The sequence below is a fragment of the Caballeronia jiangsuensis genome, assembly GCF_046030135.1.
GTDB classification, from domain to species: domain Bacteria; phylum Pseudomonadota; class Gammaproteobacteria; order Burkholderiales; family Burkholderiaceae; genus Caballeronia; species Caballeronia jiangsuensis.
Map to the genome: position 1 here is coordinate 1 of NZ_JAQQDB010000030.1, position 96,260 is coordinate 96,260.

Sequence of the window (96,260 nt, forward strand, 5' to 3'; positions counted from 1 at the left end):
GCGCGGCAAAAGGAGCTAAATGTGTTACCCATGTCCTGACACACCTGTTACCTATGTCTCCGGTCCATACACTGCTGCAAAGAAAGTAACCAAAGAAAGCAGCTTCTCACCGCCCACGGTCACACGCACGTTGGCCATGCTTGCCAGCCCGCGGCGGCACTCGCCTAAGTGTCGCCCTCGAAGGCCCAATCGGGCTTGGCTCGCGCACGGTCTGACACATCGCACCGCTTGCGTCACTGGTTCCACCAAATGGCCCCGGCCCGCTTCGCGGCCGACCGGTCAATCGGGTCGGCGCGGACCTTCTTGCTAACGCCGCCATCTCACCGCACACGCGATTCGATGGTTTCCCTTGTATACCCAACGGCAGCGCGCAGCGCTGTGCCGATGCTCTTTCGTGCTGAACCGGCACGTCAAAACATTTGGGGCGGCAGACCGTGCGCGAGCCAAGCTCGATAGGGCCTATGAGGGCGACACTTAGGCGAGTGCCACCGCGGGCTGGCAAGCATGGCCAACGTGCGTGTGACCGTGGGCTTAAACGAGCTGCTTTCTTTGGTTACTTTCTTTGCAGCAGCAAAGAAAGTGACCCCCGCCCCGGGGAGGGGCAGTGCTAATAGACCACCGCGAACACGGGATCCGGCCAAAAAATCCCGCCTCGCGTCGGTGCGCTTTCGCCATAAAAAAACGCCGCGATTGCTTACCCCTTCTTATAAGCCACGCAATCCACCTCGACCTTGCAGTCGATCACCATCGACGACACCACGCAAGCCCGCGCCGGCGGATTCGCGCCGAAATACTCCTTGAACACCTTGTTGAACGACGCGAAATCGCGCGGATCGTCCAGCCACACGCCGCAGCGCACGACATCTTCCGTGCCGTAACCAGCTTCCTTCAGAATCGCGATCACGTTCTGAATCGCCTTGTGCGATTGCTCGACGATGCCGCCGTTGATCACCTCGCCGTTTTCCATCGGCGTCTGGCCCGACACGAACAGCCAGCCATCCGCCTGAACCGCGCGTGCGAACGGCATGTGCGCGCCGCCTTGTCCCTTGCCACCTTCCACGCCATAACGCTTCATCGTCCTGCTCCTTTTTCAATAGCCCAAGAATTCAAAACGCGCCCTGCGCATCGAGCTTCGATGCCGCGCCGCGCGCCACGAAACGTCCCGCGCGCGCGCCGGTCACGGCTTGCTCGCGATACGTCAAAACGCCATTTACCCAAACCGCGTCGATGCCGTCCGCCGCCTGCTGCGGCTTCGCGAACGTCGCGGCATCGCGCACACGCTCCGGATCGAACACGACCAGATCCGCGTGATATCCGACCTTCACCTCGCCGCGCTCGGCCAGACTGAAACGCCGCGCCGTCAGGCTCGTCATCTTGCGCACGGCTTCTTCGAGCGGCATCAGCGACGTGTCGCGCGCGTAATGGCCGAGCACGCGCGGAAACGCGCCCCACAAACGCGGATGCGGCAGCGGATCGTTCGGCAAGCCGTCGGAGCCGATCATCGTCGCGGGATGCGAGAGGATACGCCGCACGTCGTCTTCCGACATGTTGTGATACACCGCGCCCGCCGGCTGCAGGCGCTTCGCCGCGTCCTGCTGGCTGACCTTCCATTCGTCGGCGACTTCGCGGATCAGCTTGCCCGCCATTTCCGGATGCGGCGTCGACCATGTGATCGTGATGTCGATGTCGCCGGTCACCTGCTTCAGATCGAGCGTCGACGAACTGCGGTTGTACGGATAACAATCGCAGCCGACCGGCTGGCCGTCGCGCGTCGTCTCGATCGACTTCAGCACTTCCGTGCTGCGCCCCCAGTTCGACGGCCCCGCGCACTTCAGATGCGAAATCACCACCGGCACGCGCGCATGACGGCCGACGCGATACGCCTCGTCCATCGCGTCGAGAATCGCGTCGAATTCGGTGCGCATGTGCGTCGTGTAGAGCGCGCCCGCTTTCGCCAGCGGCTCGGCCAGCGCCTGCACTTCCTCCGGCGGCGCGCTGAACGCCGATCCGTACGCGAGCCCGCTCGACAAGCCGAGCGCGCCGTTTTCCAGCGCTTCTTCGAGCTGCGCGCGCATGCCCGCGACTTCATCCCCGCTGGCCGCGCGATCCAGCCGATCCATATGATTGTTGCGCAGCGCCGTATGCCCGATCAAAGCGCCGACATTCACCGCCGGACGCGCTTCGTTGACCGCATCGACATACGCGGCGAAGGTCGGATACTTGAACGCGGCGGCGTCGCCGAGCAGGTTCATCGGATCGGGCGGATCGCCCTTCAGCGTGACCGGCGACGCGCTGATCCCGCAATTGCCGACAATCACCGTCGTCACGCCCTGCGTGATCTTCGGCATCATCTGCGGAGAGCGGATCACGTGCGTGTCGTCGTGCGTATGGACGTCGATGAAACCGGGCGCGAGCACTTTGCCCTCGGCGTCGAAGGTTTCGTCGGCGCTCCAGCCGGACAGGCCGCCTGGCGCCTCGATCGCGACAATGCGCCCGTCGCGCACGGCAACATCGCGCTCGACGGCGGGCGCGCCCGTGCCGTCGATCAGGCGCGCGCCGACGATCAGCGTGTCGGCTTTCAACGATTCCATGATCAGTCTCCCAAGGGTTGACGCTCGCCGCCGCCGCGATGCGAATCGAGCGCGTGTTTCATGCGGCGCAACAGTTCGCGGCTGTGATCCGCCTGCTTGACCGCCAGTTCGGTGACGAGCAAATCGAGCGCCATCATCATCGCGTAGCGGGACGACGACGGTTTGTAAATGAAGTCGGATTCGATCGCGATCACCGGAATCAGCCAGTCCGCGAGCGCGCCGAGCGGCGACGCGGGCGCGGTCAGCGCGATCACGCGCGCGCCGTACTGCTTCGCGAGCTGACAGCTTTCGACCATCTCCGGTGTCTGCCCCGTCACCGATAGCGCAACCACCACATGTTCCTTCGATAACGTCGACGCGACCATCCGCTGCAACAGCCCATCCTGATACGACGCGACCGGCCGGCCGAGCCGCACGAGGCGAAAGCGCATCTCGTCGGCGAGCGCGGTCGAACCGCCGCCCATGCCGAACACATAGATCATCGATGCCGCGGCGAGCGCGTCCGCGGCTTCGGCGATCGGCGACGCCGCAAGCGCGCCCTGGTTCTGCGCCAGCGTCGCCTGCACTTCCTCGAAGATGCGCGCGGCGAGCGAGTCGGGCACGGCATCGGGCTCGCGCCTCAGGAAGCGCTGACCGACCGCGGCCGCCTGCGCGAGCCGGAGCTTCAGTTCGCGCACGTCCACGCAGCCGACCGCCTTCGCGAAACGCGTCACGGTGGCGATGCTCACTTCCGCCTTGTCGGCCAGCGCGCCGATGCTCGCGCGCGATGCGCCCGTCAGGTCGTCGAGAATCAGCGCGGCGACCTTGCGCTCGGCGCTGCGCAACTCGGGCGCGCGCTCCGCGATGCGTGCGACGATGTCGAAACTGAGCATGTCGGCGTGGCCGTTCATATCGGGTTGCGGGTTTACGTGATGGCCGTGTTACTAAATAACATTTCCATCGCGGATGCTACTTTGGTTAACATAGCACCGTCAACTCTGATGCGCATCGAGTCGTGCACAGGGCTTATTTAAACGGACGATGGAGTAGTAGCACATGAAAGTTACAAACTATCAGAACGCGACGATCGACCCGTTCGGCAAGGGTCTCGGCATGGTGCCGGGCACGAGCATCCAGTTGAACGACGCGTCGCGCCTGCAATGGAGTCTGCTCGAAGAGGACGTGAGTCTGCCCGCCGCCGTGCTCTATTCCGATCGCATCGAGCACAACCTGAAATGGATGCAGGCGTTCGTCGGCGAGTACGGCGTGAAGCTCGCGCCGCACGGCAAGACGACGATGGCACCGCAGCTCTTTCGCCGTCAGCTCGACGCCGGCGCGTGGGGTATCACGCTCGCGACCGCGCATCAGGTGCGCGCGGCGTATCGCGGCGGCGTGCATCGCATCCTGATGGCGAATCAGCTCGTCGGCAAACGCAACATGGGCATGATCGCCGAGTTGCTCACCGATCCGAATTTCGAGTTTTTCTGTCTGGTCGATTCAGCCGATGGCGTCGACCAGCTTGGCGAATTCTTCAGCTCGGTACGCAAGAAGCTGAACGTGCTGATCGAGCTCGGCGTGCCGGGCGGACGCACCGGCGTGCGCGACGACGCGCAGCGCGATGCGGTGCTCGCCGCGATCGCGCGCTGGCAGGGCACGATCGAACTCGCGGGCATCGAATTGTATGAAGGCGTGCTGCAGGACGAAACGAAAGTTCGTGAGTTCCTGCAAAGCGCCGTCGATACGACGCGCAAGCTGATCGCAGAAGGCAAGATCGCGCGCAAGCCCGCGATTCTCTCGGGCGCGGGATCGGCGTGGTATGACGTCGTCGCCGACGAATTCGCGAAGGCCAACAGCGACGCGATCGAAGTCGTGCTGCGTCCGGGCTGCTATCTGACGCATGACGTCGGCATCTACAAGAAGGCGCAGAACGAAATCTTCGCGCGCAATCCGATCGCGAAAAAGATGGGGCAAGGTTTGAAGCCGGCGCTGCAGTTGTGGGCGTATGTGCAGTCGATTCCCGAGCCGGATCGCGCGATCATCGGGCTCGGCAAGCGCGACTCCGCGTTCGATGCGGGCATGCCCGAGCCGGCGAAGCATTATCGTCCGGGCAATGAAGCGCCGCGCGATGTTTCGCCCGACGAAGGCTGGGAGATTTTCGGCCTGATGGACCAGCACGCGTACCTGCGGATCAAGCCGGGCGACGACGTGAAGGTCGGCGACATGATTGCGTTCGACATCTCGCACCCGTGCCTGACCTTCGACAAGTGGCGTCAGGTTCTCGTCGTCGATCCGAAGTATCGCGTCACCGAAGTGATCGAAACGTTCTTTTAAGCTTTTTCTTCGACGGCGGCCGCTTGTGACGCATTCGCGGCCGCGACTTCCTGAATGCGTCGCTCGAACATGTGAAGCGCGCTCGACAATGCTTCGATCGCCTCATCGGGCAGCGAGGCCATCGTGTCGTGCAGAAACGCGTTGCGACGCGGCAGGCTCTCTTCGGCCATCGCGCGCCCTTGCGCCGTCAACGTGACATTCGACACGCGGTTGTCGCGTGCATCGACGCTGCGCACGATCCAGCCGAGTCCTTCCAGCGTCTTCAGTTGCCGCGTCAGCGCACCCGGGTCCACCTTCAGACGTTCGACGAGTCGCTTCTGCGACAGCACGCCCGCGTGCTCGTGCAACGCGAGCAGAATGCGCCAGCGCGGCATCGGCTGGCCGACGGCCGCTTCGAACGCCGACATGAACGCGCGATACGTGCGCCCGAACTGCTGCACCACGGCGATACGGTCCTGTTCATTCATGCTTTCGATTTCCGTAGTCATTCGGCGAGGATGACGGGTTCCTGCGGCCCTTTCAGGCGCACCGGCGGAACGCGGCGCGACTGCCACAGCGACACCACCGCGACCAGCGCCGCCAGCGCCAGGCCGATGTGAATCGCGGCGACGAGCGCCTCGCGCGCGGCTTCGAGCAACATCGCGCCGTTGTGACCAGAGGCAGTCAGTTGCGAAAGCAGCGCCTGCTGTCCTTCGCGGTTGATGAGAATCTGCGGATCGGAGAGATCGCCGGCCCAGCGCAGCGCGTGATCTCGTTCGAGCGCGAGATTCACGCCGCTCGCGTACAGATGACTCACGAGCGTACCGGTGAGCGCGGTGCCGATCATCCCGCCGATCATGCGCAGCGATTGCAGCAACGCGGTCGCGATTCCGAGATGCGCGCGCCCTGCCGTCTGCTGCGCGAACACGGTGAGATTCGGCATCACGAAGCCGAGGCCCAGGCCGCCGAGCACCATGATCGCGAGCAACATCGAGCGCGGCATGTTGTGCGTGGCGACGACGATACCCAGACACGACACGGCGAGCAACGCGAAGCCGACATACAGCATCAGATTGGCGTTCTTCAGACGCGTGACGATGCGCCCGTTCACGATGCTGCCGATCGTGATGAACACGACAAGCGGCGTGATCACGATGCCCGCGTCCTTAGGCGACAAGCCGAAGCCGCCCTGAAACAGCAACGGCGCATAGAACAGCAGCGAGAACATCGTGAAGCCACCGAGAATCGCGAGCGTGAAGAGCGCGGCGAGCGCCTTGTTGCGGAACATGTCGACGGGCAGAATCGCGTAGTCGCAGCGCATTTCCCACTTCCACAGCGCGATGCCGGCAGCGACGCTCATCGCGAGCAGCGCGACGCTCTCGGCACTGACGCCGTGCTTCGGCAACATTTCGACGAACAATTGCAATGCGCCGAGCGCCACCGCGATGAGCACGGCGCCGGGCCAGTCGAGGCGCATCTTGCCTTCATGCGCAACGTGGCGCAGATGCGGCAGAAAGCGCCACACGAAAAAGAGCGAGACCACGCCCACGGGCAGGTTCACGTAAAACACCGAGCGCCAGCCGTAGTATTGCGTGAGAAAACCGCCGAGCGTCGGTCCGACCGCGTTGGCGATGCCGAACGCCGAACTCATCAGCACTTGCCAGCGCAGGCGCACGACGTTGTCCGGAAAGAGATCGGCGATGCACGCGAACGCAGTGCCGACGAGCATCCCGCCGCCGATGCCCTGCAACCCGCGCGCGAGCACGAGGAACATCATGCTGTTGGCGAGGCCGCAGAGCACGGACGCGACGGTGAACACGACGATCGACGCGATCACGAAGGGCTTGCGGCCGTAGTAATCGCCGAGCCGGCCGAAAATCGGCACAGTGATGACGGAAGTCAGAAGATACGACGTGGCGACCCACGCATAGAGATCGAAGCCTTTAAGCTCGGCGACGATCGTCGGCAACGCGGTGCCGACCACCGTTTGATCGAGCGCGACGAGCATCGTGACGAACGAGACGCCCAGCATCGCCATGAGGGATTCGCGGAAAGGCAAAACCTGTCCGCTGGAATGATGCGCGGCTGTGTGAACGGCCATTTTTGTAAGCGCAATAATTGACTAGTCAACGGAAATGGAATCATAGCACGGTGAGGCACTCTAATTTTCGTGGCAATTCACCATTTACCGGACAGAAGACATCGCATGGAACCGACGCCGATCATTACCTCGCCGCTCACGACCGAAGATTTCGCGGCCCTGACCCGCGCGAAGGAAGCCCTGGAAAGTCCGTCGCTGACGATGAAGCTGGCGAGCGTCGTCGGCGCGCCCATCGAAAAGCTGATGGGACGCATGCCGGCGGCCGCGCAGGACAAAGTCGATGAAGCGACGCAACTCGCGCTGAAAAAGTGCCTCCAGCTCGCGTTGCGCACGATCGGCAAGAGCGCGCCGTCCGATTCGCTCCTCGCGCCGCCGCCCGACAAGCCGCACAACCTGATGCACAAGCTGGCCGTCGCGACGACCGGCGCGGCGGGCGGCGCGTTCGGGCTGTTCGCATTGCCGGTCGAATTGCCGGTGACGACAACGCTGATGTTCCGCTCGATCTGCGATATCGCGCGTAGCGAGGGCGAGGACGTGCATCGCGTGGAGACTCAATTGCAATGCATGATGGTGCTCGGCATGGGCGGCGCCAAAGCCAGCGATGACAACGCCGATATCGGCTACTTCATCGTGCGCGGCGCGCTCGCGCAGTCGGTTTCGCGCGCGACCAACGAAATCGCCGCGAAGGGACTCGGCAGTCATGGATCGACGGCGCTGCTCAAATTCTTGCAGACGATCGCCTCGAGGTTCTCGGTGCAGGTCAGCGAACAGGTGGCCGCGAAGTCCATTCCGGCGATCGGCGCGGTGCTCGGCGCGATGGTCAACACGGTGTTCATCGACCACTTTCAGCAGATGGCGCATGGGCATTTCACCGTGCGCAGGCTGGAGCGGCGCTATGGCGCGTCGGCCGTCGAGCGGGCCTATCAGACGATCGAGGTCATGGGCGGAAGATGAGTCTGGCGCGCCGAGATTGCGCCGTCGATGAACGCGGCGGCGTGCGCGAGCGCATCGCGTGCTTCGGGCATGAACGGCGTCCAGATCTGGAAGATATGCGGGACGTTGCGCCAGATATCCAGTTCGACACGCACGCCGGCCGCGCGTGCTTTCGTCGCGATGCGAGTCGAATCATCCAGCAAGAGTTCGGTGTCGCCGACCTGAATCAACAGCGGCGGCAAGCCTTCGAACTCGCCGAATACGGGCGATGCGTAGGGATTTCGCGCATCGGCTGAACCGAGATACTGCGCGGCCACCCGAGGAAATACCGACGCGTGATACATCGGATCGCGGCCGTCGTTGGTCCGCATCGACTCGCCGCTACAGGTCAGATCGGTCCACGGCGAAAATAGCACTGCGGCCGCGGGAAGCGGATCGCCCGCGTCGCGTAGCGCGAGAAGCGTCGCGAGCGCGAGACCGCCGCCGGCTGAGTCCCCTGCTATCGCAATTGATTGCGCGGGAACGCCGTCTCCGAGCAATCGACGGTATGCGGCGACGCTATCGTCGAGCGCCGCAGGAAAGCGATTTTCGGGCGCAAGACTGTAATCGAGCGAAAAGACACTCGCATTTGACCGTGTGGCCAATCCGAACGTGATGGCGCGATGACTGCGCGGCGAGCAGAAATAATAGCCGCCGCCATGCAGGTAGAGAATGGTTGCGCGTGGATTCGTCGGCGGTGTGAGCCATTCGCCGCGTGGTGCGTCTTCGTCGCTCGTCTCGCGGATATCGAGCCGCCAGCCTTTCGGCACGCGCGGCGACCAGATTCGACGTGATGCGTAACTTCGCGCCAGTTCGACGTCGAGTTCTGACTTCGCGCTGTGCGGGCGCATGCGCCTACGTACTGCCCAGCAAGCGAGGGCGCTTTGCCAGCTCATCGTCGATCGATCCCGCTTGCGCGCGTCAATTCGCCGGCATTACCTGACCACGAATCTCGCCGGTCGGATTTTCCTGCGTGTGGATGTTGAAGTACCACTGCCCTGTCATCAGATCGCTGACTTGCTGATCCGATAGCGTCGCCTGTCCTTTCATGGGGCTCGCGAGCGCTTTCTTGTCGATAGGCACCTGCACTTTCGCGTTCTGACCGACAGGCGCGGGGCCGTGGAAATGAGCCATCGTCACGGGACCCGATAACTCGGCGTAGGTTGCGGTCCAGGTGAACACTTTGGTGTCGGTGTCGAAGGTCGCGTCCACGGTACCGTGGCCTTTGCTTACGCGCGGCGGGACTTCGCTCGAAGGCTGGAGATTGGCTTTCAGGGCGACGGTGTCGGCTCGTGCGGCGCCCGAGGCGAGAATGGCGAGCATCAGAACGGTCATCCAGCGTACATGTGGTCTGCATGTCGAGGTCATTGTTCCTCTCCTGTTTTGGCGGGCAGCGTATCTTTCAGTGCGATGACCGCATCGCCATGGTAGAGCATCCGGATGCGGGGTGCATTTCGCTTGGGTTGCGAGAGACACACATGCGAAAAGGGCACCTCGCGGCGCCCTTTTTCTAGCTAGCTAAAGCTCGGTACTTCTCCGATGGCTTTAGAAGCGGTGACGGATACCCGTCGACACGACAACCTGACGGCTGCTCGAGGACAAGGCGACGCCGCTGATGCCTGCGTTCGGCGTTACACCTTCCGGCAAGCCGCTGGCGATTTGCACCAAGCCTTCAGCATAGATATCCGTGCGCTTGGACAGAGCGTAGTCCGTCTGCACGCCGAACTGGTGGAAGCGAACACGGGTCGAGTCGCCTTCCTCTTGCGCGAACTTGGCGTTCGTGAACGTGTAGGCGGCGCCAAGCGAGAGCGCCGGCGTCAGAGCATAACGACCGTTCACTTCGTAGTTGTTGACGATGTTCGAACCCGTACCCGGCACATTGTCATTCTGGCGAGTCTGCGTCCAAATCGCACCGAACGTCATAGCGCCGACGGAATAGCTGCCGCCTGCACCGAACGTGCGCTGACGATCGGCGAAGATGAGGTCTTGGTTCGGCACAGTCGTCGGGCCACCAACGATCGCACCCGCGGTCGGGCCTGCGTTCGTGTTCATGCCGTTCGCTTGCATGTATGCTGCGCCGAGCTTCAGGCCGCCGTTTGCGTAGCCTGCACCGATGCTGTACGCGCGGTTTGCCGCGAAGCTGCCTGCGGCATTCGAGAAGCCGTACAGACCGCTGAACGAGAAGCCAGCGTAGTTCGCGCTTTGGAACTTGATCGAGTTGTTTTCACGGAACGCATCGCCGTTCAGGTTATCCAGATTGCCCGGATGTGCGAAGTACGTGCCGCCCCAAGTGCCGGTCGCGCTCAGCGGGCCGAGGTAGTCGACCACGGAGTCGGTCTGATGACCCAGCGTCACCGTACCTGCATTCGTCGACAGACCGACGAATGCCTGACGGCTAAAGCCATTGCCGCCCAGCGAGCCGCCGTTGGCGACGTCGAAGCCGTTCTCCAACGTGAAGATCGCCTTCATGCCGCCGCCCAGGTCTTCCGCACCGCGCAGACCCCAACGGCTCATCTGAACATTGTTGCCCGTCATGCTGAACGAGTTGTTCTTGAAGTGATCAGCAACCTCGGGAGCCTGCACGTTGTTCACGTACGTGAAGCCTGCGTCGACCAAACCATACAGCGTGACGCTGCTCTCTGCGTTGGCAGCGCCTGCGAACGATGCGGCCAAAGCTGCAATGGCCGTGACGATCAAATTCTTTTTCATGCGTATTCCTTTGCTGAGTCGTGGGACTCGATGGGTTGCTTCAGGCCGAACGCCTGTCGAGCTGAATGTGCCTCTTCGCTCGTTTAGCTCAGCACCGATATTCGGCACGACAAAGTTTATTGCCCGGTCTTTTTGAGAAACCGCCGAACGAAACACAAAAGCCTTTTTGAATAATTCGAAAAGTGCAATTTCAATATGGATAAACACTTAGGCCACGAGGACTTACAGATCAGATCACGCGTGTATCGCCAGCGCCTCGCGACCGTTGAGTTGCATACATGCGACAGTGGCTGCATTGAGACAGCGGGTCCGGATCAGAACCTTCCGATTTTCAGGCGTGTCACCGCACTCTAAGATCGCGCACGCGAAGCTGCGATCCAGCCGCTTGCATCGATTCACATACTCGAAGCGTCGAAAGGCGCTTCTCACACGCTCTCTCAATGAATCAACTTCAAGCGATGCGCGTCTTTCTGAAGGTGTCGGAAACCGAGTCGTTCGGTCGCGCCGCCGCCGCGCTCGATCTCTCCAACGCCGTGATAACGCGCTACGTGTCGCTGCTCGAAGTGCATCTCAACACGCGCTTGCTGAACAGGACGACGCGCAGCGTCTCGTTGACAGAAGCCGGTCGCGCGTATGCAGAAGGCTGCCGCGCGGTATTCGAGCAAATCGAGGCGATAGAGGCATCGGTGGGGACCAGTTCCGTGGATCCCACAGGCACGCTCAAGCTGGTGGCATCGGCGTCCTTTTCGTTGCTTGGACTCACGCCGATGCTGCGAGAATTCATGGAGCGCTACTCGAACGTGAAGCTGCGTCTGACGCTGCTTCATCGTCCAGTCGATCTCGTTGCGGAAGGCTTCGACGTCGGCATCGTCGTCCCGCATCTCGTCAACAGCGGCATGCTGATCAACCGTCCGTTGGTCAAAGTGGCGTCAGTGCTCGTTGCATCGCCGGCGTATCTTTCGCGGCGCGGCACGCCTGTCCGGCCGGCATTGCTGGCATCGCACGAGTTTCTTGCACCGTCCGCGGACATACACGGATCGACGTGGTCTTTTGTCGGACCATCAGGTGTGGAGGAAAGCGTCGCGCTCGATCCGGCATACGCAGTGAACAGCTCGCACATGTTGCGGCAAGCGGCGCTTTCCGGAATGGGCATTGCGGTACTGCCGGAGAGCTATGTAACGCAGGATATCGAAACGGGATCACTCGTGCGCCTGCTGCCGGGCTACGCCCTCAAGGACGCAGACAAGGAAGTTTCGATCGTCTACCCGGGACGCCGACATGTGCCGGCCAAGACGCGTTCATTTGTGGATTTCGCGCTGGCCTACTTCCGCGACCGCGAATCAGTCGAAGCGGATTCCGGAGCATTGCCGAAATAGGAAGACGGCGGTGCCACGCGGCGTGGCCCGATCAAAGAATCGCGGCGCCTTGCGCGTGGATGCGCTCGACGAGTTCTTCGCATCGTGCGATCAGCGCAAATCCTTCGCGACGGCGCGCGTCGCGGGTCTTCACGTGCAGATCGCGACGAAATTCCTCCAGTGCGGCAAGCAGCGGCCGATACTGCAGAACACTGGCCGCACCGAAGACACGATGATGCCAATCCCGCAGATTATCCACCGTGCCACGATCCAGCAACGACCGAAGCGCCACGAGATCTTCGCGGAACGACGATACGAACGCGTCCAGCAACGCCTTCACTGTCGTTTCACTACCCCACAGTTGAGCCATCGCGCTCAGATCGAGTTCGTCATCATCGCGCGGCCGCACGACGGCAACTTGCGGTGATTGCGTGCGAGAGTCAGGCGCGGCGCTAGCGTTCACCCACCAGCGGTTCAGATGCTCGCGCAAAGTAGCGAGCCGGGTCGGCTTCACGAGACGGTCATCCATGCCCGCATCGCGGCACTTCTGCAACTCGTCGGGCGCGGTGCTCGCCGTGATGCCGAGAATCGGCAGGCGGCGCGCCGTGCCAACTTCATCGGCCCGGATGCGACGCGCGAGTTCGTAGCCCGTCATGTTCGGCATGTGGCAGTCCGTGATCAGGAAACCATAGCGCGTGTCCGCCAACGCAGCGAGCGCCTCAGCGCCATCGTGCACGACGTCACAGGCAAATCCGAGTAGCGAAAGCTGATTGCGGATCAGTTCCTGGTTCACCGGATGATCTTCGGCCACGAGCACGAGTTTGCCGCTGCGCAGCGCGTCTTCCCGGTCCGGCGCCGCCATCTTCGCTTCGTGGCAGAGCGTGAGTCCCGATGCGATCTGCGGCATGCCGGTCAATGCGGCAACGCAAGCCGCGCCGAGCCCATGCCACGATATCGGATTGACGCTTACGCGGATGTCGTCTTCGAGGATTCGGTATCCGGTCGGCTTTGGCTTTTCGGTCACGTGAATCACGCGCGATCCGAGCGGAGACGCGAGCGTGCGCGTATCGCTCAGAAAGACGATCTCGATGTATTTGAGCGACTCAGGCTCCGATCGCGCGAGTTCATCGGGCGTGTAACGCTGAAACTCCAGACCGAGCGCCTCGCCGTAATGCATGAGAGCAGCCGCCACGTGGTCGTCTTCGATCGCGACGATGCCGCGCTTGCCACGCAATCCGTCGATCTGATACCGCAAGGTTTCGACCGGCATCGTGAGACGAACGGTCATCGCAGTTCCGACGCCGACCGCGCTTTCGAGACTCATCGTGCCGCCCATCAACGCGACGAGACGATTGCAGATAGTCAGTCCGAGCCCGGTACCGCCGAAACGGCGCGTCGTGGAAGCCTCCGCTTGCACGAATGGCTCGAAGAGGTTTTGTTGAGCCTCCGCGGCAATCCCGATGCCGGTGTCCTTTACACACAGTTCGATGACCTGTTCCGACGCGCGTTGCTCGACCGCGCGCACGTGGAGGGCGACATCGCCTCTGATCGTGAACTTGATCGCGTTGCTCATCAGGTTGAAGAGAACCTGCCTCAGGCGCACGCTATCGCCTCTGACTGTCGCTGCCACTTCCGGCGCCACGTCGACACGCACGCGCAGACCCTTTTCATGCGCCCTTCCGGCAAGCAGACCTACGGCGCTGTCCACGAGTTCGCGCAAATCGATCGGAGTCGATTCGATCGTCAACCGGTTGGCCTCGATCTTCGAATAGTCGAGAAGATCGTCCAGGATCTGCAGGAGCGCACTCGCGGAATCCTGAATCATGCCGAGCATCTGGGACTGATCGGAATTCAGCGACGTGTTCTCGAGTACTTCAACGAGCCCCAGAACGCCGTTCATCGGCGTGCGGATTTCGTGACTCATCATGGCCAGGAAGTCGTCCTTCGCGCGCGATGCCGCTTCGGCGATATCCCGCGCGCGAGCGAGTTCGTCTGCACGGGCATGCTCCACGCTCGCATCGGCCCAATAGCCACTCCATACGACGGCGCCATCGTCTTCACGATGCGCGACGAGGTCGGCGCGAATCCAGCGCGTAATCCCTTCTACGGTCGAGCGGAACTCGGTATGCAGCGGCTCGAGCGTGCGCGCCGACGCTTCGATTTCTTCGAGCAGACGCGCGCTGTCCTCGGCGTGAATGCGCGTCAGTGCGTGAATCGGATCATCGGCCAGAGCGAGGACGTCCAAAGCGAGCAACTGCCGGGTATCGCCGTCAATATAGGGAAGGCTGTACGTGCCGTCGCTCGCGCGGCGCAACTGGAACACGACGGCTGGCAGCGACCGCGTCACGTCGTGAAGTCGGCGCTCGGTTTGCCGCGCGCGCGTTTCGGCATCGCGGATATCGGTGATGTCGATCATCGTGCCCACGACACCCGCTCGCTCCCCGTTCAACTCCGTGAACGCGCCGGTCCAGAAAAGGCCGCAGCGCGGGTGGTCCTGGTTGTCGGAGAATTCCGCTTCGACTTCATGTCGTTGGCCGGAGGCCAGCGTCATACTGGTCAGTTCGTGTAGCACGCGGCTATGCGCGTCGCCCCACGCCGTCACTTCGAGACTCGTGCGCCCGATGACGTCTTCCCGCCGCACCCCGAGCGCCTCCTCAAAGGCACGATTCACCGTGATGTAGCGGTTTTGCATGTCCTTCGCGACGAGCGGATACGGAACCACCTCCATCATCGTTTGCTGGAAACTGAGTTGCGTACCGAGACGCTGCTCCGTTTCCACACGTCGGTTCATCTCCTGTTGCAGTCGAATAAAGGCGCGAAGCGTGACGAACAACACTGCGGCAATGCCGATGAGCGCCGGCATCAGGCGCAATGCCGTGATGCTCCAGACGGCTGGTTCAGCCGTCTGCGCGGCGGCCGATTGCGTCGCCGAGGATTGCGCCAACGCTCGCCTGATCAGCAGGTCGAGCGGCTGTAACTCGGAGTGCATGGCATAGTTCAGCTTTCCCGGCGTGCTCGACGCGCCGATCATATCGATCTCGCCCCGTTGAAATGCCGACGCGGCCTTCGCCCAATCGTTGAAGTGCTGCGGTTTGAACGTGACGCCGAGCATTTTCTCGACTGCTTCCAGTGGCGCTTCTGGCCGCTGAAGCGACTCATCGGCGGACTCGCCCGACGCTTCGACCAACCCGACGACGATCGGCTCCAGCGTCCGCAAGTAACTGCGCTCCGGTTCATCGAGTTTGAACGGGACTGCCGCGCTCTTCGGTTCGGCGAGAACATCAGCGGTTAGCTGCGACGTGCTGGTGTGACTACGCGGCTCGGCCGCTTGGCTGGACAGCGGCGCGATCATGCCCATGAAGCTGAGAAGAAGCAAACAACGCGCGAACAAAAATCTCAATTCGAACCCCTCGGTACGGCGACTCCGGCCACAAAAAGTTACCTGGCCGGCTGGGCAAGCCCACGAAGAAGTCAATTCGCCGTTTTTGGCGGATGAGTGCCCCTGCGCTTCGCGCCTGCCTGTCAAACCAAATGAGTTGAGTCTGACCCGCAACCTGTCAGAATCGAATCAGAACCGTCCCAATTTGCTCCGAGATTCCGCACGACCGGTGGCCGCGACGTTTCAGATCAGGCAGACCTTCTGCAGATCTGCAACCAGTTCCTCTTCGCTTTCGAGGCCCAGCTTGCGCATGCCGCTTCGCTTTTGCGTTGCAATCGTCTTGCGGCTTCGCCCGAAGTGATCCGCGATTTCCTGAATCAGAAGGCCGCGCGCGTAGAGTTGGAACACTTCCCACTCGCGTCGACTCAATACGCCCGCGCGCGCCGGCGACGTCCCCGACATATGCCTGACCGCCGCCTCCACGCAGGGTGAAAGGAAGCAGCCACCCGCCTCGACCACCGATATCGCGTCGAGCAAATATTCGAGTCCGTCGCGCTTGTCGATCACGCCGTCCACGCCGAGTTGAACGAGGCCCGCCAACATTCGCGTGTGCGAAATCATCGTGAGGACGATGACCTTCGGGCGACTTTCCTGCCACGCCAACCGCCGGAGAAAGCCGATCGAACTGCTTTCGCCGTCGATGCCGCGCATGCCGATGTCCGAGAAAACGAAGTCGCACGGAGTCGTATCGACTGCTTCGGCAAGCTCCAATGTGTCTCGAGCAGTCGCGACCACGCGTATCGCGCCGTGGCGCTCCAGGAAGCTTTGAATGCCTTTGATGACGACCGGATGGTCGTCCGCAACAATCGCCCTTTTAAGCGTTTTTGTTCTCATTGTTTGTGCGTTCTGTTGAGGTTGGTCCGGTGCGCAACAGTCGTCAATCGACTGCGCGCTGTCTCCTTGCCGGCCTCGATTGACTACGCGCCCTCTGCGCGGCGCAATCCGCCTAGATCAATCCGCTGTCCGAGATAAATCGATACAAATCAGCGTCAGTCGATAAATCGAGCTTTCGCATGGCCGCGCACTTTTGTGCGCTGATCGTCTTCACGCTACGGCCGAGGTCCTTGGCGATCTCTGTGACGTTCGCGCCTCGCGCATAACGTTCAATCACTTCCAGTTCGCGGCTCGTTAGTTTCTGCCGAATGAAACGTGCGTGACTTTCGGCGTCAGCGAGCGCCAGCGTTCTACGAATTCCTGGTCCGAGGTAAGTCTCATTGGCGATGACCGAAACGATGGCCACGTAAATCAGGTCGAGTCTGTCCTCTTTGCTCAGGAACGCATGCGCGCCCGCTTCCAGTGCACGTTTGACGACCGTGGCGTCGTCATTGCGAGACAGGACGACAATGCGGACCTCGGGATACCGGTTCGCAATATGCTGTATCAACTCGATGCCGTCGCCATAGCGCCCGCCCGGCATGAAGAAGTCGATAATCGCTACGTCACATTCGCCTCGAGCGAGCGACTCTTCGAGCTGTGTCGAATTTGCGTTGCGACTTACCACTTCCACACTGGGAAAATTCCCGGCAAAACGCTCGATTGCAAGGATGACGAGGGGATGATCATCCGCTATCGCCAGTCTTATCCGTTTAGCGTGCGAGAACACTTGGCTCCCGTTCCCGAACTCCATTGACTCAAACCTCTTCTCGTATTGCGGATTCGACTCAGAATCCAAAAATGAAACGGAAGCATCGGATATCGAAGCATTTAGATACATAAGAGGCATCCGAAATGAAAAAAGCAAATCGAAATAATCATCCCAGTCCGCGTGCGCGAACAAAGGCGAACAATCCGGGGTCATTTCTTACACCGAGCTTATTCATCGCATCGCGTTTCTGACGACTAACGGTGCGGACATCGCGCTCGAGTTCTTTCGCGATCTCCGTAATTGAATGACCTTTGGCAAACAAGCGAACGACTTCGATCTCTCGCGGAGAAAGCCGCGGTTCCTCATCGGAAAAGTCGGTCTCCGTTCCCGCCTCCGCGAGCGCGGCGACAAACGACGCGCTGACGAAGCGACGTCCGACGCTCGCATGCCGCACGGCCGTCCCCACGAGTTCGATCGGCTCGGCCTTGCTGACGAGGCTCATGGCGCCAGCGTTCAAAATCGAGCGCAGGATCGCGACGTTGCTTACGCTGGTGAGCACGACGATGCTGATGTCCGCGAACTCCTGACGCACCTTGCGGATGAGACGAAGGCCGTCATTTGCATCGACTCCCGGCTCGGGCATGGCAAAGTCTGTGACCAAAACGTCGCATGGCGTGACGGCGAGCTCGGCCAGCAACGTGCTCGCATTATTCGCCTCGCCGACGACCTCCATTCCGTGGTCTGCGGCAAAGAGCCCTTTCATCCCTAGGAGTACGAAAGGATGATCGTCAGCCAATACGATTCGAAGCTTCAAGGGGCCCCCGTTCAAGTTGTTGGTCTTGGTGAGTTTGCTTGGGTCGGCCTTGCTCGGGGGATTAATCCGAGCCAATCGACATAGGCATGTTTCGTCCGAATTTGTGTTTAGTTAAATACGACGAACAAATTCGCTTACAAATACCTAAATCAATGACGGCAAGCAAATAATTACTACTCTTGTATTTTCTTGAAAAACCACTTTCAAAATAGATTGCGAATATTTAACAGACCATAGGAGAAGTCCGATTAGGCTTCGAAGCCTTTCGGTTCCATTCCGGGCGCACCCGTCGTCCATGCGATTCCAAGAGATTAATATGCGCAGGCGGGAAAAGGGTGAGCGGGCAACATAATTCAGAAAACGCCCTGTCGGGACGAAAAAAATGGGCCTCGGGCTATGTCAGCCGGAGGCCCATCTTTCGATGCGCGAATCGTTATCGGTGGGTCAGAACGGGATATCGTCGTCCATGTCGTCGAAGCCGCCGCCTGCTGGCGCACTCGGACGGCTCGAACCGCCGCCGGCGCCACCAGCGCCACCCGCGCCGCCGCCGCTCGGGCGTCCGCCTGCGGGTGCGCGCCCGCCGCCGCCGGAACGCTCCATCGGCGCGCTGCGGCTGTAGCCGCCGTCATCGCCGCCGCCGGCCGCGCCGCCACGGCCGCCGAGCATCTGCATCTGATCCGCGACGATCTCCGTCGAATAGCGTTCCTGGCCCGATTGGTCGGTCCATTTGCGCGTGCGGATACGCCCTTCGATATACACCGACGAGCCCTTCTTCAGATATTCGTTCACGATCTCCGCGAGTCGGCCGAAGAACGCCACGCGATGCCACTCCGTGAGTTCCTTGAACTCGTTGGAGGCCTTGTCCTTGTATCGGTCCGTCGTCGCGAGACGAATGTTCGCCACGGCGTCGCCGCTCGGGAGGTAGCGGGTTTCCGGGTCGGCGCCCAGATTGCCCACGAGAATGACCTTGTTGACTGATGCCATGATTTCTCCGGTAGATTCCTTGCTAACTGTCAGCCGAATGCTGCAATCGGACCGATTCCGTCTTCAGACGTAATTCGTCCACACCATGCCGGCTTGATTCGATGATTCAAATATCTCTCAGGCGGCGCGCCCGGTTCTGCGCGGCGGCGGTTTCATCCATGCCGCGACGAGGAGCCACGCGAGCACCAGCACCGAACAAGCGTAGAAGACCGCGCTCGGCCCGTCGAGCTTCAGCAGCCAGCCGCCGATCACCCCACCAAGCGCAAGGCCGATCGACTGTGTCGTGTTGTACACGCCCGCCGCCGCGCCCTTTCTCGTGCCCGGTGCGAGCTTCGACACGAGCGACGGCTGCGACGCCTCCAGCACGTTGAAGCCGAGAAAGTACACGAACAGAATGGCAGCCACGGACCACAGCGTATGGGGAGCGGCGCCCAATAACAACTGGCCGATCAGGATAAGCCCGATCGCACTCAGCATGACGCTCTTCATTTTTCCACGTTTCTCGGCGGCGATGATCGCCGGAACCATCATCACGAAAGCGAGCGCCATCACGGGCAGGTAAATCTTCCAGTGCGACGCGACCGGCAGTCCGCCTTCCTCCAGAATGCGCGGCACGACGAGAAACAGCGCCGTCTGGGTGGCATGCAGCACGAGCACGCCGAAGTTCAAACGAAGCAACTCGACGTTGTGCAGCACCTCCGCGAACGGTGCCTTCACGTGGACCGGATGCGCCGGCGGATCCGGCACGATCCAGAACACCACGCCGATCGCGAGGATCGACAGCACGCCGATGACCGTGAATAGCCCGCTCATGCCGACCCAGTGAAACACGATGGGCGCGCCGACGATCGCCACCGCGAACGACACGCCGATGCTGCCGCCTACCATCGCCATCGCCTTGGTGCGGTTTTCCTCGTGGGTCAGATCGGCGATGAACGCGATCACCGCCGACGACACCGCGCCCATGCCCTGAATCACACGCCCGGCGATGATCCACGCCATCGAATGCCCGATGGCCGCGACAAAGCTCCCGATCGCGAACACCAGCAAGCCGAACGCGATGACCGGCTTGCGCCCGAACTTGTCGGAAACCCAGCCGTAGAAGATATAGAGCATGGACTGCGTGACGCCGTATGCGCCGAGCGCGATGCCGACGAGCAGCACGTTGTCGCCGCCGGGGATGGTTTTCGCATAGATGGAAAACACCGGCATGATCATGAAAAGACCGAGCATCCGCAGCGCGAAAATGGCGGCGAGCGACACGGTCGCCCGCAGCTCCGGCGCGGAGAGACGTGTAGACGTGGCAGACGGATTGGACATCAGAAACGGGAAAAGGATGAGGGTCGCGTATGGCCTGGCCTGCGGCGCAGCCAGGCGCGGTCGCCTTGTTCTTGCTCGAAACGGCACTATATGGAACGCATCGTGTGCGCGTACAGCTCGTCGCGCCGGCGCTCGCCTCGCAGATGGCCAGCAAGTCCCCGCGCCGGCCGATTGGCGTGCATCCGGCCCTTGGGCCCGGGAGCTGCGCCCTTTAAAAGTCGTTATAGTAGCAGGTTTGGCCCTCTCTCTTTCCGCCCGGCAATGGCTGTATGGCCCGTCCGTGCAGATGAAAGCGCCGCTGAAATCATCCGAAAGCACCCGAAAAACGCCGGAACGAACTCGTGGAAGAAATTCGCATTCGTGGGGCTCGCACCCACAATCTGAAGAACGTCAATCTCGACTTGCCGCGCCACAAGCTGATCGTGATCACGGGGCTGTCCGGGTCGGGCAAGTCGTCGCTCGCGTTCGACACCCTGTATGCGGAAGGCCAGCGCCGTTACGTGGAAAGCCTTTCGGCGTATGCGCGGCAATTTTTGCAGTTGATGGAAAAACCGGACGTCGATCTGATCGAAGGTTTGTCGCCCGCCATTTCGATCGAGCAGAAAGCCACGTCGCACAATCCGCGCTCGACTGTCGGCACCGTCACGGAAATCCACGACTATTTGCGTCTTTTGTACGCGCGCGTCGGTACGCCTTACTGCCCGGATCATCTGATCCCGCTGGAGGCGCAAAGCGTCTCGCAAATGGTCGATGCCGCGCTCGCGCTGCCCGAAGAAACCAAGCTGATGATCCTCGCGCCTGTGGTGGCGGATCGCAAGGGCGAGCACGTCGAACTGTTCGAGGAAATGCAGGCGCAGGGTTTCATCCGTTTTCGCATCCGCTCGGGCGGAGGCACCGCGAACGAAGGCGTCGCGAAAATCTACGAAGTCGATTCGCTGCCGAAGCTCAAGAAGAACGACAAACACACGATCGACATCGTGATCGACCGCCTGAAGGTGCGGCCGGACATGAAGCAGCGCCTCGCGGAATCGTTCGAAACCGCGCTGCGTCTGGCCGATGGCCGCGCGATCGCGCTCGAAATGGACACGGACAAGGAAAAGCTCTTCAGCTCGAAGTTCGCGTGCCCGATCTGCTCGTACTCGCTGCCGGAACTGGAGCCGCGCCTTTTCTCGTTCAACAATCCGATGGGCGCGTGCCCCGAGTGCGACGGCCTCGGCCAGATCACGTTCTTCGATCCGAAGCGCGTAGTCGCGCATCCGTCGCTGTCGCTCGCGGCGGGCGCGGTGAAGGGCTGGGACCGGCGCAACCAGTTCTATTTCCAGATGCTGCAGAGCCTCGCGGCGTTCTATGAATTCGAGATCGACGCGCCATTCGAGGACCTGCCCGAGAAAGTGCGCAAGATCCTCCTGTACGGCTCGGGCAAGCAGGCGATTCCCTTCTCGTACATCAACGAGCGCGGGCGCGCGTCGGTTCGTGAGCATGCATTCGAAGGCATCATCCCGAATCTGGAGCGGCGCTATCGCGAGACGGATTCCGCCGCCGTGCGCGAGGAACTCGCGAAATACCAGAACAATCAGCCCTGCCCGGCTTGCGAAGGCACGCGTCTGCGGCGCGAGGCGCGCTTCGTGAAAGTCGGCGCCGACGATCAGGCACGCGGCATCTACGAAATCAGCGGCTGGCCGCTGCGCGATGCGCTCGGCTATTTCCAGACGCTGCGCCTCGAAGGCGCAAAGGGCGAAATCGCCGACAAGGTGATCAAGGAAATCGTCGCGCGGCTCTCGTTTCTGAACAACGTCGGGCTGGATTATCTGTCGCTGGAACGCAGCGCTGAAACGCTCTCCGGCGGCGAGGCGCAGCGCATCCGGCTCGCGTCGCAGATCGGCTCCGGGCTCACCGGCGTGATGTACGTGCTCGACGAGCCGTCCATCGGTCTGCATCAGCGCGACAACGACCGGCTCATCGACACGCTCAAGCATCTGCGCGATATCGGCAATTCGGTGATCGTGGTGGAGCACGACGAGGACATGATCCGCATGGCGGATTACGTCGTCGATATGGGACCGGGCGCGGGCGTGCATGGCGGCGTGATCGTCGCGCAGGGCACGCCGGTTCAGGTGCAGAAAGACGCGAACTCGATCACCGGCCAGTATCTGTCCGGCAAGCGCACGATCAGTTACCCAACCGAGCGCACCGCGCCGGACGAGCGCATGCTGCGCATCGTCGAGGCGCACGGCAACAATCTGAAACGCGTGACGCTGGACCTGCCTGTCGGACTTTTGACCTGCGTGACGGGCGTTTCCGGCTCGGGCAAGTCGACGCTCATCAACGACACGCTGCAGCACGCGGTCGCGCAGCATCTGTACGGCTCGGCAACGGAGCCTGCGCCGTACGAGTCGATCGAAGGTCTGGAGCATTTCGACAAGGTGATCGCCGTCGATCAATCGCCCATCGGCCGGACGCCGCGCTCGAATCCGGCCACCTACACGGGCCTCTTCACGCCAATCCGCGAACTCTTCGCGGGCGTGCCGGCAGCCAAGGAGCGCGGCTACGATCCGGGCCGCTTCTCGTTCAACGTAAAGGGCGGACGCTGCGAAGCCTGTCAGGGCGACGGCGTGCTGAAGGTGGAAATGCACTTCCTGCCGGACGTCTACGTGCCCTGCGACGTATGCCACGGCAAGCGCTACAACCGCGAAACGCTCGAAGTCCAGTACAAGGGCAAGAACATCAGCGAAGTACTGGATCTGACGGTCGAGGCCGCGCACGAGTTCTTCAAGGCGGTGCCGGTGGTCGCGCGCAAGCTGAGAACACTGCTCGATGTCGGTCTCGGCTACATCAGGCTCGGCCAGTCCGCGACCACGCTGTCGGGCGGCGAAGCTCAGCGGGTGAAGCTTTCGCTGGAACTGAGCAAGCGCGATACCGGTCGGACGCTATATATCCTCGATGAACCGACGACCGGATTGCACTTCCACGATATCGCGTTGCTGCTCGAAGTGATCCATCGGCTGCGAGATCAGGGCAACACGGTCGTCATCATCGAGCATAATCTCGACGTGATCAAAACCGCCGACTGGGTGATCGACCTCGGTCCGGAAGGCGGTGCGGGCGGCGGCCAGATCATCGCCCAAGGCACGCCGGAGCAGGTCGCGAAGTCAAAAGCGAGTTTTACCGGCAGATATCTGGCACCCTTGCTGCAACGGGCCAAATCGGCGGCCTGAACCACGACGCCGGGCCTCGTGGCCGGGCGCCGCCAGCCGGACTGTTGGAATGCGCCGCGCGTCGCGGCACGAATAACCGTCGTACGCAGCAGGGGAAAGGAACGCAGTCATGCCGAAGCGCAACGAAGCTGCCAACGAGGAGGCGCGGGTACGGGACCTGCCCACACGCCACGTCAGGCTGACGAGCGACATGAGCTTGCCGAAGCTGTCCGCGGTGGAGATCGGCAGCTATATCCTCGCGCTCTTCGCGATGTGGCTGGTCCTCGATCTGAAATTGCTGGGCGGTCTTCTCGCCGGCATGCTCGTGTTCCAGCTCGTCCACATGATTTCGCCGGTCATCGAACGCCACGTGGTGAGCAAGGGCGCGCGGCTCATTGCGGTCGGACTGATTTCCGCGATCATCGTCGGCGGGCTGACGGGCGCCACCGTCGCCACCATCGAGCATTTCGAGCACGACGTGCCGAGCCTGCAAAAGCTGCTCGACCAGTTGATGACCATCACGTCGAGCGCGCGCCTGCGCGTGCCCGACTGGATCGCGAACTATCTGCCGGTCGATGCCGGCCAGATGAAGGACAAAGCTACCGAGCTGATGCACAGGCACGCCGAAATGCTCCAGCAAGGCGGCAAGGAGATGGCGCGCGGCTTCGGGCATATCCTGATCGGCATGATCATCGGCGCGATTATCGCGGTCAGCGCACCGCGGCCGTCGAATCATCGCTTGCCGCTGTCCACGGCGCTCATCGCGCGCGTGTCGCGCTTCGCCGACGCGTTTCGCCGCATCGTGTTCGCGCAGATCAAGATTTCGGCGATCAACGCGGTCTTCACCGCGCTTTATCTGCTCGTCGCGCTGCCGGTCTTTCACGAGAGATTGCCGCTCTCCAAGACGCTCGTGCTGGTGACGTTCATCGTCGGGCTGCTGCCGGTGATCGGCAATCTGATCTCCAATACGATCATCGTCGGGATTTCGCTGTCGGTGTCGTTCGGCACGGCGGTCGCGTCGCTCGCGTTCTTGATCGTCATCCACAAGCTCGAATACTTCCTGAATGCGCGCATCATCGGCGGCCAGATCGAGGCGCGCGCCTGGGAACTGCTTCTCGCGATGCTCGCAATGGAAGCCGCATTCGGCATTCCGGGCGTGGTCGCCGCGCCGATTTTCTACGCGTATATCAAGCGTGAGCTGATTTATCTGCGGCTTGTCTGATTCGATCCGGTCGCCCTAAACAAAAACGCCGCATTTCTTGCGGGCGTTTCTGCATTCGAAGGGCGATTAACGGAACACGACCGTTTTGTGCCCGTTCAAAAGAATGCGATGCTCCGCGTGCCATTTCACCGCGCGCGCGAGCGTCACGCATTCGACGTCGCGGCCGATCGCCGTCAGTTGATCCGGCGTCATGTTGTGATCGACCCGCTCCACTTCCTGCTCGATGATCGGGCCTTCGTCGAGATCGGACGTGACATAGTGCGCGGTCGCGCCGATCAGCTTCACGCCGCGGTCGAACGCCTGGTAGTACGGCTTCGCGCCCTTGAAGCTCGGCAGGAACGAGTGATGGATGTTGATCGCGCGGCCCGCGAGCTTCTCGCACATGTTCGCCGACAGAATCTGCATGTAACGCGCGAGCACGACGAGATCCGTGTCGTGCTGATCGACGATTTCCAGCACGCGCGCTTCCTGCGCGGCCTTTGCATCCGGCGTCGACTTCAGCAGCGGCAGATGATGGAACGGAATGTCGTAGCTCGCGGCGAGTTGATAGAAATCCTTGTGATTCGAGATGATCGCCGGAATCTCGATCTGCAACTGGCCGGTGCGATAGCGGAACAGCAGATCGTTCAGGCAGTGCCCGATCTTCGACACCATGATGACGACGCGCGGCTTCACCGACGCGTCATGCAGCTCCCAGCGCATGCCGAATTCGTCGGCGAGGTCGCTGAACGACTTGCGCAGCGCGTCGAGACCGGGATCGCCGCCGACTTGCTGAAAATGCACGCGCATGAAGAACTCGCCCGTGCGGCTGTCGCCGAATTGCGCGGAGTCGAGGATATTGGCGCCGAGGTTGAACAGGAAACCCGACACGGCATGCACGATTCCCGGCCGGTCCGGGCACGACAACTTCAGATAGAAACTATGTTCGGTCGACATGACCTTTCCTCGTTCGTTTGATTCTTGGTGTTCAGAGCGGCGGCGGATCGAAGAGCGCGTCGATGCCCTCGCACGCGTCTTCGTCGATCCACTGGTGGCGCAGCATGCAATCGAGCGTCGCGAGACTGGCGTCGACGGTGAGCTTGCCCTCCTCGATCCAGCGCGCGACCTCTTCGATGCGTGCAAGACGATGCTCGCCGACTTCGCCGTCCTGGTTGCGCGGCGCGAAATCGGGCGGCAGAGAGATGTCGTACACGAAGATCTGCTCGGCCTGCGTGCCTTCGGGCAAGGATTGCAGCACATGGAACGTGCGGCCGCGCTCGGCGGTTTGCGCGAGCGCGGCGCTCATGCCCGCCTCTTCCCAGCATTCCTTCACGAGCGTCGGCATCAACTCGAAGCCCCAGCCGATGCCGCCCGCCACGATGTTGTCGAGCATGCCGGGATCGGTCGCCTTCGTCTCGCTGCGGCGCGCGATCCACAACTGCGGCGGCTTATCGCGATATTTTACGATGCCGTTCAGGTGCACCGCGTAGGTCATCGTGCCGAAGAAGCGCGACGCCGCACGCTCGATGAACGCGAGCGGCGGCGCGTCGAAGTCGTTGCGGATCGCGTAGGTTTCGTCGCGCCAGCCGGGAATCCGGCCTTCCGCGTACAACGCGCCGATGACCGCGCCGAGCGCGGCGCTGCGCGTATTCACATCGGCGAGCGAAGCGTTCAGCCGAACCGATGTTTCGTCGATCCCGAAGACGTCGGGCCAGCGCCGTAGCGCGTCGACATCGATGCGGCGAATCCAGCCGACGCGTTCATCGCCGATGAAAAACGGCGCGTGCGCGGCAGCATCGAAATGGCGCGCGGCATCGATGGCAGGCAGCGTCATGCAGATATCCCGGTCAGCGCAAGGCGACGCGAACGCCCAGCAGGATAAACGTCACGCCCGCGAGCCGGTCGAGCCACACGCCGACGCGCGGACGGCGCTTCAGCCATACGCCGATCATCCCCGCGCCGATACCGAAGAGCGAGAACACGACGACCGTCTGCAACATGAACAATCCGCCGAGCTCGAACATCTGAAGCATCACGCTCTGCGCGCCGTGCGGATCGACGAATTGCGGCAGGAACACGATGAAGAACAGCGTGACTTTCGGATTCAGTATGTTGCCGATCACGCTCTGGCGGAACACGGTCGAAAGCGGCTGGCTCGGGCGCGCGTGCGCCGTCGAGAGACCGTGACTGCGCAGCGCCTTGATGCCGATCCAGACGAGATACGCCGCGCCCGCGAGCTTCACCGCCTGAAACGCGACGGGCGACGAACGCAGCAGCGCCGCGATGCCGAGCGCGGCGAGCGTCGTATGGAAGATCACGCCGAACGCGAAGCCGAGCGCGGCGACGACGCCCGCGAGGCGTCCTTGCGAAATGCCGCGCGCGAGCACTTGCAGATTGTCCGGGCCGGGCGCAACCGTGATCGCGACCGATGCGGCAAGAAAGAGCAGGAAGTTGGGCATCTCAATGTCCGCCGAATTCGCACACGGTATAGAGCGGCACGCCGTTCGCGCGCAGCAGTTTCGAGCCGCCGAGATCCGGCAGATCGATAATCGCGGCCGCTTCCACCACTTCCGCGCCTAGCCGTTCGAGCAGAATCTTGCCGGCCATCATCGTGCCGCCTGTCGCGACCAGATCGTCGACGATCACCACGCGATCGCCCGGCTTGCACGCATCCTCGTGAATCTCGACGGTCGCGCTGCCGTACTCCAGGTCGTACGACTGCGAGAGCGTCTTGTACGGCAGCTTGCCCTTCTTGCGGATCGGCACGAAGCCGAGACTCAGCTCGTACGCGAGAATCGGCCCGATGATGAAGCCGCGCGCATCCATGCCGGCGATCACGTTGACGTTCTCGTCGATATAGCGCTGCACGAACAGGTCGATCAGCATGCGCAGCGCCTTACGGTCTTGCAGGATCGTCGTGATGTCGCGGAACTGCACGCCGGGCTGCGGCCAGTTCTCGACGGTGCGCACGCGCTCCTTGATGAAACGCGCGGCGTCGAGCGGTGCGTTCGAAGGGGTAATGGACATGACTTCTCCGGAGTCCGCGCCGTGAGGCCGCGCGTTCGCCTTGGTGACAAAAGAGGATAACTACGCCGCCCGGCGGTTGCGCGAGAGCCGTTCCTCGGCTTGCGCGAGCACTTCGGGCAGGCCGCGCAGCACGACGATATCGTTCGCGCGCAGCTTGGTTTCGGGGTCGGGTTCGACGCCCCGGATGCCGTGGCGCCGGATCGCGGTCACCTCGACTCCATTGCCGACGAGTCCGAGATCGTCGAGCGAATGCCCAACGGCTTCGGAATTTGCGTCGATCGGTACGGATTGTAGCCGCACCTGCTCGTGGCCATCGTCGTCGTCGACATCGTCGGCGCCGTGGAAGTAGCCGCGCAGGAGGCTGTAGCGCGCGTCGCGCATTTCCTCGACGCGCCGCACGACGCGCCGCATCGGCACGCCCATCAGCACGAGCGTGTGCGACGCGAGCATCAGACTGCCTTCGACGATCTCCGGAATCACTTCCGTCGCGCCCGCGGCGGTGAGCTTTTCGAGATCGGCGTCATCGACCGTGCGCACGATCACGGGCAGGGTCGGCGCGAGTTCGTGGATGTTGTGCAGCACGCGCAGCGCCGACGGCGTGTTCGCGTAGGTGATCGCGACGGTCGCCGCGCGATGCAGCCCCGCCGCGAGCAGCGACTCGCGCCGCCCGGCATCGCCGAACACGACCGATTCGCCCGCCGCCGCGGCCGCCGCGACGCGGTCCGGGTCCAGATCCAGCGCGACATAGGAAATGCCTTCCTGCTCCAGCATGCGCGCGAGGTTCTGCCCCGCGCGGCCGTAACCGCAGATGATCACGTGGCCGCTCTGCTTGAGGCTCTGCGTCGCGATCTTCGTCATCTGCAGCGATTGCAGCATCCATTCCGTCGACGACAGCCGCAGCACAATCCGGTCCGCGTTCTGGATGATGAACGGCGCGGCGAGCATCGAGAGCAGCATCGCGGAGAGAATCGCCTGCAGGATGGTCGAGTTGACGAGATGCGAATCGAGGATCAGGTTCAGCAACACGAAACCGAATTCGCCTGCCTGCGCAAGCCCGAGGCCCGTGCGCATCGCGACGCCCGGCGCCGCGCCGAACGCACGCGCGAGACCGGTGATCATCACGGCTTTGAGCAGGATCGGCACGACGAAAAAGCCGAGCACGAGAAGCGGATGTTCCCAGATCACGCGCGGATTCAGCAGCATGCCGGTGGTCACGAAGAAGAGACCGAGCAGCACATCGCGAAACGGCTTGATGTCCTCTTCCACCTGATGCCGATACGGCGTCTCGGCGATCAGCATGCCCGCGATGAACGCGCCGAGCGCGAGCGACAGGCCGAATTTGTCGGTGATGAACGCCGCGCCCAGCGTCACTAGCAGCAGGTTCAGCATGAACAGCTCTTGCGAGCGGCGTCGCGCGACGAGATCGAACCAGCGCGTCATGAACTTCTGGCCGATGAACAGCAGGACCGTCAACGCGACGACGATCTTCACTGCCGCGATGCCGAGCCACATCGCGAGCTGAGACGAATTGCCGTTGCCGAACGCCGCGATGATGATGAGCAGCGGCACGACCGCCAGATCCTGGAACAGCAGCACGCCGAAGATGTTGCGGCCATGCTCCGATTCGAGTTCGAGCCGCTCCGCGAGCAGCTTGCTGACAATGGCGGTGGAGGACATGGACATCGCGCCGCCGAGCGCGAAGCTCGCCTGCCATGACATCTCCATCCAGAAATTGGCGATCCAGCCGAAGATCAGCGCGAGCGCGATCGTCGCCGCGACCTGACTCGCGCCGAGGCCGAACACGATGCGCCGCATCGAGCGCAGTTTGGAGAGCGAGAATTCGAGCCCGATGGAGAACATCAGGAAGACGACGCCGAATTCGGCGAGATGCTGCGCGCGGTCAGAATCCGGCGCGATACCCGCTGCATGCGGTCCCACGATGATGCCGACCGTCAGATAGCCGAGCATCGGCGGCAGATTGAAATAGCGAAATACGACGACGCCTGCCACGGAGCAGAGCAGCAGCAACAGCGTCATTTCGAGCGGAGAGGTCATCCGGCTAGCGTCCTCGTTCGTCAGTGTTCCGAGGCGCGTGCTTCAGGCGCTCCGGCATCTTAAAAAGGCCCCTGACGACAGGGCTTGCGGGGGCGGATAGGCGGCGGCGCGCCGCGCTCCCGGCGGGGCGGCTGAGAAACGCCTTTGCTATACTCCGCGCATGATAGCGAAAATCAATGGCGACCGGGCACTGGCGCTGGCTCGCAACGTAATCCAGATCGAAGCCGACGCCGTTCGCGGGCTTTCCGAACTCCTCGACGAAAACTTCACGAGCGCGGTCGAAACGCTGCTCGCCTGTCGCGGCCGCGTGGTCGTATCGGGCATCGGCAAGTCGGGCCATGTCGCGCGCAAATTCGCCGCGACGCTCGCGAGCACCGGCACGCCCGCGTTCTTCGTGCATCCCGCCGAGGCGAGCCACGGCGACCTCGGCATGGTCACCGCCGACGACATCTTCATCGCGCTGTCCAACTCGGGCGAAACCGAGGAGCTCGTTGCCATTCTGCCGCTCATCAAGCGGCTCGGGGCGAAGCTGATCGCGATCACCGGCCGTCCCGAATCGAGTCTCGCGCAATTGGCCGACATGCACCTCAACGCGCGCGTCGAAAAGGAAGCGTGCCCGATGAATCTCGCGCCCACGGCCAGCACGACCGCCGCGATGGCGCTCGGCGACGCGCTCGCCGTCGCCGTGCTCGATGCGCGCGGCTTCGGTCCCGACGACTTCGCGCGCTCGCATCCGGGCGGCGCGCTCGGACGGCGCCTGCTCACCTACGTGCGCGACGTCATGCGCGTGGGCGACGAAGTGCCGGTCGTATCGCTCGACGCGACTGTTTCGGACGCGCTCTTCCAGATCACCGACAAGCGCATGGGCATGACGGCGGTCATCGATGCAAACCGTCACGTTCACGGTATTTTCACCGACGGCGACCTGCGCCGCATCCTGCAGCGCGACGGCGATTTCCGCGCGCTGAAGCTCGTGGACGTCATGACGCGCAATCCGCGCACGATCGCGCCGGATCATCTTGCCGTCGAGGCCGTGGAACTGATGGAGCGCTATCGCATCAATCAGATGCTGGTCGTGGACGCCGATGCCACTTTGATCGGCGCACTGAACATGCACGACCTCTTCTCCAAGAAGGTAATCTGATGGCGCAGAAGCCTCTCACCGCCGCCGAACGCGCGAGCCGCCTCAAGTTGATGGTATTCGACGTCGACGGCGTTTTCACCGACGGCAGCCTCTTCTTCACCGCTGACGGCGACGCGATGAAGTCGTTCAATTCGCTCGACGGCCACGGCGTGAAGATGCTGCAGTCCGTCGGCGTGCAAACGGCCATCATCACGGGCCGGCAGTCGGGCATCGTCGCGGCGCGCGCGCGCGAACTGGGCATCACGCATCTCTATCAGGGCGTCGCCGATAAAACCGTCGCGCTCGCCGAACTGCTCGATGCGACCGGCATCGCGGCCGACGAATGCGGCTATATGGGCGACGACTGGCCCGACCTCGCGGTCATGCGCCGCTGCGGCTTTGCGGCCGCGCCCGCGAACGCGCATCCCGAAGTGATCCAGCGCGTGCACTGGGTCGCGGAAGCGCGCGGCGGACACGGTGCAGTGCGCGAAGTCTGCGACGCGATCCTGCGCGCGCAACATCGCTACGACGAACTGCTCGCCGCGGCGCTCGGAGGCTGAAGCCCATGCAACGCCCCGGAAAGCTCGCCTCGCTCCTGCCGCTCGTCGCGATGGCGGCGCTGGCCGGCATCACCTACTGGCTGCTGCAAGCCACGCTGCCTCCCGCGCAGCAGGCGCCCGCACCGGAGAAGCGCCACACGCCCGACTACTTCGCCAACAACTTTTCCGTTTCCGAGCTCGACGCCACCGGCACGACGCAATATCGTCTGACGGCGAAATCGATGGTGCATTACGAAGACGACGAGAACAGCGACCTGACGCTGCCCGCAATGCGCATGTTCCAGCCGCTGAAGCCGACCGTCACGGCGACAGCCCTGCGCGGCACGGTCAACGGCGACGTCTCGATCGTCGATCTTTACGACGACGCACGCATCGTGCGCGCGGCCGGCTACGGAGATCCGCAGATGCAGGCCGATTCGCAGCATTTTCGCGTGCTGGTGAACGACGATGTCATCGAAACGGAAAAACCGGTTAGACTTCAGCGCGGCCCGTCCGTGATGACCGCCTCTGGCATGAACTACAACAACGTGACCCGGGTAATGAAGCTCTTCGGTAACGTGCGCGGTGCAATCGCCGCCACGGATATCAACGGCGGCTCGTCCAAGTAATCCCGGCACTCCCATCCGAATTGTGACTGCATGAACGAAAGGTACCCTCGTCCCGATGGCGGCCATGCGCGCGCAACGCCCGCGCGCCGCGCCGTGCACGCCTCGCGGGCCGGGCTCGCCGCCGCGCTGACCATCGCCGCTGCGCTGGCCGCGCTGCCCGCGCACGCCGAAAAGGCCGACCGCGACAAACCGCTCAACATCGAAGCGGACAACATGTCCTACGACGATCTCGGCCAGAAAAACATCTTCACCGGTCACGTCGTCGCGACCAAAGGCACGATCGTCATCAAGGCCGACCGCGTGGAAGTCACGCAGGACCCGCAGGGCTATCAATACGCGACCGGCACGTCGAGCGGCAACAATCTCTCGTACTTCCGCCAGAAGCGTGACGGCCTCGACGAGTACATCGACGGCAACGCGGTCCGCATCGACTACGACGGCAAGAACGACTTCACGAAGCTCACGACACGCGCTGTCGTGCGCCGCCTGCAAGGCCTGACGAAAGTTCAGGACGAAGTGCACGGCAGCGTGATCACTTACGACGGCCAGAAGGACTTCTATACGGCGACCGCGGGCAAGGACCAGGCCGGTCCCGGCAATCCGAACGGCCGGGTGCGCGCAATGCTCGCGCCGCGCTCGGGCGGCGCCGCGCCGCTGAACGGATCGCCCGCCACGCTTTCTCCGTCGAACACCATTCAAGGAAACCCGCAGCAGTGAATTCGACCTCCATGCCCCACCGCAAGCCGGAAGGCCAATCGAGTTCGCTCGTCGTCCGCAATCTGAAGAAGCGATACGGGTCGCGCACCGTGGTGAAGGACGTGTCGCTCGATGTAAAGAGCGGTGAAGTGGTCGGCCTGCTCGGTCCGAACGGCGCGGGAAAGACCACGTCGTTCTATATGATCGTCGGTCTCGTGCCGCTCGATGCCGGAGAAATCGACCTCGACGGCAACTCGATCAGCCTTTTGCCGATTCATCAGCGCGCGCACCTCGGCTTGTCGTATCTGCCGCAGGAAGCCTCGGTGTTTCGCAAGCTCACCGTCGAGCAGAACATTCGCGCGGTGCTGGAACTGCAGAGCGACGAAGCGGGCAAACGCCTGTCAAAAGACGCCATAACACAGCGCGCAGAAGCCTTGCTCGACGAGTTGCAGATCGCGCATCTGCGCGAGAATCCGGCGCTGTCATTGTCGGGCGGCGAGCGCCGTCGCGTCGAGATTGCGCGCGCGCTCGCGACCAATCCGAGCTTCATTCTGCTCGACGAACCGTTCGCGGGCGTCGATCCGATCGCCGTGCTGGAAATTCAGAAGATCGTGAAGTTTCTGAAGCAGCGCAACATCGGCGTTTTGATCACGGACCACAACGTGCGTGAGACGCTCGGCATCTGCGATCACGCGTATATCATCAGCGACGGCAGCGTGCTCGCGGCAGGCGCGCCGGGCGAAATTATCGAAAACGAAAGCGTGCGCCGCGTCTATCTCGGCGAGCATTTCCGCATGTGAAACACGCTCGCAAAAACGGCGAGTATCGTGCGCCGCATCATGCGACAGCAGCAAAACTTACGTGCCGCCCCTTCGGGCGGCATGCGCTTTTTTGGAATCCCCGCGAGGTTTCGCGCGCGTGGCAAACTCTCTACAATGAAATAAAACCTTGCCATGAAAGCCAGCCTCCAACTTCGCCTCTCGCAGCATCTTGCGCTGACCCCGCAACTTCAGCAGTCCATCCGGCTGCTGCAGTTGTCGACGCTCGAACTGCAGCAGGAAGTCGCGATGGCCGTCGCTCAGAATCCACTGCTCGAGAACGACGACGACTGGATCACGAGCCCGCTGCGCGTCGCCGCGGACGGCTCGCTGATCGCGGCGCCGAACACGCCGAGCACGCCGCCCGATTCGATGATGAGCAACGGCTCGTCATCGAGCAGTTCCAGTTCCGAACGTTCGGAAAATAGCGAACCGCAGGGCGTCGACGAATACAACGGAATGGGTTCGGACAGCGCTCAGGATTCCAGTTCGTGGAACCTCGAAGACTACGGCCGTTCGAACAACGCGTCCGACGACGACGATCTCCCGCCGCTGCAAATCCACGAATCGACCACGACGCTGCGCGACCATCTGACCTCGCAGTTGCGCATGACCGCGGCGAATCAGCGCGATCGTGCGCTCGTCACGTTTCTGATCGAATCGCTGGACGAGGACGGGTATCTGACGTCATCGCTCGATGAAGTCCAGACCGATCTCCCCGAAGAACTCGAAGTCGATCTCGACGAGTTGAGCGCGGCGCTCGCCTTGCTGCAAAGCTTCGATCCGCCCGGCGTGGGCGGACGTTCGGCATCGGAATGCCTGAAGCTGCAGTTGCTGCGCCTCGACGGCTCGCCCACGCGCACGCTGGCGCTCGATATCGTCACGAATCATCTTGAACTGCTCGCGGCGCGAGACTTCACGCGTCTGCGCAAGCAACTGAAGGCCAACGACGACGCGCTGCGCGACGCGCATGTGCTGATCAGATCGCTGGAGCCTTTCCCCGGCGCCGCGTACGGCAAGAGCGAAGCGGACTATGTCGTGCCGGATATTCTCGTGCGAAAGGCGGCGAGCGGATGGACGGCGGAGCTGAATCCGGAGATCGTGCCGAAGCTGCGCATCAACCATCTGTACGCGAACATCCTGCGCAACAATCGCGGCGATCCGGGCAGCGGCTCGCTGCGTCAGCAACTCCAGGAAGCGCGCTGGCTCATCAAGAATATTCAGCAGAGGTTTGAGACGATTCTGCGTGTCGCGCAGGCGATCGTGGAGCGTCAGAAGAACTTTTTTGCACATGGCGAAATCGCCATGCGGCCCTTGGTTTTGCGGGAGATTGCTGATACGCTGGGATTACACGAATCGACGGTTTCTCGTGTGACCACAGGCAAGTACATGCTCACCCCATTCGGGACGCTTGAATTTAAGTACTTCTTTGGATCGCACGTTTCGACCGACACAGGAGGCGCGGCATCGTCAACGGCGATCCGGGCCCTCATCAAGCAACTGATAGGAGCGGAAGACCCCAAAACTCCTCTTTCAGACAGCCGCATCGCCGAACTGCTGGCGGAACAAGGATTCGTGGTCGCGCGGCGCACCGTCGCCAAGTACCGCGAAGCCCTCAAGATCCCGGCAGTGAATCTGCGCAAGTCTCTATGACCCGTCTCTGTAGTCCATCGCGTGTTGTGATGGGCGTTTACCGGCCGCATCGCGAGAGCGCGGACGTGCCGGCCGATGCATTCCGTTTTTCAGTCGCGCCAGGATGACGCGCTGACGGGACGCATTGCCGCCCGGTTTCGGACGAGCCGACGTGATCTCACGGCCATTAGCTTGGAGAGCAACTATGAATCTGAAGATCAGTGGACACCACCTCGAATTGACGCCTGCGTTGCGCGAGTACGTGATCACGAAACTGGACAGGGTGCTCCGTCATTTCGATCAAGTGATCGACGGCAACGTTGTCCTCTCGGTCGACAATCATAGGGAAAAGGAAAAGAGGCAGAAGGCTGAAATCAACCTGCATCTGAAGGGCAAGGACATTTTTATCGAGAGTTGTGACGCTGATATGTACGCCGCCATCGATCTGATGGTCGACAAGCTGGATCGGCAGGTCATCAAGCACAAGGACAAGATTCAAGGCCACGCCCACGAGTCTGTAAAGTACCGTGGCGAGCCGCAGGAACTGGAAGCACCGTCGCCCTGAGCGCACGCACGCTCGCCGGTTGATCCGCGGATGACAGCGACACCCGCCGCCACAGGACGGCGGGCATGATTCGAGGAAGTCCTCGACTATCCGGAAACGATCGATCCGGGCATGCACCAAACCGAAGCCGCCCCCGACTGGCGGCTTTTTTGTTGGATTTTCGCCGTAGAGAGCCGCAAGACATTGATTTTCAGGGCTTTGTCCTGCACATTGGATCGCAAATCGGTGCAATTGCGCGGCGCACCATCGGGCAGTACCCTGTTCTATAATGATCCGGTTATTTTCGGGGTCGCACGACAGGCACGCTGCAGGGAACGCCGCCAGCGCACTTTCCGTATCACCATCGCCGTGAGCGCTTTCAGACAGCGGCCACGATGAGGAGCTATCAGGCCACGCATCAGCCTGCCAACATGAATCGTTTAGCCAAATTTCTTCCCCTCGAGAACGTGGTTCTCGGATTGTCCGTTACCAGCAAGAAACGCGTATTCGAGCAAGCGGGCCTGATTTTCGAGAACCAGAACGGCATCGCCCGCAGTACCGTCACCGACAATCTCTTCGCGCGTGAGCGTCTCGGCTCGACCGGCCTCGGCGAAGGCGTCGCGATTCCGCACGGCCGCATCAAGGGGCTGAAGCAACCGCTCGCCGCCTTCGTGCGCCTGGCCGAACCCGTCGCGTTCGAATCGCCCGACGGCCAGCCGGTCTCTCTGCTCATCTTCCTGCTCGTGCCCGAGCAGGCAACGCAGCAGCATCTTGAAATTCTCTCGGAGATCGCGCAACTGCTCTCCGACAGCGAGGCGCGCGAGCGCCTGCACAAGGAAGAAAATCGTGAGGCGCTTTATCAAGTGCTCACGCAATGGCAACCGTAACAGCCACCCGAATCTAGCGATACGCGTCCGAGGCGCGTCCGTGCAGCTTTCGCGCCGGGCGCGCCTCGCTTACGTAGAGCTTCTGGGGCACAATCGGTCAAACGCGGCGCCATGCGGCGTACTGAAGCGACCCGCTTCGTCGTTACGCAAAGGCTGCTCCCGGCTTCCAACGGAGTTCCGGTCTCATGGATACGTCCAGCATCAACGCTCAAAGCATTTTTGACGACAACGCAGCCGCTCTGAAGCTCAGTTGGCTCACCGGGCACGAAGGCTGGGAACGCGGCTTTTCGAGCGAGACGGTCGCAAACGCGACGTCGAGCGCCGATCTCGTCGGCCACCTGAACCTGATTCACCCGAACCGTATCCAGGTGCTCGGCGACGCCGAGATCAACTACTACCAACGCCAGTCCGACGAAGACCGTTCGCGCCATATGGCCGAACTGATCGCGCTCGAACCGCCGTTTCTCGTCGTCGCGGGCGAAGTCGGCGCGCCGCCGGAACTCGTTCTGCGCTGCACGCGTTCGTCGACGCCGCTTTTCACGACGCGCATGTCCGCAGCGGCCGTGATCGACAGCCTGCGCGCGTACATGTCGCGCATTCTCGCGCCGCGCGCGACGCTGCATGGCGTGTTCATCGACATCCTCGGCATGGGCGTGCTGCTCACCGGCGACTCCGGTCTCGGCAAGAGCGAACTCGGGCTGGAACTCATCAGCCGTGGCCACGGTCTGGTGGCGGATGACGCCGTCGATTTCGTGCGCCTCGGCCCCGATTTCGTCGAAGGGCGCTGCCCGCCTCTCTTGCAGAATCTGCTCGAAGTGCGCGGCCTGGGCCTTCTCGACATCAAGACGATCTTCGGTGAAACCGCCGTGCGCCGGAAGATGAAGCTCAAACTGATCGTGCAACTGGTGCGCCGGCCGGATGGCGAATTCCAGCGCCTGCCGCTCGAAAGCCAGACCGTCGATGTGCTCGGCCTGCCGATCAGCAAGGTGACGATTCAGGTCGCGGCGGGCCGCAACCTTGCCGTGCTGGTCGAGGCGGCGGTGCGCAACACGATTCTGCAACTGCGCGGCATCGATACCTTGCGCGACTTCATGGACCGTCAGCGCCTCGCGATGCAGGACCCCGACAGCCAGTTTCCCGGCAAGCTGATCTGACCGCGGAACGTCGCGCGTGCCGAAACGAATCGGGCGCAGGTGCTAAGCTAAGAGAAAGCGAATCCCTCGAGACCCATGCGTATCATCCTGATCACCGGCATATCCGGTTCCGGCAAGTCCGTCGCGCTGAACGCCCTGGAAGACGGCGGATATTATTGCGTCGACAACCTGCCGCCGCGCTTTCTTCCCGAACTCGCCGGCTATCTGGCGAAAGAAGGCCAGACGCGTCTCGCCGTCGCGATCGACGCGCGTTCGAGCCACTCGCTCGACGACGTACCTGCCATCATCCGCAAGCTTTCGGACGATTACGACCTGCGCGTGCTGTTCCTCAACGCGAGCACGCAGTCGCTGATTCAGCGCTTCTCCGAGACGCGCCGGCGTCACCCGCTGTCCGGCCCCCCGATGCGCGAAGCCGATGTCGGCGTGCTGAACTCGCTCGCCGAAGCGATCGAGCGGGAGCGCGAACTGGTTGCGGGCCTCGCGGAGTACGGCCATCAGATCGACACGAGCAACCTGCGCGCGAACGTGCTGCGCGCATGGGTCAAGCGCTTCGTCGAAACGGACGCCGCCGATCTCACGCTGATGTTCGAATCGTTCGGTTTCAAGCGCGGCGTGCCGCTCGACGCCGATCTCGTGTTCGACGTGCGCACGCTGCCCAACCCGTATTACGACCGCGAGTTGCGCCCGTTCACGGGCCTCGACAAACCGATCATCGATTTCCTTTCCGCGCAGCCGCTCGTGGGCGAGATGATCGACGACATCGGCGCGTTCGTCGGCAAATGGCTGCCGCGTTTTCGCGACGACAACCGCAGCTATCTCACCGTCGCGATCGGCTGCACGGGCGGGCAGCATCGCTCGGTGTTCATCGCGGAGGCGCTCGCCGCGCGCTTTTGCGAGACGGCAAACGTGATCGTGCGGCATCGTGACGCGCCCATCCCGGCTGGGTGACAGCGCGCCTCACACGCGAACCCGATCGCCGCGCCGGCGGTCCACCCTGGAGGGGCGCGATGTCTTCGAATCCCATTCTGGCTGACTTGCCGCTGTTTCCGCTTCACACCGTGCTGTTTCCCGGCGGCCTCTTGCCGCTCAAGATTTTCGAAGCGCGCTATCTCGACATGGCGCGCGAGTGTCTGCGCGAGAAAACGCCTTTCGGCGTGTGCCTGCTGAAAAGCGGGCACGAAGTCGCGTCGCCGGGCGATCCGTCGGTGCCGGAGAACATCGGCTGTCTTGCCGAGATTTCGGAATGCGATGTCGATACCTTCGGCCTCCTGCTCGTTCAGGCACGCGGCACCGAGCGCTTCAGGCTGACGGATCATCGTGTGGAGCCGAGCAATCTGCTCGTCGGCACGGCGGAGTTGCTGGGCGACGATCAGCCGCTGCGCGGCGTGGAAGCGCTCGCAAAGTTCGGCGCGTGCGCGGAAGTGCTGGAGCGCATCATCGATACGATCAGGGAGCGCGAGCCGCAGAACCTGCCGTTCGTCGAGCCATTTCTCTTCGACGATCCCACCTGGGTATCAAACCGCCTCGCCGAAATCCTGCCGATCCCGATGCGCGCCCGCCAGAAGCTCATGGAACTGATGGACGCCGGCGCGCGTATCGACGTGGTGCATCACTACATGCAGCACCATCAACTGCTTTAGATGAGCGAGCCGCTCAGCGCATCGATCAGCTTGCGCACGGGCGCGGGCACGCCGTAGGCGTCGATCTTCGCGAGCGGCGCCCAGACGCTTTCCGCGCTCATCAACTCGCGCGGCGCGTTGCGCGCTTCGCCGAGACGCGGCTCGATATCCAGCTTGAAGTGCGTGAAGGTGTGAGAGAGCGGCGCGAGACGCTGAAGATGTTCGTCGGCGCCGAGATCGCGCGCGACTTCCGCCAGCGCGGCTTCGTCCGCGGCCTCGGGCAGACTCCACAGTCCGCCCCAGATGCCCATCGACGGACGCTTTTGCAAAAGAATCGAATCGCCGTCCTGCAGGATCAGCATCCATGTCTTGCGCGTCGGCACGGCTTTCTTCGGACGCGCGGCGGGGAGTTCCCGCTGGCGTCCCTCGACCTTCGCCACACAATCCGATGCGAACGGACAGCGCGCGCAATCCGGCTTGCCGCGCACGCACAGCGTTGCGCCGAGGTCCATCAGGCCTTGGGTGTAGGCGGTCACATCGTCCTTGTTCGCCGCGTCCGGCAGCAGCGATTCGGCGAGCGCCCACATCGCATTCTCGACGCGCTTTTCGCCTGGAAATCCCTCGACGCCGAACACGCGCGCGAGTACGCGCTTCACGTTGCCGTCGAGAATCGTCGCGCGCGCGCCGAACGCGAACGACGCGATCGCCGCCGCCGTCGAGCGTCCGATGCCCGGCAGCATCGCGAGCGCATCGACGGTCTGCGGAAACGCGCCGCCATGCTCGTGCGCGACGACCTGCGCGCAGCGATGGAGATTGCGCGCGCGCGAGTAGTAGCCGAGCCCGGCCCAGCGCGCCATGACGTCGTCGATGGGCGCGTCGGCGAGCGCCGTCACCGTCGGAAAGCGTTCGAGAAACCGCGCGTAATACGGGATGACCGTCGAAACCTGCGTCTGCTGCAGCATGATCTCCGACAGCCAGATGCGATACGCATCGCGCGTGTTCTGCCACGGCAGTTCGTGGCGGCCGTGAATGCGTTGCCACGCGATGAGGCGCGACGAAAAATCGGTGAGAGCGAGCATCGGAAATTAGCGTTGGCAGCGCGGGCAGAAGTAGGTCGAGCGCTGTCCCTGGACGATTTGTTTGATCGCCGTTCCACAGACGTGGCACGGCAAGCCCGCGCGATCATAGACGAAATAGTCGAGCTGAAAGTAGCCGGACTCCCCGTTGCTGCCGACGAAATCGCGCAGCGTACTGCCGCCCTTCTCGATCGCGGCCGCGAGCGTCACGCGAACCGCATCCGCCAGCAGATCGTAGCGCACGAGCGAGATTCGGCCCGCCGCGGTCGTCGGCCGGATGCCCGCGCGAAAGAGGCTCTCCGACGCATAGATGTTCCCCACGCCCACGACGATCCCGCCCGCGAGCAGCGCCTGCTTCACCGACACCTTGCGCCCGCGCGTCGCGCGAAACAGCAGCGCGCCGGAGAATTCCGGCGAAAACGGCTCGACGCCGAGCGTCGCGAGCAGCGGATGATCGAGCACGTCGCCGTCCGCGCGCGGATGCCAGAGGATCGCGCCGAAGCGACGCGGATCGCGAAAACGAAGGATGAATTCGTCGAACACGATATCGACGTGGTCGTGCTTCGCCGCTTCGGGCGGCTTAGGCACGTGACGCAGCACGCGCAATGTGCCCGTCATGCCGAGATGAACGATCAGCCATCCTTCGGCAGTTTCGAACAGCAGATACTTGCCGCGCCGCTCGACCTTCTCGATCTTCAGATGATCGAGCGTCTTCGGAAGATGCTGCGGGATGGGCCAGCGCAGCGCGGGCGTGCGGACATCGACGTGCTCGACGCGCCGTCCGGCGACATACGGTTCGATTCCCCGGCGGGTGACTTCGACTTCCGGCAGTTCGGGCATTTTTCTGGAGAGAGACTTGCTGGGACGAGTGTGCCGGTATTTTAGCGACCGCGTTACAATCGACTGAAACATCGTCTGGAATTCCATGAACTCGTTCGTCATGAAGCTGTTTGCGAAGCGTCTGGCCGGCTCGACGCATTCGCTCGCCGTGCCAATGTCACGCATCGCCGGCGCCATTGCGCTCGCGATGGCTGCGCTCGCGTGCGTCCCCGCGCACGCTCAGGATCCGAACGCGACGCCCGTTCCAAGCGCCGACGATCAATCCGACGCGCAAAACGCCGCGGATCTGCTGACCGCGCCGGTCAGCGGCGCGGAGACACAGGATTTGCCGAACGTGGCAATGTCCAGCCAGATCGTGTTTCAGGTGCTGGCGGCTGAAGTCGCGTTGCAGCGCGGTCAGCCGGCGCCTGCATTCCAGACCTATCTCTCGCTTGCCCGCGACACGCACGATCCGCGTTTCGCGCAGCGCGCGACCGAAATCGCGATCGCGGCGCAAAGCCCGAACGACGCGCTGACGTCGGCGCAACTCTGGCAGCAGTTCGCGCCGCATTCGGATCGCGCGGCGCAGTTGAGCGCGTCGCTTCTGATCGTGAGCGGCAAGCCGGAAGACGCGAAGCCCACGCTCGAACGCGAGCTCGCGAAGGTCTCGCCCGATCAGCGCGGCGAAGCCATCATTTCGTTGCAGAGCCTGCTCGCGCGTGGACCGAATCGCATCGGCGGGCTTAACGTGCTGAAGGATCTGACGCAAAACGATCAGAACCGGCCGGAGGCGCAACTCGCGCTCGCGCGCCAGCAACTGATCGCGGACGATCAGCCCGGCGCGAAGGCATCGCTCGAAAAAGCCCTGCAACTCAAGCCGGACTATCTGCCCGCCGCGCTGACGCTCGCGCGCATGGGTCCGGAAGAACGCAAGGAAGGCATCGCTTCGTTCGAGAAATATCTCGACAAGAATCCGAAATCGCATGATGCACGGCTCGCGCTCGCGCAGTTGTACCTGTCTTCCGACAGGCTCGACGACGCGCAGAAGCAGTTCGAGATCATGCGCAAGAACGACCCGAAGGACCTGACGCCGTTGATGGCGCTCGCGCTCATCAACATTCAGAAGAAACAGTTCGACAAGGCGCAGGACTTTCTGAATCTCTACGCGAAGACGGCGGAAAGCACGCCGGGCGCGGACCCCGGCCAGGCGTACATCTATCTCGCGCAACTGGCGCTCGAGCAAAAAGACGAGGCGGCCGCGAGCCAGTGGCTCGACAAGATTCCGCGCACGAGCCAGCAATATCTGCCCGCGCAGATCACGCGCGCGCAACTGCTCGCGAAGCAAGGCAAGGTAGACGACGCGCGTGCGCTGCTCGGCAGCCTGCAAAGCTCTGATCCGCGCGATCTCGCGCTGCTCGCGCGCACCGATTCGGCCATTCTCTTCGAGGCGCATCGCTACAAGGAAGCAGAGGAAAATCTCGCCAAGGCGGTGGCCGCATTCCCCGACGATCCCGATCTCGTCTACGACTACGCGATGGCCGCCGAAAAGAACGGCCATTACGACGTGATGGAGACGCAGTTGCGCACGCTGATGCGCACGCAGCCGACCAATCCGCAGGCCTACAACGCGCTCGGCTATTCGCTCGTCGATCGCAATCAGCGGCTCGACGAAGCGGTGAAACTGATCGAGAAGGCGGTTTCGCTCGCGCCGAACGACGCGTTCATCATGGACAGCCTCGGCTGGGCGCGTTTCCGTCAGGGCAACGCGGCCGAAGCGGAGAAGATTCTCAAGAACGCGTACAACCTGCAGCCGAATGCCGAAATCGGCGCGCATCTCGGCGAAGTCCAATGGAAATCCGGACAGCAGGATCAGGCGCGCGCGACATGGCGGCAGGCGCAAAAGCTCGAACCTGACAACGATACGCTCGTCAAAACGCTAAAACGACTCCAGGTAAACGACCTTTGATGGCATTCGATTTTCTCGCCGGCGCATCGCTTCGACGCGGCGCGCTCGGCATTGCGGCAGCCGCCGCGCTGGTGATGTCGGGTTGCGCGCTACAGCCGCGCGTCCCCACGACAACGAACGCATCCACTTCGCTCGCGACGCAGACGAGCCGTGAATACCACGGACGCTTCGCCGTGCAGTACAACGATCAGAACGGCACGCAGCGAAACGCGTACGGCAATTTCGACTGGCAGGAAACGGGCGATACGGTCACGCTGCAGTTGCGCAATCCGCTCGGCCAGACGATGGCGATCGTGACGTCCTCGCCGTCGCTCGCCACGCTCGAATTGCCCAATCGGCAGCCGGTGAGCGCCGACAACGTCTCCCTGCTGATGCAGAACACGCTCGGTTTCGCGCTGCCGGTCGAAGGCCTGCGCTACTGGCTGCAGCCGTCGGCGGCGCCGAGTTCGCGCGCGCAGACAACGCTGGATCCGGAATCGAACAACGGCCGTCCGAAGGAAATCAGGCAGGACGGATGGACGATCGACTATCTGGCCTACGCCGATGCGCCCGCGACGGGCGTGAAGCGCGTGAATCTCTCGCGCAACGAACCGCCGCTCGACATCAAGCTCGTGCTCGATCAATAACTTCGTAGTCGCATCACGCATGTCCTCATCCAACGATTCGCTCCGTGACTGCCTCGCGCCCGCGAAGCTGAACCTTTTCCTGCACATCACGGGCCGCCGTCCGGATGGCTATCACTTGCTGCAGACCGTCTTCCAGTTGCTCGACTGGGGCGACCGTCTGCATTTCAAGCGACGCGACGACGGCGCGATTACGCGCAAGACCGACATACCGGGCGTGCCCGAAGCCGACGATCTCGTCGTGCGGGCGGCGCGTTTGCTACAACAGCACACGGGCACGAAGTTCGGCGTGGAGATCGAGATCGACAAGCGTCTGCCGATGGGCGCAGGCCTCGGCGGAGGCAGTTCCGACGCTGCCACAACTCTTTTGGCGTTAAATCGACTCTGGGGTGTTGATCTTTCGCGTGAGATTCTGCAGAATCTCGGCCTGCAACTCGGCGCGGACGTGCCGTTTTTTGTCTTCGGGCAAAATGCATTCGCAGAGGGTGTAGGCGAGGCGCTTCAGGCAGTCGATCTGCCCAAACGCTTCTTCCTGGTAGTCACACCCAATGTTCACGTCCCGACCGCGGCGATTTTTTCGGAAAAAGCCTTGACAAGGGATACGAAAGTCGCCAAAATGATGGACTTTCTTGCAGCGCAAAGGTCAGACGCAAACTGGCCGGACAGCTTCGGTCGAAATGACATGCAGGCTGTAGTTGCAGAAAAGTACGCGGAAGTTGCACAGGTGCTCGAGTGGTTTTCCAATCTCGCACCGGCGCGAATGACCGGATCTGGAGCAAGCGTGTTTGCCGCTTTCCCCAGCCGAGCCGAAGCAGAAATGGCGCAAGTCAAACTGCCGGCAAGCTGGAAGAGCGTGGTAACGGCAAGTCTGGATTCTCATCCTCTCTTCGCTTTCGCGTCATAGGTTTTGTTTTGTCGGGCATGTCCTACACTTCCCGGCAAGACTCAAAGTTAGTGTAGGGGAGTCGCCAAGTTGGTCAAGGCACCGGATTTTGATTCCGGCATGCGAGGGTTCGAGTCCTTCCTCCCCTGCCATTCTTTTTCTCGCGTTTTTCCTCTCGCCTCCAGCCGCAGACAGGTGCACGATGAGCAGTGACGGCCTGATGGTTTTTACTGGCAACGCAAATCCCGCGCTTGCTCAGGAAGTCGTCAAAATCCTTGGAATTCCTCTCGGTAAAGCGATGGTCAGCCGTTTCTCTGACGGCGAGATCATGGTCGAGATTCAGGAAAACGTTCGGGGCAAAGACGTATTCGTTCTGCAGTCCACCTGCGCTCCCACGAACGACAACCTGATGGAACTGATGATCATGGTCGATGCGCTCAAACGCGCATCCGCTGGCCGGATCACCGCAGCCATCCCCTACTTCGGCTATGCGCGCCAGGACCGCCGTCCGCGTTCCGCGCGCGTGGCCATCTCGGCGAAGGTCGTCGCGAACATGCTGGAAATTGCCGGCGTCGATCGCGTGATCACCATGGACCTTCACGCCGACCAGATTCAAGGCTTCTTCGACATCCCCGTCGACAACATCTACGCTACGCCCGTCCTGCTCGGCGATCTGCGCAAGCAGAATCATGATCATCTGCTGGTCGTGTCGCCGGACGTGGGCGGCGTGGTGCGCGCGCGTGCGCTCGCCAAGCAGTTGAACACCGACCTCGCGATCATCGACAAGCGTCGTCCGAAGGCGAATGTCGCCGAAGTGATGAACATCATTGGTGAAGTGGAAGGACGCACCTGCGTGATCATGGACGACATGGTCGATACCGCCGGCACGCTGTGCAAGGCCGCGCAAGTGCTGAAGGACCGCGGCGCGAAGCAGGTCTTCGCGTATGCCACGCACCCGGTGCTGTCGGGTGGCGCGGGCGAACGCATCGCGGCGTCGCAACTGGACGAACTGGTCGTCACGGACACCATTCCGCTGTCGTCCGAATCGCTCGCGTGCCCGAAGATCCGTCTGCTGTCGAGCGCGGGTCTGCTCGCCGAGACATTCTCCAGAATCCGGCGCGGCGACTCGGTGATGTCGCTCTTCGCCGAAGGCTAAACAGAATTGAGCAAGGAACGCGAGGCGCATGCTTCGCGTTTTTGCATGATCGGCGCGAACGAACGAAGGTTCGCGTCGCTTGTTGTGGGATCACACATTTTCGATGATCCCGGTTTCCCTGCCTGGTCGCGGGCAGATATAGGAGTGAAACATGAAAGTCGTCGCTTTCGAGCGTAGCAAGCAAGGTACGGGTGCGAGCCGCCGCCTGCGTAACTCGGGCAAGACCCCGGGTATCGTGTACGGTGGTGAAACGGACGTTCAACTGGTCGAACTCGACCACAACGCCCTGTGGCACGCCCTGAAGAAGGAAGTTTTCCACTCGTCGATTCTCGATCTGGAAGTGGCCGGCAAGTCGCAACAGGTTCTGCTGCGCGACGTGCAATACCACCCGTTCAAGCAGCTCGTGCTGCACGTGGACTTCCAGCGCGTCGACGCGAAGAAGAAGCTGCACACCAAGGTGCCGCTGCACTTCATGAACCAGGAAACCAACCCGGCCGTGAAGCTGGCGGGCGCGGTGATCTCGCACGTCGTGACGGAACTGGAAGTGGAATGCCTGCCGGCAGACCTGCCTGAGTTCCTGGAAATCGATCTGGCGAAGATCGAAGCCGGTCAAACGATGCACGCGAAGGACATCCCGTTGCCGAAGGGCGTGAGCCTGACGGTTTCCGTCGAAGCGGAAAACCCGGTGGTGGCTTCGGCTACCGTTCCGGCCGCTGTCGTGTCGGAAGGGGCTGGCGAAGTTGCTGAAGGCGAAAAGCCGGCGGCCGAGTAAGCACGCGGAACACCGCTATCCTCTCGATCCGTTCGCAAGAACGGTCGACGTGACCCGCCGGCGCGCAAGCCCCGGCGGGTTTTTTTTTCGTTCTACAAGATTCGACATGATCAAGCTGATCGTCGGCCTGGGCAATCCGGGCGCCGAATACACCGCGACGCGGCATAACGCGGGCTTCTGGTTCGTCGACCAGTTCGCGCGCGACGCGGGCGCGACGCTGCGCGACGAGCGTCGCTTTCACGGTTTCTACGGCAAGGGGCGTCTGCACGGCCACGAAGTGCATCTGCTCGAACCGCAGACCTTAATGAACCGCTCGGGACAATCGGTGGTCGCGCTCGCGCAGTTCTTCAAGATTCTGCCCGACGAGATTCTCGTCGCGCACGATGAACTCGATCTGCCGCCCGGCACCGTCAAGATGAAACTCGGCGGCGGCAGCGGCGGACATAACGGACTGAAGGATATTTCCGCGCACCTTTCTTCGCAGCAATATTGGCGGTTGCGCATCGGCATCGGGCATCCGCGCGATCTCATTCCCGAAGGCGCGCGCGCGGGTGCGAAGCCCGATGTCGCGAACTTCGTGCTCAAGCCGCCGCGCCGTGAGGAACAGGATGTGATCGATCAGTCGATCGAGCGCGCGCTCGCCGTGATGCCCTTCGTCGTCGCGGGCGAAACCGAGCGTGCGATGATGAACCTGCACCGCAACTCTTGATTTGGAGCCGACCTTGAGCCGTTTCTGGAGCGATATCGTCCATCGTCTGACGCCTTATGTGCCGGGCGAGCAACCCGCGCTGGCACATCCCGTCAAGCTCAACACGAACGAGAACCCGTACCCGCCGTCGCCGCGTGTCGTCGAAGCGATTCGGCGCGAACTCGGCGAGGATGGCGCGTCGCTGCGCAAATATCCCGATCCGACCGCGCGCGCGTTGCGCGAAACGGTTGCGAAGCATCATGGGTTGCGTATCGAGCAGGTGTTCGCCGGCAACGGTTCCGACGAAGTGCTCGCGCACGCGTTTCAGGCGCTGCTGAAGCACGACAAGCCGATTTCTTTCCCCGACATCACCTACAGCTTTTATCCGGTCTACGCGCAGCTTTACGGCGTCGCCTACGAGACCGTGCCTTTGAACGCGGATTTCGCAATCGATGTCGATGATTACCGCGCGCCGGGCGGCGGCGTGCTGCTACCGAATCCGAATGCGCCGACAGGCCGCGCGCTGCCGCTTTCGGAAATCGAAATCCTGCTGAAAGCGAATCCGGACGCGCCTGTGATCATCGATGAAGCGTATGTCGATTTCGGCGCGGAATCGGCCGTGAATCTGATCGACGCGTATCCGAACCTGCTCGTCGTACAGACGACTTCGAAGGCGCGTTCACTGGCCGGCATGCGCGTCGGCTTCGCATTCGGCGATCCGGCGCTGATCGAAGCGCTCACGCGCGTGAAGGACAGCTTCAACTCGTATCCGCTCGATCGCCTCGCGCAGGTCGCGGCGATCGCATCGTATGAGGATCAGGCGTGGTTCGAAGAAGGCTGCGCGAAGGTCATCGCGAGCCGCGAGAAACTGACCGCGCAACTGCAGGCGCTCGGCTTCGACGTGGTGCCGTCCGCCGCCAACTTCGTGTTCGCGAAGCATCCCGCACACGATGCCGCGGCACTCGCCGCCGCGCTCAAGGCGAAAGAGATTTTCGTGCGTCATTTCAAGTTGCCGCGAATCGATCAGCATCTGCGCATCTCGATCGGCACGCCCGCCGAATGCGATGCGCTCGTCGCCGCCCTGACCGGGCTGATCGGATAAGACGCGAAGGGCTTACTGGCCCTTCGCCGCCATCAGCGCGTGGTACTTGGCCATCAACTGCTCAGGCGTCTCGACATGCGCCGGGTCGCGCGGAATGCATTCCACGGGGCACACCTGCTGGCACTGCGGTTCGTCGAAATGGCCGACGCATTCCGTGCATTTGTTCGGGTCGATCACGTAGATGTCGGGACCCATCGAAATGGCGTCGTTCGGGCACTCGGGCTCGCAAACGTCGCAGTTGATGCACTCGTCGGTAATGATCAAAGACATGCTTCACTCTCTTGCGCCGGTTTCGAGTCCGGCATGACGCCCGCGCGCGACGTTCAATAACGACGAAGCGCACGGGCCCGGCGCTCAGGGCGCCGCGGGATCCTTCTGCGACAGAATACCGACTTTGTCAATCAGCCGCTTTTCCACCGACGGGAACACGAACTTGCTCACGTCGCCGCCGAGCTGCGCAATCTCGCGCACGATGGTGCCGGAGATGAACTGATACTGATCCGATGGCGTCATGAACATCGTCTCGACGTCGGGCAGCAGATAGCGATTCATCCCGGCCATCTGGAACTCGTACTCGAAATCGGACACGGCGCGCAGTCCGCGCACGATCACGCGCGCGTTGTTCTTGCGGACGAAATCCTTCAGTAGCCCGGTGAAACTGCTCACCTGCACGTTCGGATAATGCCCGAGCACGTCGTGCGCGATATCCAGCCGCTCCTGCAGCGAGAAAAACGGCTTCTTTGCCTGGCTGTGCGCGACGCCCACGACGAGCTGATCAAAAATGCTCGATGCGCGCCGGACGATGTCTTCATGCCCACGAGTGAGCGGGTCGAACGTACCCGGATACACGGCGACAACCATGAGCTTCTCCTCTTCTATTTACATTGGGCCGCGTGGCTGCGACGACCAACTCTCCCTCATTCCCCGCGAGATTGGCTGTACCAAAATCGGGAACGCGCATTATTCCTCATTTTCGCGACGCAGCAAATGATAGCGGACCGCGCCCGCCTTGCCTTCACGCGCGACGGTCCAGCCGGCGAGCCCATCGATGCCTGTCAGGTCCAGCGCATCGCCGCATTCGACGTAAATCGCCCCGTCGGGCGTGACGAGCGGCGCCGCCAGTTCCAGCGCGCGCAGAAGCAACGCCTGATCGCCGAACGGTGGGTCGAGAAAGATCACGTCGAACGAGTCGCGCGCGAGGCTCGCGACGAGCCTCAGCGCATCCGCTTCCGCAACCTCGATGTTGCGCGCGCCGAGCTTCGTCTGATTCGCCCTGATCTGCGCCGCTGCCTTCCCGCTTCTTTCGACCATCACCACACGCGCCGCGCCGCGCGACGCCGCCTCGAAACCGAGCGCGCCGCTGCCCGCGAACATGTCGAGACAACGCTGACCGCTCAGATCCTGTCCGAGCCAGTTGAAGAGCGTCTCGCGCACGCGATCCGGCGTGGGCCTGAGTCCATCGAGATCGAGCACGGGCAGCGGCGTGCGTTTCCACTCTCCGCCGATGATGCGGATCGTGTGCGGTTTGCCTCCGCGCGATGGCGTATGGCTCGGCAAGGTGGATCGGGTAGCGGACGTGCGGGGCATAAACAGATTGTTGGAGTGGAGCGCGCCGGGCATTTTTGCCTGAAGATCAGCCAGCCCGGGCAATGAAGGCAACGTTACCACACGCGCACGCCATGCCGGGAGCCGCACGGGCGCCGACGGCGGCGCCTGATAAAATATGCGGCTACTATCCCATCGCGCGGGCCTCGCGCGGAGCGACTCGAACGCGCGCAAGAGGCCATCGGTTCACGCGCGCATCATCGTCAAAATCCATGTTCAGCTTCTTCAAGAAATTCAAAAAGCCGGCTGACGCGCCGCCCGGCGCTCCTCAGGACGAATCCGTCGAGGCCGCCGAGGACGAAGAAATCTCCGACGCCGAGCTCGAACGGCAGGCGCTTGGCATTGTCGAGACGCCGTCGGAAGAAGCGCAGCCCGAAGCCCCCGCGAAACCCGCTGCGCCCGTCGTACCCACGCCGTCCGTCGAGCCTCGGACGGAAGAATCGAAGGAATACTGGCAAGGCCGCACCCAGTCGCAATGGGCGCGCGGTCCGGAAACGGATCAGGCGAACGAGGAAATCGTGCCGCCGCCCGAGGCCGATCCGGCCGCGAAAAAATCGTGGATCTCGCGTCTGCGTCACGGTCTCTCCAAGACGAGCTCCAATCTGACCGGGATTTTCGTCAGCGCGAAGATCGATGAAGACCTGTACGAAGAACTCGAAACCGCGCTGCTGATGTCCGATGCCGGCGTCGATGCAACCGAGTTTCTGCTCGAATCGCTGCGTGAGAAAGTGCGCGCGGAGCGTCTGACCGACGCGTCGCAAGTGAAGGCCGCGCTGCGCGAATTGCTCGTCGATCTGCTGCGTCCGCTCGAAAAATCGCTGATGCTCGGACGCGCGCAACCTCTCGTGATGATGATCGCGGGCGTGAATGGCGTCGGCAAGACGACCAGCATCGGGAAACTCGCGAAGCATCTGCAGCGCTTCAACCAGTCGGTGCTGCTCGCCGCTGGCGATACGTTCCGCGCAGCCGCGCGCGAGCAACTGACGGTCTGGGGCGAGCGCAACAACGTGATGGTGATCGCGCAGGAAAGCGGCGACGCCGCCGCCGTGATCTACGACGCCGTCGGCGCGGCGCGTGCGCGCAAGATCGACGTGATGATGGCCGACACCGCCGGCCGTCTGCCGACGCAACTACATCTGATGGAAGAACTGCGCAAGGTGCGCCGCGTGATCGCCAAAGCGATGCCCGACGCGCCGCACGAAGTGCTGCTCGTGATCGACGCGAACACGGGCCAGAATGCGCTCGCGCAGGTGAAGGCATTCGACGATGCGCTGGGTCTGACCGGCCTCGTCGTGACCAAGCTCGACGGCACTGCGAAAGGCGGTATTCTCGCCGCGATCGCGCGTCAGCGGCCCGTTCCGGTGTACTTCATCGGCGTGGGCGAGAAGGTCGAAGATTTGCAGCCGTTCAGCGCCGAAGAGTTCGCGGACGCGCTGCTCGGCTGAACCTGAAAAGGGCGTCCAGTTGGACGCCCTTTTTTATCGCGCGAATATCAGCGAAGCCGCGATCCACCACATCACGCAGCCGACGATCACATCGAGCACGCGCCACGATACGTCCTTCTCGAACCACGGCTCCAAAAGACGCGCCCCGTAGCCGAGCGCCGTGAACCAGATGACCGACGCGCACATCGCGCCCGCCGCGAACCACGCATTGCCCGGCCAGCCACGCTGCGCGCCGATGCCGCCGAGCAACACCACGGTGTCCAAATAGACATGCGGATTGAGCAGCGACAGCGCGAGCACGGTGGACGCCGCGCCGATCGCCGTCTGCGAATCGCCGTCCGATGCGTTCAGATGCCCCGGCCCGCGCCACGCCGCGAGGAAAGCGCGCACGCCATACAGAAACACGAAGATCGCGCCTGCCCAGCGAATGACGTCGAGCAGAACAGGCGCACGCGCGATGAGCGCGCCCATTCCGCCGACGCCGAGCGCGATCAACAGCACGTCGATGAACGCGCAGATCGACACGACGATGCCCACGTGGCGGCGCTTCAACCCCTGCCGCAACACGAACGCATTCTGCGCCCCGATCGCGACGATCAGGCTCGCTCCCAGACCCGCACCCGACAGATAACCCGACAGCGCTCCCGCAGAATCCGCCGCCGTCATTCGGCGTCCGGCTGCTGCGCCGGAGCGGCCCGTGCGAAGGCGTCGAGCATGCAGGCGTGGTCCGCGATGCGCGCGATCGTCGGATACGGACTCACGTCGATGCCGAAGCGCCGCGCGTTGAATACCTGCGGCACGATGCACAGATCGGCGACGGTCGGCGTGTCGCCGAAAGTCAGCGCGCCGACCCGCTTGTCGGCGGCGAGCCGCTTTTCGAGCGACTCGAAGCCGATTTCGACCCAGTGCCGGTACCACGCGTCCTTCGCTTCGTCCGGCACCTTGACCTGATGCTTCAGGTACTTCAGCACGCGCAGGTTGTCGAGCGGATGGATTTCACACGCGACCTGCATCGCGACGGAACGCACGAACGCGCGCTCGGACGGGCTTTTCGGCAGAAGCGCGGGCTCGGGATGCGTTTCCTCGAGATATTCGATGATCGCGAGGGATTGCGTGAGCACGTCGTCGCCATCGACGAGAGCGGGCACGATGCCGTCCGGATTCACCGCGCGATATTCGGGCTTGAGCTGCTGCCCGCCATCGCGCAGCAAATGCACGCCGACGTAATCGTAATCGAGCCCCTTCAGATTCAGCGCGATGCGCACGCGATACGCCGCCGAACTTCGGAAATAGCTGTAGAGCTTCATACGACGCGCACCGAAAATTCACCGATGCCGCCGACACCGCCCTTCAGCAGATCGCCCTTCACGACCGCGCCGACGCCTTCAGGCGTGCCGGTGAAAATGAGATCGCCGGGAAAGAGCTCGAAGAGCGTCGACAGATACGCGACGGTTTCACCCACCGACCAGATCAGTTGCGAGATGTCCGAACGCTGCTTTTCCTCGCCATTGACGGTCAGCCAGATCGCGCTCTTTTCCAGATGCCCGACCTTCGACACCGGATGAATCGGGCCGATCGGCGCCGAGCGGTCGAAGCCTTTCGCCGTGTCCCACGGACGGCCGAGCTTCTTCGCTTCGGCTTGCAGGTCGCGGCGCGTCATGTCGAGGCCGAGCGCGTAGCCGTAGATGTAATCGAGCCCTTTATCGGCGGGAATGTCCTTGCCCTGCTTGCCGATCGCGGCCACGAGTTCCATCTCGAAGTGCAGATTCTTCGTCTGCGACGGATACGGGAATTCGCCCGTCGAACCGGGCGCGACGTACAGCACGGCATCCGCGGGCTTGCTGAAGAAAAACGGCGGCTCACGATCCGGATCGTGGCCCATTTCGCGCGCATGGGCTTCGTAGTTGCGGCCGACGCAGTAGATGCGGCGCACCGGAAACTGCTCATTCGAACCATCGACGGGCACCGCTGCGGCCGGCGCCGGAGGAAATACGTAACTCATCCCGCTCTCCTGTTGCTGTTTTGATGTGCAGATTCATGGACGAATGCGCCAGCGCGGACGGCCGGCGAGAAAAGGGAGTGTAACGTGCGCGCGTAAATCGTGGCGAAGCTTGTCGGACGCGGCTTTGCGAGCTTTCGGCGAGCCATCGCCGGGTCGGTGGGCGCGGCGTTATTCGTAAGCATCGGAGGAAATACGGGCGAAACGCTCGCTCGGTGCAGCTTGCCAGCGCTCGTCAAATACGGTACTCAATAAGCTTCCTGCACCTTAAAACGCGCGACGGCATCGCTCACAGTACGGAATTGAGCACCCGATCCGCCACAACTATCCGATGACCGACTCCGCTGCCCCCACTTTCGCCTGCGCGCGCTATATCAAGGAAATCGGCCGCGGGCCGAACGGCGCGCGCGCCCTCTCGCACGAGGACACCTACGCGCTCTACGAAGCGATCCTCGAAGATCGCGTCTCCGAACTCGAACTGGGCGCGGTGCTGCTTGCCTACCGCGTCAAGGGCGAGACCTCCGCCGAGCTCGCCGCCATGCTGTCCGCCGCGCATCGCTCGTTCGAGCCGCTGCATGTTCAGGATGGCCGCGAGCACGCGCGGCCCGTGTCGATACCGAGCTACAACGGCGCGCGCAAGACGCCGAATCTCGTGCCGCTGCTGTCGCTTCTGCTCGCGCGCGAAGGCGTGCCGGTGCTGGTGCACGGCGTCACCGACGATCCTGGCCGCGTGACGAGCGCCGCGATTTTCGCCGAACTGGGTATCGCGCACGCGGCTTCGCACGATGAAATCGAAGACAGCCTCGCATCGCGCCGACTCGCATTCGCGCCGATCGCCGTGCTCGCGCCGAAGCTCGCCCGGCTCCTGGCGCTGAGACGCCGCATGGGCGTGCGCAATTCGACGCACACGCTCGTAAAAATCCTTCAGCCGTTCGCCGATCCGGGCCTGAGGCTCGTCAACTACACGCATCCGGAGTATCGCGAGAGTCTCACGGGACTTTTCACCGAGCATCCCGATGCGGCGGCGGGCGGCGCACTGCTCGCGCGCGGCACCGAAGGCGAAGCCGTCGCGGACACGCGCCGCCAGGTGCAGGTCGACTGGTTCCACGACGGCCACGTCGATACGCTGATCTCGCCCGAGCACTCGCAGCCGCACGCGCCTCCCATCGAACTGCCCGAAACGCTCGACGCCGCGACCACCGCGCGATGGATCGAATGCGTGCTGCGCGGCGATGTGCCGGTGCCGCCCGCGGTCGTGCGGCAGGTCGAAGTGATCGTCGATGTGGTGCGCAAACCTGTCGTCGATCAGGCAAATCCCATTTGACACGGTATTCAACGCTGGTTTAAAGTCGATCGCATGAGCTTTACTCAGCCTTCCTCCCTCCGAATTATCCCGGGCCGCCTAGCGCGGCCCCTATCGCTACGTCTAGCGTAAGTCGCCAGACGTAGCGCCGCGCGTCGCAAGGCGCCCGGTCCTGCCAGCAGTCTCTGTAGTTCCTTTTCTTACCACCTGTAGTCGTCAGCTTTTCGTTCGCGCATCCCGCGAAACGGAAACGCGAGGGTCAAATGCACGTTGCTCCGCGCACGTTCACGTTGGTCACAGGCGTCACCATCGCTGGTGATTCCGCGACACGCGCGCGCCGCACCGCCTCACGTGCATCCCGCCACGCCCGGCCAGCCGCCGGACACGGCCTCTCTCGCAGGCGCTACGCAAACTGTCCGAAGAGAGATCGACGATCATGATGCCGAACCCCGCCGAGAAATACCGCCCGTTTCCGCAAGTCCGTCTGAATGGCCGCCGCTGGCCGAACCGCACGATCGAGAAGGCGCCCATCTGGATGAGCACCGATCTGCGCGACGGCAACCAGTCGCTCATCGAGCCGATGAGCATCGCCGCGAAGCTCGAGTTCTTCGAGATGCTGGTGAAAATCGGGTTCAAGGAAATCGAGGTGGGATTCCCGTCGGCATCGCAGACCGATTTCGACTTCGTGCGCAAGTTGATCGACGAAAAACGCATCCCGGACGACGTGACCATCGAAGTGCTCGTGCAGTCGCGCCGCGAACTGATCGAGCGCACGTTCGAAGCGGTCGCGGGCGCGAGCAAGGTGATCGTGCACCTCTATAACGCGATCGCGCCGTCGTTCCGCAAGATCGTGTTCAATCAGTCGAAGGAAGAAGTGAAGGCGCTCGCCGTCGAAGGGACGCGCCTCATCAAGGAATGCGCGGCGGCACGGCCGGAAACGCACTGGACCTATCAGTACTCGCCCGAGACTTTCAGCATGACGGAGCTCTCGTTCGCGCGGGAAGTCTGCGACGCCGTCGCGCAAATGTGGCGTCCGACGCCCGATCACAAGATGATCGTGAACCTGCCCGCGACGGTCGAAGCCGCGATGCCCAACGTGTTCGCCGATCAGGTCGAGTGGATGGACCGCAACATGGGCTATCGCGACAGCATCGTGCTCTCGGTGCATCCGCATAACGATCGCGGGACGGCGGTCGCGGCGGCGGAAATGGCGGTGCTCGCGGGCGCGGACCGCATCGAAGGCTGTCTCTTCGGCAATGGCGAGCGCACCGGAAATGTCGATCTCGTCACGCTCGCAATGAATCTCTATACGCAAGGCATCGATCCGGGACTCGATTTCTCCGATATCGACGCCGTGCGCCGCGTCGTCGAGCGCTGCAACCAGATTCCGGTGCACCCGCGTCACCCGTATGCTGGCGACCTCGTGTTCACCGCGTTTTCGGGTTCGCATCAGGACGCGATCCGCAAGGGCTTCGCGCAGCGCGTGCCGGGCACGGTGTGGGAAGTGCCCTATTTGCCGATCGATCCCGCCGATCTCGGCCGCAGCTACGATGCCGTGATCCGCGTGAACAGCCAGTCCGGCAAGGGCGGCTCCACTTTCCTGCTGGAACGCGGCTTAGGCTTCACGCCGCCGCGGCGCGTGCAGATCGAGTTCAGCTACGCCGTGCAACGGATCACCGATGCATCCGGCGCGGAAATCGGCGGCGACGCGATCTGCGAACTCTTCAAACGCGAGTATTTCGACGCGGGCGGGCCGGTTTCGCGCGTCGACGTATCGACGCTGTCGGTATTCGGGAAGCGCGTCGCGGTGGCGCCGCCAGCCGGCACGACGAGCGGCGACGCTTACGCGCAGACGGTCGCCGCGGCCCTCGGCGTGGACGCAAACGTGAACTGGTTCGAATCAGCCGTGACGGCGGGCGGCGATACGGCGGCGTTCGTCGGCTGCCGCGTCGGCGACGGCCAGACGCGCTTCGGCGTCGCGGTGCATGCGAATCCGGCGCTCGCTGTCGCCGATGCGGTCGTGAGCGCGGTGAACCGTTCCGGGCGCGTCGTGGACAACGTGCGGCAGGACGAAGCTGTCGAAGCCTGACGAACGGCGCGCGTGGCTATTCGAGCGCCACGCGCGTCGCCTGCAGCGCGAGCAGCTGCCATTGACCCTCGGTCTGCACGTGAACGGCGGTATAGGCGATCGGAAACAGCAGCGCGCCGTTCTTCGATTCCATCTCGATCAGCGCGCGGCCCGACACGAGGCACGTGTCGCGGCCGGCGGGCAGCACGTCCTGCGACTGGATCTCGATCTGACGATAGCGGCGGCGGCCTGCGGTGATCGCGTCGATGAACTGGCGCTTCGTCTCCCGTTTGCCGTTCGTGTGGACGTAGCTGACGTTCTCGGCCAGCAGCGCGTCCAGCGCCGGGCCGTCGCCCTCGACCATCGCACGGAAACGGTCACGCTCGAGGCCGCGGATCGCCTCAATGGTTTTTGCCGGCATCTGTCGAGTCCTCTTGCGTCGAGGAACCGATGCGCCGGCGCCTCGTCAGAAGTTGTATTGCAGATATAGCTGGCTGAAATTTATACCAGGATTCGGCTCTTTGATACCGCCGTTCGACAGATGCTGGAAACGAAAGCCCGCCTGATAGTTCTGCTGCGCGCCGAAGATCATGCCGACGCCCACCATGTCCGCGAACTGGAACGCCGAGCCCACCGAGAAATTCTCCGTGATGCGCGTATGCGAAAGCAGCCGCACGCCGACGCCCGCCTCGATGAACGGCCGGAAGTAGCCGGAGCTCTTCACGAAGCGCACCACCGGCGTAATGCCGACCTCCCAGATGTTCGGGTGGACGGCGTTATCCTCGGTCGTGTGCCAGTAGGACACGTGCCCTTCGCCGATGAGCGTGAAGTGGAATCCGCCGATCTCCCACCAGTTAAGGCCCGGATCCCAGGCCACGCCGAGCTCGGCTTTCTTGATGTCGCGATCGGCGACGCCGCCGGCGATCTGAAGGCCGAAACGATCGGCGTGAGCTGCCGCCGACGCAAGGCCGAATGCGGCAAGAGCCGCCACGCGGGAAAGCGGACGTTGCCACGAACTCTTGTTTTTATGCATGAGCACCCCAATTACTCCGATGACGGGCGTGTTTCATTAAGAGCGTTGTCTCGCGATTCTAGAGACGTTTTTCAGAATTTGCAGGAATCGCAACCACCGTCTCCGTTTGTTGAATTTTCTTTCGCCGCAGCGCACAAAAGCGGTAACGGATTCGAAAGCAGCCTTATCCTCGGTACTTTCTTCCGCTTATCATGCAACGGTCTGTCCTATTGACCTTGCTAATTCGATAGTTTTTGTGGGAACTCCCACATTCCCCTCTGCTCTAACACTTAGCACTCGATGAACCGGAGTGCTAATATCGTGTCTGACCTGTCGCTGTTGTTAAGCGGCGAGTGAATTGTTGATAAGGAGCTTATGAGCGTGACCAATGCGATGACCCTTCCGAATGTCGTGAACTCGGCACCTGCCAAGGCATCTTCGGCAGGCGCGCTGACGTACGCACAGTCGTCGATGCTGACCGGCCAGATCGGCAACATCGATTCCTACATACAAGCAGTGAACCGTATTCCGATGCTCTCGCAGGCGGAGGAACGTCAGTACGCCACCGAGTTTCGCGAGCAGGGCAACCTGAACGCCGCGCGCCAGCTCGTGCTTTCGCACTTGCGGCTCGTCGTGTCGATCGCCCGTAACTATCTCGGTTACGGCCTGCCGCACGCGGACCTGATCCAGGAAGGCAACATCGGTCTGATGAAGGCCGTGAAGCGCTTCGACCCCGAGCAAAACGTGCGCCTGGTTTCGTACGCCATGCACTGGATCAAGGCCGAGATCCACGAGTACATTCTGCGCAACTGGCGCATGGTGAAGGTCGCGACGACCAAGGCGCAGCGCAAGCTGTTCTTCAACCTGCGCAGTCACAAGACCAGCCACTCGGCGTTTACGCCGGACGAGATCGAAGGTCTCGCGAGCGAGCTGAATGTGAAGCGCGAGGAAGTCGCGGAAATGGAAACCCGCTTGTCGGGCGGCGATATCGCGCTCGAAGGTCAGGTCGATGACGGCGAGGAAGCGTTCGCGCCCATCGCCTATCTGGCGGACTCGCACAACGAGCCGACGAACGTGATTGCCGCGCGCCAGTTCGACAAGCTGCAGAGCGACGGCCTTGCTGAAGCGCTCGAATCGCTGGATGAGCGCAGCCGCCGCATCATCAAGGCGCGCTGGCTCGACGTGCAGGACGACGGATCGGGCGGCAAGACGCTGCATGAACTGGCCGATGAGTTCGGCGTATCGGCGGAACGCATTCGCCAGATCGAGGCGAGCGCAATGAAGAAGATGCGCTCGGCGCTGCACGAGTTCGCGTAACGCCTGACTGTGTCGTAGCAAAACTTGCGAAGCCCGCTGTCGATAAGACAGCGGGCTTTTTCTTTTGCCCTGCGCTGGAAAAGAAAACGGCACCCGAAGGTGCCGTCTGCTTTCAACCATCGATTACCGCATCAGGCCGGCATCGGCGCCGCGCCGCCGCCACTGCCCGACAGGCGCGCGGACAGTTGCGTCGCATAACGTTGCGCCGCTGCGCCCACGACGATGTGGAACGTATCGGCCGACACCCACGCGACATCCAGCGACGACAGACGCTGACGATCCACCGACGACGGATCGCGCACGACCACGCGCAGGCGCGTCTGCGCAACCGCGTCGAGCGATGCGACATTGGTCGCGCCGCCGAACACCGCGAGCCAGCGGAACGGGTCCGGATCGAGCGGGCCGGGCGTCTGATCGACGCTCGCCGCCGCTGCCGCCGGTTGCGCCGGCGTCGATGAAGCGGGCGTCGCGCCGCGCGTCGACGAATGCTCGAGTTCGCTGCGGATTTCATCGGCGATCAGGTCCGCTTCCGGTCCGATGATCACCTGCACGTTGGTCGCGCCGCGCTTGAGCACGCCACGCGCGCCGACGGTCTTCAACTGCGGTTCCGACACCTTCTCCGTATCCACCACCGACAGACGCAGACGCGTCGTGCAGGCATCGACGAGCGTCAGGTTGGACGCGCCGCCGAGCGCCGCGATGTACCTTGCAGCGCGCGTGTTCGATGCCGCCACCGCCGCGCCAGGAACCGGCGGAATCAGGCCGCCGGCGACCGTGGTATCGACATCGGTTTGCGCATCGGTCGTGGCCGGCTCGCGGCCCGGCGTCGCCATGTTGAACTTGCGGATGAAGAAGCGGAACAGACCGTAGTAGATGACGAAGTACACGACACCGATCACGAGCGCCAGCCAGCCGCGTTGCGACAGGCCGTAGTTCAGCACGTAGTCGATCGCGCCCGCCGAGAACGTGAAGCCCAGATGGATGCCGAGCGCCGAGCAGATCGCGAGCGACAGGCCCGTCAGCACCGCGTGGATCGCGTAGAGAACCGGCGCGAGGAACATGAAGCTGTACTCGATCGGCTCGGTCACGCCCGTCAGGAACGCGGTCAGCGCCATCGAGAACAGCAGGCCGCCGACGACCGCGCGGCGATCCTTCGGCGCTTCATGGAACATCGCGAGACACGCGGCCGGAAGGCCGAACATCATGATCGGGAAGAAGCCGGTCATGAAGCCGCCCGCGGTCGGATCGCCCGCGAAGAAGCGATGCAGGTCGCCGTGCACCACCGCGCCGCCGCCGGGCGGCGTGAACGAGCCGAACACGAACCATGCGAGCGAGTTGATGATGTGGTGAAGGCCCGTCACGAGCAGGATCCGGTTCAGCACGCCGAACACGAAGGTGCCGAGCGCGCCGGCCGTCGTCAGCCAGTTGCCCGCCGTGTCGATGGCCGCCTGCACCGGCTGCCAGATATAGCCCAGCACGATGCCGAGTATCAGACACGCGACGCCTGTGACGATCGGCACGAAGCGCTTGCCGCCGAAGAACGCCAGATACTCGGGCAGCTTGATGTCCTTGTACCGGTTGTACATGTAACCCGCCACCATACCGGCGATGATCCCCGACAGCACGCCCATGTTGAGCTTGTCGTTGATGTCCTTCATCACGGCCACTTCGATGAGATAGCCGATCGCGCCGGCGAGCCCCGCCGTGCCGTTGTTGTCCTTCGCGAAGCCCACCGCCACGCCGATCGCGAACAGCAGCGGCAGATTGGTGAAGATCGCATCGCCGGCATCGGCGATCATCTTGATGTTGAAGACGTCGGGCTGGCCGAGACGCAGAAGCAGGCCGGCCACCGGTAATACGGCGATTGGCAGCATCAGCGCGCGACCTAGTCGCTGCATCTTTGCAAACGGGTTGGCGTCCATCGGGTTCTCCAAAAATATAGGTCTTGTCGTTACTGCTTCGGGGATTGCTGAAAAGACATCCGCGAACTAGTCCTGCGGCCAGATTTCGCGGCTTGCCGCTCTTACTGCCTGCGCCGATTCGAGCGCGAGGCAGTCCTCGGCGCGCTGACGGCACAGTTGGTAATCGAGATTGCGCACGCGCGCCTTGATGCCGGGCACGGAGCCCGGATCGACCGACAATTCGGTCACGCCGAGACCGACGAGCAAAGGCGCCGCGACCGGATCGCCGCCGAGCGCGCCGCACACGCCGACCCATTTGCCGTGCTTTTCCGCGCCCTGCACCGCCGCCTTGATGAGGCGCAGCACGGCGGGATGCAGGCCGTCGGACTGCGCGGCGAGATCGGGCTGGCAACGGTCCATCGCGAGCGTGTACTGCGTGAGATCGTTGGTGCCGATCGAGAGGAAATCGGCGTACTTCGCGAGTTGATCCGCGAGCAGCGCCGCCGACGGCACTTCGATCATCACGCCCACTTCGACCGGCTCGGTGCGGCCGGCTTCGCGCGCCAGTTCGTCGATGCGCGCCCGCAGGCGCTGCAGCTCGCCGGCATCCGTCACCATCGGCAGAAGGATGCGCACCGTGCCCAGCGGCTTGACGGCGAGCAGGCCGCGCAACTGGTCGTCGAGCAGATCGGGGCGCACTTGCGCGAGGCGGATGCCGCGCAGACCAAGCGCCGGGTTTTCTTCGGGCGGCAGCGTCAGATAGTCGACTTCCTTGTCCGCGCCGACATCGAGCGTGCGGATGATCGCGGTGCGGCCCTGCAGCGCATCGACGATGCCCTGATAGCTTTCCGCATGCTCCGCGACCGTCGGCGCCGACTGGCGATGGATGAACAGCAGTTCGGTGCGCAACAGGCCGACCGCATCCGCGCCGTTTTCGACGGCGGCCTTCGCGTCGTCGAGCGTCGCGATATTCGCGGCGACTTCAATATGCCGGCCATCCTTCGTCGATGCGGTTTGTTGCGAGAGCTTGCGATTCGCCTCGCGCACGCCCGCGAGACGTTCGCGTTCGTTGCGCGCGCGTTCGACGTCGAGCGCGGTCGGTGCATGCTCGACGCGTCCCGCCGATGCATCCACGACCACTTGCGTGCCTTCGGGAATCGCGTGCAGCGCATCGCCGATGGCGACGAGCGCCGGAATGCCGATCTGCCGCGCGATGATCGCCGCGTGCGAGGTTGCGCCGCCGCGCGCCATCACGAGCGCGGTGACGCGCGTGCGGTCGATCGAGGACAGATCGGACGGCGTGAATTCCGTGGCCGCGAGCACAGTTTCTTCGGGCAGCTCGCGCGCCGCCGTGTTGCTCAGACCGAGCGCGCGCAGCACGCGCTTTTCGATATCCCGCAGATCGGCGGCGCGCTCGGCGAGCAGGTCGTCCTGCACGTTCGAGAGCAGCGCGATCTGCGCGCGGATCGCCTCGCGCCACGCGAAGCCCGCGCTCTTGCCGAGGCTGATCAGATCGCGCGCGGCATCGAGGAGTGTCGGATCTTCGAGCAGCACGCGATGCACCGCGAAAATGCCCGCTTCGCCGACGGCCCCACGCTGCGACGCCGTGCGCACGGTTTCGCCGAGTTCGGCATCGACCTGAGCGATGGCTTTGTCCAGCGCGCGGCTTTCCGTCGCCGATGAACCGCTCGGCTGTTCGGGCGGCACGATTTCCTGATCGTCCCAGCGCACGAGCTTGCCGACCGCGATGCCCGGCGCCGCGCATACGCCGGCGAGCGTATTGGGCGGCAGCGGCTCGCCCGATCCGGCCGGCTTCACGACCGGCGCGGGCGACTTCGCGCGCGCGGGCGTCTCTTCGACTTCGCCCAGCGCCGCGCGCAGCAATTCGGCGGCAACGGCTTCGATCGCCTGTTGCGCCTGCCCGCCGATGGCCACCAGTTCGATCGTCGCGCCCTCGCCCGCACCGAGACCGAGCAGCCCGACCACGCTTTCCACGGGCGCCTTTCTGCCTTCGTAGCGCACTTCGACCTTCGCGTCGAAACCGCGCGCCGCTTCGCGCGCCCGCGCCGCCGGACGTGCATGCAGACCGCCCGCGTGCGCCAGCGTCAGGGTGCGGCGTGCTTCTTCCAGCACGTTGACGCCCGTGCGCGCCGTCTCGGCTTTCTCGCCTTGTTTCGCGCGCAACACCAGCATGCGCGAGCCGGCCTTGAGCACGCCGCGGCCGGCGCGATCGATGACGTCGAAGGCATCGCCGTTCGCGACCGCGATCACCGAGACGAGGCTCGGCGCGTGTTGCGCGACGAAGTCCGCATCGAACTCGATGAGCGGATCGCCCGCGCGCACCGTCGCGCCCTGCCCGACTTTCGGCGTGAAGCCCTTGCCGCTCAGCTCGACCGTGTCGATGCCGATATGCACGAGAATCTCCGCGCCCTCTTTGGTGCGCAGCGTCACCGCGTGATGCGTGCGCGCGAGATGCGTGATCGTGCCGTCGCAGGGTGAGACGAGCACGTTATCGAGCGGATCGATGCCGATGCCGTCGCCGAACATGCCCTCGGCGAACACGGGGTCCGGCACATCGGCGAGCGGCACGACGGGACCGGTGAACGGCGCGAGCAGCACGACGTCGTTCGGGTTATCGATGGAATGGTTCAACAGTGACTCCTCGGCACGGCGCATCGGCTATCTCACTCAATGGGTTTCGGTGACCTTGTTCAGGTGGCGCGGCGCGTCGGGATTGCGCCCGCGCGCGGCGGCCAGACCCGCGGCCATTACATAGAACGAAAGGATCGCGGCGATCGGATCGAGCGCCGGGTGATCGGTCGCGACGAGCGGCAGCTCCGCTTCCGCGACATCCTCCGGCGCGGCGAGCAGCACGCGCGCGCCGCGAGCGCGCATATCGGCGGCAAGCTGGATGAGACCCGCCTGCTCCGGCCCGCGCGGCGCGAACACGAGCAGCGGATAGTCGCGGTCGATGATTTCCATCGGACCGTGGCGCACTTCCGCGCTGGAGAACGCTTCGGCCTGGATGCCCGAGGTTTCCTTCAGCTTGAGCGCGGCTTCCTGCGCGATCGCGAGGCCGAGGCCACGGCCGATCACGATCATGCGATCGACGTTCGTAAGCTCGCCGACGGCGCGCGTCCAGTCGAGCTTGCCCGCGGCGCGCAGCGCGTCCGGCAGCGATTTCAGCGCGTTGAGCAATTCGACGTCGCGCTGAACGTGCGCGATGACGATGGCCGACAGCGACAGCATCGCGATATAGCTCTTGGTCGCGGCGACCGAAAGCTCGGGGCCCGCGAGCAGCGGCAGGAAATATTCGCACGCGCTTTCGAGCGGCGAACCGGTGACGTTGACCGCCGCGACGGTGAACGCGCCCGCGTCGCGCAGCGCCTGCATCGTGCCGACGAGATCGGGGCTCTTGCCCGATTGCGAGAACGCGACGGCGAGTTGTCCGGAGACACGCAACGGCGCCTGCTGGAGCGTGGCGACCGACATCGGCAGCGACGCGACCGGCACGCCGATGCGGCTCATCGTCAGGCTTGCGAAATAACTGGCGGCGTGGTCGGAACTGCCGCGCGCGACCGTCAGCGCGACATGGCGCGGCTGCTCGGCGAGCTTGACCGCGAGCTCTTCGATGCGCGAGGTATCGGCGAGCTGGGCCGCGACGACGTCGGCGGACTCCAGCGCCTCATTAAGCATATTCGACAATTGATTCTCCTTCGACATACGTGGCGGTCAGCGCGTGTTCCCGGTCGAGCACGACGAGATCGGCCCAGGCGCCGCGCGCGATGCGGCCGCGGTCTTCGAGTCCGAGATAGTCGGCGGGAAAACGCGACAGGCGATTCGAGACGTCCGCGAGCGGAATGCCCAGCGAGACGAGATTGCGCAGCGCCTGATCCATCGTCAGGGTGCTGCCGGCGAGCGTGCCGTCCGCGAGACGCACGCCGCCCATGCACTTGGTGACGTGCTGGCTGCCGAGACGATATTCGCCGTCGGGCATACCGGCCGCGGACGTGCTGTCGGTCACGACGTAAAGACGCGGAATCGCGCGCATCGCGGCGCGGATGGCGCCCGGATGCACGTGGAGCAAATCGGGGATGAGCTCGGCGTATTCGGCATGCGCGAGCGCCGCGCCGACCATGCCGGGATCGCGGTGATGCAGTGGCGACATCGCGTTGAACAGGTGCGTGAAGCCGCGCGCGCCGTGCTTGAGCGCGTTGACGGCGTCGTCGTACGTGCCGAGCGAATGGCCGAGCTGCACGCGCACGCCGCGCGCGGCCAGTTCGGAAATGATGTCGAGATGGCCCGAGATTTCCGGCGCGATCGTGACGACGCGGATCGGCGCGAGTTCGAGATATTTGAGCACTTCGTCGCGCACCGCGACGGCGGCGGCGTCCGGCTGCGCGCCGAGCTTGCCCGGATTGATGTACGGGCCTTCCAGATGCACGCCCAGCATGCGCGCGCCGCCCGCTGCGCGATGTTTCGCCTGTTCGCCGAGCCCCGCGACGACTTCCATGAGTTCGTCGCGCGGCGCGGTCATCGTGGTGGCGAGCAGGCTCGTCGTGCCGTGCTGCGCGTGCTGGCGCGCGACGGTGTCCGCCGCATCGCCGCCTTCCATGATGTCGCGCCCGCCGCCGCCATGCACATGCAGATCGATGAAGCCGGGCAGGATGTACGGCGCGTCGTTGGCGAGCGGATCGGCGATATGGCCTTCGAGCGCCGTCACGCGGCCGTTCTCGAAGCGGACCGAGCCGTGGATCCAGCCGTCGGTCGTGAGTATGTTTCCTTTCAGCATGAAGTTCTCTGGAAGTACGCGATGCATGAATGAGGTTCAGTGCCGTCCGCGCCATGCTGCGAGCAGGCTTTCGTCGCGAAAGAAGCGAACGGCTTCCTTGGGTCCTCTCGTTCTCTTGTTTGCTCTCTCGAAGCGTTTCGGGTCATGCGCGTCTGTGCCGACGCTTATCGATGCAGTTCCGCGACGAAGTCGTAGTAGTCGTCGCGACAGTAGGTATCCGTCAATTCGATCGCGCGCTGATCCGCGCAATAGCCGATGCGCGTAATCGCGAGCAACGCGGCGCGCGGTGCGACGCCCATCAGCCGCGCGATGTCCGCGCCCGCATTCACCGCGCGGAAATGCTGCAATGCGCGCACCACCGACAAATTGCGCCCTTCCAGATACCGATACAGCGACGCGCCGATCGCGAGCGGGTCCGGCACCACGGCGACGGGCAAGGTCGAATGCTCGACCGCCATCACGATGCCGTCCGCGCGCCGCAGCCGCCTGAGGCTCGCAACGGCCGCGCCCGGCGACAGACCCAGACGAACGGTTTCGTCACGATTCGCTGCGCGCAGTCCGCGATCGAGCCAGACCGAGTCGGGCGTGAAGCCGCGCTGTTCCATCTTTCTGGTGAAACCGGTGAGCCGGGAGAGCGGATCTTCGACGCGCGGCGTGATGAAACTGCCCGCCCCGCGCACGCGCCGGATCAGACCTTGCTCGACGAGCAGCGCGATGGCCTTTCTCGCCGTGATTCGCGATACACCGACGCCTTCGGACAATGTGCGCTCCGAAGGCAGCGCCTCGCCTGCCGCCCAGTTTCCAGCGTGGATTGCCTTGGCGAGACGAGAAGCCAACTGTAGATAAAGCGGCGTATCGCTCTGCGCGTCCGGCGTCAAATCATCCCAGCGATGCTCCATCGAGCGCTCTCACGTGCTGAAGTGGAGCCCATTATATAACCAACATAATACCAGTCAACGCTAAAGCCCCGCCTCAGGACTACCGCATAATTCGCATATAAATCAACGAGTTAATTTTGTTTAGCCCGTCAGATGGGAACACTTCTTCCATCGGGACTTACCCCTACAGGCAGTCCAATTGCTTAACTGGTCCCTTATTGTCAAATGACTTGCTTTTCGGGCATTTTCGTATTCGCACGGTCGTTCTTTCTTCGGCACAATGCTCGTATTAGTTCGGATTCACAACTAATTCCAACAATATTGATGAGAGACTGACGCGATGGGCAGTATTGATCCGAGCCGTGCCGTTGACGCCGTGCGCCGCTTCAACCGCTTTTATGCGCGCCATACCGGCGCCCTCCACGAACGGCTGCATAAAAGCAGCTTTTCCCTGACCGAAGTACGAATCCTGCATGAACTGGCGCAAGCGCGAGCCACCACGGCCGCCGACTTGTCGCGCAACCTCGGGCTGGATACGGGCTATCTCAGCAGGCTGATCAACAACTTCCAGAAGCTCGGCCTCGTGGTCCGACGAAAGAACGAACTCGATGGCCGCGCGCACTTGTTGCGCATCACGCCCGAGGCGAAAGCCAGGGTCGATGAGATCGACCTGCATGTGTCGGCGGAAACGGCCACGCTGCTCAAACGGCTGACCACCGCCGAGATCGATCAGCTATGCAATGCGATGGCGGACGTCGAGCGGCTGCTTTCGCCTGCATGCGTCGAGGGAGAAACCCGGCTGCGCGTGCCGCGAGCTGGAGACTTCGGCTGGATGATCGAGCGTCAGGCTCATCTCTATTCGGGTGATCGGCCAAAGCTTTTCAGCGAGGCGCGCGCGGCGAAGACGGTGGCGCGCTTTCTCTCCGAGATGCAGGTGAGCACGCCGCGCATCGCCTGCTGGGTGGCCGAACAAGGCAACGCCATGCGCGTGGGTGCGGCTCTGCTTAGTGCGGAGTCCGAACGTCAGGCGCGCATCGAGTTATTGTTCGTCGAGCCGGGCGCGCGGCGGCGCGGGCTCGGTGAGCGGCTCGTCGCGGCATGCACGAACTTCGCGCACGGCGCTCGCTACGATCAGGTGATCTGCCGCCTGGATGAACCGCACGAAGAGCTTTGCGCGCTGTTCCTGCGGACCGGTTTCACGCCCGTGCAGGAAGGCGCTACGGGCATCGTGTGGCAACGGGAACTACAGCCGGTCTTCGTCGACTGAACTGTTGCACGAGTAAAAACGGCGTCCCGTGGGACGCCGTTGCAGATCCGTGCGCGATCGCTTTTAGAACGATGGCACGACCGAGCCTTTGAACTCGCTCTTGAGGAACTGGCGCACGTCGTCGGACTGATACGCCGCGACCAGCTTTTTCACCCACGGCTGGTCCTTGTCTTTCGCGCGCACCGCAATCAGGTTCGCGTACGGGCTATGCACGTCCTCGAGCGCGATCGCATCCTTCGTCGGCTGCAAGCCCGCCGCGAGCGCGAAGTTCGTGTTGATCGCGGCGGCATCGACGTCGGCGAGCGTGCGCGGCAGTTGCGCGGCATCGAGTTCCACGAGCTTGATCTTCTTCGGATTCTCCGCCACGTCGAGCGCGGTCGCGTTGTTGCCGTTCGTGCCGGCGCCCGCCTTCAACTTGATCACGCCTTGCGATTGCAAAAGCAGAAGCGCACGATTCTCGTTCGACGGGTCATTCGGCACCGCGACCTTCGCGCCCTGCGGCAAGTCCTTCAGCGACTTCAGCTTCTTCGAATAAACGCCGAGCGGCGAGATATACGTCAGCCCCGCATTCACGATCTTGTAGCCACGCTGCTTGACCTGGCTGTCGAGATACGGTTGATGCTGAAAGCTGTTCGCATCGAGATCGCCGGCGTCGAGCGCTGCGTTCGGCTGAATGTAGTCGTTGAACTCGATCACCTTCACGTTGAGCCCTTCGCGCTTCGCGACCTTCTGCACGACTTGCCAGATCTGCGCGTCGGGGCCGCTGATGGTGCCGACCTTGATCACCTTGTCATCGGCGTGAGCGGCGAGGCTCGTGAACAACGCGACGGACGCCGCGGCGGCGGTAATGGCTTTGAGCAAATTTCTGCGCTGCATGGTGTTCCTGTTTCGATGATGCGTTCTTGCTGGGATTGCCTGACTCGTTCCCGGCGAGCGATTCAAACCGGGTGACGGATGTTCGCACAGCATCGGTGCGACGTGAAATACAGAATGCTCATGTGAATATCACCGTCGGCGGTGGGCGGATAGAATCGCCACAAAGCATCACGAACTCTCGCGCTGGAGGCAAACATCATCATGTACGTGATCAATCTGCGATATACGGGCGCACTCGCCGAAATCGACGATGCCCTCGACGCGCATCGCGTTTATCTCGAACGCTATTTCGCGGCGGGCGTCTTCGTCATCGCAGGGCCGAAGGTGCCGCGTGACGGCGGCATCATTCTGGCCTCGGGCATCGAACGCAATCGGCTCGATGCGATCATCGCGGAAGATCCATTCGCGCAGCAGGGACTCGCGCATTATGAGATCACCGAATTCAAGGCAACGCGGCTTGCGCCCGGCTTGAATCTGCCCGAACCGTCTTCGGACGCTTGAAATGAAAAGTGGCCCGGGCGGGCCACTTTCACAATCAGTCGACCAACAGCTTCAGGTCGTGAACCCACGGCTCGACGCCCTGCCCGTCGCGCGCGAAGAGACGAAGCTTGCCGTCCTTGTCGAACACGTAGCTCGCGGCGGTGTGATCCATCGTGTAATCGTCGGGGGTCTTGCCCTGCGACTTCGCGTAGTACACGCGGAAGTCCTTCGCGATCTGTGCGAGTTGCGCATCGTTCGCCGGACGCAAACCGACATACGACGAGTTGAACGCCGCCACATACTGGCCGAGCAGATCGGGCGTGTCGCGCGCCGGATCGACGGTGACCATCAGCACCTGCACGTCCTTCGATTTGTCGCCGAGTTGCTGCATCGCTTGGGAAAGTTCGGCGAGCGTCGTCGGGCATACGTCCGGGCAATGCGTATAGCCGAAGAACAATACGACGGCCTTGCCCTTGAAATCGGCGAGCGTGCGCGTCTTGCCGTGCGTGTCGGGCAAGGAGAAATCGCTGCCGAATTGCTTGTTGCCGGTGATATCGAGGTTCTTGAAATCGGGCGCTTTCTCGCACGCCGAAAGCAGCGCCGCGAAAAAGACCAGCGCGAATAGACGACGAAGAACGACCATCATGCGCCGATCACCGTGCGCACGTAATGATCGACGAGCAACGCGCCGAACAGCAGCGACAGATAAACGATCGAGTAACGGAAGGTCTTGCGCGCGAGCATGTCCGAATAGCCGCGATACATCTTCCACGCATAGCCGATGAAACCCGCGCCGAGCGCAATCGCGCACGCCAGATAAACAACGCCGCTCATGCCGGAGATATAGGGCATCAGCGTGACCGCGAACAGCACGAGCGTGTAGAGGAAGATGTTGAGCAGCGTGTATTTTTCGCCGTGCGTGATCGGGAGCATCGGCAGGCCGGCGTTCTCGTAGTCCTTGCGGCGATACAGCGCGAGCGCCCAGAAATGCGGCGGCGTCCACACGAAGATGATCAGCACGAGAATCCATGCGTCGCCGGGCAACGTGCCCGTCACCGCTGCCCAGCCGAGCGCGGGCGGCATTGCGCCGGACGCGCCGCCGATCACGATGTTCTGCGGCGTATAAGGCTTGAGCAACAGCGTGTAGATGACCGCGTAACCGACGAACGTGGCAATGGTGAGCCACATCGTGAGCGGATTGGTGAACCTGTAGAGCGTCCACATGCCGATGCCGCCGAGCACCGCAGAGAAGATCAGAATCTGCGTCGACGTGATCTGTCCGCGTGCCGAGGGACGCCATGCGGTGCGGCGCATCTTCGCATCGACTTTTTGCTCGACGAGACAATTGATGGCAAATGCCGCGCCGGCCAGCAACCAGATACCGACGGCGCCGCCGATCAGCTTGTCCCACGGCACCATGCCGGGCGTGGACAGGAACATGCCGATGACGGCGCAAAACACGGCGAGCTGCGTGACGCGCGGCTTTGTCAGCGCGAGATATTGCGAAGCGCGGCTGCCGAGAGGGGAATGTAGTGTCGTGCTATCCATGATGTGGAGTCACGCTGAAACGACGTCGCGCGCGGGAACTGCGGCGCGGCCGGGACGGCTGGAAGAGATTCGAAAGTTTAGCATAACGAGTAGCAGCAACAGGATCGCGGCCCCGCCGTTGTGCGCCACCGCAACCGGCAACGGCCATTGCAGCACGATGTTCGACATGCCCGTGAGGAACTGGACAACGATCAGCAACAATACGCCGTTTGCGGGTTTTCGCAGAGATTCGAAACGTCGCAGTCTCGATGCGAGCCAGAGCAGATACAGCACGACGACCACCGCGAACGTGCGATGCGTCCAGTGAATCGCGACGAGCGCATCTTGCGAGATCACGTCGCCGTCGCCGGTCATGCCGAGGGCGCGCCACAGGTGAAAGCCGTGCTCGAAGTTCATCGGCGGAACCCATTGGCCGTTGCACAGCGGGAAGTCCGTGCACGCCAGCACCGCGTAGTTCGTGCTGACCCAGCCGCCGAGCGCGATCTGCACGACGAGCAGCAACAGCCCGAACGCCGCGGCGGGCATCCAGCGCGCGGCGGCCGAATCGAGCGACGGAATCGGCGTCATGCGTGCCCCGAGCCAGCCGAGCACGCCGAGCAACGCGAGGCCGAGCAGCAAGTGCGTCGTGACGATCACCGGTTGCAGCTTGAGCGTGACGGTCCACGCGCCGAACGCGCCTTGCAGCAGGATGAGAAGCAGAATGCCGGTCGGCCACCACGGCGACACATGCAGCGGACGCTTCTTGATGCGCGCAGTCCAAGCGATGATCACCTGAGCGATGATCAGCACGCCGATCGCCATCGCGAAGTATCGATGCAGCATCTCGATCCACGCCTTCACCATGCTGACGGGGCCGGTCGGCATCGCCTGATACGCGGCCGAAATCTGCGCATGCGCAATGAACGGCGACGACGTACCGTAGCAGCCGGGCCAGTCGGGGCAGCCGAGGCCGGAATCGGTCAGGCGCGTGAAGCCGCCGAACATGATGAGATCGAGCGTCAGGAACGTCGTCAGCCAGACGAGTTTCCTGAACTTGTTGTCATCGGCCTTCACCCAGACAAACGAAAGCGGCAGCAGCGCGATGCACAAGCCGATCAGAGCGAGTTGCAATACGAACATGTGTTTCTACCTGACCTTCAACCGATACGCGACCACTTCAGAAGCTTCGCCAGATCCGCGTTGATCTTCTTCGGATCGGGATTCTTCGGGAAGCGCATCATCAGATTGCCGTTCGGATCGACGAGAAAGATGTGATCGGTGAGTTTCGTGCCGTCGTCGACAGGCAGCCACGCGGCGATCGACTTTTCGTTGGCGACCAACATGCGCGTGTCCGGCTGCGGATACGCGGTCTTGATGACGTCGGAGACCGGTTTGTCATCGGTGCGCAGCCAGACGTTCACGACGCGCTCGCGCTCGCCCGATTGCAGCGCGCGCACCTGGCGCATGAAATAGAGGCGCGTCGCGCATTGCTCGTCGCAATCGCTGCCGTTGACCGTGATCATCAGCCATTTGCCTTCGAGCGACTTGAACGGCACGCTCTGCCCTTTCTCGTCGGTGACGACCAGTTGCGCCGGTATCGGCCGCTGCGGATCGATCAGCGCGCCGTAGCTCGACGTGCCGCCCGCCGGCTTGAACACGTAGTACATCAGATACGACGCGATCACCGGCGCGGCGCACACCAGCGCGAGCAGCAGGAGCATCCAGCGGCCGCTGATCCAGGAGCCTTTCTTCGCGGTTCGTTGCTGCGCGGCGGCGGGGTGACGTTGTGATTGCATCAGTGAAAGTGTGTCTCTGTTCGGTCGGTTGTCAGGCGTGGTGCTCGGCTTCGTCGTCGCGCTCGTCGGGCTCATCGGATTGGTCGCCTTTCCTCGCGGCGCGGCGCGCGGCATACAGGCCGAACGCGATGGCCGCGGCCGCCATGCCCCACCACTGCAACATGTAGCCGTAATTGCGCTCGACGCCGAGCGTCGGCGCGGGCCAGTCGCGCACGAGCTTGTCGCCGGCATTGTTCGTCTGCTGTATCACGAACGGCTGGAAGGCAAGCCCGGTTTCGGCCGCGTACGACCTGATGTCCAGGTTCTGGCGAATTTCCTTATGCGCAGCCGATCCGCCGCTGCCCAGTTCGAACGCCTGCGACGCATTCGCGCGCGCGATGCCCCGCACCTCGACGACGCCCTTCGGCGTTTCATACGACTCGATGCCCGTGCGGTCCGCCATGTTGCGCGGCAGCCATCCGCGATTGACGAGCACATGGCCGCCGCCCTCGAGTTTAAGCGGCATCACGACATAAAAGCCTGGCTGGTCGCTATACGGACGATTGTCCAGATACACGACATGCTCCGGCATGAACTCGCCGCGCGCCTCCACGCGATGGAATTCGATCGACTTGAGCGGCATCGGCTCGACGCCGACTTCCCGCACGGGAGCGTTCTCGAACGCGACGATCTGCGCGTTGAGCGCTTCTTTCTGATGCGCGCGATCGCGCTGCCAGAAGCCGAGGCGCACGGTCACCGCGACGACGATCAGAATCACGAGCGCGGGCCAGAATCGAATCTTCATGCTGCGAGCCTTACCGCCGGAATCCGGTCGGGCGCTGCACGGCGAGATCTGTCGAGTGAGATAATGAGATGATCCAAATTCATACTGCTCGCTGTGGTTCCTGAGCAAAAACGCTAGCCGGTTTCATGCACATCATCGTTGCTATCGCATTCATCCTTATCATCGGCAGCCTGGCTTCGGCGCTCTACTTCATGATGACCGACCGGGGCAAGACGAAGCGGATGGTCTGGTCGCTCGCCGCTCGCGTCGGGCTGTCCATCTCGCTGTTCCTCTTCATCCTGTTCGCGCACTGGATGGGCTGGATTCAGTCGTCGGGCATTCCCATCGGACGATAACCCACCGCGCCAGCACTGCCCTACGGGACGGATTGTCGCGCCGCGCCGCCCGATTCGACGCTCCCCGAAACGACAACGCCGCCCCTTGAGACATCGAGGGCGGCGTGTTGGTCACTGCTTCTTTGCTCTCGGACCGGCGTCGCCGCCGGCCTTGCATCGCGGACGGCGCATCGCGCGCGCCCGCTTCGATAATCGCTTACAGCCAGTAGACGACGATGTACAGCCCCAGCCACACGACGTCTACGAAGTGCCAGTACCACGCGGCGCCCTCGAATGCGAAGTGATGCTCCGCCGTGAAGTGGCCGCGGATCAGCCGGAACATCACCACGGCCAGCATCGTGCCGCCGAGGAACACGTGGAAACCGTGGAAGCCGGTCAGCAGGAAGAACGTCGAGCCATACACGCCGGAATTGAGCGTCAGGTTCAGTTCGTTGTAGGCGTGGAAATATTCGTAGCCCTGGCAGAACAGGAAGATCAGGCCGAGCAAGACGGTCGCGCCCAGCCAGATGATCGCTTTCTTGCGATGGTCTTCACGCAGCGCGTGGTGAGCCACCGTCAGCGTCGCGCCGGAGGACAGCAGCAGCGCCGTGTTGATGGTCGGCAGGGGCCACGGCACCATCGCGCGGAAATGCGGCACGAGCGCGGCGGGGCCGTTGTTCGGCCATACGGCGGTGAAGTCGGGCCAAATGAGCTTGTAGTCGAGGCTGCCGAGCTGATGCATCGCGATTGCGCGCGCATAGAACAGCGCGCCGAAGAACGCCGCGAAGAACATCACTTCGGAGAAGATGAACCAGCTCATGCTCCAGCGGTACGACACGTCGACGCGCTTTCCGTACATGCCGCCTTCGGATTCGGAGATCGCGTCGCCGAACCAGTGCCACAGCACGAACAACACGAACAGCAGGCCGATGAACGTGCCGACCGGCCCGAAGCTATGGCCGTTCACCCACGACGCCAGCGAGGCCAGCATGATCAGCAAGCCGCTTGCAGCCATCACCGGATGCCGCGACGGATGCGGCACGAAATAGTACGGGCTCTCGTTTTGACCGCTCATTATTGATTCTCCACTTCGATCCAGTTGCTTGAATTTTCTTTTGCCGCCGGCTGCCCGGCGTTGTCCGTCTATCCCACTACCGCGCGCACGATCAGCAGCAACACGACGATGAACAGCACCGCTCCGATGACGCCCGCCGCGATCAGATGCAGCGGATTCAACTGCGCGGCGTCGCTTTCCAGGTCTGCCCGGCGGCGCACGCCGAAGAACGACCAGAACACCGCCTTCAAGAGCTTGAGGAAACCGGCCTTTTTCGGCGTGTCCGCGCTCATGGCTGTCATGAACCCTTCGTGACCGACTTCGGCGCGTTCAACTCGAAGAACGTGTACGACAGCGTGATCGTCTTCACATCCTTGGGCAGCTTCGGATCGACGACGAACACGACCGGCATGCGCTTGGTCTCGTTCGGCGCGAGCGTCTGCTGCGTGAAACAGAAGCATTCGATCTTCTTGAAGTACTCGGTGGCCTGCTTTGGCGCGTAGCTCGGGATCGCCTGCGCGTTCACCGTGCGACCCTGCTCGTTGGTCACGTCGTACATCACCGTCATCACTTCGCCGGGGTGAATATCTAGCGAGTTCTGCTCGGGCTTGAACCGCAGCGGGCCGCGCGCGTTCGCATCGAACTCGATCGAGATCGTGCGCGTCATGTCGACCTGCGTATTCTTCGCCTCGCGCGCGCCCACATCCTTCTGCACGAGGTTGTTGATGCCCGTGATCTGGCAGATCGCGCGATACATCGGCACGAGCGCGAAGCCGAAGCCGAACATCAGCGCGGCCACGACGAAGAGCTTCACCAGCATCGACCGGTTGAAGGACCGATCGACATGCGAATTTTCCTGCTGAGTGGACACGTTGCTTTCCTACCCTCGCGACAACAGGTATTGCCTGACGACGATACCCAGAAAGAAGACGGCGGCAATCAACATCATGATGATTCCGAGCCGCTTGTTGCCCGCGCGAATTTCCTCGGGCGTGCGTCTTTTTTGTGGATTCGGGGACATGCTTTCCTGATTTTTCATTCGCGGGGCACGCTCGACGCAGCCCCGCGAACCAGACAACAAACTATTTATTCGACCGTCGGCGGATGCTCGAACGTATGGAACGGCGCCGGGCTCGGCACGGTCCATTCGAGGCCTTCCGCGCCATCCCACGGCTTGTCGCTCGCTTTCTCGAGTTCACCGCCGCCACGATACGTGGGCAGCGCGACCGCGAACAGGAAGTACACCTGCGCGAGGCCGAAGCCGAATGCGCCGATCGTCGCGACCTGGTTGAAGTCCGTGAACTGCGCCGGGTAATCCGCATAGCGGCGCGGCATGCCTGCGAGACCCAGGAAGTGCATCGGGAAGAACGTGATGTTGAAGAAGATCATCGACGCCCAGAAGTGGATCTTCCCGCGCATTTCGTTGTACATCCAGCCGGTCCACTTCGGCGCCCAGTAGTACCAGCCCGAGAACAGCGCGAAGAGCGAACCCGCCACCAGCACGTAGTGGAAGTGCGCCACCACGTAGTAAGTGCCGTGCATCTGGATGTCGAGCGGCGCCATCGACAGGATCAGGCCCGTGAAGCCGCCCATCGTGAACACGAACAGGAAGCCGATCGCGAAGAGCATCGGCGTTTCGAAGGAGAGCGCGCCGCGCCACATCGTCGCCACCCAGTTGAACACCTTCACGCCCGTCGGGACCGCGATCAGCATCGTCGCGTACATAAAGAACAACTGGCCCGTCACCGGCATGCCGGTCGCGAACATGTGGTGCGCCCACACCATGAACGACAGGATCGCGATCGATGCGGTTGCGTACACCATCGAGCTATAGCCGAACAGCGGCTTGCGCGAGAACGCCGGGATCACCTGCGACACGATCCCGAACGCCGGCAAGATCATGATGTACACCTCGGGGTGACCGAAGAACCAGAAGATGTGCTGGTACATGACCGGATCGCCGCCGCCCGCCGCATTGAAGAACGACGTGCCGAAGTGACGATCGAACAGCACCATCGTGATCGCGCCCGCCAGAACCGGCATCACGGCGATCAGCAGGTACGCGGTGATGAGCCACGTCCACGCGAACATCGGCATCTTCATGAGCGTCATGCCGGGCGCGCGCATGTTCAAGATCGTCACGACGATGTTGATGCCGCCCATGATCGACGACGCACCCATGATGTGGACCGCGAAAATCGCGAAGTCCATGCCCGGGCCCATCTGCGTGGAAAGCGGCGCGTACAGCGTCCAGCCCGCGGCGGTTGCGCCGCCCGGCACGAAGAACGAGCCGACGAGCAGCACCGCAGCGGCCGGCAGCAGCCAGAAGCTGAAGTTGTTCATTCGCGCGAACGCCATGTCCGATGCGCCGATCTGCAGCGGCACCATCCAGTTCGCGAAACCGACGAACGCCGGCATGATCGCGCCGAACACCATGATGAGGCCGTGCATGGTGGTCAGCTGATTGAAGAACTCGGGGCGCATGATCTGCAGGCCCGGCTCGAACAACTCGGCACGGATGCCGAGCGCCATCACGCCCCCCGAAAGGAACATGATGAAGGAGAACAACAGGTACAGCGTACCGATGTCCTTGTGGTTGGTAGCGAAGAGCCACCGGCGCCAGCCATGCGGCGTCTCGTGCGCATGGTCGTGCGCGTGGTCGTGACCTGCGCCTACATCGTGTCCGATGCTAGACATGACAATCATCTCCTAAAGCGAATACTCGGGGCACTTGGCAATGACGCGTGGCTTTCCGTTGCGGTTCGGCGAAGGAAAGCTACACGCTCGGCACGTCAAGCAGCCGGACTGATTTCCACGCGGCGGGCTTCCTTGTTATCGGCGCCGCCGGTGATGGTTTCCGGTTTCTTCAACACGATACGGTCTTCCGACACGCCCGCGGCCTTCAGCGCGTCACGCACGGCTTGCGCGCGGCGCTTGGCGAGATCGGCGTTCAGATCGGCGTTGCCGGTCGCATCCGTGAAGCCGGACAGCGCGATCTTCGCGTCAGGATGCGCCTTTGCGTAGGCCGCTGCGGCGTCCACCGCGCTTTTCGCGTCGGCGGGCAGCGCGTCCTTGCCCGTCTCGAAGTAAATGCTCGCGGGCAGGCCGGCGGCTTGCGTAGCTTCCGCGCCGGATGCCGCCGGCGCGCTCGCCTCGGCTGCCGCAGGCGCGGCGCTCGCCGCTTCAGGCGCCGATGCCGCCGCCGCGTTGCCGCCGCCTTGCGGCATCTTGCCCGCCTTGGCGTCGATCACCTGCTTCGGCTGGAGAAGGTCGCCGGTGTGGTTGCCCCAACTGTTGCGCTCGAACGTGACGACCGATGCGATCTCGACATCGTTCAGCACGCCTTGCCACGGCGGCATAGCGCCCTTGCCGTGCAGCACGATATTCAGATGGTCGGCGATCGAGCCATTCGCGATCTTCGAGCCGTCGAGCGCCGGGAACTGGCCCGCGCCCTTGCCGGTCGGCTGGTGGCAGACCGCGCAGTTCGACGTGTAGACCTGCTGGCCGCGCGCCATCAGTTCATCTTTAGTGTAGGTCTTGAGGGGATCGTCGGCGCCTGCGGCCATCTTCTTCTTTTGCGCATCGACCCACTTCGCGTAGTCGTCGGCTGACAGCACTTCGACCACCACCGGCATGTACGCGTGCTCCTTGCCGCACAGTTCCGTACAGAAGCCGCGATACGTGCCCACCTTCTCGGCCTTGAACCAGGTGTCGCGCACGAAGCCCGGAATCGCATCCTGCTTCACGCCGAACGCCGGGACATACCACGAGTGCACGACATCGTTCGCCGTGGTGATGATGCGGATCTTCTTGTCGACCGGCACCACGAGCGGGTTGTCGACTTCCTGCAGATACAGCGTCGAAATGGGCTTCTGGCCGTTCGTCTCGCTGCGCGGCGTGGAGAGCGTCGAGAGGAAATTGATGCCTTCGCCCGGCCCCTTCACGTAGTCGTAGCCCCACTTCCACTGGTAGCCGGTGACCTTCACCGTGAGATCGGCGTTGGAGGTGTCCTTCATCGCGACGACGGCCTTCGTTGCCGGCAGCGCCATCAGGATGACGATGACGAACGGCACGATCGTCCAGATGATTTCGACGGTGGTGCTTTCGTGGAAATTGGCCGGCTTGAACCCCTTCGACTTGCGATGGACGATCAGCGAATAGAACATCACCCCGAACACGCCCAAGAAAATGACGGTACAGATGATGAGCATGAAGATATGGAGGCCGTAGAGCTCCTCGGCGATCTTCGTCACAGGCTGCTGGAAGTTGATCTCGTTGACAGCAGGACCGCCTGGACTGTTTTCGACCGCCAGGGCCGCGCAGGCGGTGAGCAGTGTGCCTGCCGCCAGCACGCCCGAGAGGGCTCGCTTGATTGTTTTCATAGCATCCTTACCCAAATTTTCCATTCAAACCCTCGACCCCCGTGACATCGCGCGCCTGCCGGCTCCTCTCAAAGGCGTCTCAGCGACGCCTGCAACTCGGCAGCAAATTGTTTGCGACGATGCTGTGCAAGGTGTTGTCCGATTTTCACCGATTGACCGCGCGATACGATCGTGAGCGGCTCCCTCGGCGTCGCGCCCGTTTCAACCCGCACCCAGCGCGGGTTGAACTCGAACTGCGTCAGCTCTTCGGCGTTCATCTGTTCGATCAACAACCGGTTTTGATACAACCGGATTCGTTCGTAGTCGACCGCATGGCGCGCGTAAATCAGGAACGCGATGCCCACGACCGTCAACTCGACTCCGGTGAACGGCAGCACCAGCCAGGCGCCATTCAGGAACAGCGGCGTTGCGATTGCCAGCGAAAACAGCGCAAGCGACAAATAGAAGCCCACGAACTGGCGCGGCGACACCGAGCAGTTTCGCTTCATCAGCCAGTCTTTGATGACCGGCTCGGACTCCGTCAGCGTCTGGCTGGCTTGCATCGCTGCCTCCATCAATCCGCACGCAATCGCATACTTTCGCTCGGATTTCGCCCAAATTTGTGACAGACCAGGCGACAAACTGACGCATTATAGGCGTCTTAAGTGGCATCCACAAGCAAGGGTCGTAACGTCGCAAAGCCAAGCGCCACAAGCTTCTGCGCCTTTTTGACGCACCTTTTTGCGCGCTTTTTTTGCGCAAATTTCAGACATAACAACCGCGCTCTTTACCGATTCAGCGTTTCGGTTTCGAGCCTCGTCCAATATCTTCCAGACGCACGATGCCGTGCCCTTCCGCCGTCGTGCGCGGCACTGCTTTCCATGCGTGACCGTAGATCACTTCGAATGTGAGCGGGATCGTGCCGTCGTCGTGGCGAAGCGCTTCGAGCGCCTGATGCACCGCGCCGCGCACGACCTTCGCATCCGCGCGGCCTGCGCCGGACGCGCGGTCGAACGGATACGCGCCCCAGCGCGTCACGTCGGCGAAGAGCGATTCGGGCGACTTGTACGTGATGGTCAGCACTTCCTGATCCATCACCGGAATTTCGAAGCCGCTTTCCACGAGCATGTCGCCGAGATCGTGCATGTCGACGAAATCGATCGTGTGCGGTTCAGGGTCGAGCCCGAGCGTGCGTTCGGCTTCGCGATATGCGGCTCTGAGTTCACGCAGCGTGTCCGGGCCGAAGGTGCTGAACATCAGCAGGCCGTTCACCTTGAGCACGCGCTGCCATTCAGGGAAAACGAGGTCCGGACGCGGATGCCAGTGCAATGCGAGGTTCGACCACAGCAACTCGAATGCGCCCGGAGCGAACGGCAACTCGGAAAAATCAGCCTGCGCGAGTTGCGGTCCGCGTGCGCCGAAGGCCTTCGCGAGCGTCGATGGAAGAAAGCGGCGCCAGCCCGCGCCATTGTCGAGGTCCGCGGCTTCGGCGACGCGGGCGCGCGCGAGCATCGCGGACGAAATGTCGACGCCGGTCACCGACGCCTCTGCAAAACGTTCCCGCAGACCGCCCAGGTCCGCTCCGACGCCGCACGCCGCATCGAGGACGCGCATCGGCGCGACCTTGATGTATTCGAGCCGCTCGCGCATGCGCTCCGCGATTTCGCGCGGCAGGAACGCGACCTCGTCGAAGGTGGCGGCGCGACCATCGAAGATCGCGCGCAAACGACGCGGATCATAGGCCGAACGGCTGGTTTCAGGGGATGTCGGGGACATGTCGATCTTTTCGCGGAGAGTGCGAAGTATACTCGGTCGTCTCGAAAACAACCCATGCGAAGTGCTGATACGAGGCATAAACGCTTCCTGAAGCGCAAAGAATGCGCGTGTTTAGCGCTTCGAGCCGTGATTTTTCCGATCTCGCCGTCATGAAAGCCGACAGCATCCGCCTTCCATCCCAGACGCCCACAGCAGCGCGCCTTCGCGGATTCGCGTCTGCCGCGCTTCGGCTCGCCGCCCGCGCGTTGCCGAGCCAATGCGCGTTATGCGGCAATTTGTCGCAAAGAGTGCTGTGCGACGGTTGCGATGCGCAGTACTGGAACGAACCGCGTCTGCGCTGCGCGACCTGCGCGTTGCCGATGGCGGCGTCGGCCATCCGGCGTGAACGCGAGAACGCGCGCCTGCATTGCGGCGCGTGCCTCGAATCGCCGCCCGCGTTCAACGACACGCTCGCGCTGGCCGACTATCGCGCGCCGCTCGATACACTCGCCGTCGAGCTGAAGTTTCGTGCGCTGCTTGCGGCGGGCGAAGCATTTGCGCGGAATCTGCGCGCGGTTTTTGAGGACAGCGATCTGCCCAGGCCGGACCTGATCGTGCCGGTGCCGTTGTCGCATACGCGGCTCGTCGCGCGCGGTTATAACCAGGCGTGGGCCATCGCGCGTCCGCTCGCGCGCATGATGAGCGTGCGAGCCGATGCGTCGATCGTCACGCGGGTCCGGCATACGTCGGCACAATCGCGTCTGGATCAGGAAACGCGCCGCCGCAACGTCGCGAGCGCGTTCGCCGTTTCGGGCGATGTGCGTGGCAAGCACGTCGGCGTCGTCGATGACGTGATGACTTCCGGCGCAACGCTCGACGCCCTCGCCCGCACGCTCAAGCTTGCCGGCGCGCGGCGCGTCAGCAATTTCGTGGCGCTCCGTACGCCAAAAGATTAACTACTTTCATCCACAGCAATCCATGTTCAACGTCGTACTCGTCGAACCCGAAATTCCGCCGAACACCGGCAACGTGATCCGCCTGTGCGCGAACACGGGCGCGCGCCTGCATCTGATCGAGCCGCTCGGCTTCCCGCTCGACGATGCGAAGATGCGCCGCGCCGGCCTCGACTATCACGAGTACGCCGAAATGAACGTCCATGCGAACTGGGATGCTTTCATCGCCAGGGAAGCACCGGATGTCACGCGCATGTTCGCTTTCACGACGCGCGGTTCGACGCCGTTCTTCGATCACGCGTTCAAAACGGGCGACTGGTTCGTGTTCGGCGCAGAGACGCGCGGCCTCGCGCCCGCATTGCTGGAACGCTTTCCGACCGAGCAGCGCGTGCGCCTGCCGATGCGGCCCGGCAATCGCAGCCTGAATCTGTCGAATACGGTGGCGATCGTGACGTTCGAAGCGTGGCGTCAGGCGGGTTTCGAAGGCGGCGCCTGAGCAGCCAGCTCGGCCTGATAGAGCGCGAGCATGTCCTTCAGAAAACACGCGAAGATAACGTGCTGCACGGCCGGCGTGGAAGGCAGGGTCTCGATGACCGTGCGCACCGCGATCTGCACGGCCTGCTCCGGCGGAAAGTGATAGATGCCGCAACTGATCGCGGGAAACGCGATCGACGTGCAGCCGGCTTCCTGAGCGACTTCGAGCGAGCGGCGATAGCAGCTCGCGAGCAATTCCGGCTCTTTCTTGTGGCCGCCGCTCCAGCGCGGACCGACCGCGTGAATCACGTGCTTCGCGGGGAGATCGTGGCCGCCGGTGATTTTCGCGTCGCCGGTTTCGCAGCCGCCGAGCGTCTCGCACTCACGCAGCAACCCCTTCCCCGCCTTTCGATGGATCGCGCCGTCGACGCCTCCGCCACCGAGCAACGACTTGTTCGCCGCGTTGACGATGGCGTCCACTTTCAGCGTGGTGATGTCGACGACCTGTGCTTCCAGCCTGACCATCGCAACCTCCTCGCGGATGAACGCGGAGCTACTCGGCCTTCGCGTCCCGGCTGAGCAATGCCTGCACCGCATCGCGCGGCGCCACGTTATCGAAGAGCACGCGGCATACCGCCTGCGTGATCGGCATGTCGATGCCACGCGATTGCGCGAGTCCGAGCACGGCGCGCGCGCATCGCACGCCTTCCGCGACGTGACCGAGCGCCGCGAGGATCTCGTCGAGCGTGCGTCCGCTCGCGAGTTGCTTGCCGACCGTCCGATTGCGCGACAGATCGCCCGTTGCCGTGAGAATGAGATCGCCCAGCCCGGTCAGACCGTTGAACGTCTCCGCGCGGCCGCCGAGCGCGACGCCCAGACGCGACATCTCCGCGAGCCCGCGCGTAATCAGCGCCGCGCGCGCATTCAGGCCGAGGCCGAGGCCATCCGAAATGCCTGTCGCGATCGCGAGCACGTTCTTCACGGCGCCGCCCACTTCGACGCCGATCACGTCGTCGCCGGTATAGATGCGCATCGCGCCGTGATGGAACGCCGCGACCGTGCGCGCGCCGAGTTGCGCCGATGTGCTCGCGACGGTCAGCGCGACCGGCAGGCCCTGCCCCACTTCGCGCGCGAAGCTAGGGCCGGACAGCGTGCCGTTGCTGCGGTGCCCGGGCAGTTCGGCGGCGACGACTTCATTGGGCAGACACTGCGTATCCGCCTCGAAGCCTTTGCACAGCCAGACGATATGCGCCGGCACGACGCCCGCCTGCCGCATCGCGCGGCACAGCGCGCGCAAGCCGGCGACGGGTGTCGCGACGACACACAGCGCGTCGTCCGCCGACGCATGTGCGAGCGCCGCGTTGAAGTCCGCCTCGAAATCGAGCGCGTGCGGCAACGCCACGCCTTCGAGATAGCGCGTGTTTTCGTGCGTGCGGGAGAGGGATTCGATGAGTGCGGCGTCGCGCGCCCAGAGCGTCGTGTCGTGCCGGGTTGCGAGGTGGCCCGCAAGAGCGGTGCCCCACGCGCCGGCGCCGAGAACGGCTACTTTCATGCTCGGCTCCGGTTCGGCAGCGTTGGCGTCAATGCGTCGCGCCGTTCGCCGCGCCTTCCTGCGCGCTTGCGAGCTGGGCGATGCGTTGCTCGTACAGCGCCTGGAAGTTGATTTCCGCGAGGTGGATCGGCGGGAAACCGGCGCGTGTGATCGCATCGGCGATGTTCGAGCGCAGGTACGGGAACAGGATGGTCGGGCATGCGATGCCGACGAGCGGATCGATCTGATCGGCCGGAATGTTGCGGATATCGAAGATGCCTGCCTGCTTCGCCTCGATCAGGAACGCGACCTTGCCCGCGACCTTCGCCGTCACGGTGCCCGTGACCAGCACTTCGAAGACGCTTTCGGCGAGGCGGTCTGCCTTGACGTCGACTTCGACTTCGACCGACGGCATTTCCTGCTCGAGGAAAATGGCCGGCGAATTCGGCTGCTCGAGCGACATGTCCTTCAGATAGATGCGCTGGATGTTGAAAAACGGCTGATTGTTCTCGTCGGACATAGTGATTTCCTAGGTAAATCGGTATGCGGCGCGCGTTTTCACGTAGAAGCGCGCCGCGAGTGTGTCTTCACGCGGATTCGAGCAGCGGCACGAGACCGCCTTTGCGGTCGAGCGCGGACAGATCGTCGTAGCCGCCGACATGCGTTTCGCCGATATAAACCTGCGGCACGGTGCGCCGGCCCGTGCGCGTCATCATTTCCTCGCGCCGGCCCGGTTCACGGTCGATCAGGATCTTCTCGATTGTTTCGACCCCGCGGGACTTTAAAAGACGTTCGGCCATCTGGCAATACGGGCACACGACCGTGCTGTACATCACCACTTTCTTCACTTGACTGCTCCTTGTTTCACCACCGGCATGCCGGCCTTTTGCCAGGCGTCGACTCCGCCTTGCAAAACGTGGACCTCGGCGTAACCCGCCTCGGACACGGCGCGGCTCGCGCGCTGCGATTCCTGACCGGTTTGGCAAACGAGCACGACCGGATTGCTCTTATTCTTTGCGATCTGGCCGATTTTTGCTTGAAGCTCCGTCAATTCGACGTTTCGTGCCTGCGGCAGATGTCCCTTGGCGAACTCCGCGGCGGACCGCAGATCGACGATCACGGCGTTGCGCCGGTTGATGAGCGTGGTGGCTTCGGCGGGGGAAATGCCGCCGCGCCCGCGCCGCATGATGGCGGGCCAGAGGAGCAGCGCGCCGGAAACGAGCGCGACGACGATGAGTGCGATATTCGTGTAATTGGTGAAAAACTTCACGTCAGGGCCGCCGAAATTTAGTAGGAAAGGAAGAAAGGGAAATAGGCGCAATCGGAGCATTATAAAATAACCGTTTCCCGCGATGGCCTCCGCCGTCCGGCCGATGGCGACACCCCGTCCGTGCGTGCAGGATGACGGGGTGCGATCGGCGCACCCGCTTTTTCAACTGACCGACCGAAATCATGTACAAGCTAGTGCTCATCCGCCACGGCGAATCGACGTGGAACAAGGAAAACCGCTTCACGGGCTGGGTCGACGTCGACCTGACCGAGCAGGGCAACCGGGAAGCGCGCCAGGCCGGCGTGCTGTTGAAGGAAGCTGGCTATACGTTCGATATCGCCTACACGTCGGTGCTCAAGCGCGCGATCCGCACGCTGTGGCACGTGCAGGACGAGATGGACCAGATGTATATCCCGGTCGTGCATTCGTGGCGTCTGAACGAGCGGCACTACGGCGCGCTCGCGGGCCTCAACAAGGCCGAAACGGCGAAGAAGTACGGCGACGATCAGGTGCTCGTATGGCGCCGCAGCTACGACACGCCGCCGCCCGCGCTCGAACCGGGCGACGAGCGCGCGTCGTTCAACGATCCGCGTTACGCCAAGGTGCCGCGCGAGCAGTTGCCGCTCACCGAGTGCCTGAAAGACACCGTCGCGCGCGTGCTGCCGGTCTGGAACGAGTCGATCGCGCCGGCCATCAAGTCGGGCAAGCAGGTCGTGATCTCGGCGCACGGCAACTCGATCCGCGCGCTGGTCAAGTATCTGGACAATATCTCCGATGACGACATCGTCGGACTGAACATCCCGAACGGCGTGCCGCTCGTCTATGAACTCGACGAAAATCTGAAGCCCATCAAGCATTACTATCTGGGCGATCCGGAAGCCATCGCGGCCGCGCAGGCCGCTGTCGCCAAGCAGGGCAAGGCGGGCTGACGTCGTATCGCGGGCCGCAGTGTCCTGATCCCGCGATGCAATCCGCGCGTCGAGCGTGCTGTAAAAAGCGCCCTCGACGCATATGACGCGCGGCTGACGGCCTGCCGGCGGCATCGACATATTCGCGTTGAAACGTGCGCAACCCTACGCTGCGAGGCGTCGAAGCCTCGGGCATTTAAGTTGCGTTTAAGTCGTTAATTGAGACGACCGGGTATACTGGCCCGTCACCTACGATGCTGCTCATTCGAGTCCGACCGCACTCTCTATGCGAATGAACCTGAAAAATTTCGGCCTGATCGCCGCAGGCATTGCTGCCGGCGCACTCGCGACGCTGCAGATTTCCGCATCCGCACAGCAATCCGCCTCCTCGCCGCTGCCGCTCGAACAATTGCGGCTTTTCGCCGAAGTTTTCGGGCAAATCAAGCACGAATACGTCGAACCCGTCGACGATAAAAAGCTCCTCACCGCCGCCATCAAAGGCATGGTGTCGAGTCTGGACCCGCACTCGTCCTATCTCGACAAGACCGATTACGAAGAACTGCAGGAGCAGACCAAGGGTCGCTTCGCGGGTCTCGGCATCGAGATCTCTTCAGAAGACGGGCTCATCAAGGTGATCTCGCCGATCGAGGACACGCCTGCGTTCCGCGCCGGCATTCGTCCGGGCGACCTCATCACGCGCATCAACGACAAGCCGGTGCGCGGCATGACGCTGGATAAAGCCGTGAAGCAGATGCGCGGCGAACCGGGCACGAAAGTCACGCTCACGATCTTCCGCAAGAGCGACGACCGCACCTTCCCGCTCACCGTGACGCGCGCCGTGATCCGCGTGCAGTCCGTGAAGATGAAGGTGCCGGAGCCGGGCTACGGCTATATCCGCATCACGAGCTTCCAGGAGCGCACGGTGCCTGATCTCGCGGCGAAGCTGCAGGATCTCGCGCGTCAGCAGCCGAATCTGAAGGGTCTCGTGCTCGACCTGCGGAACAACGGCGGCGGCCTCCTGCAAAGCGCGGTCGGCGTTGCGGGTGCTTTCCTGCCGGACAACGCGGTGGTTGTGTCGACCAATGGACAAATCGCGGACGCGAAGCAGACCTTCCGCGACACCTACGACAACTACCGTCTGCCTTCTTTCGATTCCGATCCGCTGAAGAGCGTGCCGGAAATCTTCAAGAAGGTGCCGATGGTCGTGCTGACCAACGCATACTCGGCGTCGGCTTCGGAGATCGTCGCGGGCGCGCTGCAGGATCATCACCGCGCGCTGATCGTGGGCAAGACGACTTTCGGCAAGGGTTCCGTGCAGACGGTTCGCCCGATGACCGCCGACTCCGCGCTGCGCCTGACGACCGCCTACTACTACACGCCGAGCGGCAAGTCGATCCAGAACCAGGGCGTGCGCCCGGACGTTCCGGTCGATCAATACGCGGACGGCGATCCGGATGACGCGCTCGTCACGCGCGAAGTCGATTACTCGAACCACCTCGCCAACACGCAGGATCCGAACGAGAAGAAGGAACAGGAACAGCGCGAGGCGGATCGCCTTGAGCAACTGCGCATTCTCGAAGAGCAGAACGACAAGAAGACGCCCGAGCAGCGCCGCAAGGATCGCGAGCGCAAGCCGGTCGAGTTCGGCAGTTCGGACGACTTCATGCTCCAGCAGGGGCTGAACAAGCTCGAAGGCAAGCAGGTCGTGGAGTCGAAGTCGTACAGCGAACGCAAGCTCGCGCAGAACAAGCCGCCGCGTTCGGCTTCCGCGCCTGTCGTGGCGCCTCCGGCGCTGCCGGCCACGCCGGGCTCCGCGCCGGCGTCGGGCGCGCAACCGGCTTCGTCGCCGACCGCGCAGCAATCGAAGTAATTTTCCTCTAGTCCTGCAAAAGGCTTCGCAGCATGATGTTGCGAAGCCTTTTCTCTTTTGCGCGCTTAGAATGCTTCGTTCGAGCAAGCCGATTCTTTCCGCAATGAACGACGATCAACTCCTTCGCTACTCCCGCCATATCCTCGTCGATGAAATCGGTATCGAGGCGCAGGAGCGTTTTCTCGACGCGCACGCGATCATCATCGGCGCTGGCGGCCTGGGCGCGCCCGCGGCGATGTATCTCGCGGCGTCGGGTATCGGAAAGATCACGCTGGTCGATGCCGATACCGTCGATCTCACGAATCTGCAGCGGCAGATCGTGCACATGACGCGATCGGTCGGCACGCTCAAGGTGGAGTCAGCGCGCGAGACGCTGAACGCGCTGAATCCCGGCGTCGAAGTCATCGCGGTGGCCGCGCGCGCGGACGCCGCTTGGCTCGACGCCAACATGCCCGGCGCTTCGGTCGTGCTCGATTGCAGCGACAACTTCGCGACGCGCCACGCGATCAACGCGGCCTGCGTCGCGCATCGCGTGCCGCTTGTGTCGGGCGCGGCGTTGCGTTTCGACGGACAGATCAGCACCTTCGACTTCCGCTCGCCGGATTCGCCGTGCTACGCGTGCGTGTTCCCGCCGGATCAGACGTTCGAGGAAGTCGCGTGCTCGACGATGGGCGTGTTCGCGCCGACGGTCGGCATCATCGGCGCGATGCAGGCGGCCGAGGCGCTGCGCGTGATCGGCGGCTTCGGCCAAACGCTCGCGGGTCGGCTGATGATGCTCGACTCGCTGCGCATGGAATGGAACACGATGAAGATCACGCGGCAGCCGGATTGCCCGGTTTGCGGAAACATGAAGATGCGGGAAGCGGCGCGCTGATTAGGTCGAGTCCTAAGCCGCCTTCCGGACGATCCACTTAAGCTGTCCGATCCGTCACAGACCGGATCGTCACTTGAGCATCGTCACTCCAGCGCCAAGCACGCAGCGCGGACTCACGCACAGCGCGTTCGTCCGGCCATCGCTTCCTCAACTCGCTGGACCGGAAGGCATCCTTTACGATTTCAACTACGGTTGCCGCGTGCAGGTTCCGGTCGACGGATGGCGAGTCCGCATGGTCGATCTGGACACCTTCAGCCAGGTTTTCGACGAGCGCGTCGAAGCGAATTCGATCGTCACGAGCCGGCGCAAGTATTTTGTGCGCTTCGAACTCCAGGTGATCGACCGCGAACGCCTCGTTTTTCACCACGCCTACGACGCACGCGGCCGCCATGTCCTGATCCATCCTTCCGGCACGGCGCTCGGCGACACGCTCGCGTGGATGCCGGCCGTGGAAGCCTTCCGGCTACAGGAGCAGTGCGAAGTTCACGTCGTGCTGCCCGCGCATCTGCAAGCGCTATTCGTGAAGGGCTACCCGGCGATCCGCTTCGTGTCGTCTGAATCCGCCGATTCGATCGATGAACCGTTCTACGCCACCTACCATCTCGGTTTTTTCTCTCCGTACACCGATCGCGATCATCAGCCGACCGACCCGCGGATGAGCAGCCTGCAGGACGCGGCCGCTTATCTGCTCGGCGTGCCATGCGAGGAGCGGCGGCCGAACATCGTCGTTGCGGAGTCGGCGCGGCGCGTGGTTGAGCGCTACGTCTGCATCGCGACGCAATCGACGGCACAGTGCAAGTACTGGAACAACCCGCGTGGCTGGACAGTGCTGATCGCTCATCTGAAATCGCGGGGATATCGCGTGCTCTGCATCGATCAGCATCGCGAGTTCGGCGGCGATGGCGTCATCAACACGATGCCGGAAGGCTGCGAGGACTTTACGGGGAATCATCCGCTCGAGGAGCGCGCGAGTCTGCTCAAGCACGCGGACTTTTTCGTGGGACTGGGGAGTGGACTGTCGTGGCTTGCGTGGGCAATGGGAACGCCAGTGGTGATGATCAGCGGCTTCAGTCATCCGCATACCGAGTTCCGCACACCGTATCGTGTGATCAACTTTCACGCATGCAACAGTTGCTTCAACGACACGACCTGCGATTTCGATGACCGGGACTTTCTGTGGTGTCCGCGCCGCCGCGACACACCCGGGCGCTTTCAATGCAGCACGGCGATCTCACCCGAGCAGGTTATCGCGCAGGTGGAACGGCTGATCGTTGATCACGGGCTGGTCTAGAGCGTGTTTGGCATTTTCGCTATGGAAATGCTTGCGCGATGGATCTGGTTTTCGCTGGATCCCGATTTCGTGGTGGTCTATTAGCACTGCCCCTCCCCGGGGCGGGGGTCACTTTCTTTGCTGCTGCAAAGAAAGTAACCAAAGAAAGCAGCTATCCCCAGCCTAAGCACTTCACACCGGCCGCGGCACAGGCGATTGGCCTAATGGCCCTGCTGTAGCAAGTGCCCCCGCAAGCAGATAAGGGCTTGGACCGCGCACGGTCTGACCCATCGCGCCACACAAGAAACTGGTTCAGCACCAAATAGCTCCGGCCCGCTTCGCGGCCGATCGGTCAATCGGGTCCGCGCGTGTTCTCTAGCTAACGCCGCCATCTCACTGCCTTCGTCGTTAGTCGGTTTCGCTTGCATACCCTACGGCAGCGCGCAGCGCTGTGCCGAAGCTATTTGGTGCTGAACCAGCGCGCTATAACTTCTGGCTCGTCAGACCGTGCGCGAGCCAAGCCCGATTGGATCTTTGGGGGCGACACTTAGGCGAGTGCCACTTGCGGCTGGCAAGCATGGCCAAAGTGCGTGTGACCGCGGGCCTGAACGAGCTGCTTTCTTTGGTTACTTTCTTTGCAGCAGCAAAGAAAGTGACCCCCGCCCCGGGGAGGGGCAGTGCTAATAAACCGACACGCCATCGGGATCCGGCGAAAACGCTAAATCTTCTGCAACGCGGTGAGCGCGGCCTGCAACTCCGCAGGCTCATACGCCGCCATCACATCCGCGACCGGCTTCTCAAACGCCTTCAGATTCGACCGCAAGATTTCCTGCTTCACGACAAGCAACTGGCTCGGATGCATCGAGAACTCGGTCAGCCCAAGCCCAAGCAGCAGGCGCGTGACGGCGGGATCGCCCGCCATTTCCCCACACACCGACACCGGCACGCCCGCTCGCTTCGCTTCGCGCAAGGTGAACGCGATCAGATTCAGCACCGCCGGATGCAGCGGATCGTAGAGATGCGCGACCGAGTTGTCGGCGCGATCGATCGCGAGCGTGTACTGGATCAGGTCGTTCGTGCCGATCGACAGAAAATCGAGCCTGCTCAGAAACAGCCTCACCGCGATGGCCGCAGCTGGAATCTCGATCATCGCGCCGACCTGTACCTGGCGGTCATACGCGACGCCTTCTTCATCGAGCTGACGCTTCGCCTCGCGGATCAGATCGAGCGTCTGGTCGATTTCCTGCGCATGCGCGAGCATCGGAATCAGAATCTTGGTCGGACCGAACGCCGACGCGCGCAGGATCGCCCGCAACTGCGTGATGAACATCTGAGGCTCGGACAAGCTCCAGCGGATCGCGCGCAGGCCGAGCGCGGGATTGGGCGCGGTTTCGTAACCGTCACCGCCGCTCATCGAATCGAGCGGCTTGTCTGCGCCGACGTCGATCGTGCGGATCGTCACCGGCTTGCCGTTCATCAGCTCGACCGCGCGCTTGTACGCCTCGAACTGCTCCTCTTCCTCCGGCAACTGGTCCTTGTGATTCATGAAGAGGAACTCAGTGCGGAACAGGCCCACGCCCATCGCGCCCGCTTCGACCGCGACTTGCGCGTCTTCCGGCAGTTCGATATTCGCGCACAGCTCGATCTTCGTGCCGCAAAGCGTTTGCGTCGGCGAGAACTTCAGGCGCTGCAGCTTGCGCTGCTCGAGCACCTTCTCGCTTTGCCGGTACGAATATTCTTCGAGGACGATCGGCGCAGGATCGACGATGACAATGCCATGATCGCCATCCACGATGATGAGATCGTTCTGGCGAATCAGCGCGCTCGCCTGCTGCACGCCGACGGACGCCGGAATGCCGAGGCTGCGCGCGACGATCGCCGTGTGCGATGTGCGGCCGCCCAGATCGGTGACGAAGCCCTTGAACGCCTGCGTCTTGAACTGGAGCATGTCCGCCGGCGCGATATCGTGCGCAACGACGATCATCTCGTTATGGCCGTTGCTCGCGGCCGTATGCACGACGAGCGACGCGGCCGTCGGCGCGCCTGCGAGCGCCTTCAGCAGACGTTCGACGACCTGCTCGACATCCGCCTTGCGCTCGCGCAGGTATTCGTCCTCGATTTCATCGAAATAGCCGCCGAGGATTTCCAGTTGTTCGGTGAGCGCCCACTCGACGTTGTAACGGCGCGTGCGGATGAGATCGATGGTTTCCTGCACGAGCATGGCGTCGTTCAGGATCATCGTGTGAACATTGATGAACGCGCTCATTTCGCTGGGCGCGTCGGCGGAAAGATCTTCGCGCAGTGTTTCGAGCTCGGCGAGCACGCCCGCCTGCGCCGCGTAAAAACGAGCGATTTCAGCGTCGATCTGATCCGGTTCGATCAGATAATGGTCTACGTCGAGCGCTGCGGGCGCGATCAGGTACGCGCGCCCAATGGCGATGCCGCGCGAGACGGGAATTCCATGCAGCGTGAAGGACACGCGCACCTCCTCTAATTTTGATTGTCGCGGTCTGCCAAGGAGCCCCCTCGGCGGGCGCAAACCGCGCGTCCATTATAAGTTCGATTGACGTGGTAAGTCCCTGAACACACTGCGGCATCAGGGCCGCGACGGTTGCACGGAATTACGCGAACGCATGACGCGGATACGAAAAAGCCGCGTCGATGCGCGGCTTTTCATTGAATCGATACGGCGTACAAGCGCTTACTGGCCTTCCCCGAATTTGTCGGCGATCAGCGAGAGAATCGCCTGCATCGCTTCGGCTTCGTCGGCGCCTTCAGTTTCGATCGTCACCGTGCTGCCGATGCCCGCCGCCAGCATCATCACGCCCATGATGCTCTTCGCGTTGATCCGGCGGCCGTTGCGGCTCATCCAGATTTCGCATTGAAAGTTGCCCGCCAGTTGTGTGAGCTTGGCCGAAGCGCGTGCGTGGAGCCCCAGCTTGTTCACGATTGTTGTTTCTTGTTGCAGCATGATGCTCCGAGCGCTAGATGGATGAATTGAGCGGCGTCAGTGGCTCGCGGCCTTCGCGCTGACGAGATCCGCGCTCGCCGAGCACGCCGGATCGGGCGAGCCGGCTGCTTTCGTGGCAAGGGCGCAGGGATTGAGCGGCGTGGACGAATCCAGTTCCTGGATGCCCTTCGAGCCGCCCTGCAGGATTTTTTCGGTCAGCGTGTCGAGCGGCGTCGCGCGGTAGCAGACAGCGCGCACCAGCATCGGCAGATTACAGCCGGCGAGCACGCGCACGTCGGTATCGTGCAGGCTCGCCGCGATGTTTGCTGGTGTGGCGCCGAACACATCGGTCAGCACAATGGCGCCGTTGTCTTCCTTCAGACGATCGATTTCGGAGCGCGCGAACGCGCGGACTTCGACCGGATCGCAGTCCGGCGATACATCGATGACGCCGATGCGCGCCGGCAGACCGCCGTAGATATGGGCCACGCACTCGCGTAGCGCGGTGGCGAAAGGTGCATGCGCGATGATCAGGATGCCAGCCATGTCAGGATATTGCCCCAGCGACAAATTATCGACAAAAGTCAGACGATAACGTCAGATTTCGCTCGAAAACGCGCGAGCGACGCGAAACACAACACGTACGTGGGCGCCGGTCAGGCATAAATCAACAGCGTCCACTCGATTACCCACCCTGCGCCTCGATGCTTAACCACGCTTTAAGACGCGATGGCGCCCCAAACAGCGGGCGCCGGTCAGTCAATTGTAACAGTGTCGCCGGGATGAGTTTGACGCAGCGTCCGCGCGCGTTCCGTACGTCGGCGGACTCAGTGGACCGCGCGCTCCAGCGCGTCGATGAACATGCCGGCGACGTCGAAGCCGGTCTGATCCATGATCTCGCGGAAGCACGTCGGGCTCGTGACGTTGACCTCGGTGAGGTAGTCGCCGATCGCATCCAGCCCGGCCAGCAGCAAGCCGCGCGCTTGCAGCACCGGCCCGAGCGTTTCGGCGATTTCACGATCGCGCGCCGACAGCGGCTGCGCACGGCCGAGACCGCCCGCCGCGAGATTGCCGCGCACTTCGCTGCCCTGCGGAATGCGCGCGAGCGAGTACGGCACGGGCTGGCCGCCGATCACGAGAATGCGCTTGTCGCCGTCCGTGATTTCGGGGATGAACCGTTGCGCCATCACCGTGCGCGCCCCGTCCTCCGACAACATCTCGACGATCGAACCGAGATTCATGCCATCCGCCTTCACGCGGAACACGCCCATGCCGCCCATGCCGTCGAGCGGCTTGAGGATCACGTCGCCATGCTCGGCGTGAAATGCGCGCAGACGCGCCGCATCGCGCGTGACGAGCGTCGGCGTAACGAACTGCGGCCACTCCGCGATCGCGAGCTTCTCCGAGTGATCGCGGATCGCCTGCGGCTTATTGAAAACGCGCGCGCCGTTGCGCTCGGCGATCTCCAGCAGCCAGGTAGCGTTGACGTATTCGAGGTCGAACGGCGGGTCCTTGCGCATCAGCACGGCATCGAAATGCGTGAGCGGCAGATGCTCCGCCTGCTCGGCCGCGTACCACGGCCAGCGGTCGCTGTTCGCCTCGTCGCCGACGATCGCGATGCGCCGCACGCTCGCCTCGACCTTGACGCCCGTCCACGCGAGATGCTGCGGCTCGCACGCGTAGAGCACGTGGCCGCGCCGCGCGGCTTCGGCCATCATCGCGTAGGTCGTGTCCTTGTAGATCTTGAAACGATCGAGCGGGTCGGCGATAAAGAGGATGTTCATGAGAATTCGCTAGTTCGGTGCGCGGCCTGCGAGCTTACCGCAAGCCGTCACATCACACCTGAATGGCTTCCGGATCGGTCTTCTCGAGTTCGAGCGATGCCGCCAGCAGCCCGAGCCGCGCGACGACGCCGTACATGTAGAAGCGATTCGGTGGCGCGGCGCCGGGTTTGGCGTGCGTGTCGGGCAGCGCCGAGTGCTCGAAACCGAGCGGCACGAAGTGCATGCCCGGCGCGTTGAGGTTCTGATCGCGTTCGCGCGAGTCGTGCACGCGATAGAAACCGCCGACCACGTACCGGTCGATCATGTACACCACGGGTTCGGCGACCGCATTCTCCACGCGCTCGAACGTATGCACGCCTTCCTGCACGATCACGTCGTGGACTTGCAGCCCTTCCTTCGCGTCGTTCATCTTCGTGCGCTCGCGCTTGGTCAGTGCGGCAACCTCGCTTGCGTCGTGAACGGTCATCACGCCCTTTCCGTACGTGCCGGCGTCCGCCTTGATCACGACATAAGGACGCTCGCTGATGCCGTACTCGCGATACTTCTTCGCGATCTTCTTGAGCACGCCGTCGATGGCTTCGGCGAGCGCTTCCTCGCCGGTGCGCGCTTCGTAATCGACGCCTTCCACGTGCGCGAAATACGGATTCACCATCCACGGATCGATCTCGACGAGCTTCGAAAACTTCTTCGCGACGTCGTCATAGCAGGAGAAGTGCGTCGATTTGCGGCGCACGGCCCAGCCTGCGTGCAGCGGCGGCAGCAGATATTGCTCGTGCAGATTCTCCAGCACATGCGGAATGCCGGCGGAGAGATCGTTGTTGAGCAGGATCGAGCAGGGATCGAAGTTCTTCAGACCCAGACGCCGCGGCGTGCGCTCGAGCGGCTCCAGCACGATTTTCTGACCATCAGCGAGCGCGATGGTCACCGGACCGTGGATGTTCTCGTCGAGCGTCCCGAAGCGGATATTGAGTCCGGCCTGCCGCATGATCAGCGCAAGGCGCGCGACGTTCTCGAGATAGAACGCGTTGCGCGTATGGCGCTCGGGGATGACGAGCAGATTCTTCGCGTCGGGGCAGATTTTTTCGATGGACGCCATCGCCGCCTGCACCGCGAGCGGCAACACTTCCTGCGGCAGATTGTTGAATCCGCCGGGAAAGAGATTGGTGTCGACGGGCGCGAGCTTGAACCCCGCGTTGCGCAGATCGACCGAGCAGTAAAACGGCGGCGTGTGCTCTTGCCATTCGAGCCGGAACCACCGCTCGATAGCAGGCATGGCCTCGAGAATTTTCCGCTCGAGGTCGAGCAGCGGGCCACTTAACGCCGTAACTAGGTGCGGAACCATTGATTACTCGCGGACGGAAGACGAAAGATTGTAGAGCAATTGCTTTGCCTAATTGGGTATGAACCGCCAATTGACAAGGTTTCCCGGCAATTGCCGCCCGCGCGTGCCTTGACGAAAACACGACGAAAAACGGTCAGG

General features: G+C 62.8%; 95 protein-coding genes and 1 tRNA gene. 38 read left to right on the plus strand and 58 right to left on the minus strand.

The window, feature by feature from the left end:
• Positions 1 to 694: 694 nt before the first annotated feature.
• The 3 genes from PQR08_RS26755 to PQR08_RS26765 are packed head-to-tail and all read right to left on the minus strand — an operon-like array spanning position 695 to position 3,481.
• Positions 695 to 1,075, minus strand: coding sequence for a RidA family protein (locus tag PQR08_RS26755; protein ID WP_238209702.1), 381 nt, complete (start codon positions 1,073 to 1,075; stop codon positions 695 to 697).
• Between the two features lie 31 nt (positions 1,076 to 1,106).
• Positions 1,107 to 2,591 (minus strand): N-acyl-D-amino-acid deacylase family protein, encoded by a 1,485-nt coding sequence (locus PQR08_RS26760; RefSeq protein ID WP_408162873.1) that lies wholly within the window; start codon positions 2,589 to 2,591, stop codon positions 1,107 to 1,109.
• A gap of 2 nt (positions 2,592 to 2,593) precedes the next feature.
• Positions 2,594 to 3,481 (minus strand): MurR/RpiR family transcriptional regulator, encoded by an 888-nt coding sequence (locus PQR08_RS26765; RefSeq protein WP_408162875.1) that lies wholly within the window; start codon positions 3,479 to 3,481, stop codon positions 2,594 to 2,596.
• 145 nt (positions 3,482 to 3,626) lie between these two features.
• On the opposite strand from PQR08_RS26765, the gene PQR08_RS26770 reads away from it, so the two are divergent.
• Positions 3,627 to 4,901: an amino acid deaminase gene (locus tag PQR08_RS26770; RefSeq protein ID WP_371880241.1), complete on the plus strand. Its 1,275-nt coding sequence runs from the start codon at positions 3,627 to 3,629 to the stop codon at positions 4,899 to 4,901.
• Here the strand turns inward: PQR08_RS26770 and PQR08_RS26775 are convergent.
• Both PQR08_RS26775 and PQR08_RS26780 read right to left on the minus strand, forming a co-directional pair.
• Positions 4,898 to 5,368 carry a MarR family winged helix-turn-helix transcriptional regulator gene (locus tag PQR08_RS26775; RefSeq protein ID WP_187607456.1) on the minus strand — a complete coding sequence of 157 codons (471 nt, stop codon included), beginning with the start codon at positions 5,366 to 5,368 and terminating at the stop codon, positions 4,898 to 4,900. The genes PQR08_RS26770 and PQR08_RS26775 overlap by 4 nt on opposite strands.
• A gap of 17 nt (positions 5,369 to 5,385) precedes the next feature.
• Positions 5,386 to 6,981 (minus strand): MDR family MFS transporter, encoded by a 1,596-nt coding sequence (locus PQR08_RS26780; protein ID WP_408162877.1) that lies wholly within the window; start codon positions 6,979 to 6,981, stop codon positions 5,386 to 5,388.
• Between the two features lie 105 nt (positions 6,982 to 7,086).
• On the opposite strand from PQR08_RS26780, the gene PQR08_RS26785 reads away from it, so the two are divergent.
• Positions 7,087 to 7,935, plus strand: coding sequence for an EcsC family protein (locus tag PQR08_RS26785; RefSeq protein ID WP_187607454.1), 849 nt, complete (start codon positions 7,087 to 7,089; stop codon positions 7,933 to 7,935).
• Here PQR08_RS26785 and PQR08_RS26790 read toward each other — a convergent pair.
• From PQR08_RS26790 to PQR08_RS26800, 3 genes are all read right to left on the minus strand, one after another.
• Positions 7,905 to 8,849: an alpha/beta hydrolase gene (locus PQR08_RS26790; protein ID WP_408162879.1), complete on the minus strand. Its 945-nt coding sequence runs from the start codon at positions 8,847 to 8,849 to the stop codon at positions 7,905 to 7,907. The two genes, PQR08_RS26785 and PQR08_RS26790, sit on opposite strands and share 31 nt — an antisense overlap.
• A 25-nt stretch (positions 8,850 to 8,874) precedes the next feature.
• Positions 8,875 to 9,288, minus strand: a complete 414-nt coding sequence (locus tag PQR08_RS26795; protein ID WP_408162956.1) for a CHRD domain-containing protein — start codon at positions 9,286 to 9,288, stop codon at positions 8,875 to 8,877.
• A 210-nt stretch (positions 9,289 to 9,498) separates the two neighbouring features.
• Positions 9,499 to 10,662, minus strand: coding sequence for a porin (locus PQR08_RS26800; RefSeq protein ID WP_408162881.1), 1,164 nt, complete (start codon positions 10,660 to 10,662; stop codon positions 9,499 to 9,501).
• A 440-nt stretch (positions 10,663 to 11,102) separates the two neighbouring features.
• Between PQR08_RS26800 and PQR08_RS26805 the strand changes: the two genes are divergently transcribed.
• Complete coding sequence (locus PQR08_RS26805; protein WP_408162883.1) at positions 11,103 to 12,038, plus strand: LysR family transcriptional regulator; 936 nt, start codon at positions 11,103 to 11,105, stop codon at positions 12,036 to 12,038.
• 31 nt (positions 12,039 to 12,069) lie between these two features.
• Here the strand turns inward: PQR08_RS26805 and PQR08_RS26810 are convergent, their stop codons facing one another.
• From PQR08_RS26810 to PQR08_RS26835, 6 genes are all read right to left on the minus strand, one after another.
• On the minus strand, positions 12,070 to 15,393 hold the full coding sequence (locus PQR08_RS26810; RefSeq protein ID WP_408162884.1) for an ATP-binding protein: 3,324 nt from the start codon (positions 15,391 to 15,393) through the stop codon (positions 12,070 to 12,072).
• 246 nt (positions 15,394 to 15,639) lie between these two features.
• Positions 15,640 to 16,290 (minus strand): response regulator, encoded by a 651-nt coding sequence (locus PQR08_RS26815; RefSeq protein WP_408162886.1) that lies wholly within the window; start codon positions 16,288 to 16,290, stop codon positions 15,640 to 15,642.
• Between the two features lie 112 nt (positions 16,291 to 16,402).
• Positions 16,403 to 17,233: a response regulator gene (locus PQR08_RS26820; RefSeq protein ID WP_408162887.1), complete on the minus strand. Its 831-nt coding sequence runs from the start codon at positions 17,231 to 17,233 to the stop codon at positions 16,403 to 16,405.
• The gene (locus tag PQR08_RS26825) at positions 17,208 to 17,855 is read right to left on the minus strand and encodes a response regulator (protein WP_238285243.1); all 648 of its coding nucleotides are present in this window, start codon (positions 17,853 to 17,855) and stop codon (positions 17,208 to 17,210) included. The genes PQR08_RS26820 and PQR08_RS26825 overlap by 26 nt, the downstream gene beginning before the upstream one ends.
• A 444-nt stretch (positions 17,856 to 18,299) precedes the next feature.
• Positions 18,300 to 18,839: a single-stranded DNA-binding protein gene (locus tag PQR08_RS26830; RefSeq protein ID WP_187607448.1), complete on the minus strand. Its 540-nt coding sequence runs from the start codon at positions 18,837 to 18,839 to the stop codon at positions 18,300 to 18,302.
• Positions 18,840 to 18,956: 117 nt separating this feature from the next.
• On the minus strand, positions 18,957 to 20,159 hold the full coding sequence (locus PQR08_RS26835; RefSeq protein WP_187607447.1) for an MFS transporter: 1,203 nt from the start codon (positions 20,157 to 20,159) through the stop codon (positions 18,957 to 18,959).
• Between the two features lie 341 nt (positions 20,160 to 20,500).
• Between PQR08_RS26835 and uvrA the strand changes: the two genes are divergently transcribed.
• Both uvrA and PQR08_RS26845 read left to right on the plus strand, forming a co-directional pair.
• Positions 20,501 to 23,374 carry an excinuclease ABC subunit UvrA gene (gene uvrA / locus PQR08_RS26840; RefSeq protein WP_187607446.1) on the plus strand — a complete coding sequence of 958 codons (2,874 nt, stop codon included), beginning with the start codon at positions 20,501 to 20,503 and terminating at the stop codon, positions 23,372 to 23,374.
• Between the two features lie 109 nt (positions 23,375 to 23,483).
• Positions 23,484 to 24,575, plus strand: coding sequence for an AI-2E family transporter (locus PQR08_RS26845; RefSeq protein ID WP_187607445.1), 1,092 nt, complete (start codon positions 23,484 to 23,486; stop codon positions 24,573 to 24,575).
• A gap of 66 nt (positions 24,576 to 24,641) precedes the next feature.
• On the opposite strand, the gene purU is transcribed toward PQR08_RS26845, so the two are convergent.
• From purU to PQR08_RS26870, 5 genes are read right to left on the minus strand one after another with little or no spacing between them, the layout of a single operon-like run.
• Positions 24,642 to 25,511, minus strand: a complete 870-nt coding sequence (purU, locus tag PQR08_RS26850; protein ID WP_250482999.1) for a formyltetrahydrofolate deformylase — start codon at positions 25,509 to 25,511, stop codon at positions 24,642 to 24,644.
• A gap of 31 nt (positions 25,512 to 25,542) precedes the next feature.
• Positions 25,543 to 26,388, minus strand: a complete 846-nt coding sequence (locus tag PQR08_RS26855) for an NUDIX hydrolase (RefSeq protein ID WP_408162890.1) — start codon at positions 26,386 to 26,388, stop codon at positions 25,543 to 25,545.
• 13 nt (positions 26,389 to 26,401) lie between these two features.
• Positions 26,402 to 27,013: a LysE family translocator gene (locus PQR08_RS26860; protein WP_408162892.1), complete on the minus strand. Its 612-nt coding sequence runs from the start codon at positions 27,011 to 27,013 to the stop codon at positions 26,402 to 26,404.
• A gap of 1 nt (position 27,014) precedes the next feature.
• A complete protein-coding gene (locus tag PQR08_RS26865; protein ID WP_408162894.1) occupies positions 27,015 to 27,581 on the minus strand; it encodes an adenine phosphoribosyltransferase in 567 nt (188 codons plus the stop codon).
• Positions 27,582 to 27,641: 60 nt separating this feature from the next.
• Positions 27,642 to 29,636, minus strand: a complete 1,995-nt coding sequence (locus tag PQR08_RS26870) for a monovalent cation:proton antiporter family protein (protein ID WP_035497599.1) — start codon at positions 29,634 to 29,636, stop codon at positions 27,642 to 27,644.
• Positions 29,637 to 29,796: 160 nt separating this feature from the next.
• On the opposite strand from PQR08_RS26870, the gene kdsD reads away from it, so the two are divergent.
• From kdsD to PQR08_RS26930, 12 genes are all read left to right on the plus strand, one after another.
• Complete coding sequence (kdsD, locus tag PQR08_RS26875) at positions 29,797 to 30,780, plus strand: arabinose 5-phosphate isomerase KdsD (RefSeq protein ID WP_238209680.1); 984 nt, start codon at positions 29,797 to 29,799, stop codon at positions 30,778 to 30,780.
• Positions 30,780 to 31,319, plus strand: coding sequence for a KdsC family phosphatase (locus tag PQR08_RS26880; protein WP_187607439.1), 540 nt, complete (start codon positions 30,780 to 30,782; stop codon positions 31,317 to 31,319). Before kdsD ends, PQR08_RS26880 begins: the two co-directional genes overlap by 1 nt.
• Positions 31,320 to 31,324: 5 nt before the next feature.
• Positions 31,325 to 31,927, plus strand: a complete 603-nt coding sequence (gene lptC, locus PQR08_RS26885) for an LPS export ABC transporter periplasmic protein LptC (RefSeq protein ID WP_187607438.1) — start codon at positions 31,325 to 31,327, stop codon at positions 31,925 to 31,927.
• A gap of 30 nt (positions 31,928 to 31,957) precedes the next feature.
• Positions 31,958 to 32,644 (plus strand): lipopolysaccharide transport periplasmic protein LptA, encoded by a 687-nt coding sequence (gene lptA, locus PQR08_RS26890; protein WP_187607437.1) that lies wholly within the window; start codon positions 31,958 to 31,960, stop codon positions 32,642 to 32,644.
• Between the two features lie 11 nt (positions 32,645 to 32,655).
• Positions 32,656 to 33,423 carry an LPS export ABC transporter ATP-binding protein gene (gene lptB / locus PQR08_RS26895; protein ID WP_187607615.1) on the plus strand — a complete coding sequence of 256 codons (768 nt, stop codon included), beginning with the start codon at positions 32,656 to 32,658 and terminating at the stop codon, positions 33,421 to 33,423.
• Positions 33,424 to 33,576: 153 nt separating this feature from the next.
• Complete coding sequence (locus PQR08_RS26900) at positions 33,577 to 35,094, plus strand: RNA polymerase factor sigma-54 (protein WP_187607436.1); 1,518 nt, start codon at positions 33,577 to 33,579, stop codon at positions 35,092 to 35,094.
• 184 nt (positions 35,095 to 35,278) lie between these two features.
• Positions 35,279 to 35,638 (plus strand): ribosome hibernation-promoting factor, HPF/YfiA family, encoded by a 360-nt coding sequence (gene hpf, locus PQR08_RS26905; RefSeq protein ID WP_014190335.1) that lies wholly within the window; start codon positions 35,279 to 35,281, stop codon positions 35,636 to 35,638.
• 111 nt (positions 35,639 to 35,749) lie between these two features.
• Positions 35,750 to 36,016 (plus strand): hypothetical protein, encoded by a 267-nt coding sequence (locus PQR08_RS26910; protein WP_187607435.1) that lies wholly within the window; start codon positions 35,750 to 35,752, stop codon positions 36,014 to 36,016.
• Between the two features lie 32 nt (positions 36,017 to 36,048).
• Positions 36,049 to 36,504: a PTS IIA-like nitrogen regulatory protein PtsN gene (gene ptsN, locus PQR08_RS26915; RefSeq protein WP_187607434.1), complete on the plus strand. Its 456-nt coding sequence runs from the start codon at positions 36,049 to 36,051 to the stop codon at positions 36,502 to 36,504.
• Positions 36,505 to 36,689: 185 nt separating this feature from the next.
• Positions 36,690 to 37,658 (plus strand): HPr(Ser) kinase/phosphatase, encoded by a 969-nt coding sequence (gene hprK, locus PQR08_RS26920; protein WP_008351692.1) that lies wholly within the window; start codon positions 36,690 to 36,692, stop codon positions 37,656 to 37,658.
• Positions 37,659 to 37,733: 75 nt separating this feature from the next.
• Positions 37,734 to 38,606 (plus strand): RNase adapter RapZ, encoded by an 873-nt coding sequence (gene rapZ / locus PQR08_RS26925; protein ID WP_187607433.1) that lies wholly within the window; start codon positions 37,734 to 37,736, stop codon positions 38,604 to 38,606.
• Between the two features lie 59 nt (positions 38,607 to 38,665).
• A complete protein-coding gene (locus PQR08_RS26930) occupies positions 38,666 to 39,298 on the plus strand; it encodes an LON peptidase substrate-binding domain-containing protein (protein WP_408162898.1) in 633 nt (210 codons plus the stop codon).
• Here the strand turns inward: PQR08_RS26930 and mutY are convergent.
• On the minus strand, positions 39,295 to 40,356 hold the full coding sequence (gene mutY / locus PQR08_RS26935; protein WP_408162900.1) for an A/G-specific adenine glycosylase: 1,062 nt from the start codon (positions 40,354 to 40,356) through the stop codon (positions 39,295 to 39,297). The genes PQR08_RS26930 and mutY overlap by 4 nt on opposite strands.
• A gap of 6 nt (positions 40,357 to 40,362) precedes the next feature.
• Positions 40,363 to 41,193, minus strand: a complete 831-nt coding sequence (gene mutM, locus PQR08_RS26940; protein ID WP_250482994.1) for a bifunctional DNA-formamidopyrimidine glycosylase/DNA-(apurinic or apyrimidinic site) lyase — start codon at positions 41,191 to 41,193, stop codon at positions 40,363 to 40,365.
• An 85-nt stretch (positions 41,194 to 41,278) separates the two neighbouring features.
• Between mutM and PQR08_RS26945 the strand changes: the two genes are divergently transcribed.
• From PQR08_RS26945 to hisC, 8 genes are all read left to right on the plus strand, one after another.
• On the plus strand, positions 41,279 to 43,138 hold the full coding sequence (locus tag PQR08_RS26945; protein WP_238209676.1) for a tetratricopeptide repeat protein: 1,860 nt from the start codon (positions 41,279 to 41,281) through the stop codon (positions 43,136 to 43,138).
• Positions 43,138 to 43,764 (plus strand): lipoprotein insertase outer membrane protein LolB, encoded by a 627-nt coding sequence (gene lolB / locus PQR08_RS26950; protein WP_187607430.1) that lies wholly within the window; start codon positions 43,138 to 43,140, stop codon positions 43,762 to 43,764. The genes PQR08_RS26945 and lolB overlap by 1 nt, the downstream gene beginning before the upstream one ends.
• A gap of 19 nt (positions 43,765 to 43,783) precedes the next feature.
• Complete coding sequence (gene ispE / locus PQR08_RS26955; RefSeq protein ID WP_408162902.1) at positions 43,784 to 44,665, plus strand: 4-(cytidine 5'-diphospho)-2-C-methyl-D-erythritol kinase; 882 nt, start codon at positions 43,784 to 43,786, stop codon at positions 44,663 to 44,665.
• Positions 44,666 to 44,719: 54 nt separating this feature from the next.
• Positions 44,720 to 44,796: transfer RNA gene (locus tag PQR08_RS26960), tRNA-Gln, on the plus strand.
• A gap of 50 nt (positions 44,797 to 44,846) precedes the next feature.
• Positions 44,847 to 45,800 carry a ribose-phosphate pyrophosphokinase gene (locus PQR08_RS26965; RefSeq protein ID WP_035497580.1) on the plus strand — a complete coding sequence of 318 codons (954 nt, stop codon included), beginning with the start codon at positions 44,847 to 44,849 and terminating at the stop codon, positions 45,798 to 45,800.
• A 151-nt stretch (positions 45,801 to 45,951) separates the two neighbouring features.
• Entirely contained in the window at positions 45,952 to 46,572 is a 621-nt protein-coding gene (locus PQR08_RS26970) for a 50S ribosomal protein L25/general stress protein Ctc (RefSeq protein ID WP_238285256.1), read from the plus strand.
• A gap of 106 nt (positions 46,573 to 46,678) precedes the next feature.
• Positions 46,679 to 47,281 carry an aminoacyl-tRNA hydrolase gene (gene pth, locus PQR08_RS26975; protein WP_408162904.1) on the plus strand — a complete coding sequence of 201 codons (603 nt, stop codon included), beginning with the start codon at positions 46,679 to 46,681 and terminating at the stop codon, positions 47,279 to 47,281.
• A 13-nt stretch (positions 47,282 to 47,294) separates the two neighbouring features.
• The gene (gene hisC / locus PQR08_RS26980; protein WP_408162906.1) at positions 47,295 to 48,362 is read left to right on the plus strand and encodes a histidinol-phosphate transaminase; all 1,068 of its coding nucleotides are present in this window, start codon (positions 47,295 to 47,297) and stop codon (positions 48,360 to 48,362) included.
• A 12-nt stretch (positions 48,363 to 48,374) separates the two neighbouring features.
• On the opposite strand, the gene PQR08_RS26985 is transcribed toward hisC, so the two are convergent.
• From PQR08_RS26985 to rsmD, 3 genes are all read right to left on the minus strand, one after another.
• Positions 48,375 to 48,632 carry a YfhL family 4Fe-4S dicluster ferredoxin gene (locus tag PQR08_RS26985; protein ID WP_238285259.1) on the minus strand — a complete coding sequence of 86 codons (258 nt, stop codon included), beginning with the start codon at positions 48,630 to 48,632 and terminating at the stop codon, positions 48,375 to 48,377.
• An 84-nt stretch (positions 48,633 to 48,716) separates the two neighbouring features.
• The gene (gene coaD, locus PQR08_RS26990; protein ID WP_035497575.1) at positions 48,717 to 49,223 is read right to left on the minus strand and encodes a pantetheine-phosphate adenylyltransferase; all 507 of its coding nucleotides are present in this window, start codon (positions 49,221 to 49,223) and stop codon (positions 48,717 to 48,719) included.
• Positions 49,224 to 49,322: 99 nt separating this feature from the next.
• Positions 49,323 to 49,949: a 16S rRNA (guanine(966)-N(2))-methyltransferase RsmD gene (gene rsmD, locus PQR08_RS26995; protein ID WP_408162908.1), complete on the minus strand. Its 627-nt coding sequence runs from the start codon at positions 49,947 to 49,949 to the stop codon at positions 49,323 to 49,325.
• A 230-nt stretch (positions 49,950 to 50,179) separates the two neighbouring features.
• On the opposite strand from rsmD, the gene ftsY reads away from it, so the two are divergent.
• Entirely contained in the window at positions 50,180 to 51,412 is a 1,233-nt protein-coding gene (ftsY, locus tag PQR08_RS27000) for a signal recognition particle-docking protein FtsY (RefSeq protein ID WP_408162910.1), read from the plus strand.
• Between the two features lie 33 nt (positions 51,413 to 51,445).
• Here the strand turns inward: ftsY and PQR08_RS27005 are convergent, their stop codons facing one another.
• The 3 genes from PQR08_RS27005 to PQR08_RS27015 are packed head-to-tail and all read right to left on the minus strand — an operon-like array spanning position 51,446 to position 53,414.
• On the minus strand, positions 51,446 to 52,078 hold the full coding sequence (locus tag PQR08_RS27005; RefSeq protein WP_408162912.1) for a LysE/ArgO family amino acid transporter: 633 nt from the start codon (positions 52,076 to 52,078) through the stop codon (positions 51,446 to 51,448).
• Entirely contained in the window at positions 52,075 to 52,719 is a 645-nt protein-coding gene (gene maiA / locus PQR08_RS27010; protein ID WP_408162914.1) for a maleylacetoacetate isomerase, read from the minus strand. Before maiA ends, PQR08_RS27005 begins: the two co-directional genes overlap by 4 nt.
• Positions 52,716 to 53,414 carry a fumarylacetoacetate hydrolase family protein gene (locus tag PQR08_RS27015; RefSeq protein WP_408162916.1) on the minus strand — a complete coding sequence of 233 codons (699 nt, stop codon included), beginning with the start codon at positions 53,412 to 53,414 and terminating at the stop codon, positions 52,716 to 52,718. The genes maiA and PQR08_RS27015 overlap by 4 nt, the downstream gene beginning before the upstream one ends.
• A 328-nt stretch (positions 53,415 to 53,742) precedes the next feature.
• Between PQR08_RS27015 and ybiB the strand changes: the two genes are divergently transcribed.
• Positions 53,743 to 54,735 carry a DNA-binding protein YbiB gene (gene ybiB, locus PQR08_RS27020; protein ID WP_408162917.1) on the plus strand — a complete coding sequence of 331 codons (993 nt, stop codon included), beginning with the start codon at positions 53,743 to 53,745 and terminating at the stop codon, positions 54,733 to 54,735.
• 415 nt (positions 54,736 to 55,150) lie between these two features.
• Entirely contained in the window at positions 55,151 to 56,803 is a 1,653-nt protein-coding gene (gene leuA, locus PQR08_RS27025; RefSeq protein ID WP_408162919.1) for a 2-isopropylmalate synthase, read from the plus strand.
• A 16-nt stretch (positions 56,804 to 56,819) separates the two neighbouring features.
• Here leuA and PQR08_RS27030 read toward each other — a convergent pair whose 3' ends face one another.
• Together PQR08_RS27030 and PQR08_RS27035 are read right to left on the minus strand one after the other, a co-directional pair.
• Positions 56,820 to 57,203: a nuclear transport factor 2 family protein gene (locus PQR08_RS27030; protein ID WP_008351729.1), complete on the minus strand. Its 384-nt coding sequence runs from the start codon at positions 57,201 to 57,203 to the stop codon at positions 56,820 to 56,822.
• Positions 57,204 to 57,248: 45 nt separating this feature from the next.
• On the minus strand, positions 57,249 to 57,815 hold the full coding sequence (locus PQR08_RS27035) for an acyloxyacyl hydrolase (RefSeq protein WP_408162921.1): 567 nt from the start codon (positions 57,813 to 57,815) through the stop codon (positions 57,249 to 57,251).
• Positions 57,816 to 58,175: 360 nt separating this feature from the next.
• On the opposite strand from PQR08_RS27035, the gene rpoH reads away from it, so the two are divergent.
• On the plus strand, positions 58,176 to 59,111 hold the full coding sequence (rpoH, locus tag PQR08_RS27040; RefSeq protein ID WP_238210510.1) for an RNA polymerase sigma factor RpoH: 936 nt from the start codon (positions 58,176 to 58,178) through the stop codon (positions 59,109 to 59,111).
• Positions 59,112 to 59,242: 131 nt separating this feature from the next.
• Here the strand turns inward: rpoH and nagE are convergent, their stop codons facing one another.
• From nagE to PQR08_RS27065, 5 genes are all read right to left on the minus strand, one after another.
• On the minus strand, positions 59,243 to 61,033 hold the full coding sequence (gene nagE / locus PQR08_RS27045) for an N-acetylglucosamine-specific PTS transporter subunit IIBC (RefSeq protein WP_187607419.1): 1,791 nt from the start codon (positions 61,031 to 61,033) through the stop codon (positions 59,243 to 59,245).
• 66 nt (positions 61,034 to 61,099) lie between these two features.
• Positions 61,100 to 63,688, minus strand: a complete 2,589-nt coding sequence (gene ptsP / locus PQR08_RS27050) for a phosphoenolpyruvate--protein phosphotransferase (protein WP_408162924.1) — start codon at positions 63,686 to 63,688, stop codon at positions 61,100 to 61,102.
• 12 nt (positions 63,689 to 63,700) lie between these two features.
• On the minus strand, positions 63,701 to 64,708 hold the full coding sequence (locus PQR08_RS27055) for an SIS domain-containing protein (RefSeq protein ID WP_238210508.1): 1,008 nt from the start codon (positions 64,706 to 64,708) through the stop codon (positions 63,701 to 63,703).
• On the minus strand, positions 64,701 to 65,804 hold the full coding sequence (gene nagA / locus PQR08_RS27060; protein WP_061172689.1) for an N-acetylglucosamine-6-phosphate deacetylase: 1,104 nt from the start codon (positions 65,802 to 65,804) through the stop codon (positions 64,701 to 64,703). The genes PQR08_RS27055 and nagA overlap by 8 nt, the downstream gene beginning before the upstream one ends.
• A gap of 164 nt (positions 65,805 to 65,968) precedes the next feature.
• The gene (locus PQR08_RS27065) at positions 65,969 to 66,703 is read right to left on the minus strand and encodes a GntR family transcriptional regulator (RefSeq protein WP_408162926.1); all 735 of its coding nucleotides are present in this window, start codon (positions 66,701 to 66,703) and stop codon (positions 65,969 to 65,971) included.
• Between the two features lie 319 nt (positions 66,704 to 67,022).
• Here PQR08_RS27065 and PQR08_RS27070 point away from each other — a divergent pair, with 319 nt between their 5' ends.
• Positions 67,023 to 67,949, plus strand: a complete 927-nt coding sequence (locus tag PQR08_RS27070) for a bifunctional helix-turn-helix transcriptional regulator/GNAT family N-acetyltransferase (RefSeq protein WP_187607416.1) — start codon at positions 67,023 to 67,025, stop codon at positions 67,947 to 67,949.
• Between the two features lie 63 nt (positions 67,950 to 68,012).
• Here the strand turns inward: PQR08_RS27070 and PQR08_RS27075 are convergent, their stop codons facing one another.
• Positions 68,013 to 68,825, minus strand: a complete 813-nt coding sequence (locus PQR08_RS27075) for a MetQ/NlpA family ABC transporter substrate-binding protein (protein WP_408162928.1) — start codon at positions 68,823 to 68,825, stop codon at positions 68,013 to 68,015.
• A gap of 201 nt (positions 68,826 to 69,026) precedes the next feature.
• On the opposite strand from PQR08_RS27075, the gene PQR08_RS27080 reads away from it, so the two are divergent.
• The gene (locus PQR08_RS27080; RefSeq protein WP_408162930.1) at positions 69,027 to 69,326 is read left to right on the plus strand and encodes a YciI family protein; all 300 of its coding nucleotides are present in this window, start codon (positions 69,027 to 69,029) and stop codon (positions 69,324 to 69,326) included.
• Positions 69,327 to 69,360: 34 nt separating this feature from the next.
• On the opposite strand, the gene PQR08_RS27085 is transcribed toward PQR08_RS27080, so the two are convergent.
• The 5 genes from PQR08_RS27085 to PQR08_RS27105 are packed head-to-tail and all read right to left on the minus strand — an operon-like array spanning position 69,361 to position 73,412.
• Positions 69,361 to 69,951 (minus strand): SCO family protein, encoded by a 591-nt coding sequence (locus PQR08_RS27085; protein WP_187607413.1) that lies wholly within the window; start codon positions 69,949 to 69,951, stop codon positions 69,361 to 69,363.
• Positions 69,948 to 70,853, minus strand: coding sequence for a heme o synthase (gene cyoE / locus PQR08_RS27090; protein WP_408162932.1), 906 nt, complete (start codon positions 70,851 to 70,853; stop codon positions 69,948 to 69,950). The genes PQR08_RS27085 and cyoE overlap by 4 nt, the downstream gene beginning before the upstream one ends.
• A gap of 9 nt (positions 70,854 to 70,862) precedes the next feature.
• Positions 70,863 to 71,972: a COX15/CtaA family protein gene (locus tag PQR08_RS27095; RefSeq protein ID WP_408162934.1), complete on the minus strand. Its 1,110-nt coding sequence runs from the start codon at positions 71,970 to 71,972 to the stop codon at positions 70,863 to 70,865.
• A 17-nt stretch (positions 71,973 to 71,989) separates the two neighbouring features.
• Entirely contained in the window at positions 71,990 to 72,628 is a 639-nt protein-coding gene (locus PQR08_RS27100) for an SCO family protein (RefSeq protein ID WP_408162936.1), read from the minus strand.
• A 31-nt stretch (positions 72,629 to 72,659) separates the two neighbouring features.
• Positions 72,660 to 73,412: an SURF1 family protein gene (locus PQR08_RS27105; RefSeq protein ID WP_408162938.1), complete on the minus strand. Its 753-nt coding sequence runs from the start codon at positions 73,410 to 73,412 to the stop codon at positions 72,660 to 72,662.
• 125 nt (positions 73,413 to 73,537) lie between these two features.
• Here PQR08_RS27105 and PQR08_RS27110 point away from each other — a divergent pair, with 125 nt between their 5' ends.
• Positions 73,538 to 73,747, plus strand: a complete 210-nt coding sequence (locus PQR08_RS27110; RefSeq protein WP_371880270.1) for a twin transmembrane helix small protein — start codon at positions 73,538 to 73,540, stop codon at positions 73,745 to 73,747.
• Positions 73,748 to 73,943: 196 nt separating this feature from the next.
• Here the strand turns inward: PQR08_RS27110 and PQR08_RS27115 are convergent, their stop codons facing one another.
• From PQR08_RS27115 to PQR08_RS27150, 8 genes are all read right to left on the minus strand, one after another.
• Complete coding sequence (locus PQR08_RS27115; protein WP_035497547.1) at positions 73,944 to 74,801, minus strand: cytochrome c oxidase subunit 3; 858 nt, start codon at positions 74,799 to 74,801, stop codon at positions 73,944 to 73,946.
• Between the two features lie 68 nt (positions 74,802 to 74,869).
• On the minus strand, positions 74,870 to 75,082 hold the full coding sequence (locus PQR08_RS27120; RefSeq protein ID WP_035497546.1) for a DUF2970 domain-containing protein: 213 nt from the start codon (positions 75,080 to 75,082) through the stop codon (positions 74,870 to 74,872).
• The gene (locus PQR08_RS27125) at positions 75,079 to 75,651 is read right to left on the minus strand and encodes a cytochrome c oxidase assembly protein (RefSeq protein WP_187607408.1); all 573 of its coding nucleotides are present in this window, start codon (positions 75,649 to 75,651) and stop codon (positions 75,079 to 75,081) included. The genes PQR08_RS27120 and PQR08_RS27125 overlap by 4 nt, the downstream gene beginning before the upstream one ends.
• 9 nt (positions 75,652 to 75,660) lie before the next feature.
• On the minus strand, positions 75,661 to 75,801 hold the full coding sequence (locus tag PQR08_RS27130) for a cytochrome oxidase small assembly protein (protein ID WP_035497933.1): 141 nt from the start codon (positions 75,799 to 75,801) through the stop codon (positions 75,661 to 75,663).
• A 65-nt stretch (positions 75,802 to 75,866) separates the two neighbouring features.
• Positions 75,867 to 77,477 (minus strand): cytochrome c oxidase subunit I, encoded by a 1,611-nt coding sequence (gene ctaD, locus PQR08_RS27135; protein WP_035497932.1) that lies wholly within the window; start codon positions 77,475 to 77,477, stop codon positions 75,867 to 75,869.
• Positions 77,478 to 77,572: 95 nt separating this feature from the next.
• Positions 77,573 to 79,186: a cytochrome c oxidase subunit II gene (coxB, locus tag PQR08_RS27140; protein ID WP_408162942.1), complete on the minus strand. Its 1,614-nt coding sequence runs from the start codon at positions 79,184 to 79,186 to the stop codon at positions 77,573 to 77,575.
• 44 nt (positions 79,187 to 79,230) lie between these two features.
• Complete coding sequence (locus PQR08_RS27145; protein WP_035497931.1) at positions 79,231 to 79,704, minus strand: DUF2244 domain-containing protein; 474 nt, start codon at positions 79,702 to 79,704, stop codon at positions 79,231 to 79,233.
• 232 nt (positions 79,705 to 79,936) lie between these two features.
• Positions 79,937 to 80,917 carry a methyltransferase domain-containing protein gene (locus PQR08_RS27150; protein ID WP_408162944.1) on the minus strand — a complete coding sequence of 327 codons (981 nt, stop codon included), beginning with the start codon at positions 80,915 to 80,917 and terminating at the stop codon, positions 79,937 to 79,939.
• A 149-nt stretch (positions 80,918 to 81,066) separates the two neighbouring features.
• Between PQR08_RS27150 and PQR08_RS27155 the strand changes: the two genes are divergently transcribed.
• Together PQR08_RS27155 and trmL are read left to right on the plus strand one after the other, a co-directional pair.
• Entirely contained in the window at positions 81,067 to 81,852 is a 786-nt protein-coding gene (locus PQR08_RS27155; protein ID WP_408162946.1) for a phosphoribosyltransferase family protein, read from the plus strand.
• A 22-nt stretch (positions 81,853 to 81,874) separates the two neighbouring features.
• Positions 81,875 to 82,345: a tRNA (uridine(34)/cytosine(34)/5-carboxymethylaminomethyluridine(34)-2'-O)-methyltransferase TrmL gene (gene trmL, locus PQR08_RS27160; protein WP_250482973.1), complete on the plus strand. Its 471-nt coding sequence runs from the start codon at positions 81,875 to 81,877 to the stop codon at positions 82,343 to 82,345.
• On the opposite strand, the gene PQR08_RS27165 is transcribed toward trmL, so the two are convergent.
• The 5 genes from PQR08_RS27165 to PQR08_RS27185 form a co-directional block, all read right to left on the minus strand.
• Positions 82,318 to 82,848 (minus strand): O-acetyl-ADP-ribose deacetylase, encoded by a 531-nt coding sequence (locus tag PQR08_RS27165; RefSeq protein ID WP_408162949.1) that lies wholly within the window; start codon positions 82,846 to 82,848, stop codon positions 82,318 to 82,320. The two genes, trmL and PQR08_RS27165, sit on opposite strands and share 28 nt — an antisense overlap.
• 28 nt (positions 82,849 to 82,876) lie before the next feature.
• The gene (locus PQR08_RS27170) at positions 82,877 to 83,875 is read right to left on the minus strand and encodes an NAD(P)H-dependent glycerol-3-phosphate dehydrogenase (protein WP_408162951.1); all 999 of its coding nucleotides are present in this window, start codon (positions 83,873 to 83,875) and stop codon (positions 82,877 to 82,879) included.
• Positions 83,876 to 83,903: 28 nt separating this feature from the next.
• Positions 83,904 to 84,374 carry a protein-export chaperone SecB gene (gene secB, locus PQR08_RS27175; protein WP_035497535.1) on the minus strand — a complete coding sequence of 157 codons (471 nt, stop codon included), beginning with the start codon at positions 84,372 to 84,374 and terminating at the stop codon, positions 83,904 to 83,906.
• A 67-nt stretch (positions 84,375 to 84,441) separates the two neighbouring features.
• On the minus strand, positions 84,442 to 84,702 hold the full coding sequence (gene grxC / locus PQR08_RS27180; protein WP_008351780.1) for a glutaredoxin 3: 261 nt from the start codon (positions 84,700 to 84,702) through the stop codon (positions 84,442 to 84,444).
• Complete coding sequence (locus PQR08_RS27185) at positions 84,699 to 85,124, minus strand: rhodanese-like domain-containing protein (protein WP_408162959.1); 426 nt, start codon at positions 85,122 to 85,124, stop codon at positions 84,699 to 84,701. Before PQR08_RS27185 ends, grxC begins: the two co-directional genes overlap by 4 nt.
• Before the next feature lie 182 nt (positions 85,125 to 85,306).
• Here PQR08_RS27185 and gpmA point away from each other — a divergent pair, with 182 nt between their 5' ends.
• From gpmA to PQR08_RS27205, 4 genes are all read left to right on the plus strand, one after another.
• Positions 85,307 to 86,053: a 2,3-diphosphoglycerate-dependent phosphoglycerate mutase gene (gene gpmA / locus PQR08_RS27190; RefSeq protein ID WP_035497532.1), complete on the plus strand. Its 747-nt coding sequence runs from the start codon at positions 85,307 to 85,309 to the stop codon at positions 86,051 to 86,053.
• Between the two features lie 265 nt (positions 86,054 to 86,318).
• Entirely contained in the window at positions 86,319 to 87,902 is a 1,584-nt protein-coding gene (locus PQR08_RS27195) for a S41 family peptidase (RefSeq protein WP_035497529.1), read from the plus strand.
• Between the two features lie 103 nt (positions 87,903 to 88,005).
• Positions 88,006 to 88,776: a HesA/MoeB/ThiF family protein gene (locus tag PQR08_RS27200; RefSeq protein WP_250482971.1), complete on the plus strand. Its 771-nt coding sequence runs from the start codon at positions 88,006 to 88,008 to the stop codon at positions 88,774 to 88,776.
• Positions 88,777 to 88,849: 73 nt separating this feature from the next.
• Positions 88,850 to 90,067, plus strand: coding sequence for an autotransporter strand-loop-strand O-heptosyltransferase (locus PQR08_RS27205; RefSeq protein ID WP_408162953.1), 1,218 nt, complete (start codon positions 88,850 to 88,852; stop codon positions 90,065 to 90,067).
• A 697-nt stretch (positions 90,068 to 90,764) separates the two neighbouring features.
• Here PQR08_RS27205 and ptsP (PQR08_RS27210) read toward each other — a convergent pair.
• The 5 genes from ptsP (PQR08_RS27210) to gshA form a co-directional block, all read right to left on the minus strand.
• Complete coding sequence (gene ptsP / locus PQR08_RS27210) at positions 90,765 to 92,525, minus strand: phosphoenolpyruvate--protein phosphotransferase (protein ID WP_187607401.1); 1,761 nt, start codon at positions 92,523 to 92,525, stop codon at positions 90,765 to 90,767.
• Between the two features lie 222 nt (positions 92,526 to 92,747).
• Complete coding sequence (locus tag PQR08_RS27215; protein ID WP_187607400.1) at positions 92,748 to 93,017, minus strand: HPr family phosphocarrier protein; 270 nt, start codon at positions 93,015 to 93,017, stop codon at positions 92,748 to 92,750.
• A 36-nt stretch (positions 93,018 to 93,053) separates the two neighbouring features.
• Positions 93,054 to 93,542, minus strand: a complete 489-nt coding sequence (locus tag PQR08_RS27220; RefSeq protein ID WP_035497527.1) for a PTS sugar transporter subunit IIA — start codon at positions 93,540 to 93,542, stop codon at positions 93,054 to 93,056.
• Positions 93,543 to 93,823: 281 nt separating this feature from the next.
• Complete coding sequence (gshB, locus tag PQR08_RS27225) at positions 93,824 to 94,780, minus strand: glutathione synthase (protein WP_238209625.1); 957 nt, start codon at positions 94,778 to 94,780, stop codon at positions 93,824 to 93,826.
• A 52-nt stretch (positions 94,781 to 94,832) separates the two neighbouring features.
• Complete coding sequence (gshA, locus tag PQR08_RS27230; protein WP_187607398.1) at positions 94,833 to 96,122, minus strand: glutamate--cysteine ligase; 1,290 nt, start codon at positions 96,120 to 96,122, stop codon at positions 94,833 to 94,835.
• Positions 96,123 to 96,260: the final 138 nt, after the last annotated feature.

Coding starts and splice junctions, on each gene's coding strand:
- PQR08_RS26755 (WP_238209702.1), bottom strand. CDS start 1,075: ATGAAGCGTTATGGCGTGGAAGGTGGCAAGGGACAAGGCGGCGCGCAC.
- PQR08_RS26760 (WP_408162873.1), bottom strand. CDS start 2,591: ATGGAATCGTTGAAAGCCGACACGCTGATCGTCGGCGCGCGCCTGATC.
- PQR08_RS26765 (WP_408162875.1), bottom strand. CDS start 3,481: ATGAACGGCCACGCCGACATGCTCAGTTTCGACATCGTCGCACGCATC.
- PQR08_RS26770 (WP_371880241.1), top strand. CDS start 3,627: ATGAAAGTTACAAACTATCAGAACGCGACGATCGACCCGTTCGGCAAG.
- PQR08_RS26775 (WP_187607456.1), bottom strand. CDS start 5,368: ATGAATGAACAGGACCGTATCGCCGTGGTGCAGCAGTTCGGGCGCACG.
- PQR08_RS26780 (WP_408162877.1), bottom strand. CDS start 6,981: ATGGCCGTTCACACAGCCGCGCATCATTCCAGCGGACAGGTTTTGCCT.
- PQR08_RS26785 (WP_187607454.1), top strand. CDS start 7,087: ATGGAACCGACGCCGATCATTACCTCGCCGCTCACGACCGAAGATTTC.
- PQR08_RS26790 (WP_408162879.1), bottom strand. CDS start 8,849: ATGAGCTGGCAAAGCGCCCTCGCTTGCTGGGCAGTACGTAGGCGCATG.
- PQR08_RS26795 (WP_408162956.1), bottom strand. CDS start 9,288: ATGACCGTTCTGATGCTCGCCATTCTCGCCTCGGGCGCCGCACGAGCC.
- PQR08_RS26800 (WP_408162881.1), bottom strand. CDS start 10,662: ATGAAAAAGAATTTGATCGTCACGGCCATTGCAGCTTTGGCCGCATCG.
- PQR08_RS26805 (WP_408162883.1), top strand. CDS start 11,103: ATGAATCAACTTCAAGCGATGCGCGTCTTTCTGAAGGTGTCGGAAACC.
- PQR08_RS26815 (WP_408162886.1), bottom strand. CDS start 16,290: ATGAGAACAAAAACGCTTAAAAGGGCGATTGTTGCGGACGACCATCCG.
- PQR08_RS26830 (WP_187607448.1), bottom strand. CDS start 18,839: ATGGCATCAGTCAACAAGGTCATTCTCGTGGGCAATCTGGGCGCCGAC.
- PQR08_RS26835 (WP_187607447.1), bottom strand. CDS start 20,159: ATGTCCAATCCGTCTGCCACGTCTACACGTCTCTCCGCGCCGGAGCTG.
- PQR08_RS26845 (WP_187607445.1), top strand. CDS start 23,484: ATGCCGAAGCGCAACGAAGCTGCCAACGAGGAGGCGCGGGTACGGGAC.
- purU (WP_250482999.1), bottom strand. CDS start 25,511: ATGTCGACCGAACATAGTTTCTATCTGAAGTTGTCGTGCCCGGACCGG.
- PQR08_RS26855 (WP_408162890.1), bottom strand. CDS start 26,388: ATGACGCTGCCTGCCATCGATGCCGCGCGCCATTTCGATGCTGCCGCG.
- PQR08_RS26860 (WP_408162892.1), bottom strand. CDS start 27,013: ATGCCCAACTTCCTGCTCTTTCTTGCCGCATCGGTCGCGATCACGGTT.
- PQR08_RS26865 (WP_408162894.1), bottom strand. CDS start 27,581: ATGTCCATTACCCCTTCGAACGCACCGCTCGACGCCGCGCGTTTCATC.
- PQR08_RS26870 (WP_035497599.1), bottom strand. CDS start 29,636: ATGACCTCTCCGCTCGAAATGACGCTGTTGCTGCTGCTCTGCTCCGTG.
- kdsD (WP_238209680.1), top strand. CDS start 29,797: ATGATAGCGAAAATCAATGGCGACCGGGCACTGGCGCTGGCTCGCAAC.
- PQR08_RS26880 (WP_187607439.1), top strand. CDS start 30,780: ATGGCGCAGAAGCCTCTCACCGCCGCCGAACGCGCGAGCCGCCTCAAG.
- lptC (WP_187607438.1), top strand. CDS start 31,325: ATGCAACGCCCCGGAAAGCTCGCCTCGCTCCTGCCGCTCGTCGCGATG.
- lptA (WP_187607437.1), top strand. CDS start 31,958: ATGAACGAAAGGTACCCTCGTCCCGATGGCGGCCATGCGCGCGCAACG.
- lptB (WP_187607615.1), top strand. CDS start 32,656: ATGCCCCACCGCAAGCCGGAAGGCCAATCGAGTTCGCTCGTCGTCCGC.
- PQR08_RS26900 (WP_187607436.1), top strand. CDS start 33,577: ATGAAAGCCAGCCTCCAACTTCGCCTCTCGCAGCATCTTGCGCTGACC.
- hpf (WP_014190335.1), top strand. CDS start 35,279: ATGAATCTGAAGATCAGTGGACACCACCTCGAATTGACGCCTGCGTTG.
- PQR08_RS26910 (WP_187607435.1), top strand. CDS start 35,750: ATGCACCAAACCGAAGCCGCCCCCGACTGGCGGCTTTTTTGTTGGATT.
- ptsN (WP_187607434.1), top strand. CDS start 36,049: ATGAATCGTTTAGCCAAATTTCTTCCCCTCGAGAACGTGGTTCTCGGA.
- hprK (WP_008351692.1), top strand. CDS start 36,690: ATGGATACGTCCAGCATCAACGCTCAAAGCATTTTTGACGACAACGCA.
- rapZ (WP_187607433.1), top strand. CDS start 37,734: ATGCGTATCATCCTGATCACCGGCATATCCGGTTCCGGCAAGTCCGTC.
- PQR08_RS26930 (WP_408162898.1), top strand. CDS start 38,666: ATGTCTTCGAATCCCATTCTGGCTGACTTGCCGCTGTTTCCGCTTCAC.
- mutY (WP_408162900.1), bottom strand. CDS start 40,356: ATGCTCGCTCTCACCGATTTTTCGTCGCGCCTCATCGCGTGGCAACGC.
- mutM (WP_250482994.1), bottom strand. CDS start 41,193: ATGCCCGAACTGCCGGAAGTCGAAGTCACCCGCCGGGGAATCGAACCG.
- PQR08_RS26945 (WP_238209676.1), top strand. CDS start 41,279: ATGAACTCGTTCGTCATGAAGCTGTTTGCGAAGCGTCTGGCCGGCTCG.
- lolB (WP_187607430.1), top strand. CDS start 43,138: ATGGCATTCGATTTTCTCGCCGGCGCATCGCTTCGACGCGGCGCGCTC.
- ispE (WP_408162902.1), top strand. CDS start 43,784: ATGTCCTCATCCAACGATTCGCTCCGTGACTGCCTCGCGCCCGCGAAG.
- PQR08_RS26965 (WP_035497580.1), top strand. CDS start 44,847: ATGAGCAGTGACGGCCTGATGGTTTTTACTGGCAACGCAAATCCCGCG.
- PQR08_RS26970 (WP_238285256.1), top strand. CDS start 45,952: ATGAAAGTCGTCGCTTTCGAGCGTAGCAAGCAAGGTACGGGTGCGAGC.
- pth (WP_408162904.1), top strand. CDS start 46,679: ATGATCAAGCTGATCGTCGGCCTGGGCAATCCGGGCGCCGAATACACC.
- PQR08_RS26985 (WP_238285259.1), bottom strand. CDS start 48,632: ATGTCTTTGATCATTACCGACGAGTGCATCAACTGCGACGTTTGCGAG.
- coaD (WP_035497575.1), bottom strand. CDS start 49,223: ATGGTTGTCGCCGTGTATCCGGGTACGTTCGACCCGCTCACTCGTGGG.
- rsmD (WP_408162908.1), bottom strand. CDS start 49,949: ATGCCCCGCACGTCCGCTACCCGATCCACCTTGCCGAGCCATACGCCA.
- ftsY (WP_408162910.1), top strand. CDS start 50,180: ATGTTCAGCTTCTTCAAGAAATTCAAAAAGCCGGCTGACGCGCCGCCC.
- PQR08_RS27005 (WP_408162912.1), bottom strand. CDS start 52,078: ATGACGGCGGCGGATTCTGCGGGAGCGCTGTCGGGTTATCTGTCGGGT.
- maiA (WP_408162914.1), bottom strand. CDS start 52,719: ATGAAGCTCTACAGCTATTTCCGAAGTTCGGCGGCGTATCGCGTGCGC.
- PQR08_RS27015 (WP_408162916.1), bottom strand. CDS start 53,414: ATGAGTTACGTATTTCCTCCGGCGCCGGCCGCAGCGGTGCCCGTCGAT.
- ybiB (WP_408162917.1), top strand. CDS start 53,743: ATGACCGACTCCGCTGCCCCCACTTTCGCCTGCGCGCGCTATATCAAG.
- leuA (WP_408162919.1), top strand. CDS start 55,151: ATGATGCCGAACCCCGCCGAGAAATACCGCCCGTTTCCGCAAGTCCGT.
- PQR08_RS27030 (WP_008351729.1), bottom strand. CDS start 57,203: ATGCCGGCAAAAACCATTGAGGCGATCCGCGGCCTCGAGCGTGACCGT.
- PQR08_RS27035 (WP_408162921.1), bottom strand. CDS start 57,815: ATGCATAAAAACAAGAGTTCGTGGCAACGTCCGCTTTCCCGCGTGGCG.
- nagE (WP_187607419.1), bottom strand. CDS start 61,033: ATGGACGCCAACCCGTTTGCAAAGATGCAGCGACTAGGTCGCGCGCTG.
- ptsP (WP_408162924.1), bottom strand. CDS start 63,688: ATGCGCCGTGCCGAGGAGTCACTGTTGAACCATTCCATCGATAACCCG.
- PQR08_RS27055 (WP_238210508.1), bottom strand. CDS start 64,708: ATGCTTAATGAGGCGCTGGAGTCCGCCGACGTCGTCGCGGCCCAGCTC.
- nagA (WP_061172689.1), bottom strand. CDS start 65,804: ATGCTGAAAGGAAACATACTCACGACCGACGGCTGGATCCACGGCTCG.
- PQR08_RS27065 (WP_408162926.1), bottom strand. CDS start 66,703: ATGGAGCATCGCTGGGATGATTTGACGCCGGACGCGCAGAGCGATACG.
- PQR08_RS27070 (WP_187607416.1), top strand. CDS start 67,023: ATGGGCAGTATTGATCCGAGCCGTGCCGTTGACGCCGTGCGCCGCTTC.
- PQR08_RS27075 (WP_408162928.1), bottom strand. CDS start 68,825: ATGCAGCGCAGAAATTTGCTCAAAGCCATTACCGCCGCCGCGGCGTCC.
- PQR08_RS27080 (WP_408162930.1), top strand. CDS start 69,027: ATGTACGTGATCAATCTGCGATATACGGGCGCACTCGCCGAAATCGAC.
- PQR08_RS27085 (WP_187607413.1), bottom strand. CDS start 69,951: ATGATGGTCGTTCTTCGTCGTCTATTCGCGCTGGTCTTTTTCGCGGCG.
- cyoE (WP_408162932.1), bottom strand. CDS start 70,853: ATGGATAGCACGACACTACATTCCCCTCTCGGCAGCCGCGCTTCGCAA.
- PQR08_RS27095 (WP_408162934.1), bottom strand. CDS start 71,972: ATGTTCGTATTGCAACTCGCTCTGATCGGCTTGTGCATCGCGCTGCTG.
- PQR08_RS27100 (WP_408162936.1), bottom strand. CDS start 72,628: ATGCAATCACAACGTCACCCCGCCGCCGCGCAGCAACGAACCGCGAAG.
- PQR08_RS27105 (WP_408162938.1), bottom strand. CDS start 73,412: ATGAAGATTCGATTCTGGCCCGCGCTCGTGATTCTGATCGTCGTCGCG.
- PQR08_RS27110 (WP_371880270.1), top strand. CDS start 73,538: ATGCACATCATCGTTGCTATCGCATTCATCCTTATCATCGGCAGCCTG.
- PQR08_RS27115 (WP_035497547.1), bottom strand. CDS start 74,801: ATGAGCGGTCAAAACGAGAGCCCGTACTATTTCGTGCCGCATCCGTCG.
- PQR08_RS27120 (WP_035497546.1), bottom strand. CDS start 75,082: ATGACAGCCATGAGCGCGGACACGCCGAAAAAGGCCGGTTTCCTCAAG.
- PQR08_RS27130 (WP_035497933.1), bottom strand. CDS start 75,801: ATGTCCCCGAATCCACAAAAAAGACGCACGCCCGAGGAAATTCGCGCG.
- ctaD (WP_035497932.1), bottom strand. CDS start 77,477: ATGTCTAGCATCGGACACGATGTAGGCGCAGGTCACGACCACGCGCAC.
- coxB (WP_408162942.1), bottom strand. CDS start 79,186: ATGGAAAATTTGGGTAAGGATGCTATGAAAACAATCAAGCGAGCCCTC.
- PQR08_RS27145 (WP_035497931.1), bottom strand. CDS start 79,704: ATGCAAGCCAGCCAGACGCTGACGGAGTCCGAGCCGGTCATCAAAGAC.
- PQR08_RS27150 (WP_408162944.1), bottom strand. CDS start 80,917: ATGTCCCCGACATCCCCTGAAACCAGCCGTTCGGCCTATGATCCGCGT.
- PQR08_RS27155 (WP_408162946.1), top strand. CDS start 81,067: ATGAAAGCCGACAGCATCCGCCTTCCATCCCAGACGCCCACAGCAGCG.
- trmL (WP_250482973.1), top strand. CDS start 81,875: ATGTTCAACGTCGTACTCGTCGAACCCGAAATTCCGCCGAACACCGGC.
- PQR08_RS27165 (WP_408162949.1), bottom strand. CDS start 82,848: ATGGTCAGGCTGGAAGCACAGGTCGTCGACATCACCACGCTGAAAGTG.
- PQR08_RS27170 (WP_408162951.1), bottom strand. CDS start 83,875: ATGAAAGTAGCCGTTCTCGGCGCCGGCGCGTGGGGCACCGCTCTTGCG.
- secB (WP_035497535.1), bottom strand. CDS start 84,374: ATGTCCGACGAGAACAATCAGCCGTTTTTCAACATCCAGCGCATCTAT.
- gpmA (WP_035497532.1), top strand. CDS start 85,307: ATGTACAAGCTAGTGCTCATCCGCCACGGCGAATCGACGTGGAACAAG.
- PQR08_RS27195 (WP_035497529.1), top strand. CDS start 86,319: ATGCGAATGAACCTGAAAAATTTCGGCCTGATCGCCGCAGGCATTGCT.
- PQR08_RS27200 (WP_250482971.1), top strand. CDS start 88,006: ATGAACGACGATCAACTCCTTCGCTACTCCCGCCATATCCTCGTCGAT.
- PQR08_RS27215 (WP_187607400.1), bottom strand. CDS start 93,017: ATGCTGCAACAAGAAACAACAATCGTGAACAAGCTGGGGCTCCACGCA.
- PQR08_RS27220 (WP_035497527.1), bottom strand. CDS start 93,542: ATGGCTGGCATCCTGATCATCGCGCATGCACCTTTCGCCACCGCGCTA.
- gshB (WP_238209625.1), bottom strand. CDS start 94,780: ATGAACATCCTCTTTATCGCCGACCCGCTCGATCGTTTCAAGATCTAC.
- gshA (WP_187607398.1), bottom strand. CDS start 96,122: ATGGTTCCGCACCTAGTTACGGCGTTAAGTGGCCCGCTGCTCGACCTC.